Origin of the sequence: Acidovorax sp. NPDC077693, assembly GCF_044542805.1 — a bacterium.
Lineage (GTDB): Bacteria > Pseudomonadota > Gammaproteobacteria > Burkholderiales > Burkholderiaceae_C > Acidovorax.
In genome coordinates this window covers 1-111,930 of sequence record NZ_JBITVD010000002.1, presented here as the reverse complement: position 1 = coordinate 111,930, position 111,930 = coordinate 1, and the positions used below count along the sequence as shown (strand labels likewise).

At 65.2% G+C, this 111,930-nt stretch carries 93 protein-coding genes, 6 pseudogenes and 2 other annotated features (1 of these 101 only partly in view); of the genes and pseudogenes, 52 read left to right on the top strand and 47 right to left on the bottom strand.

Annotated features, from left to right (window positions below; all coding sequences use genetic code 11):
* On the bottom strand, nucleotides 1–841 hold the 5' portion of the coding sequence (locus ACIGHN_RS02650) for a cryptochrome/photolyase family protein (RefSeq protein ID WP_396503366.1). It extends 644 nt beyond the left edge of the window; 841 of the gene's 1,485 nt are visible here — the first part of the coding sequence; it begins with the start codon at nucleotides 839–841; its stop codon lies off the left edge, out of view.
* Between the two features lie 21 nt (nucleotides 842–862).
* Between ACIGHN_RS02650 and ACIGHN_RS02645 the strand changes: the two genes are divergently transcribed.
* The 6 genes from ACIGHN_RS02645 (at nucleotide 863) to ACIGHN_RS02620 (ending at nucleotide 5,801) form a co-directional block, all read left to right on the top strand.
* Nucleotides 863–1,462 carry a YqgE/AlgH family protein gene (locus tag ACIGHN_RS02645; RefSeq protein ID WP_056167512.1) on the top strand — a complete coding sequence of 200 codons (600 nt, stop codon included), beginning with the start codon at nucleotides 863–865 and terminating at the stop codon, nucleotides 1,460–1,462.
* Nucleotides 1,459–1,896 (top strand): Holliday junction resolvase RuvX, encoded by a 438-nt coding sequence (gene ruvX / locus ACIGHN_RS02640; protein ID WP_056167514.1) that lies wholly within the window; start codon nucleotides 1,459–1,461, stop codon nucleotides 1,894–1,896. Before ACIGHN_RS02645 ends, ruvX begins: the two co-directional genes overlap by 4 nt.
* A complete protein-coding gene (pyrR, locus tag ACIGHN_RS02635) occupies nucleotides 1,893–2,414 on the top strand; it encodes a bifunctional pyr operon transcriptional regulator/uracil phosphoribosyltransferase PyrR (protein ID WP_056167517.1) in 522 nt (173 codons plus the stop codon). The genes ruvX and pyrR overlap by 4 nt, the downstream gene beginning before the upstream one ends.
* Before the next feature lie 2 nt (nucleotides 2,415–2,416).
* Entirely contained in the window at nucleotides 2,417–3,379 is a 963-nt protein-coding gene (locus ACIGHN_RS02630) for an aspartate carbamoyltransferase catalytic subunit (protein ID WP_056167520.1), read from the top strand.
* 202 nt (nucleotides 3,380–3,581) lie between these two features.
* The gene (locus tag ACIGHN_RS02625) at nucleotides 3,582–4,874 is read left to right on the top strand and encodes a dihydroorotase (protein WP_396503166.1); all 1,293 of its coding nucleotides are present in this window, start codon (nucleotides 3,582–3,584) and stop codon (nucleotides 4,872–4,874) included.
* Nucleotides 4,875–5,060: 186 nt separating this feature from the next.
* Nucleotides 5,061–5,801, top strand: a complete 741-nt coding sequence (locus ACIGHN_RS02620) for a lysophospholipid acyltransferase family protein (protein ID WP_396503165.1) — start codon at nucleotides 5,061–5,063, stop codon at nucleotides 5,799–5,801.
* A gap of 159 nt (nucleotides 5,802–5,960) precedes the next feature.
* Here the strand turns inward: ACIGHN_RS02620 and ACIGHN_RS02615 are convergent, their stop codons facing one another.
* Nucleotides 5,961–6,347: a hypothetical protein gene (locus ACIGHN_RS02615; protein ID WP_396503164.1), complete on the bottom strand. Its 387-nt coding sequence runs from the start codon at nucleotides 6,345–6,347 to the stop codon at nucleotides 5,961–5,963.
* A 370-nt stretch (nucleotides 6,348–6,717) separates the two neighbouring features.
* Here ACIGHN_RS02615 and ACIGHN_RS02610 point away from each other — a divergent pair, with 370 nt between their 5' ends.
* The 3 genes from ACIGHN_RS02610 to ACIGHN_RS02600 all read left to right on the top strand — a co-directional run bounded on the left by ACIGHN_RS02610 (nucleotide 6,718) and on the right by ACIGHN_RS02600 (nucleotide 9,258).
* Nucleotides 6,718–7,950 (top strand): Yip1 family protein, encoded by a 1,233-nt coding sequence (locus ACIGHN_RS02610; RefSeq protein ID WP_396503163.1) that lies wholly within the window; start codon nucleotides 6,718–6,720, stop codon nucleotides 7,948–7,950.
* A gap of 331 nt (nucleotides 7,951–8,281) precedes the next feature.
* Nucleotides 8,282–8,872 carry a DUF4166 domain-containing protein gene (locus tag ACIGHN_RS02605; protein WP_396503162.1) on the top strand — a complete coding sequence of 197 codons (591 nt, stop codon included), beginning with the start codon at nucleotides 8,282–8,284 and terminating at the stop codon, nucleotides 8,870–8,872.
* Entirely contained in the window at nucleotides 8,869–9,258 is a 390-nt protein-coding gene (locus ACIGHN_RS02600; RefSeq protein ID WP_056417742.1) for a thiol-disulfide oxidoreductase DCC family protein, read from the top strand. Before ACIGHN_RS02605 ends, ACIGHN_RS02600 begins: the two co-directional genes overlap by 4 nt.
* 68 nt (nucleotides 9,259–9,326) lie before the next feature.
* Here the strand turns inward: ACIGHN_RS02600 and ACIGHN_RS02595 are convergent, their stop codons facing one another.
* Nucleotides 9,327–10,391 carry an ABC transporter ATP-binding protein gene (locus tag ACIGHN_RS02595; RefSeq protein ID WP_396503161.1) on the bottom strand — a complete coding sequence of 355 codons (1,065 nt, stop codon included), beginning with the start codon at nucleotides 10,389–10,391 and terminating at the stop codon, nucleotides 9,327–9,329.
* A gap of 165 nt (nucleotides 10,392–10,556) precedes the next feature.
* Here ACIGHN_RS02595 and ACIGHN_RS02590 point away from each other — a divergent pair, with 165 nt between their 5' ends.
* Nucleotides 10,557–12,182, top strand: coding sequence for an ABC transporter permease (locus tag ACIGHN_RS02590; RefSeq protein ID WP_396503160.1), 1,626 nt, complete (start codon nucleotides 10,557–10,559; stop codon nucleotides 12,180–12,182).
* A 39-nt stretch (nucleotides 12,183–12,221) separates the two neighbouring features.
* Here ACIGHN_RS02590 and ACIGHN_RS02585 read toward each other — a convergent pair whose 3' ends face one another.
* The 12 genes from ACIGHN_RS02585 to ACIGHN_RS02530 all read right to left on the bottom strand — a co-directional run bounded on the left by ACIGHN_RS02585 (nucleotide 12,222) and on the right by ACIGHN_RS02530 (nucleotide 29,027).
* Nucleotides 12,222–12,947, bottom strand: coding sequence for a hypothetical protein (locus ACIGHN_RS02585; protein WP_396503159.1), 726 nt, complete (start codon nucleotides 12,945–12,947; stop codon nucleotides 12,222–12,224).
* A 144-nt stretch (nucleotides 12,948–13,091) separates the two neighbouring features.
* Nucleotides 13,092–14,651 carry a PepSY domain-containing protein gene (locus tag ACIGHN_RS02580; protein ID WP_396503158.1) on the bottom strand — a complete coding sequence of 520 codons (1,560 nt, stop codon included), beginning with the start codon at nucleotides 14,649–14,651 and terminating at the stop codon, nucleotides 13,092–13,094.
* Between the two features lie 18 nt (nucleotides 14,652–14,669).
* Nucleotides 14,670–16,940 carry a TonB-dependent receptor gene (locus ACIGHN_RS02575; protein WP_396503157.1) on the bottom strand — a complete coding sequence of 757 codons (2,271 nt, stop codon included), beginning with the start codon at nucleotides 16,938–16,940 and terminating at the stop codon, nucleotides 14,670–14,672.
* Between the two features lie 115 nt (nucleotides 16,941–17,055).
* Complete coding sequence (locus ACIGHN_RS02570) at nucleotides 17,056–17,415, bottom strand: DUF2946 family protein (protein ID WP_396503156.1); 360 nt, start codon at nucleotides 17,413–17,415, stop codon at nucleotides 17,056–17,058.
* 140 nt (nucleotides 17,416–17,555) lie between these two features.
* The gene (locus ACIGHN_RS02565; protein WP_396503155.1) at nucleotides 17,556–18,494 is read right to left on the bottom strand and encodes a hypothetical protein; all 939 of its coding nucleotides are present in this window, start codon (nucleotides 18,492–18,494) and stop codon (nucleotides 17,556–17,558) included.
* 99 nt (nucleotides 18,495–18,593) lie between these two features.
* Nucleotides 18,594–19,853: a VWA domain-containing protein gene (locus ACIGHN_RS02560; protein ID WP_396503154.1), complete on the bottom strand. Its 1,260-nt coding sequence runs from the start codon at nucleotides 19,851–19,853 to the stop codon at nucleotides 18,594–18,596.
* Nucleotides 19,850–22,282 carry a DUF5682 family protein gene (locus tag ACIGHN_RS02555; protein ID WP_396503153.1) on the bottom strand — a complete coding sequence of 811 codons (2,433 nt, stop codon included), beginning with the start codon at nucleotides 22,280–22,282 and terminating at the stop codon, nucleotides 19,850–19,852. Before ACIGHN_RS02555 ends, ACIGHN_RS02560 begins: the two co-directional genes overlap by 4 nt.
* Before the next feature lie 76 nt (nucleotides 22,283–22,358).
* Nucleotides 22,359–23,450 carry an AAA family ATPase gene (locus ACIGHN_RS02550; protein WP_396503152.1) on the bottom strand — a complete coding sequence of 364 codons (1,092 nt, stop codon included), beginning with the start codon at nucleotides 23,448–23,450 and terminating at the stop codon, nucleotides 22,359–22,361.
* The gene (locus ACIGHN_RS02545; RefSeq protein ID WP_396503151.1) at nucleotides 23,447–25,024 is read right to left on the bottom strand and encodes a DUF5691 domain-containing protein; all 1,578 of its coding nucleotides are present in this window, start codon (nucleotides 25,022–25,024) and stop codon (nucleotides 23,447–23,449) included. Before ACIGHN_RS02545 ends, ACIGHN_RS02550 begins: the two co-directional genes overlap by 4 nt.
* Nucleotides 25,021–26,379 carry an SWIM zinc finger domain-containing protein gene (locus ACIGHN_RS02540; RefSeq protein WP_396503150.1) on the bottom strand — a complete coding sequence of 453 codons (1,359 nt, stop codon included), beginning with the start codon at nucleotides 26,377–26,379 and terminating at the stop codon, nucleotides 25,021–25,023. Before ACIGHN_RS02540 ends, ACIGHN_RS02545 begins: the two co-directional genes overlap by 4 nt.
* Before the next feature lie 234 nt (nucleotides 26,380–26,613).
* Entirely contained in the window at nucleotides 26,614–28,053 is a 1,440-nt protein-coding gene (locus ACIGHN_RS02535) for an aldehyde dehydrogenase family protein (protein WP_396503149.1), read from the bottom strand.
* A gap of 245 nt (nucleotides 28,054–28,298) precedes the next feature.
* Nucleotides 28,299–29,027, bottom strand: a complete 729-nt coding sequence (locus tag ACIGHN_RS02530) for a FadR/GntR family transcriptional regulator (RefSeq protein WP_056167571.1) — start codon at nucleotides 29,025–29,027, stop codon at nucleotides 28,299–28,301.
* Nucleotides 29,028–29,158: 131 nt separating this feature from the next.
* Between ACIGHN_RS02530 and ACIGHN_RS02525 the strand changes: the two genes are divergently transcribed.
* From ACIGHN_RS02525 to ACIGHN_RS02490, 8 genes are all read left to right on the top strand, one after another.
* Nucleotides 29,159–29,977, top strand: coding sequence for an NAD(P)-dependent oxidoreductase (locus ACIGHN_RS02525; RefSeq protein ID WP_056417787.1), 819 nt, complete (start codon nucleotides 29,159–29,161; stop codon nucleotides 29,975–29,977).
* Nucleotides 29,974–30,882 carry an SMP-30/gluconolactonase/LRE family protein gene (locus ACIGHN_RS02520; protein WP_396503148.1) on the top strand — a complete coding sequence of 303 codons (909 nt, stop codon included), beginning with the start codon at nucleotides 29,974–29,976 and terminating at the stop codon, nucleotides 30,880–30,882. Before ACIGHN_RS02525 ends, ACIGHN_RS02520 begins: the two co-directional genes overlap by 4 nt.
* Nucleotides 30,883–30,940: 58 nt before the next feature.
* Nucleotides 30,941–31,918, top strand: a complete 978-nt coding sequence (locus ACIGHN_RS02515) for a TRAP transporter substrate-binding protein (RefSeq protein ID WP_396503147.1) — start codon at nucleotides 30,941–30,943, stop codon at nucleotides 31,916–31,918.
* 82 nt (nucleotides 31,919–32,000) lie between these two features.
* The gene (locus ACIGHN_RS02510) at nucleotides 32,001–32,489 is read left to right on the top strand and encodes a TRAP transporter small permease (RefSeq protein WP_056417796.1); all 489 of its coding nucleotides are present in this window, start codon (nucleotides 32,001–32,003) and stop codon (nucleotides 32,487–32,489) included.
* A 60-nt stretch (nucleotides 32,490–32,549) separates the two neighbouring features.
* Nucleotides 32,550–33,839, top strand: a complete 1,290-nt coding sequence (locus ACIGHN_RS02505; protein ID WP_056417799.1) for a TRAP transporter large permease — start codon at nucleotides 32,550–32,552, stop codon at nucleotides 33,837–33,839.
* 189 nt (nucleotides 33,840–34,028) lie between these two features.
* On the top strand, nucleotides 34,029–35,603 hold the full coding sequence (gene garD / locus ACIGHN_RS02500; protein ID WP_396503146.1) for a galactarate dehydratase: 1,575 nt from the start codon (nucleotides 34,029–34,031) through the stop codon (nucleotides 35,601–35,603).
* Between the two features lie 378 nt (nucleotides 35,604–35,981).
* Nucleotides 35,982–36,932, top strand: a complete 951-nt coding sequence (locus tag ACIGHN_RS02495; protein WP_396503145.1) for a DMT family transporter — start codon at nucleotides 35,982–35,984, stop codon at nucleotides 36,930–36,932.
* Nucleotides 36,933–36,943: 11 nt separating this feature from the next.
* Nucleotides 36,944–38,086 (top strand): aldose epimerase family protein, encoded by a 1,143-nt coding sequence (locus tag ACIGHN_RS02490; RefSeq protein WP_396503144.1) that lies wholly within the window; start codon nucleotides 36,944–36,946, stop codon nucleotides 38,084–38,086.
* A gap of 85 nt (nucleotides 38,087–38,171) precedes the next feature.
* On the opposite strand, the gene ACIGHN_RS02485 is transcribed toward ACIGHN_RS02490, so the two are convergent.
* Complete coding sequence (locus ACIGHN_RS02485) at nucleotides 38,172–39,104, bottom strand: LysR family transcriptional regulator (RefSeq protein WP_396503143.1); 933 nt, start codon at nucleotides 39,102–39,104, stop codon at nucleotides 38,172–38,174.
* Nucleotides 39,105–39,232: 128 nt separating this feature from the next.
* Here ACIGHN_RS02485 and ACIGHN_RS02480 point away from each other — a divergent pair, with 128 nt between their 5' ends.
* The 6 genes from ACIGHN_RS02480 (at nucleotide 39,233) to ACIGHN_RS02455 (ending at nucleotide 46,516) form a co-directional block, all read left to right on the top strand.
* Complete coding sequence (locus ACIGHN_RS02480) at nucleotides 39,233–40,021, top strand: SDR family NAD(P)-dependent oxidoreductase (protein ID WP_396503142.1); 789 nt, start codon at nucleotides 39,233–39,235, stop codon at nucleotides 40,019–40,021.
* A 279-nt stretch (nucleotides 40,022–40,300) separates the two neighbouring features.
* On the top strand, nucleotides 40,301–41,827 hold the full coding sequence (locus ACIGHN_RS02475; protein WP_396503141.1) for a DegQ family serine endoprotease: 1,527 nt from the start codon (nucleotides 40,301–40,303) through the stop codon (nucleotides 41,825–41,827).
* 306 nt (nucleotides 41,828–42,133) lie between these two features.
* Nucleotides 42,134–42,793: a response regulator transcription factor gene (locus ACIGHN_RS02470; RefSeq protein WP_396503140.1), complete on the top strand. Its 660-nt coding sequence runs from the start codon at nucleotides 42,134–42,136 to the stop codon at nucleotides 42,791–42,793.
* Nucleotides 42,793–44,166: an ATP-binding protein gene (locus tag ACIGHN_RS02465; protein ID WP_396503139.1), complete on the top strand. Its 1,374-nt coding sequence runs from the start codon at nucleotides 42,793–42,795 to the stop codon at nucleotides 44,164–44,166. The genes ACIGHN_RS02470 and ACIGHN_RS02465 overlap by 1 nt, the downstream gene beginning before the upstream one ends.
* Before the next feature lie 382 nt (nucleotides 44,167–44,548).
* Nucleotides 44,549–45,544, top strand: a complete 996-nt coding sequence (locus tag ACIGHN_RS02460) for a 2-dehydropantoate 2-reductase (RefSeq protein ID WP_396503138.1) — start codon at nucleotides 44,549–44,551, stop codon at nucleotides 45,542–45,544.
* A gap of 168 nt (nucleotides 45,545–45,712) precedes the next feature.
* Complete coding sequence (locus ACIGHN_RS02455; RefSeq protein WP_396503137.1) at nucleotides 45,713–46,516, top strand: hypothetical protein; 804 nt, start codon at nucleotides 45,713–45,715, stop codon at nucleotides 46,514–46,516.
* 12 nt (nucleotides 46,517–46,528) lie between these two features.
* Here ACIGHN_RS02455 and ACIGHN_RS02450 read toward each other — a convergent pair whose 3' ends face one another.
* Together ACIGHN_RS02450 and ACIGHN_RS02445 are read right to left on the bottom strand one after the other, a co-directional pair.
* Nucleotides 46,529–47,005 carry a hypothetical protein gene (locus ACIGHN_RS02450; protein WP_396503136.1) on the bottom strand — a complete coding sequence of 159 codons (477 nt, stop codon included), beginning with the start codon at nucleotides 47,003–47,005 and terminating at the stop codon, nucleotides 46,529–46,531.
* Nucleotides 47,006–47,233: 228 nt separating this feature from the next.
* Entirely contained in the window at nucleotides 47,234–47,776 is a 543-nt protein-coding gene (locus tag ACIGHN_RS02445; RefSeq protein ID WP_396503135.1) for an Lrp/AsnC family transcriptional regulator, read from the bottom strand.
* A 104-nt stretch (nucleotides 47,777–47,880) separates the two neighbouring features.
* On the opposite strand from ACIGHN_RS02445, the gene ACIGHN_RS02440 reads away from it, so the two are divergent.
* Nucleotides 47,881–48,768 carry an EamA family transporter gene (locus ACIGHN_RS02440; protein ID WP_396503134.1) on the top strand — a complete coding sequence of 296 codons (888 nt, stop codon included), beginning with the start codon at nucleotides 47,881–47,883 and terminating at the stop codon, nucleotides 48,766–48,768.
* A 106-nt stretch (nucleotides 48,769–48,874) separates the two neighbouring features.
* Here ACIGHN_RS02440 and ACIGHN_RS02435 read toward each other — a convergent pair whose 3' ends face one another.
* Entirely contained in the window at nucleotides 48,875–49,357 is a 483-nt protein-coding gene (locus tag ACIGHN_RS02435; protein WP_396503133.1) for a VOC family protein, read from the bottom strand.
* Nucleotides 49,358–49,682: 325 nt separating this feature from the next.
* Between ACIGHN_RS02435 and ACIGHN_RS02430 the strand changes: the two genes are divergently transcribed.
* Complete coding sequence (locus ACIGHN_RS02430) at nucleotides 49,683–50,390, top strand: hypothetical protein (protein WP_396503132.1); 708 nt, start codon at nucleotides 49,683–49,685, stop codon at nucleotides 50,388–50,390.
* A 195-nt stretch (nucleotides 50,391–50,585) separates the two neighbouring features.
* Entirely contained in the window at nucleotides 50,586–50,786 is a 201-nt protein-coding gene (locus ACIGHN_RS02425; RefSeq protein WP_396503131.1) for a hypothetical protein, read from the top strand.
* Nucleotides 50,787–50,979: 193 nt separating this feature from the next.
* Here ACIGHN_RS02425 and ACIGHN_RS02420 read toward each other — a convergent pair whose 3' ends face one another.
* Both ACIGHN_RS02420 and ACIGHN_RS02415 read right to left on the bottom strand, forming a co-directional pair.
* The gene (locus ACIGHN_RS02420; protein WP_396503130.1) at nucleotides 50,980–51,468 is read right to left on the bottom strand and encodes an AtaL-like protein; all 489 of its coding nucleotides are present in this window, start codon (nucleotides 51,466–51,468) and stop codon (nucleotides 50,980–50,982) included.
* A gap of 60 nt (nucleotides 51,469–51,528) precedes the next feature.
* Nucleotides 51,529–52,398, bottom strand: coding sequence for an SDR family oxidoreductase (locus tag ACIGHN_RS02415; protein ID WP_396503129.1), 870 nt, complete (start codon nucleotides 52,396–52,398; stop codon nucleotides 51,529–51,531).
* A 99-nt stretch (nucleotides 52,399–52,497) separates the two neighbouring features.
* On the opposite strand from ACIGHN_RS02415, the gene ACIGHN_RS02410 reads away from it, so the two are divergent.
* Nucleotides 52,498–53,409, top strand: coding sequence for a LysR family transcriptional regulator (locus tag ACIGHN_RS02410; RefSeq protein WP_396503128.1), 912 nt, complete (start codon nucleotides 52,498–52,500; stop codon nucleotides 53,407–53,409).
* A 420-nt stretch (nucleotides 53,410–53,829) separates the two neighbouring features.
* On the opposite strand, the pseudogene ACIGHN_RS02405 reads toward ACIGHN_RS02410, so the two are convergent.
* Nucleotides 53,830–54,189: pseudogene (locus ACIGHN_RS02405) on the bottom strand (IS3 family transposase); the annotation flags it as partial.
* A 95-nt stretch (nucleotides 54,190–54,284) separates the two neighbouring features.
* Between ACIGHN_RS02405 and ACIGHN_RS02400 the strand changes: the two are divergent.
* The 6 genes and pseudogenes from ACIGHN_RS02400 to ACIGHN_RS02375 all read left to right on the top strand — a co-directional run.
* Nucleotides 54,285–54,958 (top strand): annotated as a pseudogene (locus tag ACIGHN_RS02400) (IS3 family transposase); the annotation flags it as partial.
* Nucleotides 54,512–54,628: a sequence feature (AL1L pseudoknot), on the top strand. (Overlaps the previous pseudogene by 117 nt.)
* Before the next feature lie 142 nt (nucleotides 54,959–55,100).
* Nucleotides 55,101–55,268 (top strand): hypothetical protein, encoded by a 168-nt coding sequence (locus ACIGHN_RS02395; RefSeq protein WP_396503127.1) that lies wholly within the window; start codon nucleotides 55,101–55,103, stop codon nucleotides 55,266–55,268.
* 670 nt (nucleotides 55,269–55,938) lie between these two features.
* Nucleotides 55,939–56,937, top strand: coding sequence for a DUF932 domain-containing protein (locus ACIGHN_RS02390; protein WP_396503126.1), 999 nt, complete (start codon nucleotides 55,939–55,941; stop codon nucleotides 56,935–56,937).
* Between the two features lie 143 nt (nucleotides 56,938–57,080).
* A complete protein-coding gene (locus tag ACIGHN_RS02385) occupies nucleotides 57,081–58,094 on the top strand; it encodes a YqaJ viral recombinase family protein (RefSeq protein ID WP_396503125.1) in 1,014 nt (337 codons plus the stop codon).
* A gap of 104 nt (nucleotides 58,095–58,198) precedes the next feature.
* Complete coding sequence (locus ACIGHN_RS02380) at nucleotides 58,199–59,161, top strand: phage capsid protein (protein WP_396503124.1); 963 nt, start codon at nucleotides 58,199–58,201, stop codon at nucleotides 59,159–59,161.
* A complete protein-coding gene (locus tag ACIGHN_RS02375; RefSeq protein WP_396503123.1) occupies nucleotides 59,148–59,843 on the top strand; it encodes a hypothetical protein in 696 nt (231 codons plus the stop codon). The genes ACIGHN_RS02380 and ACIGHN_RS02375 overlap by 14 nt, the downstream gene beginning before the upstream one ends.
* 13 nt (nucleotides 59,844–59,856) lie before the next feature.
* Here ACIGHN_RS02375 and ACIGHN_RS02370 read toward each other — a convergent pair whose 3' ends face one another.
* The 4 genes from ACIGHN_RS02370 to ACIGHN_RS02355 form a co-directional block, all read right to left on the bottom strand.
* Nucleotides 59,857–60,813, bottom strand: coding sequence for a hypothetical protein (locus ACIGHN_RS02370; RefSeq protein ID WP_396503122.1), 957 nt, complete (start codon nucleotides 60,811–60,813; stop codon nucleotides 59,857–59,859).
* 50 nt (nucleotides 60,814–60,863) lie between these two features.
* A complete protein-coding gene (locus tag ACIGHN_RS02365; RefSeq protein WP_396503121.1) occupies nucleotides 60,864–61,145 on the bottom strand; it encodes an H-NS family nucleoid-associated regulatory protein in 282 nt (93 codons plus the stop codon).
* Between the two features lie 295 nt (nucleotides 61,146–61,440).
* Nucleotides 61,441–62,331 (bottom strand): haloalkane dehalogenase, encoded by an 891-nt coding sequence (locus ACIGHN_RS02360; protein ID WP_396503120.1) that lies wholly within the window; start codon nucleotides 62,329–62,331, stop codon nucleotides 61,441–61,443.
* An 11-nt stretch (nucleotides 62,332–62,342) separates the two neighbouring features.
* Complete coding sequence (locus tag ACIGHN_RS02355) at nucleotides 62,343–62,765, bottom strand: DoxX family protein (RefSeq protein ID WP_396503119.1); 423 nt, start codon at nucleotides 62,763–62,765, stop codon at nucleotides 62,343–62,345.
* Between the two features lie 93 nt (nucleotides 62,766–62,858).
* On the opposite strand from ACIGHN_RS02355, the gene ACIGHN_RS02350 reads away from it, so the two are divergent.
* Nucleotides 62,859–63,239 (top strand): winged helix-turn-helix transcriptional regulator, encoded by a 381-nt coding sequence (locus tag ACIGHN_RS02350; protein ID WP_396503118.1) that lies wholly within the window; start codon nucleotides 62,859–62,861, stop codon nucleotides 63,237–63,239.
* A 1,021-nt stretch (nucleotides 63,240–64,260) separates the two neighbouring features.
* Nucleotides 64,261–64,953, top strand: coding sequence for a hypothetical protein (locus ACIGHN_RS02345; protein ID WP_396503117.1), 693 nt, complete (start codon nucleotides 64,261–64,263; stop codon nucleotides 64,951–64,953).
* Here the strand turns inward: ACIGHN_RS02345 and ACIGHN_RS02340 are convergent.
* Entirely contained in the window at nucleotides 64,933–65,220 is a 288-nt protein-coding gene (locus tag ACIGHN_RS02340) for a helix-turn-helix domain-containing protein (RefSeq protein WP_396503365.1), read from the bottom strand. The two genes, ACIGHN_RS02345 and ACIGHN_RS02340, sit on opposite strands and share 21 nt — an antisense overlap.
* Nucleotides 65,221–65,552: 332 nt before the next feature.
* Here ACIGHN_RS02340 and ACIGHN_RS02335 point away from each other — a divergent pair, with 332 nt between their 5' ends.
* The 3 genes and pseudogenes from ACIGHN_RS02335 to ACIGHN_RS02325 all read left to right on the top strand — a co-directional run.
* Entirely contained in the window at nucleotides 65,553–66,194 is a 642-nt protein-coding gene (locus ACIGHN_RS02335; RefSeq protein ID WP_396503116.1) for a hypothetical protein, read from the top strand.
* Between the two features lie 156 nt (nucleotides 66,195–66,350).
* A complete protein-coding gene (locus tag ACIGHN_RS02330) occupies nucleotides 66,351–66,689 on the top strand; it encodes a hypothetical protein (protein ID WP_396503115.1) in 339 nt (112 codons plus the stop codon).
* 74 nt (nucleotides 66,690–66,763) lie between these two features.
* A pseudogene (locus ACIGHN_RS02325) lies at nucleotides 66,764–66,918 on the top strand (IS3 family transposase); the annotation flags it as partial.
* A 69-nt stretch (nucleotides 66,919–66,987) separates the two neighbouring features.
* Here the strand turns inward: ACIGHN_RS02325 and ACIGHN_RS02320 are convergent.
* Nucleotides 66,988–68,082, bottom strand: a complete 1,095-nt coding sequence (locus ACIGHN_RS02320) for a hypothetical protein (protein ID WP_396503114.1) — start codon at nucleotides 68,080–68,082, stop codon at nucleotides 66,988–66,990.
* Between the two features lie 17 nt (nucleotides 68,083–68,099).
* On the opposite strand from ACIGHN_RS02320, the gene ACIGHN_RS02315 reads away from it, so the two are divergent.
* Nucleotides 68,100–68,909, top strand: coding sequence for a hypothetical protein (locus ACIGHN_RS02315; protein WP_396503113.1), 810 nt, complete (start codon nucleotides 68,100–68,102; stop codon nucleotides 68,907–68,909).
* Here ACIGHN_RS02315 and ACIGHN_RS02310 read toward each other — a convergent pair.
* On the bottom strand, nucleotides 68,879–70,075 hold the full coding sequence (locus ACIGHN_RS02310) for a hypothetical protein (RefSeq protein WP_396503112.1): 1,197 nt from the start codon (nucleotides 70,073–70,075) through the stop codon (nucleotides 68,879–68,881). The two genes, ACIGHN_RS02315 and ACIGHN_RS02310, sit on opposite strands and share 31 nt — an antisense overlap.
* A 183-nt stretch (nucleotides 70,076–70,258) precedes the next feature.
* On the bottom strand, nucleotides 70,259–70,504 hold the full coding sequence (locus ACIGHN_RS02305) for a helix-turn-helix transcriptional regulator (protein WP_396503111.1): 246 nt from the start codon (nucleotides 70,502–70,504) through the stop codon (nucleotides 70,259–70,261).
* Nucleotides 70,505–72,342: 1,838 nt separating this feature from the next.
* Here ACIGHN_RS02305 and ACIGHN_RS02300 point away from each other — a divergent pair.
* Both ACIGHN_RS02300 and ACIGHN_RS02295 read left to right on the top strand, forming a co-directional pair.
* Nucleotides 72,343–72,504 (top strand): annotated as a pseudogene (locus tag ACIGHN_RS02300) (catalase); the annotation flags it as partial.
* Nucleotides 72,498–72,837 (top strand): annotated as a pseudogene (locus ACIGHN_RS02295) (glutathione S-transferase C-terminal domain-containing protein); the annotation flags it as partial. The pseudogenes ACIGHN_RS02300 and ACIGHN_RS02295, both read left to right, overlap by 7 nt.
* Nucleotides 72,838–73,326: 489 nt before the next feature.
* On the opposite strand, the gene ACIGHN_RS02290 reads toward ACIGHN_RS02295, so the two are convergent.
* The 4 genes from ACIGHN_RS02290 to ACIGHN_RS02275 all read right to left on the bottom strand — a co-directional run bounded on the left by ACIGHN_RS02290 (nucleotide 73,327) and on the right by ACIGHN_RS02275 (nucleotide 77,682).
* Nucleotides 73,327–74,043 (bottom strand): DUF4198 domain-containing protein, encoded by a 717-nt coding sequence (locus ACIGHN_RS02290; RefSeq protein ID WP_396503110.1) that lies wholly within the window; start codon nucleotides 74,041–74,043, stop codon nucleotides 73,327–73,329.
* 21 nt (nucleotides 74,044–74,064) lie between these two features.
* Nucleotides 74,065–76,044 carry a TonB-dependent receptor gene (locus ACIGHN_RS02285; protein ID WP_396503109.1) on the bottom strand — a complete coding sequence of 660 codons (1,980 nt, stop codon included), beginning with the start codon at nucleotides 76,042–76,044 and terminating at the stop codon, nucleotides 74,065–74,067.
* A gap of 202 nt (nucleotides 76,045–76,246) precedes the next feature.
* Entirely contained in the window at nucleotides 76,247–76,702 is a 456-nt protein-coding gene (nikR, locus tag ACIGHN_RS02280; protein WP_396503108.1) for a nickel-responsive transcriptional regulator NikR, read from the bottom strand.
* A 68-nt stretch (nucleotides 76,703–76,770) separates the two neighbouring features.
* Nucleotides 76,771–77,682 (bottom strand): LysR substrate-binding domain-containing protein, encoded by a 912-nt coding sequence (locus ACIGHN_RS02275; protein WP_396503107.1) that lies wholly within the window; start codon nucleotides 77,680–77,682, stop codon nucleotides 76,771–76,773.
* Between the two features lie 120 nt (nucleotides 77,683–77,802).
* On the opposite strand from ACIGHN_RS02275, the gene ACIGHN_RS02270 reads away from it, so the two are divergent.
* From ACIGHN_RS02270 to ACIGHN_RS02255, 4 genes are all read left to right on the top strand, one after another.
* Nucleotides 77,803–78,939 carry a trans-sulfuration enzyme family protein gene (locus ACIGHN_RS02270; protein WP_396503106.1) on the top strand — a complete coding sequence of 379 codons (1,137 nt, stop codon included), beginning with the start codon at nucleotides 77,803–77,805 and terminating at the stop codon, nucleotides 78,937–78,939.
* Between the two features lie 94 nt (nucleotides 78,940–79,033).
* The gene (locus ACIGHN_RS02265) at nucleotides 79,034–79,939 is read left to right on the top strand and encodes a transporter substrate-binding domain-containing protein (protein ID WP_396503105.1); all 906 of its coding nucleotides are present in this window, start codon (nucleotides 79,034–79,036) and stop codon (nucleotides 79,937–79,939) included.
* 3 nt (nucleotides 79,940–79,942) lie between these two features.
* Nucleotides 79,943–80,677 (top strand): amino acid ABC transporter permease, encoded by a 735-nt coding sequence (locus tag ACIGHN_RS02260; protein WP_396503104.1) that lies wholly within the window; start codon nucleotides 79,943–79,945, stop codon nucleotides 80,675–80,677.
* Nucleotides 80,678–80,680: 3 nt separating this feature from the next.
* A complete protein-coding gene (locus ACIGHN_RS02255) occupies nucleotides 80,681–81,361 on the top strand; it encodes an amino acid ABC transporter permease (RefSeq protein WP_396503103.1) in 681 nt (226 codons plus the stop codon).
* Between the two features lie 29 nt (nucleotides 81,362–81,390).
* On the opposite strand, the gene ACIGHN_RS02250 is transcribed toward ACIGHN_RS02255, so the two are convergent.
* From ACIGHN_RS02250 to ACIGHN_RS02225, 6 genes are all read right to left on the bottom strand, one after another.
* Nucleotides 81,391–81,891, bottom strand: a complete 501-nt coding sequence (locus ACIGHN_RS02250) for a copper chaperone PCu(A)C (RefSeq protein WP_396503102.1) — start codon at nucleotides 81,889–81,891, stop codon at nucleotides 81,391–81,393.
* Between the two features lie 46 nt (nucleotides 81,892–81,937).
* Nucleotides 81,938–83,218, bottom strand: a complete 1,281-nt coding sequence (locus ACIGHN_RS02245; RefSeq protein WP_396503101.1) for a hypothetical protein — start codon at nucleotides 83,216–83,218, stop codon at nucleotides 81,938–81,940.
* Nucleotides 83,219–84,418, bottom strand: a complete 1,200-nt coding sequence (locus tag ACIGHN_RS02240) for an MbnH family di-heme enzyme (protein WP_396503100.1) — start codon at nucleotides 84,416–84,418, stop codon at nucleotides 83,219–83,221.
* 2 nt (nucleotides 84,419–84,420) lie between these two features.
* A complete protein-coding gene (locus tag ACIGHN_RS02235; protein WP_396503099.1) occupies nucleotides 84,421–85,359 on the bottom strand; it encodes an MbnP family copper-binding protein in 939 nt (312 codons plus the stop codon).
* Between the two features lie 161 nt (nucleotides 85,360–85,520).
* Nucleotides 85,521–85,952 (bottom strand): DUF2946 family protein, encoded by a 432-nt coding sequence (locus tag ACIGHN_RS02230; protein ID WP_396503098.1) that lies wholly within the window; start codon nucleotides 85,950–85,952, stop codon nucleotides 85,521–85,523.
* Between the two features lie 488 nt (nucleotides 85,953–86,440).
* Nucleotides 86,441–86,806, bottom strand: a complete 366-nt coding sequence (locus tag ACIGHN_RS02225; protein WP_396503097.1) for a DUF2946 family protein — start codon at nucleotides 86,804–86,806, stop codon at nucleotides 86,441–86,443.
* Nucleotides 86,807–86,946: 140 nt separating this feature from the next.
* On the opposite strand from ACIGHN_RS02225, the gene ACIGHN_RS02220 reads away from it, so the two are divergent.
* The 3 genes and pseudogenes from ACIGHN_RS02220 (at nucleotide 86,947) to ACIGHN_RS02210 (ending at nucleotide 91,124) form a co-directional block, all read left to right on the top strand.
* Nucleotides 86,947–87,330 carry a DUF2946 family protein gene (locus ACIGHN_RS02220; protein WP_396503096.1) on the top strand — a complete coding sequence of 128 codons (384 nt, stop codon included), beginning with the start codon at nucleotides 86,947–86,949 and terminating at the stop codon, nucleotides 87,328–87,330.
* Between the two features lie 201 nt (nucleotides 87,331–87,531).
* A pseudogene (locus ACIGHN_RS02215) lies at nucleotides 87,532–89,628 on the top strand (TonB-dependent receptor).
* 2 nt (nucleotides 89,629–89,630) lie between these two features.
* Entirely contained in the window at nucleotides 89,631–91,124 is a 1,494-nt protein-coding gene (locus tag ACIGHN_RS02210; protein ID WP_396503095.1) for a PepSY-associated TM helix domain-containing protein, read from the top strand.
* Nucleotides 91,125–91,237: 113 nt separating this feature from the next.
* Here ACIGHN_RS02210 and ACIGHN_RS02205 read toward each other — a convergent pair whose 3' ends face one another.
* Genes ACIGHN_RS02205 through ACIGHN_RS02195 form a run of 3 tightly spaced genes read right to left on the bottom strand, consistent with a single transcriptional unit; the run spans nucleotide 91,238 to nucleotide 94,696 of the window.
* Nucleotides 91,238–92,551, bottom strand: a complete 1,314-nt coding sequence (locus tag ACIGHN_RS02205; protein ID WP_396503094.1) for an aminotransferase class V-fold PLP-dependent enzyme — start codon at nucleotides 92,549–92,551, stop codon at nucleotides 91,238–91,240.
* A 29-nt stretch (nucleotides 92,552–92,580) separates the two neighbouring features.
* A complete protein-coding gene (locus tag ACIGHN_RS02200) occupies nucleotides 92,581–93,738 on the bottom strand; it encodes a trans-sulfuration enzyme family protein (RefSeq protein WP_396503093.1) in 1,158 nt (385 codons plus the stop codon).
* Between the two features lie 22 nt (nucleotides 93,739–93,760).
* A complete protein-coding gene (locus ACIGHN_RS02195; protein ID WP_396503364.1) occupies nucleotides 93,761–94,696 on the bottom strand; it encodes a tripartite tricarboxylate transporter substrate-binding protein in 936 nt (311 codons plus the stop codon).
* A 163-nt stretch (nucleotides 94,697–94,859) separates the two neighbouring features.
* Between ACIGHN_RS02195 and ACIGHN_RS02190 the strand changes: the two genes are divergently transcribed.
* Together ACIGHN_RS02190 and ACIGHN_RS02185 are read left to right on the top strand one after the other, a co-directional pair.
* Nucleotides 94,860–95,762, top strand: a complete 903-nt coding sequence (locus ACIGHN_RS02190; RefSeq protein ID WP_396503092.1) for a LysR substrate-binding domain-containing protein — start codon at nucleotides 94,860–94,862, stop codon at nucleotides 95,760–95,762.
* 240 nt (nucleotides 95,763–96,002) lie between these two features.
* Entirely contained in the window at nucleotides 96,003–97,517 is a 1,515-nt protein-coding gene (locus ACIGHN_RS02185) for a DUF4041 domain-containing protein (RefSeq protein ID WP_396503091.1), read from the top strand.
* Nucleotides 97,518–98,238: 721 nt separating this feature from the next.
* Here ACIGHN_RS02185 and ACIGHN_RS02180 read toward each other — a convergent pair.
* From ACIGHN_RS02180 to ACIGHN_RS02165, 4 genes are all read right to left on the bottom strand, one after another.
* Nucleotides 98,239–106,737 (bottom strand): GH36-type glycosyl hydrolase domain-containing protein, encoded by an 8,499-nt coding sequence (locus tag ACIGHN_RS02180; RefSeq protein WP_396503090.1) that lies wholly within the window; start codon nucleotides 106,735–106,737, stop codon nucleotides 98,239–98,241.
* A gap of 1,013 nt (nucleotides 106,738–107,750) precedes the next feature.
* Nucleotides 107,751–108,530, bottom strand: coding sequence for a diguanylate cyclase domain-containing protein (locus tag ACIGHN_RS02175; protein WP_396503089.1), 780 nt, complete (start codon nucleotides 108,528–108,530; stop codon nucleotides 107,751–107,753).
* On the bottom strand, nucleotides 108,517–110,022 hold the full coding sequence (locus ACIGHN_RS02170) for an RAD55 family ATPase (RefSeq protein ID WP_396503088.1): 1,506 nt from the start codon (nucleotides 110,020–110,022) through the stop codon (nucleotides 108,517–108,519). Before ACIGHN_RS02170 ends, ACIGHN_RS02175 begins: the two co-directional genes overlap by 14 nt.
* On the bottom strand, nucleotides 110,019–110,417 hold the full coding sequence (locus ACIGHN_RS02165; protein WP_396503087.1) for a hypothetical protein: 399 nt from the start codon (nucleotides 110,415–110,417) through the stop codon (nucleotides 110,019–110,021). Before ACIGHN_RS02165 ends, ACIGHN_RS02170 begins: the two co-directional genes overlap by 4 nt.
* A 160-nt stretch (nucleotides 110,418–110,577) precedes the next feature.
* Between ACIGHN_RS02165 and ACIGHN_RS02160 the strand changes: the two genes are divergently transcribed.
* Nucleotides 110,578–111,809, top strand: a protein-coding gene (locus tag ACIGHN_RS02160; protein WP_396503086.1) for an IS3 family transposase whose coding sequence is annotated in 2 segments (ribosomal slippage) — nucleotides 110,578–110,866 and nucleotides 110,866–111,809 — 1,233 coding nt in all. Because the reading frame shifts where the segments join, the coding sequence is not laid out codon by codon here.
* Nucleotides 110,856–110,972, top strand: a sequence feature (AL1L pseudoknot). (Overlaps the previous gene by 117 nt.)
* Nucleotides 111,810–111,930: the final 121 nt, after the last annotated feature.

Below are 111,930 nucleotides of genomic sequence, written 5' to 3'. Positions count from 1 at the left end.
GGCTGCCTTGGCTGGCGCGCTCGTGGGCGGTGCGGGCCAGCAGGCGGGGCGATATGGTGCCAAAGCGCAGGTGCACGCTCAGGTAGCTCGGTCCCTTGACGGCCGGGAAGTTGCGTGTGTCCTCATACTTGTCGATGCGCTCCACAAAGTCCGCCAGCAACCGGTGGGCGCCCTGGCTGCCGGTGGGGATCTTCAACTGCGCCAGGCCCGCGGGCTCGAAGCCCAGCGCCGCCAGCGTGGGCACGGGCCTGCGGTGGCCCGCTGGCCGGGGCGCCAGCCGCGCGGCGTGCCGCTCCACCGGGTAGCTGCTCAGGTAGAACGCATCCACCTTCTTGAGCCACGCGTTCTTGTACGGCGTGAACACGCTGTACGGGTGGCCGGCCTGCGTCATCACCTCGCTGCGCTCGAAGACTGTGTGGTCCTTGAAGGTGTGCAGTGCACGGCCCTGGGCCGCCAGCCGGGTGCGGACGGAGGCGTCTCGCGCGATGGCCTGCGGTTCGTCGTCATGGTTGGTGTACACGGCCTCAACGTCCAGCGCGGCGGCCAGGTCCGGCACCGCATCGGCTGCCGCGGCGTGGTGCACCACGATGAGCCCGCCATGATCGTGCCCTGACAGGGTGCGCAGGGCGGCGTCCAGCTCCACCAGCGTCTCGCGGATGAACTCCACCCGCCGGTCCGTGCGGGGCAGCGCATCGAGGATATCGGTGTCGAAGACAAAGGCGCAGTGCACCTGCTGGCACTGGGTGAGGGCGTGGTACAGGGCGGCCTGGTCTTCGACGCGCAGATCGCGCCGAAACCAGACCAGCCCGCTTGAATAGGAGGGCGCCGAAGGGGGCTGCATGTTCACCGTTAAAATTGCGGAATGTCCTCCGATTCTGCGCCCATCAACCTGACGCATCACTTCCTGATCGCGATGCCCGGCCTGGAGGATGAGTCTTTCGCGCGCAGTGTGGTCTACCTGTGCGAGCACAGCGAACGCGGTGCGCTGGGCCTCATCATCAACAAGCCCACCGACATCACCCTGAAGGGCCTGTTCGACAAGGTCGATCTGTCCCTGCGGCGCGAAGACCTGACCCAAGAGCCCGTGTTCCAGGGCGGCCCGGTACAGACCGAGCGCGGCTTCGTGCTGCACGAGCCCATGCTGTTCGAGAGTGCCGAGGCGGATGAATCCGTGTACGCCTCCACCATGACCATTCCGGGCGGCCTGGAGATGACCACCTCCAAGGACGTGCTCGAAGCCCTGTCCACCGGTGCGGGCCCCCGCCGCGTGCTGATCACGCTGGGCTATTCGTCCTGGGGCGAAGGGCAGCTCGAGACCGAGCTGGCCGAGAACGCCTGGCTCACCGTGGCGGCCGACCTGTCGGTGATCTTCGACACCCCCGTGCCCGAGCGCTACGACCGGGCCCTGGCGCTGCTGGGCCTCAAGGCCTGGATGCTGTCGCCCGAGGCGGGGCACGCATGACCGTTGCGCCCGTTCACCACGAGCCCCCCGAGCAACCCGCCGTTCCCGCGCATTTCCAGACCTTTTTAGCTTTTGACTTCGGCCTCAAGCGCACGGGCGTGGCCACCGGCAACCGCATGCTTCGCAGCGCGACACCCCAGCGCACCATCCAGGCCGAGGGCGACGCCCGCTTTGCCCATGTGGCCGAGCGCATCAAGGAATGGCAGCCCGACGCCCTGGTGATCGGCGTGCCCTACCACCCCGACGGCGCCAGCCACGAGAACACCGCGCGCGCGCTCAAATTCGGCCGCCAGCTGCGCGGACGCTTCGGCCTTTCGGTGTTCGAGGTGGACGAGCGCTACAGCACCACCGAGGCCATCGCCGGTGGCGCCAAGGACGCCGATGCCGCCTCGGCCTGCATCATCCTGGAACAGTTTTTGAGGACCCTCCCATGACCACCCCCTCCAACGCCATCGCAGGCAGCCTCGTGCTCGATGCCGAGGCCCTGTACCGCGAGCTTCTGCGCGGCGTGCGCAGCATGCACACCGGCACCACCCGCCTGGTGGGCATTGCCTCTGGCGGTGCCTGGCTGGCCGAGCGCCTGCAAAAGGACCTGGGCCTCGAAGGCCCCGCCGGCGTGCTGTCGTCGGCCATGCACCGCGACGACTTCGCCCAGCGCGGCCTGGCCGCCAGCGCGCAGACCACGCTGCCGTTCGACGTGAACGGCGCCGACGTGCTGGTGCTCGACGACGTGCTCTACACCGGGCGCACCATCCGCGCCGTGCTCAACGAATTGTTCGACTACGGCCGCCCCGCCAGCGTGCGCCTGGCCGTGCTGGTGGACCGCGGCGGGCGCGAGCTGCCGGTGCAGGCCGACTTCGCCGCCGCGCGCGTGGCGCTGCCCGCATCGCAGTCGCTGGCGCTGGCGCGTGACGACAGCGGCACCTTCCATTTCCAAGTCAAAGAGGCCTGACCGTGCTGAAGAAGCGCAACCCCCAACTCAACGGCAACGGCGAACTCATCCACCTGCTGTCCATCGAAGGGCTGCCGCGCGACATCGTCACGCACATCCTCGACACGGCGGCCAACTTCGTCTCCGTCAACGACCGCGAGGTCAAGAAGGTGCCGCTGCTGCGCGGCAAGAGCGTGTTCAACCTGTTCTTCGAGAACAGCACGCGCACGCGCACCACATTCGAGATCGCGGCCAAGCGCCTGTCGGCCGACGTGATCAACCTGGACATCGCACGCAGCTCGGCCAGCAAGGGCGAGTCGCTGCTCGACACCATCGCCAACCTCTCGGCCATGGCGGCCGATTTGTTCGTGGTGCGGCACAGCGAGTCGGGCGCGCCGTACCTGATTGCCCAGCACGTGGCGCCGCATGTGCACGTGATCAACGCGGGCGACGGCCGGCATGCCCACCCTACGCAGGGGCTGCTGGACATGTACACCATCCGGCACTACAAAAAAGATTTCAGCAACCTCACCGTGGCCATCGTGGGCGACGTGCTGCACTCGCGCGTGGCGCGCTCGGACATCCACGGCCTGACCACGCTGGGCTGCCCCGAGGTGCGCGTGGTGGGCCCGCGCACGCTGGTGCCGTCCGACATGTCGCAGATGGGCGTGCGCGTGTGCCACACGCTCGAAGAAGGCATCAAGGACGCCGACGTGATCATCACGCTGCGCCTGCAGAACGAGCGCATGAGCGGCGCGCTGCTGCCGTCCAGCCAGGAGTACTTCAAGAGCTTCGGCCTCACGCAGGAGCGCCTGCAACTGGCCAAGCCCGACGCCATCGTGATGCACCCGGGGCCCATCAACCGCGGCGTGGAGATCGACTCCGCCGTGGTGGACGGCAAGCAGAGCGTGATCCTGCCGCAAGTCACTTTTGGCATCGCGGTGCGCATGGCGGTGATGTCCATCGTTGCCGGAAATGAAGCGTGACCCCCCTGAGCCGCTTCGCGTCTTCCCCCCAAGGGGGGACGCCCCCGGTGGCCCGGCGAAGCCGGTTCCACGGGGGCACTGGCGTTGGGACTGCTGCGGTGCATGCGATGGCGGGCATGGTTGCATGCAATGCAATCGCTATGTTTTTTGTAGCTGCTGGCGCTTGTCCATCAAGCGGTAGCGGCCCATTTGGCTTGAAATCATGAAAATCCTGATCCAGAACGGCCGTGTGATCGACCCTGCCTCGGGGTTCGACCAGACCTGTGACATTGCGCTGGCGGCGGGCCGCATCGTGGGGGTGAACCGCGTGCCGCCCGAGTTCGCGCCCAACCGGGTGATCGATGCGGCGGGCTGCATCGTGCTGCCTGGGTTGGTGGACCTGGCGGCGCGCTTGCGCGAGCCGGGTTACGAGCACGAAGGCATGCTCGAATCCGAGATGGCCGCCGCCGTGGCCGGGGGTGTGACCAGCCTGGTGTGCCCGCCCGATACCGACCCCGTGCTCGACGAGCCGGGGCTGGTGGAGATGCTCAAGTTCCGCGCCGAGAAGCTGCACCAGTCGCGGCTGTTCCCGCTGGGCGCGCTCACCCGCAACCTCGCGGGCGAAGTGCTGACCGAGATGGCCGAGTTGACCGAGTCCGGCTGCGTGGGCTTCGGCCAGGCCGAGGTGCCGCTGGCCAGCACGCAGGTGCTGCAGCGCGCGCTGCAGTACGCGGCCACCTACGGCTACACCGTGTGGCTGCGCCCGCAGGAGATGCATCTGGGCAAGGGCGTGGCCGCCAGCGGCCCGCTGGCCACCCGCCTGGGCCTCTCGGGCGTGCCCGTGGCGGCCGAGACGATCGCGCTGCACACCATCTTCGAACTGCTCAAGACCACCGGCGCGCATGTGCACCTGTGCCGCATCAGCAGCGCGGCCGGCGTGGAATTGCTGCGCCGCGCCAAGGCCGACGGCCTGAAGGTCACGGCCGACGTCAGCATCAACTCGCTGCACCTCACCGACGCGGACATCGGCTTCTTCGACAGCCGCGCGCGCCTGTCGCCACCGCTGCGCCAGCAGCGCGACCGTGATGCGCTGAACGCCGCCCTGCTGGACGGCACCATCGATGCGCTGGTGTCCGATCACACCCCGGTCGACGAAGACGCCAAGACCCTGCCGTTCGCCGAAGCCGAGCCCGGCGCCACCGGCCTGGAGCTGCTGCTGTCGCTGGCGCTCAAGTGGTCGCAGGACAGCGGCGTGCCGCTCTCGCGCGCGCTGGCCGTGGTCACCTCTGAGCCCGCCCGCGTGCTGGGTTCTGCCCTGGGCACGCTGCAGGCCAGCGTGGGCCAGATCGTGGAAGGCGGCGTGGGCGACCTGTGCATCCTGGACCCCGGCGCCGCCTGGGTCGTGCAGGGCAACGCGCTGCGCAGCCAGGGCAAGCACACGCCGTTCTCCGGCTACGAGCTGCCGGGCCGCGTGCGCATGACGCTCGTGGGCGGACAAGTCGCGTTTGATCGGTAGCCCCCCTGTGCCGCTTCTCGTCATGCACCCAAGGGGACGCCACCCTTGGCCCGGGAAAGCCGGTTCCATGGTGGAACGGGCGTCGGCCGCGCCATTCATGCCGAGCGTGCCTGGCGTGCCGGGCATGCTGATTGGGCGACCGCTGCAGGGCCGGTCCGTACGGATGGATCGATACGGACCATTGGCATGAGGCATCTGCGCGCCGGCTGGCGCTTGCTGCGTCTGCTGGGCCACATTGCCAAGGGGCTGTGGATCGTGGCGCTGCGCTTTCCGGCACTGTCCGAGGACCAGCAGCATGCGCATGTGCAGGCGTGGTCGCTGCAGCTGCTGGCCCGGCTGGGCATCAGCCTGCGCGTCGTGGGCCAGCCGCCGGTGGCGGGGCCGGTGATGCTGGTGGCCAACCACATCTCGTGGCTCGACATTCCGGTGATGCACGCCGGGCGGCACTGCCGCTTCGTCTCCAAGTCCGACGTGCAGGGTTGGCCGCTGATCGGCACCCTGGCCACCGCGGCCGGCACCCTGTACATCGAGCGCAGCTCGCGCCGCGACGCGCTGCGCATGGTCAAGTCCATGCAGGACGCACTTGGGCGCGGCGAGGTGCTGGCCGTGTTCCCCGAAGGCACCACGGGCGATGGCCGCGACATGCTGCCCTTCCACGCCAACCTCATCCAGGCCGCCGTCGCCGCCCAGGCGCCGGTGCAACCGGTGGGCCTGCGCTTCGCCGACAAGGCGACAGGTGCAACAAGTTTTGCGCCCAGCTATATCGGCGATGAGACCCTGGTCGGCTCCATCTGGCGCACGCTCAGCGCACCGCCGATCGAAGCGGTGGTGCACTACGGCGAGATCCAGCAGCCCGAGGGGCGCGACCGCCGCGTGTGGACGCAGCATTTGCACGATACGGTGGATACGCTGCGGCAGACGGGGTGAGAATTTCGGGACTTGAATGGGTTGTGTTTTGACTCTTCTGCGCTGCGCGGGAGTACCGGCTGAATGGTTTGGACAAGCGGCCTGAACCGATGACTGGGATCGGCCAGGAGTAGTCGGTGGTGGCAGGTGAAAGCGGACGCTCAACTATTCAGCTGCAGGTTATGCATCGCGACCTCGCCGCAAATAGTCGGCGTACTCGTCCTGGACCACGAACTCATTCGTCAATCGCGATGGGGCGCCAGGCCAGCGAGTTTCGAGTTTTTTTAAGCACTCTTCAAAGCTCGAAAAGGTCAGCACCTCATTTGCCTCGTCCTGCTCAAGTTCTGGGTCTAACGGACCGAACTCATACAAGTCCGTGTAGTCTTCTGACCCAAGGTCCGCCGTCTCATAAAGGTGAAGTTCGCACCCATTTGGCAAACCTCGAATCTGCACCCAGCGAATGCCGTGACAGTCTGAGCGCGAGCACCCGCCGAGAAACACTTCGATGGCCTTACCACGGCGAAGTGCAGCATGTGCTTCGACGGAGCTGAGATAACGGCGTGGCATGTCACGAGTCATAACGATTGAGTTCGGCTGGCCAGGATCGGATGCAATGCAAGATGAGATTGCATTTATAGCGCCCTCTTAGACTGAACCGATTCCGCCGACTTAGTGCTTAGGGCCCCGATGAATCTGTTTTGAAACAATGACTGCTTTTGGGAGGGGATCCCCAACGGCGGCTCAGGGCCCTGAGTCGACAGTGGGCACCCTTCCCGAAAGCAGCCACTGGCCTCGCTCCCCAAAACCGTGCATATTCCACGGTTATAGCCGCGGGGGGCTGCTACACACCGGCCCCATCCACGCGTTTTTTCCGTATCGTCCGCATCTTTCGCCGGCCTGCAGCCTTCTGCAGGCCTTTCACTGCCGGGAGGGCACCATGAACCTGATCGAACGCGCCAAGAGCATTCTTTTGCAACCCAAGGAGACCTGGGTCGCCATCGACACGGAGTCCACCGACGTCGCCACGCTGTTCACCCGCTACGCGATGATCCTGGCGGCCATTCCGGCGGTCTGCGGGTTCATCGGTATGTCGCTGATCGGGTTCGGCGGGTTCGGCGTCACCATCCGCGTGCCGTTTCTCGCCGGGCTGGCGAACATGGTGGTGTCGTACGTGCTCAGCCTCGTGGGCATTTTCGTGCTGGGCCTCATCATCGATGCGCTGGCCCCCACGTTCGGCGGGCAGAAGAACCCCATCCAGGCCCAGAAAGTGGCGGTGTACGCCAGCACCGCCGCGCTGCTGGGCGGCATCTTCAGCCTGCTGCCGTCGCTGTCCGTGTTGATGCTGGTGGCTTCGCTGTATTCCATCTACCTGCTCTACACCGGCCTGCCGGTGCTGATGAAGAACCTGCCCGAAAAATCGGTGGTCTACACCGTGGTGGTCATCGTGGCGGCGATCGTGGTGGGCGTGATCATCGGTGCGGTCAGCTCGATCTTCATGCCGCGTGGCGGGGCGTTGATGGGGGGTGCGGCAGGCTCTGCCATCACCATGGAGACCGCGGGCGGCAAGGTGTCCATCGATACAGCCGGGCTGGAGGCCGCGGGCAAGAAGATGGAAGAGGCCGCGCGCAAGATGGAAGAAGCGCAAAAGAGCCAGGACCCGGCCGCCATCGCTGCCGCGGGCCAACAGGCGGCTGCGGCGGCTGCGGGCGCCCTGGGCGGCGGCCAGGTGGTGGCCGCGCAGTCGCTCAAGGCCGCGCTGCCCGAGAAGCTGGCGGGCCTGCCCCGCACGGGTTTCGACGTGCAGGACGGCGCAGCGCTGGGCCTGCCCACCAGCCAGGCCCGTGCGCAGTACGGCAGCGACGACAAGCAGGTGCGCCTGGAGATCGTGGACGTGGGCGGCCTGGGCCAGATGGCCGCGATGGCGATGGGCATGGCCCAGGGCGAGAAGGAAGACCCGTCCAGCGCCGAAAAGACCTGGCAGGAAGGCGGCCGCACGCTGCACACGCGCTACCAGAAGGACGGCAGCCATGCGGAGTTCAAGGCCATCCTGAAGAACGGCCTGGTGGTCAGCCTCGAAGGCGACAAGGTGGGCGTGAAGGAACTGCAGGGCTACATGTCGCAAGTGGACTTGAATGCCCTGGAAGGCCTGCAGCGCAAGGGCAAGTCCTGAGGCGCAATAGCACCCTCTGAAGCGCTGCGCGCCTTCTCCTCTCGCCTTTTCCTTTATCGATTCGCTGCGCGATTCGGGCGGGGCACGCCCGCAGCGCACGCCAGCTAAGCGCCGCATCCGCATCCTCGGCAGGGGCGGCCCTAGAGCGGGGGCACTGGCTCTGGCCGCGTCAGTGGCATGCGCTGCGGGTGGCCGATGCATCGGTATGCATGCGGACTTTGAAGCATGGGGCGCGGGCAGGGTCGGTAGACTGGTCGGCATCGGCAGCGTGGCCGTCCGGCCGTCCGTTGGCGACGGCGGTCTTCGCCAGACTGATACCCTCACTTTGCCCATGCCCGACACGTCCGCACCCTCCCACCCCTTGCCTATGTACCAGCGCGCCATGGGCCCGGCCTTCGCGCGCCTGGCACCGGCGCTGGCGCGTTTTCACAGCCTGTCGGGCCAGCACCGGCTGGAAGGGCAGGTCGCGGTAGAGGCCCCCGCGGGCGCCATGGGCCGTGTGCTGGCCTGGGCGCTGGGGGCGCCGCAGGCATCGGTGCGCGGCAGCATCGTCTTCGAGCTTCAGGCCACGCCGCTCGCCGAGGTGTGGACCCGCCACTTTCCCGCGCGCACCATGCGCTCGACGCTGCGCGCATCGGGCGGCCAGGTGGTCGAGCACCTGGGTGCGGCGCGCCTGGGCTTCACCTTGGTCGAGACACAGGGCCGTCTGGTCATGCGGCTGGAGAGCCTTCACTTTCTGGGCGTTCCGTGCCCCGCATGGCTGCGCCCGCAGATCGTGGCCGAGGAGACGGGGCAGGGCGACACGCTGCACTTTCATGTGCAGGCCACCGTGCCCTGGGTGGGGCGGGTGGTGCACTACCGCGGCCATCTGGTCGTGCCGATCGCGCCGGCCGTGCCGGCCGGGCAGGAGGCGTCCGCATGATCGTGGTATTCGACGCGCAGTGCCTGCTGTGCAATGGCTGGGTGCAATTCATCCTGCGGCACGACCGCGCCGGGCGCATCCGGTTCGCGTCCATGCAGGGGGCCACGGGCCGGCAGCTGCTGGCCGACGCCGGCCTGCGGGTGGACTCGTTGCAGACCCTGCTCGTCATCGACGGCGCTCGCAGCTGGCAGCACACCGCCGCCATCCTGCGCGTGTTGCACGCGCTGGGCTGGCCGTGGCGGCTGGCGTGGGTGGGGTGGCTGGTGCCCGCACCGCTGCGCGATGCGCTCTACCGCTGGGTGGCGCGCAACCGCTACCGGATCTGGGGGCGGTCAGAGGTGTGCATGGTGCCTTCGCCCGAGACCGCTGCACGCTTTCTGGACTGAAAATCGCAGCGCTGTTTCATCAAAAATGATACAAGCGGTAGAGCCCGTTTTGGATCAAATCCCGGCCATCATGCGCGCGGGAAGGTCACCACATGGTCCACCTGCGCGCGAATGCCGATCCACTCGCCCAGCGCATGGTTGTGGTGGCTGGGCACATGGGCCAGCACGGTGTGGCCGCTGGCCAGGCGCAGCGTGTACAAGAACTCCGACCCGCGGAACGACTTGCGCAGGATCTGCGCCTGCACCGGGGCGGCGTCGTCGTGCACCACGTCGTCAGCGCGCAGCAGCACGTCGCACTCGCCGCCCGCGTAGCTGCCGGGCAGCGGGCATTCCTCCAGGTCGGTCAGCTCGCCCAGCGGCGTCTGCGCGATCACGTTGTCACCGCGCTGCACCAGCGTGGCGGGCGCGAACACGCCGTGCCCGATGAAGTCGGCCACGAAGCGGGTGGCAGGGCGGTGGTACAGGGTGTATGCGTCGTCCCACTGGTGCAGATGGCCTTCGTGCATCACGCCGATCACATCGCCGATGGCAAAGGCTTCGAGCTGGTCGTGCGTCACGAACAGCGCCGTGGCGCCCGCGGCCTTCAGGATGCCGCGCACCTCGTGCGCGAGCCGCTCGCGCAGGTCCACGTCCAGGTTGGAAAACGGCTCGTCCAGCAGCATGAGCTGGGGGCGCGGCGCCAGGGCCCGGGCCAGCGCCACGCGCTGCTGCTGGCCGCCCGACAGTTCGTGCGGAAAGCGGTTCTCGCTGCCTGCCAGGCCCACCAGCTCCAGCACCTCGGCCACGCGCGCAGCCTGCTCGGCCTTGGACAACCGGTGGATGCCGAACGCCACGTTGCGGCCCACGGACAGATGCGGGAACAGCGCGTAGTCCTGGAACACCATGCCGATGCGCCGCTCTTCGGGCGGCACGCTCACGGTGGCGCTGCTCACCACCTGCTGGGTCAGGCGGATCTGGCCGCCGGCCACGGGCTCCAGCCCCGCCACCGCGCGCAGCAGCGTGGTCTTGCCGCAGCCCGACGGGCCGATCAGCACGCCGATATCGCCTGCATTGAGGCTGAGAGTGACGCCTTGCACGGCGGCCTGCGCGCGGCCGGCATAGCGCACGTCGAGTTGGGAGACCTCAAGAAACATGCCCCAATTCTAGGCGTACGCACGAATGCTTAAAATTCGCATTTGCATTCCCGAACCATGCCTGGCCCCGCCACGCCGGGCGTGCGTCCCTGGTCCCTGGTCCCTGGTCCCTGGTCCCTGGTCCCTGGTCCCTGATTCCCTGACTCCTTCGCCGAGCCCCCTGCCTTGCGCCGCATCTCCTTCGCCCTTCGCTCCATCCCGCTGATCCTGTTTGCCGGTTTCCTGTCGCTGCCCGTGCTGGCGGTGCTGGCATCGTGGCTGCCGTTCGGCCAGGGCGACGCGCAGGCGGGCAGCATCCTGCGCGAGATGGCGTCCACCGTGCTGCCCGGCTATGTGTGGACCACGCTGTGGCTCAGCCTGCTGGTGGCCGTGGGGGCGGCCATCGTCGGCACGGGCACGGCGGCGATGGTGACGCTGTTCGACTTTCCGGGCCGGCGCACGTTCGAATGGCTGCTGCTGCTGCCGCTGGCCATGCCGGCGTATGTCACCGCGTATGCGTACACCGACTTCTTGCAGTTCAGCGGGCCGCTGCAGGTGGGGCTGCGCAACACCTTCGGCCTGGAAGGCCGCCTGCTGCCCGAAGTGCGCAGCCTGGGTGGCGCGGTCTGGGTGTTTATCTTCTCGCTGTACCCGTACGTCTACCTGCTGGCCCGCACCGCGCTGGGCGAGCGCGCAGCGCACCTCATGGAAGCCGCGCGGCTGCTGGGCGCGCCGCTGTCCCGCCGCATCCGCACCGTGGCCCTGCCGCTGGCGCGCCCCGCCGTGGCGGCCGGGGTGGCGCTGGTGCTCATGGAGACGCTGGCCGACTTCGGGGTCACCAGCTATTTCGGCATCCAGACCTTCACCACCGGCATCTACAAGGCCTGGCTGTCCATGGACAACCGGCTGGCCGCCGCGCAGCTGGCCACCATCCTGCTGGTGCTGGTGCTGCTGCTGCTGCACATGGAGCACCGCGCGCAAAAGCGCATGCGCTTTGCGGCCGGTGGTGGCCGCGCGGGCTCGGCCGAGGCGCAGCCCGTGCGGCTGCGCGGTGCGCGCTGCGCGGCCGCCTGGGCCATCTGCCTGGTCCCGGTCGTCATGGGCTTCGTGGCGCCGGTGTTCTTCATGCTGCGCCCGCTGGCAGCCGACTGGTCGGTGCTGCCGTGGGAGCGCTTCGTGGGCTGGGCCTGGAACAGCGTGCGCCTGGGCGGCATCACCGCCGGCCTGGCCGTGGTCGTGGCGCTGGGCCTGGCGTTTGCGCTGCGCCGCCAGCCCGACCGCATCACCCGCGGCGTGGTGCAACTGGCCAGCGTGGGCTACGCCGTGCCGGGCGCGGTGATCGTGGTGGGCCTGCTGCTGCCCGTGGGCTGGCTGCAGGCCGCCGTGCCGCAGTGGGGCGTGGGCGCGCTGGTCACGGCCACGGCGTTCGGCATCGTCTGGGCGTACCTGGTGCGCTTTTGCGCGGTGGCACTGCAGTCGATGCAAAGCGGCTATGCGCGCATCCCCCCCAACCTCGATGCCTCGGCCCGCATGCTGGGCGCGGGCAGCGCGCGGCTGTTGGCGCGGGTGCACTGGCCGTTGCTCAAGCGCTCCACCGCCGCGGCGGCGCTGCTGGTGTTCGTGGACGTGATGAAGGAGCTGCCCGCCACCATGGTGCTGCGGCCCTTCAACAGCGACACGCTGGCCGTGGTGGCCTACCAGCTGGCGCGCGACGAGCGCCTGGGCGAGGCGGCGCTGCCGTCGCTGGCGCTGGTGGCGGTGGGGCTGGTGCCGGTGATCCTGCTGAGCCGCACGCTGCGCAGCAGAAGCTGACGCTGACGCAGGCGGTGTGCGCCCGGCCGGCCTGAGGGCCTAGGGCCGCGGATAGACGGCGCCGGTGTAGAGCCCCGCGGACGATAGGCTCGGCGGGTGCACGATCAAGGTGCTGTACGACCGGTAGTTGCCGTCTTTCCTTTCATCCGTCACCCAGACGATCCATTCGACAGGGCGAGGTTTTGCCGCCCCCTTCGTGGCGGGCCGTCGCACCACTGCGACCACTTGAAGCGCGAAGAACTGATCGCCGGTGTCGACCTCCAGCGTGCTGCCGGTCGACGTCACCTTGCCAGAGGCCAGCAAGGTCTTCAGCGTGTGGGCTCGCTCATCCGTGCGGTTGTGCAGCGATGACGGAAAGGAGCGCAGATCCAGGCGCTCGAACAGCGCCTGGGCACGGCCGGCCGTGCGCGCGCGCGGCGGGGTTAGCTCCACGGTGAACGGGCCACTCGCGATATAGCTGACCGCGTCGCACACGAGATATTCGGACTGGATGCTCGCGTTGTTCACGGACTCTTGCGGCGCACTGGTGAGCACCAGGTTTGAATATTCTGCGCAGTTGTTGGCAGACGTGCCGTTGTCGAATTCCAGGGGCGTGCGAGCCCGGAACAAGCTGGTCTTCAGGTCTTGCAGGGCCACCGCCAGGTCGGGGTGGGTGACGACCACCTGGGTGAGGTGGATGGGACCGGGCAGTGGGCGATCCGCCGAGTGCGCTGCAGTGTGAAATGCAGCTGCAGCAGCCAGCGCGATGTACCAAGGGCTTGTCACTCGATGTCTCCAAAAAAGGCGGGGCTGTGGTTCAGCGATGGCGTGGATTGCAGACCAGGCCAGGAGAGTACGTCAGAAATCCTCCGCGAAGTCTCTCGCAAAAAAAGGCCCAGCCATCGTTCAGCGTTCAGCGCTTGTGCGCTGTCATGTCTTTACCCGCAGCTTCAACCCCAGCCTCCGCCACCCGATCACCACCCCGGTCACGCTCATCACCGCACCGCCCAGGCTCAGCACGATCAGCACCACATCCCACAGGGGCCTGCGCTCCAGCAGGGGCAGCCAGTCCCAACTGTGCAACATCGCAAACAGCCAGCGGCTGGTGCGGCGGTGGGTATCGGTGCGGCCCAGCACCGCGCCGGTGTGCGGGTCGATGTGGACCCAGGTGGCCTGTGGGTCGTCGAACACCACGCGCAGCACGGGCAGTGGCTTGTCGCCGCCGCCGGTCATGGTGTGGGCGGCGCGGTCGTAGTAGTGCAGGTCGTAGGCCTGCAGGGTGTCGGTGCGCACTACCGGGTAGGGCAGCAGTTGGGCGGCGGCGTGGGTCAGTGCGCCGGGCTGCCAGGCGTGGGGGTCGCCTGTGCCCGCGTGCAGTACCAGGGGCGCGCCGGTGGGGCTGTGTGCCTGTACCAGGGCGTGGCCGGCGGTCTGCGTCCAGCGCAGCTCGCGGGTGTTGGGCGATGCGGCGGCCAAGAGCGCGGGCACGCTGGCGGCGGGCACGGGCAGCACCAGGGGGCCGCCGTGCATGGCCTCTGTGCGCAGCGGGGCGGCGCCGCTGTCGAAGATCTTCCAGGGGTTCATGGACATGAGGCCGCTGAAGATCCAGGTGAAGGTGACCAGCGCAAACACCAGGCCGAACACATGGTGCCAGCGCATCATGAAGCCGCGGTACGGCGTGCGTGCACCGGTCTTGTAGCGGCCCGCAAAGCGCCAGCGCATCACGCCCACCACGGTGCCCGTCACTGTCAGCACGATGCCTGCGATGGACAGCCAGTTGACGATGTCCGTCCAGTAGGGGTTGAACACGTTGCCCCGCAGCGGGTACAGCCAGTGGATCCAGGCGCCTGCGTAGTTCCACACGCGCTCCTGCAGCGTGGCGTCGCGCACCACCTCGCCGGTGGTGCCCGATACGTAGACGACGGTGCCGGCCGTGTCGCCCAGGTGCAGGCGGTGCAGCGGGCGGTGCACGTCCAGGGCGCGGGAGTGGGTGAACGCATCTTCGTCCACCGTGCCCAGGTGCTGGATGGTGCCCGCAGCGCCCTGTGCAAAGGCGCTTGCAGAAGCGACGGCGTGCTGTGCATCCACCTGCTGCAGCACGGCGCCGGTGATGGCGTCGATGACAGCCGAGGCCGGCGGCCTGCGCGGGGATGCGGCCTTTGACGCGGGGGCTGTTGGCGATGCCTGCGCCGTCGCCGGCACCACCAAGTACACGGCGCGGCCAGCGCTCGCCACGGCCAGCCGCAGGTCCTGCAACGGGCCGGTGATGCCGGCGCGCTGCAGCGCCTCGGCAGGCTCCAGCAAGCGGTCGGGCCCCTGCGTGGCAGGGCGCAGCGGCGGCAGGTGCGCCAGCCGCTCGGCCTGCGTGAGCTTGGGGTAGCCCACGTACATCATGACCACGCCCGAGACGAACCACATGGCGAAGAAGGCGCACAGCAGCACGCCCAGCCACCGGTGAACCAGATACAGCCAACGCTTGGCATGCAGCATGTGTGGGTGCTCCCTGCGTCAGAAGGCGGTGTGCAGCGTCACGTCCAGCGTGCGGGGCGCGCCCAGGTACACCTGGTCGCGCGTTTCGGCGGCGTAGATGCGGTCGGTGGCGTTGCGGATGCGGCCGGTGAGGGTGGTGGTGGGGCTGACCTTCCACGCCAGGCCCAGGTCCAGCAGCGTGTACGACGGCCAGAACTTGGTGTTGGCCGCGTTGCCATACACCTTGCCCACATGGCGCACCCCGGCGCTGGCCGTGATGGCGGGCGTGACGGCATACGACGCCCACAGGTTGGCCACGGCCTGCGGCACCAGGGCCGGCACGTTGCCCGCGCGCGAGACGCCGCCCTGCACGAAGTGCTCGTACCGTGCGCGGGTGAGCGACAGGTTGCCTTGCAGCTGCCACTGCGCGCTGGGGCGCACGCCGGCCGCCAGCTCGATGCCTTTGGACGATTGCTCGCCCACCAGCACCGTGAGGTTGGGGTTGGCCGTGTCTTGCGTGGCGATGTTCTTGCGGCGGATCTCGAAGGCCGCCACCGTGGCGCTGCCCTTGCCGTCCCAGAAGTCCCACTTGCTGCCCACCTCGACCTGGCGGCCGGTGGTCAGCTCGCTGTTGTTGCGCACGTCGGCGAACGAGGCCGATGCCAGCGAGCCCGACGGCGGGTCGGCCGCGTTGGAGGCCTGGGCATACAGGTTGGCGCCGGGCGCGATGTCCCACACCACGCCCAGGCGGCCGGTGGTGGGGCTGTAGCTGCGGCTGAACGTGGCGGGCGCGGCGGCCGTGACGGCGCGGCGGTTGACCAGGTCGAGCCCGATGCGCTCGTGCCGCAGCGCGGTGACGAGGTTCACGCCCGGCACCACGGCCGTGCGGTTCTCCAGGTACAGCGCGGTGGTGGTGGCCTTGTTGTCCTTGTCGGCGCTCAGTACCGGCGACATGCCGGGGATGTCGAAGAAGTTCTCGGTCGAGAACTGGTAGGGGTTGACCGTGCTCACCGTGACCGAAGGGCCCAGCGGAAAGCGCGTCTGCCTGTTCACGCTCACGTCGAGGCCAAAGGCCCAGTCGCTTCGGCGGCGCGCGAGCTGGCCCTGGTGGGTGCCCTCCAGCCGGTTGCCCACCAGTTGCTGGTCGTGGCGCTGCAGGTAGGGCGAGGTGCGCACGACGGCCGTGTTGGCCGCGTTGAAGGTGTAGATCTCCACGTTGCGGTAGTCGCGCAGCGCGTCGTACGCGTACAGCGTATTCGTGAACTGCAGTGCGTCCGACACGCGCCACTGCGACACCGAGCGCAGCCACTGCACGCGGTGCCCGTACATGCCGTCGGCGCTGTTGTAGTTCGCAAAGCGCGTGGCCCGGTCGATGCGCAGCGCGCCCACGGCGGGGTTGAGCACCGGCGTGCCCCAGTAGGGGCGGTCCACGTGGTCCTTCTGGTACTCGTAGGCCAGCGTGTGGGTGAAGCCGCCACCCAGGTCCGACAGCAGCGACGCAGCCAGTTGCGTGGCCTGGGATTGGGTGCCGTGGGTCCAGTTGCCGGCGTCGCGGTGGTTCAGGTCGATGCGTGCGAAGTGGGCCGGGCCGGTGCCATCGGTGCTTGCGGCGATGCGCCGGTTCAGGCCCACGGACACCTCCTTGTGCCCGTAGGAGCCCAGGCGCACCTGGCCTTCGGCGAAGTCGCTGCGCTCGGCCGTCTTGGTGATGTAGTTGATCGAGCCGCCCACGCCGCCCGCGCCGAACAGAAAGCTCGACGCCCCGCCGATGGCCTCCACCCGGTCGTAGATCCAGCTGTCCACCGCGCGCGTGGCGCTGCCGTACTGTGGGTTGATGCCGTTGTACAGCTGCGCCACCGAGTTGGCCGTGAAGCCCCGGTAGTTGGCGGCCATCGAGCCCGGTGCGTTGTGGGCGGTGACGCCCGGGATGCCCCGCAGGATCTCTTGCGTGTCCTGCGCGCCGCGCGCGTCGATGGTGGCGCGGTCCACCACGGTGACGGCGGCCGGGGTCTCGCGCGCCGTGAGGCCCAGGCGGCTGCCGGTCTCGGTGGGGGTGTCGAGCTGCAGCTTGCCGCCAGCCGATGCAGCGGGCTCGGCCACGGTCACGCTCTGCAGTGTGGGTGTTGGCGTGGCGTCTTGCGCCTGGGCTGCTGCCAGCGGGCCCAGTGCCAGCAGGGCCAGGACGCCGCTGCAGATGGGCGAGGGCGACAGGGTCAATGAGCGGCCCACGGGCTGCAGGCAGGCGCTGTCAGCGAAACGGGGCGCGCAGGCGCGGGTGGCCGCAGTGCGGCGGGGGGAAGTACGGGACATGGAAACGCTCGGAATGAACCGCGCAGCCCACCCCACAGGATGCGCTGGCGCGTTGGTACGGACAGGGATGCAGCGCCGTCCCACCAGGAACGCGGCGCTGCGAAGGCGTGTCAGCTCACGAGCGTGCGGGCGGGCCGCGGGCCGGCAGCGGCGCTGCCGTGGCCGCCGCAATGCGGGCGGCCTCCACCGGCTGCAGCGCATGGGCCAGCGGGTGGTGGGGGAGCGGAAGGGCCACCGCAGCCGGCGGTGGTGCAGCCGGCGTGGCGCACAGGGGGCAGTCCATGGGGGTGGCGGCCATCTCCACCGTGCCGTCGTCGGTCTGCACCAAAAGCTTGATGGTGCCGGCGCCCGAGCAGATCACTTCGATGGTCTGCGGGTTGACGAACGGGGTCGCCACGGCCATGCCCATCGACGCCACGAACCATGCGAGCACCCACAGGCGCAGCGCAGAGAAGGTTCGTCGGGTGGCGGTCATGGGGCGCGATGATACCGCGCCGCGTGCTGGAACGTGCCAGCACGCCTGGCAGGTCTGATGCTCCCAAAATGATAGCTGCTACCGCTTGCTGGATGAGCGGTAGAGGGCTCTGGGGCCTATAAAAATCCCGCTGTTCGGCCTCAGAGCCCTGTAAACCGGGCGGGGTCGTAGCTCTCCAACACCGGGTTGCAGTGGTAGCTCGCCACATACGAGCCGGTGTCTTGGTCGAAGCTGATGCTGGTGTCGTAGATGATTCCGCCGATGGCATCCTTCGTGGGGCAGAACACCGCGCCGTCCTTCGTGACCGAACCATCCGCCACGGCCTGCCGGACCTGATCGCGCACCACTGCGGCTGTGTTTGCGGTGTGCCAGGCCAGACCGCAACTGGCGGGGAATTCGGTACCCCGGCCGCCCGAATACGGGTCCAGGCCGGTGATCTCGGGCGACTGGTGCTTGTTCTGGTGGGGCTCCAGGATGACGTCGATGTGCTCGTCCCCGAAGTCTTCCGACAGCAGGCCCAGATGCCCCTCAGGCACTTCGAACTTCGCAGCGTACTTGCCGCCGGATTCCCACAGCCTCTCGAGCGCCGGCCCGTCATCGTGCGTGAAGATGCCGCCCTTGAGCTCCAGCAGCCACTTCAACGACGAACTGTCGAAATCGCCGGATTTGCCGTATTCGTTGCGCAGCGTGTCCACCACTGCGGCCTGGAAGTCCTCGCTGGCGGGCAGCTCGCCCCCCAGGGCGTTCGATACGAGCACGGGCAGCGCTTCGGCGCGCAGCTCGTTCTTCTTTTCGCGGATGTACGCCTGCACGTCCTGGAGCGTCACGTCGCCATTGCCGGTCGCAGCGCTGTTCGACTTGCCGAAAACGAAGTCGGACTCGTTGCGGGTGACCAGCTCCAGCAATTGCGACTCCATGCCGCCCATGTCGGCGCAGGTGAACAACTCCGTCGGTGTGGCAAAGATCGCCTCGAAATTTTCTTCGATGCTCGCCTTGGACTTTGGGGGAATGGTGTGCTCTGGCGGGGCGCTCCGAAGCGCGGCAAGACTGGTGTGCGGTGTTCCCTGTACATACGACATGCTGGACCTCCTTGAATGTGGAGCGACATGCTCGATGGGAAGCTTTGGGGCGTCAAATTCTTTTTGGCGCCCGCCACCACCTCCTCATCATCATCAGCATTACCGCGCCTTGGCGCTGGTCACCATGCCCTGGGTCGCCGCCCACGCGTTGATGTCGTCGCGCCGGATGGCCGCCGCCATCAACTGCGGGAAGGCGTCGGGCGTGCACGCGAACGAGGGCACGCCCAGGGCGGCCAGCTTGGCCGCCAGCGCGTGGTCGTAGGCGGGCGCGCCTTCATCGCTGAGCGCCAGCAGGGTGATGAACTGCACGCCGCTGTCCACCAGCTCCGCGGCGCGGCGCAGCAGGTTGGCCTCGACGCCGCCTTCGTACAAATCGGAGATCAGCACGAAGATGCTGTTGCGCGGCTCCTTGATGAGGGACTGGCAGTACGCCACCGCGCCGTTGATGTCGGTGCCGCCGCCCAATTGCACGCCGAACAGCACGTCCACCGGGTCGTCGAGCTTTTCCGTCAGGTCCACCACGGCGGTGTCGAACACCACGAGCTGCGTGGACACGGCGGGCAGGCTGGCCAGCACCGCACCGAAGATGCTGGAGTACACCACCGAGTTGGCCATGGAGCCGCTCTGGTCGATGCACAGCACCACCTCGCGCTGCGGGCGGCGGGCCTTGCGGCCGTAGCCGATCAGCGTCTCGGGCACCACGGTGCGGTAGTCGGGCTGCCAGTGCCTGAGGTTGGCGCGGATGGTGCGCTGCCAGTCGATCTCCGAGTGACGCGGGCGGCGGTTGCGCTGGCTGCGGTCCAGCGCGCCGCTCACGGCCGAGCGCATGGGGTCCTCCAGCCGCTTCATCAGGTCGTCCACCACGCGGCGCACCACCATGCGCGCGGTGTCCTTGGTGCCGGCCGGAATCACGTGCGACAGCGCCAGCAGGTTGGCCACCAGGTGCACGTCGGGCTGCACGGTCTCCAGCATCTCGGGCTGCAGCAGCATGTCGCGCATGTTCAGGCGCTCCATGGCATCGCGCTGCATCACCTGCACCACCGAACTGGGGAAGTACTTGCGGATGTCGCCCAGCCAGCGCGCCACGCTGGGTGACGAGGCGCCCCGGCCCCCGCGCCGCTCGCGCGACTGCAGGCCGCCCGGGCCGTCGGCCTCGTACAGTGCGGCCAGGGCCTGGTCGATCTCCACCGCAGGGCCCGTCAGGGGGCCGCAGCTTTGCGCCGCCTCGCTGCCCAGCACCAGGCGCCAGCGGCGCAGGCGCTCTTCATGGGAGAGCGGGGTGGGCTGGGTGTCCGCCTCAAGTTCCGGTGCCGATGGCGTTGCGTGGGCGGCCGGCGCGGGGTTCGGGGTTGTCGTCATGCCGTCAGTCCCATCAGTTCGCGCAGCAGCGGCAGCGGCAGGGCCGCGCGGGTTTCGTCCCATGCGGGGGCGGCCAGCGGTGCGGCGGCGGTGCGCGTGCCCTGGCTCGCTCGCTGCCCCAGGTCGCGCCGCTCGCTCGGGCCGAACGCCGAGAACGTGCGGCGCACCAGCGGCAGCACCCGCACGAAGTGTTCTTCATTCAGGCTGGAGAGCCACTGGTCCACCAGCTGCCACACGTTGGCATCGTGCAGCAGCACCACAGCATTGCGGTTGAGAAAACCATCCAGCCACGCCGCCGCCTTGCCGGGCTCCGCGCCCGCCGACAGGTGCAGCGACAGCGCGGGTCCGACCTGGTCTGCCGACCAGACGCCATCGTCGAGCAGCAGCCGCACCGCCACGCCCTGCAGCAGCTCGTGCGCGCTCTGGTGCTGCTGAGCCACCTGGGCCAGCGCACGCTGCCACTGCTCGGTCTGCTCAGGCGACTGCCGCAGTGCGATGGCCGCGTGGGCGCCCAGGAGCTTTTCGCGCAGCTGGTCGGCGGCGTCGTCGTCGATGGCGCTGCAGGCCAGCGGCAGGCTGATGGCTGCGCGCACGATGAGGCTGTCCAGCACATGGCTGACCAGCGTGGCGTCGGTCTGCCGCACATTGCCGTAGCGGAAAACGTTGGACAGCGGCGGCAGCGCGGCCAGCAGCTGCAGCGCATCGCCGGTGAGCGCCGCGCGGTTTTCCAGCGCGCGCGTGGCGGCGGCCACGGCCGTGTCCAGGTCGGCCAGCAGCACGCGGTCCACCAGGGACGACAGCTCGCCCAGGCTCTCGGCGCGGGCGGACTCGTCGGTCACGCGCGCCGTGGCGGCCTGCGCCAGCGTCTGCCCCCACTGGCTGGCCTCGATGAGGCGCAGCACGAACTCGGGCTGCCACTGCAGGTTCCATACCTCGTGGAAGGTGCCGCGCGACGAGCGCCCCACGCGGGCCAGCGTGCCCCAGGGCACGTCCAGCAGGTTCAGGCGGTGCAGCAGGTGGCTGCGCGCCAGGTCGTTGGCGTTGCGCAGGTCCAGGTCCAGCGTCTTGTGCGTGGCCTCGGGCTTCAGGCGCAGGCTCTTCTGGGCCTGCTCCACATCGCGCTGCAGCGGCACCATGGGCACATCGGGCGGCACCGCGCCCAGGCGGTCGCCCACCACCAGCGCATCGTGGATGAAGTGCAGCACCGACTCGTCGCCCAGCGTGAGCACGGTGCGGCTGGCCTCGTGCAACTCTTCCAGCCCCGGGGCGGGCCGCTCGCGCAGCGCGGCCAGGGAATCGGCCAGCCGTGCGGCCTCGATCAGGTGGGCGGACGAGCAGTCCAGGTCGCGCTCGCGCATCAGCCGCGCCACACGGGCCAGCCAGCCGATGGCGCGCGGCTGCGTGCTCTGGTGGCTGGTCCACAGGTGCTCGTACCAGCCGGGCGCGTGGATGCCGGCGCCATAGCCGCTGGCGCGGGCCAGGTGGCGGTAGGTCCAAGGCACCCAGGTGCTCTGCACCTTGACCTTGGGCAGGCCCTTGAGCAGCGCCTGGTCCGCCTTGGCCGTGGCCTTGGCCTGCAGGCCCCCCAGGTGCCAGGCGCCGCAGACCACGGCGATGCGCTCGAAGCCTTCCTTCTGCGCCGCGCGGATGCACTGGCGCATGTGCGCCTCGCGCAGGGCTTCACGCTGCGCTTCCTCGGGGCTGCGGTGGCGCTCGCCCCACTCGCTGCGCAGCGCCAGCATGGCTTCGGAGATGGCGGCAAACAGCTCTTCGCCGTCACCGCGTTCCTCGACCATGTGGTTCCACCAGGCTTCGCCGTCGGCATAGCCTGCGGCCTGTGCCAGCCAGGTCAGCGGGTCGCCGCGTGCGCCCTCTGCGTCGGCTCGCGGGTCCAGGTCCGCATCGGTTGCGGGGCTGTCCGTTGTGTCGGCATCGGCGTCGCCGGGGTGGGTGGGGGTGGATGCTGTTGCGTGCTCTTCGGTGGCGTCTGTGGCGAGAGGATCGCCTGCCTTGCCGGGCTCTGCGTGCATGGTTTCCGCGTCGCTCTCGGCCGCTGGTTCAGCCGTGTCGGCTTGCTCTGCCTTCTCAGCGTCCGCACGCGCTTTCTCGATGCCCAGGCTGTGCGCCACCGGCAGGTCGATGAAGCGCACCGGCACCTGGGCCTGCACCGCCCACAGGGCGGCCTGCCACTCCGGCGAGAACACGGCGAAGGGGTGGTACACCGCCAGGCCTTTTTCGTCGGGTGCGTGGCTGAGCAGGGCCACCGGCGGCTTCATGTCGGCATGCACCATCAGCGGCAGCAGCGCGTCGCCCTCGGGGGGGCCTTCGATCAGCACGCAGTCGGGGCGCAGCGCCTCGAACGCGCGCACCAGGCTGCGCGCACAGCCGGGGCCGTGGTGGCGCACGCCGAAGTAGTGGGGTTCGCTCATGTCAGTGGTCCACGGTGCACGGCACCGGCGCGCAACGGTCCGGTGCCCGTGGCGCTGGTGGCGCAAGGAGGCTGCGTCATGCCATTTCGCGGAAGGCGCGGTACAGGTCCTTCCAGTCGGCGCGTTCCTTCACCACGGTTTCCAGGTATTCGTTCCAGACCACCTGGTCCTGCACCGGGTCCTTGACCACGGCGCCGATCAGGCCCGAGGCCACGTCCAGCGGGCTCAGCGTGCCGTCGCCAAAATGCCCCGCCAGCGCCATGCCGTTGTTGATCACCGAGATGGCCTCGGCGGTGGACAGCGTGGACGAGGGCGATTTGATCTGCGTCTTGCCGTCCTCGGTCTTGCCGTTGCGCAGCTCGCGGAAGATCTGCACGATGCGCCGCACTTCCTTCAGCGCCGGGGGCTCGGCGGGCAGCTGCAGCGCGCGGCCCATCTCGGCCACGCGCTTGACCACGATGGCGACCTCGTCGTTCTCGTTGCCGGGCACAGGCAGCACCACGGTGTTGAAGCGGCGCTTGAGCGCGGCCGACAGCTCGTTCACGCCCTTGTCACGGTTGTTGGCGGTGGCGATGATGCTGAAGCCACGCACGGCCTGCACCTCGCTGCCCAGCTCCGGGATGGGCAGGGTCTTTTCGGACAGCACGGTGATGAGGCTGTCCTGCACGTCGGCCGGGATGCGCGTGAGCTCTTCGATGCGCGCGATCTTGCCCGCGCGCATGGCCTGCATCAGCGGGCTGGGCACCAGGGCCTTTTCCGACGGGCCATGGGCCAGCAGTTGGGCGTAGTTCCAGCCGTAGCGCAACTGCTCTTCGCTGGTGCCGGCCGTGCCCTGGATGAGCAGGGTGGAGTCGCCGCTGATCGCGGCCGACAAATGCTCGGACACCCAGGACTTGGCCGTGCCCGGCACGCCGTACAGCAGCAGGCCCCGGTCCGTGGCCAGCGTGGCCACGGCGACCTCCATCAGGCGCGCATTGCCGATGTACTTGGCGCTCACCTGAAAGCCATTGGCGAGCGTGGCGCCCATGAGGTACTGCACAACGGCCCAAGGCGACAGCGCCCAGTTGTCCGGGCGCTGGCGCTGGTCGTGCTTTTTCAGTTCCGCCAGTTCTTCGGCGAACTGGTGCTCGGCGTGCTGGCGCATGACGGAAGAAGGTGTGGAGCTCATGGCGTGGCGTGGGTGGTGGGTGTCGTGGACAGGGGGTGAAGGGCGCGGCGTGTGGCGATGACCTGCATCACGTCATGCACCACGGTGGCAAAGGAAGGGGTCTCGTCGGCATGGCGCGGCCACTGGGCCAGCGCGGGCAATACATCGGGGTGCAGCGCGCAGGCCAGCTCCGCCAGGTCCGAGCGCAGCCCGTAGTCGTCCCTCAGCGTGCCCTGGCGGGCCCGCTGCAGCAGGATGTCTGCCAGCGCCGCGGACAGCGGGGCCGACAAGGTGTCCGCAGGCGGGCAGGCCGCCAGCATCTGCGGCGCAAGGGTGTACAGCTGCACCGTCACGCCCTCCTTGTCCAGCCGCTGCTGCCAGATCTTTTCACGTGCGGCGCGGGGCAGCAGCGCCAGGATGGCCGCCACGTCGGTGCGCAGCTGGTGGGCAGCGCCGGTGTCGATGAAGGCCTGGGCCCAGTCGGTCTGCGGCGCTGCGAGCAGCACGTCGCGCCAGCCGCGCAGCAGCGACTGCGCCCAGTCGGTGCCCCGGGCCCACTCGATCAGCTCGCTGGCCGACAGGCTGGTGTGCATGGTCCACCAGCCCAGCGGCACCTGGCGCACCAGCTGGTACAGCCACCAGGCACGTTCGCCGAGCGCCTCGTGCTGGGGGCGGGGCGTGTCCAGGTTGTCGGCTTTCCAGTCGGCGCCCACGGCCTCGGGCGCATCGATGACCCAGCGCTTGCGCAGCAGCGCGCGTTCGTGGCGCATCAGCGGGGCCATGCGGTCTGCAGCGCGCCGGGGATGGGCGGCCTCGGGCAGGCGCAGCAGCAACTCCAGCGCGCTGGCGCGCACCTCGCGGCTGCGGTCGGTGCGCAGGCCGTCGAGCAGCGGCTCGTCCTGCAGCGAGAGCTGGTCGGCCAGCACGCCCACCAGGTCGGCGCGCTCTTTGGCGCCCAGCTCGGCCAGCGCCTGCGCGAGCCGCTGGCGGGCCTGCTCGGGCTGCGTGGCGCGCTCGGCGGCCAGGAAGGCGCGCCGCTGTTCCAGGCTGCCGTCGGTCCAGCGCGTTTCTTCGGGGGCCGACGCGCTCACGCCCACGGCGTAGCGCCAGTCCTCGCGCTGGCTGGCCAGCCACCGGCCCCGCTCGCCCAGCACCGGCGCCAGCACGGGCCGCAGCGCGACGGAGCGGCGCCCCAGGTCCAGGGCTGCGGGCAACAGGCGCGGCGGCAGCCGGTACCCCGCCCCGGCCAGCGCCAAGCAGATCTGGTGGTGCAGCCGGGGCGGCCCCTCCTGCAGCGCCCAGGTGATCAGGTGCGGCAGCTGGCCGTCAGGCCAGGCCTGCAGCGCGGGAAGGGTGTCGGGCTCTGCCTGGGTGGCCGATGCGGGCAGGGGGCTGGGCACGCCCTGCAGCCCCGCCAGGCTGCAGGCCGCGAGCATGCCCGAGGCGCGCAGCAGGGCCGTGGGTGCATCCGCCGCCTGCGCCATCGCGTCGTCGATGGACTGGCCGATGGCGCCGGGCCAGTGCGGCTGCGCGCTGCTCTGGCGCTCGGTGCCCACCATCGCGGTGGCCAGCAGCGGGGTCCATGCGGCGCTCATGCGGCACTCCTTTGCCAAAGGGGCCACGGCGCCGGGGCTTCGGCCCGGGGTTGGGGCGGTGCGCTGTCCCACGCGGTCATCGGCACCAGTTTGCTGCCGTCCCATTCGCAGGCCAGGTGCACCGCGTGCCCGCCGGTCGCGGCCAGCAGGGTCCACAGGTCGGCGTCGCCCACGGCCAGGGGCAGCAGGTGCCCGTCGGCATGCAGGTACGGTTGGCTTTCGCGCAGCAACGGTACGGCGTGGTGCATCACCACCGGATGGCTGAACACCCAGGGGCTGGCGGCGATGCGGCGCGCCACGCCGTCCCATTCGTGCGCGGTGCCGGCATCGGGCCACTGCGGGGCGGCCGGAGGGCCCGCCTGGTCCACCACCTGCGCGCGCAGGCCCGCCGTGCCGGGGAAGAAGGCCAGCGTGGCGCTGACACCCGTCCCGGCGAAGAAGGATTGCTCGAAGCCCCGGCCGCCGAAGGCGTGGTCCCACAGCAGCGCCCGGCGCTGGCTGCGGGCGCCGTGCAGCCATACACGGCGTTCGGTGAGCTTGTCGTCGCGGTCCTGGGCCACCACGCCCAGCACGGTCCAGTGGTCGTCCACGCGCTCGCCGTGCTCCAGCACCTCGGCCTTGTCGTGCGGCCAGCCCAGCATGGCGCGCAGCTCGGCCTGCAGGGCCGGCGGCAGGCTGGCGCGGCGCTGCAGGGCTTCGCAGGCCAGCTGCATGAGGCCCAGGCGCGCCAGCGTGCGCTCGGGCCAGTCTTCGCCGTCACGGATGCCGGCGGCGGCTTCGCGGATGCGCACGCCCAGGCCCGGGGCCTGCGCATCCACCATGCGCGCGGCCATGGTCTGCCAGGTCTGCAGCACCTCGGCGTTCAGCGACCCGAGCCCGCGGCTCACCTGGTCGCACAGCCAGCGCTGCAGCTCCTGCCCCGCCGTTTCCATGCGCTGCCAGCGCTGGGCTTCGCGTTTGGCCTGCGCCTGTTCGTCCACAGGGGCGGCGGCCTTCTCGGCCTGGCGCACTTCCTTTTGCTGCGCCTTGTCGGCGCGCGAGCCGAGCCATTCGCTCACCCACGCGGGCGGTGTCGTGGCCTGAAAGAGTTGGGGGTTCTGCGCCTGGATCATGAGCAGCGCCAGGCCGTGCTTGCACGGAAATTTGCGGCTCGGGCAGCTGCAGCGGAAGGCGGGGCCGTTCAGGTCCACCTGCGTCTGGTAGGGCTTGGAGCCGCTGCCCTGGCATTCGCCCCAGACGGCGTGGTCGTCGGCGCCCAGCAGGGGCCACTTGGCGGGGGAGACCAGGCCCTTGGCGGCCTTGGCCGAAGCGTCGTCGGGCGCCAGCGCCACCACGCCTTCCATCGTGAATGCCATACGGATCCCGCGCCCCTCGCCTGTTGGTTGTGTGAATCTGGTCCGGGCAGGATCATACGGGCGGCCCGCGGCGCATTCGGGGCCCACGGCCCACCGTTGCAATGCGTAACGATTGGGGCTGTCATCGCTACCCGCCCAAAAAGAAACCTCGCCATGGCGGCGCGCCGTGGCGAGGTTGCGGGTGGCAGGCTGCCCAGCCCGTACGGGTGGGCGGCCGGGCGCGGTGCGGACGGGTCAGGCCTGGGTGTAGGCCGTCTTCACGGTGGTGTAGAACTCCGCGGCGTAACGGCCTTGTTCGCGCGGGCCGTAGCTGCTGCTCTTGCGGCCGCCGAACGGCACGTGGTAGTCCACGCCGGCCGTGGGCAGGTTCACCATCACCATGCCGGCTTGGGCGTGGCGCTTGAAGTGCGTGGCGTGCTTGAGGCTGGTGGTGGCGATGCCGCTGGCCAGGCCGAACTGCGTGTCGTTGGCCAGGGCCAGCGCTTCGTCGTAGTTCTTCACGCGCTGCACGCTCACCACGGGGCCGAAGATTTCTTCGCGGTTGATGCGCATGCCGGGCGTGGTCTCGGTGAACAGGGCGGGGCGCAGGTAGAAGCCGGGCGCGCCGTCCGCGTTCTTCTCCAGGGCCTCGCCGCCGAAGGCGAGCTTGGCGCCTTCCTGCTGGCCGATGCCGATGGATTCCAGGTCCTGCGCCAGCTGGCGGTCGTCCACCACGGGGCCGATGTCGGTGCCGGCCTTGCGGGCGTCGTCCACCTTCAGGGTCTTCATCTTCTCGATCATGGCGGCCACGAAGCGGTCATGGATGCCTTCGGTCACGATCACGCGGCTGCTGGCGGTGCAGCGCTGGCCGGTGGAGAAGAAGCCGCTGTTCACGGCAGCGCCCACGGCCACGGCCAGGTCGGCGTCGTCCAGCACCACGAACGGGTTCTTGCCGCCCATCTCCAGCTGCACCTTGGCGCCGCGCGGCACGCAGGCGGCGGCCACGCGCTGGCCCGTGCCCACCGATCCGGTGAAGCTCACGCCCGCGATGCGCTCGTCTTCCAGCAGCACCTGGCCCACGTCCGAGCCGCGGCCCATCACCAGGTTGAACACGCCGGCCGGCAGGCCTGCGCGGTGCAGGATGTCGGCCAGCGCCCAGGCGGAGCCGGGCACCACTTCGGCGGGCTTGAACACCACGCAGTTGCCGTAGGCCAGGGCCGGGGCGATCTTCCAGGCGGGGATGGCGATGGGGAAGTTCCACGGCGTGATGATGCCGATCACGCCCAGGGGTTCGCGCGTGATCTCGATGCCCACGCCGGGGCGCACCGAAGGCACCAGCTCGCCGCCAGGGCGCAGCGCCTCGCCGGCGAAGAACTTGAAGATGGCGGCCGCGCGGCCCACTTCGCCGATCGCCTCGGGCAGTGTCTTGCCTTCTTCGCGGGCCAGCAGGTCGCCGAGCTCGGCCTTGCGGGCGATGATCTCGTTGCCCACTGCGTCCAGGATGTCAAAGCGCTGCTGGGGCGTGGACAGGCTCCATGCCGGGAAGGCCGCGTGGGCTGCCGACACGGCCTCCAGCGCCTGCTCGCGGCTGGCCACGGCGTAGTCGCCGATCACATCGCGCGTGTCCGACGGGTTGGTGTTGCGGTAGTTGCGGGCGCCTTCGGTCCAGGTGCCGCCAATCAGGTTTGCATGCATGGCTGTGGTGGGAGTGAGTGAGGTGGATGGATGGGGGTCGACAAGTCTTCAAGCCCTCCGGGCTGCGGACGTCGTGGCGCTTGGATCCGGCGCCGCGCCGCAAGCGCCGCGGTGGTGCGGCGGCCCAAGGACGACGCACCCAGGCAAAAGAATATGTTGTATGTCATCGTACAACAATGTGCGCATACTTTTGCCAGGGTAACTACTTAGGCGCCGAGACTGTGGCCTGCCAGTAGCGGGGGCGTTCAGCTGGCCTCGGCCTGTGCGCGCCGGCGGCGTTCACGGCTGTTGGCCAGGTGGGTGCGCATGGCGGCGCGGGCGGCGTCCGGGTCCTGCGCCACGATGGCGTCGTAAATGCTTTCGTGCTCGCCGTTCACGCGCCGCAGGTACTGGCTGCGCTCGTTGCTCACGCCGTCCACCGAGTCCAGGCGCGCGCGAGGAATGATCATGCTGCCCAGCGTGCCCATGAGTTCCGCGAAGTGGCTGTTGTGCGTGGCGCGTGCGATCTCCAGGTGGAACTGGAAGTCCGACGCCACCGCGTCGCGCCCGGCCTCCACGGCGGCGGCCACCGCGTCCAGCGCTTCACGCATGGCCTTGAGGTTGGCGTCGGTGCGGCGCTGGGCGGCCAGGGCCGCCGCCTCGGTCTCCACGCCGATGCGCAGCTCCAGCACGGCGATCACGTCGCGCAGCGTGCTGAACTGGTCGGGCGTGATCTTGAAGCCGGGCGCCTGGCCCAGCCCCAGCACGAAGGTGCCGATACCGTGGCGCGTCTCCACCAGGCCCGAGGCCTGGAGCTTGGAAATCGCCTCGCGCACCACGGTGCGGCTCACGCTGAACTCCGTCATGATCGCGGCTTCGGTCGGCAGCTTGTCGCCCAGGGCCAGGCGGCCGTCGCGGATGCGGTCGCCCAGGGATTCGACCAGCTCCAGGGCCAGGGTGCGGGGCTTGCGGCGAAGCTCGGTAACGGTGTTCATTTCTTGGTGTTATCCCTATGTGGCCTCGTGGGGCAGAAGCGGTACATTGCTCTTTCTTTGTTGTACGACAACTGATGACGTATAGCAAGAGTGTTGTCACTGTACCAAGAACCTCTGCCTTTGTAACCGCCATGCCTTGCCATCCGACGCCGATCCGTTTTCAACGCTTGCTTCTGACGGGCGCCGCCGGGGGGCTGGGCAAAGAGCTGCGCACGCGGCTGCCGGCGTATTGCACCACGCTGCGCCTGTCGGACATCGCGGACCTGGGCGCAGAGGCCGAGGGCGAGGAAGTGCGCCCCGCACGGCTGGAAGATGCCGGCGCCGTGCTCAGCCTGCTGGAAGGCGTGGATGCCGTGATCCACCTGGGCGGCGTGTCCACCGAACAGCCCTGGGACCTGATCCTGCAGGCCAACATCGTCGGCGCATACAACCTGTACGAAGCCGCGCGCAAGCAGGGCGTCAAGCGCGTGGTGTTCGCCAGCTCCAACCACGTCACCGGCTTCTATCGCCAGGACGAAGTCGTGGGCCTGGCAGACCCGGCCCGCCCGGACGGCCTGTACGGCTTGTCCAAGGCGTTTGGCGAAGACCTCTCGCGCTTTTATTTCGACCGCTACGGCATCGAGACCGTGTGCCTGCGCATCGGCTCCTCGTTCCCCGAGCCACGCAACCGCCGCATGCTGGCCACCTGGATGAGCTACGACGACCTGGAGCGCCTGGTGGTCGCCAGCCTGACCGCGCCGGTCGTGGGCCACAGCACCATCTACGGCATGGGCGACAACACCACCACCTGGTGGGACAACACCCTGGCGCGCCACATCGGCTACCGCCCGCAGGACAGCTCCGAGCCCTTCCGCGCCAAGGTCGAGGCGGCCGACCCCCACCCCGACCTGACCGACCCCGCCGTGATCTACCAGGGCGGCCCCTTCGTGCGCACCGGCCCTTTCGAATGAGCGCCCCGATGACGCCGTCCGTGGACCTGCTGCTGCCCGACCACCGCGACCAGGTGGGCGAAAGCCCGGTGTGGAGCGCTGCCGAGCAGGCGCTCTGGTGGGTGGACATCGAAGGCCGCCAGCTGCACCGCTGGACCTATGCGGACCAGCACCTGCAAAGCTGGGACACCGCCGAGCGCCCTGCCTGCATCGCGCTGCACGCAGCCGGCGGGCTGATCGCCGGCATGGACACGGGCGTCTTTCACCTGCAGCCCCAAGTGGGCGGCACGCTGGCCGCCACGCTGCTGGCCGGCGTGGACCACCCCCAGCCCGGCATGCGCTTCAACGACGGCCGCTGCGACCGCCAGGGCCGCTTCTGGGCGGGCACCATGGTGCGCGACATGTCGCTGGCGCAGGCCGCGGGCAGCCTGTACCGCATGGATGGAGAGCGCGGCCTGTCGGCACCGCAGGTGCAGGGCCTGGTCACGCAAAACGGCCTGGGCTTCAGCCCCGACGGCAAGACCATGTACCTGAGCGACAGCCACCCGAGCGTGCAGCAGATCTGGCAGTTGCCATTGCACGACGATGGGTCCCTGGGCGAGCGCTCGCTGTTCGTCGACATGCGCGATCTGCCCGGCCGGCCCGACGGCGGCGCGGTGGATGCCGACGGCTGCTACTGGATCTGCGGCAACGACGCCGGCGTGGTGCACCGCTTCACGCCCGACGGCCGCCTGGACCGGTCCATCGCCGTGCCCACCAGCAAGCCCTCGATGTGCAGCTTCGGCGGCCCGGGGCTGGACGTGCTGTTCATCGCCTCCATCCGCCCGGGGCAGCCCCAGGGCGACGACGTGGCGCTGGGCGGCGCCATCTTTGCCACCCGGCCCGGCGTGGCGGGGTTGCCGGAAACACCCTATCGGAGCGCCTGAGGACAACAGGCCCCGGAACTCTCCCCCAATTCACAACATTTCAACCCAGGAGACAACCATGAAAATCCCCCATCTGTTTGGCCGCGTCGCACTGGCTGCCAGCGTCCTGTTCGGCAGCCTGGCCGCGCAGGCCACGGAATTCCGCTCGTCGGACATCCACCCCGAGGACTACCCCACCGTGCTGGCCGTGCGCCACATGGGCGAGACGCTGTCCAAGGCCACGGGCGGCAAGCACAGCATCAAGGTGTATGCCAAGGGGTCGCTCGGCATCGAGAAGGACACCATCGAGCAGACCAAGCTGGGTGCGATCGCCATGACGCGCGTGAACGTCGCGCCCATGAACAACATCTGCCCCGCCACCATGGTGCCCACCATGCCCTTCCTGTTCCGCGACAAAGAACACATGCGCAAGGTGCTCGACGGCGCCATCGGCGACGAGATCCTGAAGGACTGCGAATCGCAAGGCTTCGTGGGCCTGGCGTTCTACGACTCCGGCGCCCGCTCGATCTACACCGTCAAGAAGCCCATCAAGACCCTGGCCGACGTCAAGGGCCTGAAGGTGCGCGTGCAGCAGAGCGACCTGTGGGTGTCCCTGCTCGAAGCCATGGGTGCCAATGCCACCCCCATGCCCTTCGGCGAGGTCTATACCGCGCTCAAGACCGGCCTGGTGGACGCTGCCGAAAACAACTATCCCAGCTACGAAAGCTCGCGCCACTTCGAAGTGGCCAAGTACTTCAACAAGACCGAGCACTCCATGGCGCCCGAGATCCTGTTGTTCAGCAAGCGCGTGTGGGACACGCTGAGCGCCGACGAGCAAAAGGCCATCCGCGCTGCCGCCAAGGAATCGGTGGGCTTCATGCGCAAGATCTGGGACGAGCGTGAAGAAAAGTCCCTGGCCACGGTGAAGGCCGGCGGCGCACAGATCGTGGAGATCGACAAGGTCGCGTTCAAGAACGCGATGAAGCCGGTGTACGACAAGTTCCTGAAGGACCCCAAGCTCCAGGACATGGTCAAGCGCATCGACGCGGTGCAGTAAGAAAAAGCCAGCGTCTTCAGGGCAGGTGGCACACAGAGCAGTGCGCCGCCTGTCCACTTCCAGTTGTTTTTGAATGTCCACTATGTACACGCGACTCTGCGCTTTCATTGCGCGCACCTGCCTTCAACTCGGGGTAGGAGGGCTCGTCCTGCTGGTTTGCGCCGTGCTCTACCAGGTCATCGGCCGCTACGTGTTCAACGACACACCCACCTGGGCCGAGAGCGGCGCCGTGCTGCTCGTGCTCTACGTGACCATGCTCGGCATGGCAGTCGGCGTGCGCGATGCCGGCCACATCGGTCTCGAATCCTTTCTGGTTCTGGCGCCCGACTGGCTGCGCACCAAGCTCGAGTTGCTGATCCACGCGCTGGTGCTGGTGTTCGGCGCCGTCATGGCCTGGAACTGCGGCGTGCTGGCCGAATCGGTGGCTCCTTACAAGATCCCCACGCTCGGTATCTCCGAAGCCTTCAAGTACGTGCCGCCCGCCATGGCCGGCGTGCTGGTGGCCATGTTCTCGCTGGAGCACATCATCGCCATCCTGCGCGGCGTCGAGGTCGAGCCCGCCTGGCATTGAGCGGCCGTTCCTGCGCGCTCACACCGTCTTCTCACCGATTTCCACCGAGATTCCACCACCATGGCGTTGACCATCCTCTGCGTGACCTTCACGCTCCTGCTGCTGCTGGGCGTGCCCGTGGCCTTTTCCATCGGCCTGTCGTCGCTGGCCACCATCCTGTATGAAGGCCTGCCGCTGGCGGTGGGGTTCCAGCAGATGATTTCGGGCATGAACCCGTTCTCGTTCCTGGCGATTCCGTTCTTCATCTTCGCCGGCGAAATCATGATGTACGGCGGCATCGCCGACAAGATCGTGGACTTCGCCAAGAGCGTGGCGGGCCATGTGCGCGGCGGCCTGGGCATGAGCAACGTGCTCGCCTGCACGCTGTTCGGCGGCGTCTCGGGTTCGCCCGTGGCCGACGTGTCTGCCATGGGTGCCGTGCTCATCCCGCAGATGAAGAAAGAGGGCTACCACGCCGACTACGCCGTCAACGTGACCACCCACGCATCGCTGGTGGGCGCGCTCATGCCCACGTCGCACAACCTCATCATCTTCACGCTGGCGGCCGGCGGCAAGGTGAGCATCGCGGCGCTGATCCTCGCGGGCATCGTGCCCGCCCTGCTGCTGACCATCTGCAACCTGGCGGCCGCGTACTTCGTGGCCGTCAAGCGCGGCTACCCCGCGGGCACCTTCCCCGGCTGGGAGATCGTGTGGATCTCGTTCCGCGCATCGCTGCCGGGACTGGCCGTGGTGGTGATCATCATCGCGGGCATTCTGTCGGGGGCCTTCACGGCGACCGAGTCCGCGTCGGTCGCGGTGCTGTGGGCGCTGATCCTGTCGGTGTTCGTCTACAAGCGCCTCACCCGCGAGCAGTTCCTCAAGGCCGCGTCCAAGGCCGTCAAGACCACCGGCACGGTGCTGCTGCTCATCGGCATCTCGTCGATGTTCGGCTACCTCATCGGTTTGTACGGCGTGGCCGAACTCACGGGCGATGCGCTCAAGTCCATGACTTCGTCGCCGTGGGTCATCTTCCTGTGCGTGAACATCATCCTGTTCGTTCTGGGCACGTTCCTCGACATGGCGGCGACCATCCTCATCTGCACGCCGATCTTCCTGCCCATCTGCCAGCAGTTCGGCATGTCCACCGAGCAGTTCGGCATCGTGATGCTGATCAACTGCGCGCTGGGCCTGAACACGCCGCCCGTGGGCACCACGCAGTTCATCGGGTGCACCATCGGGGGCGTTTCGGTGGGCGAGGTGATGAAAACCATCTGGCCGTTCTACGGTGCGCTCATCGTGGCGCTGATGCTGGTGACCTATGTGCCGCAGTTCTCGATGTGGCTGCCGGACCTGGTGCTCAAAGGCGGCTGAAGCGACGTGATCTGACCTGAAGCACAGGGGGCGTGGCTGCAAGCCTGCCCCCTGACTGCATTTGAGCCGTGCGGCGTGATGGTGGATGAAGTGCCATGCGCGCTGCCGGTGGTGACCCTGGCGGCGCAGTGCGCATGTTTTGTGCACGCTGTGCAGCGCCAGCAAGAAGTGAAAGAAGTGACAGACCCGATGCGAGAAGCCCTCACCATCCGCATGCATGCGGAAGACAACGTCGCCATCGTCGCCAACGACGGTGGCCTGCCCGCCGGCACCGTGCTGCCGCCCGGCGTGCCCGGCGCCGGCATCGCGCTGCGCTACAAGGTGCCCCAGGGCCACAAAGTGGCGCTGGCGGACATCCCCGAAGGCGGCGTGGTGCGCCGCTACAACGTGCCCATCGGCTATGCGCTCAAGGACATCGCGGCCGGCAGCTGGGTGCACGAGCGGCTGCTGCAGATGCCCTCGGCCCGTGCGCTGGAAGGCCTGCCCATGGCCACGGTGAAGCCCCCGGTGCTGGAGCCGTTGACGGGCTACACCTTCGAGGGCTACCGCAACGCGGACGGCTCGGTGGGCACGCGCAACATCCTGGCGATCACCACCACGGTGCAGTGCGTTGCCGGCGTGGTCGCGCAGGCCGTGCACCGCATCAAGACCGAGCTGCTGCCGTTGTTTCCGAGCGTCGACGACGTGATCGGCCTGGAACACACCTACGGCTGCGGCGTGGCCATCGACGCGCCCGACGCGGTCATCCCCATCCGCACGCTCAAGCACATCAGCCTGAACCCCAACTTCGGCGGCGAGATCATGGTGGTGAGCCTGGGTTGCGAGAAACTGCAGCCCGATCGCCTGCTGCCCCCGGGCAGCTTCCCCATCACCGACGAGCGCGATGCGGCCCTGGGCCCCGAGACGGTGTGCCTGCAGGCCGACCACCACGTGGGCTTCATGTCGATGCTCGACGACATCGTGCAAAGCGCCAGGCCTCACCTTGCGCGCCTGAACGCCCGCCGCCGCGAGACCATCCCGGCCAGCGAGCTGGTGCTGGGCGTGCAGTGTGGCGGCAGCGACGCGTTCTCGGGCGTCACCGCCAACCCGGCTGTGGGCTTTTGCGCCGACCTGCTGGTGCGCGCAGGCGCCGCGGTGATGTTCAGTGAGAACACCGAGGTGCGCGACGCGGTCGAGCAGCTCACCAGCCGCGCCGCCACGCCGGAGGTGGCCGAAGCCATCGTGCGCGAACTGGGCTGGTACGACCGCTACCTGGACCGCGGCCGCGTGGACCGCGCAGCCAACACCACGCCGGGCAACAAGGCGGGCGGCCTGTCCAACATCGCCGAGAAGGCCATGGGCTCCATCATCAAGAGCGGCACCGCGCCCATCTCGCACGTGCTGGCCCCGGGCGAAAAACTGCGCCGCGACCAGCGCGGCCTGGTGTACGCCGCCACGCCCGCCAGCGATTTCATCTGCGGCACGCTGCAGCTGGCCGCCGGCATGAACCTGCATGTGTTCACCACCGGCCGGGGCACGCCCTACGGCCTGGCCGAATGCCCCGTGGTCAAGGTGGCCACGCGCAGCGACCTGGCGCGCCGCTGGCACGACCTGATGGACATCAACGCCGGCAAGATCGCCGACGGCGAGGCCACCATCGAAGATCTGGGCTGGGAGATGTTCCACCTGCTGCTCGATGTGGCCAGCGGCCGCAAGAAGACATGGGCGGAGCAGTGGAAGCTGCACAACGCGCTGGTGCTGTTCAATCCGGCGCCGGTGACTTGAATCGGATGGCAATGTGCTTCACCCACAGCCGTTCGGGCTGAGCCTGTCGAAGCCTCGCACTGCGCTTCGGCAGGCCTGTCCTGAGCCCGTCGAAGGGCTCGGCGTGAACGGTGTGGATATTTACGAATGGGTGCGTAGGACCGGTCTGAAGCATGCTTTTTGAGGGACCGTACTTGGTCGTCCCCTCCATCCTTCAAACCCACCAAATACCCGGTCGGGCTGAGCTTGTCGAAGCCCTGCGCGGCGCTTCGACAAGCTCAGCGTGAACGGGTTTTAAGTTTTTTTTCGAGACAGATCCATGAGACACGATCTGCCGAAACCCCATCCCCACAGCCCGTCCTTGCACGGGCTGTGTCACTAGAGAGAAAGACGAATCCCATGCCTCACACCCGATTTTCCGACCGCAAGGTCGTGGTGGCGCTGGCGCTGCTGTGTTGCCTGCTCTGGGGCAGTTCCTACCCCGCCATCAAGACCGGCTACGCCTGGTTCGGCATTGCGCGCGACGACATCCCATCGCAACTGGTGTTCGCCGGCTGGCGCTTTCTGGGCGCGGGGCTCATCCTGCTGGCCTGGGCGCTGAGCCAGCGCAAGTCCATCGTGAACCTGGGGGCGGGCAGTGCGCGCCAGCTGCTGGTGCTGGGCCTGTCGCAGACCACGCTGCAGTACGTGTTCTTCTACGTGGGGCTGGCCTACACGACGGGCGTCAAGGGCTCGATCATGAACGCCACCGGCACCTTCTTCAGCGTGCTGCTGGCGCACTGGGTCTATCACAACGACCGGCTGAGTCACGCCAAGCTCTGGGGCTGCCTGGTGGGCTTTGTGGGGGTGATGGTGGTCAACCTGGGGCGCGGCACGCTGGACATGGACTTCACGCTGCTGGGCGAAGGCTTCGTGGTGATCGCAGCCTTCGTGCTGGCCGCGGCCAGCATCTACGGCAAGCAGGTGTCGCAGCGCATGGACTCGGTGGTCATGACCGGCTGGCAACTGGGCATTGGCGGCGCGGCGCTGCTGGCCGTCGGCGGGGTGCTGGGCGGCTCGCTCACGGGCTTTACCTGGGGCTCGGCTGCGCTGCTGGTGTACCTGGCGCTGCTGTCGTCGGCCGCGTTCTCGCTGTGGAGCATCTTGCTCAAGCACAACCGGGTGAGCCAGATCACGGTGTTCAACTTCACGGTACCGATCTTCGGCGCGGCGCTGTCGGCGCTGTTCCTGGGCGAGGCGCTGCTGGAGTGGAAGAACCTGCTGGCCCTGGTGCTGGTGTGCGCCGGCATCTGGCTGGTCACGCGCGATGCGCCTGCGGCCACGCCGGCCACGCCCCCTGCCAAGCCCTAGACTCGCTGCCCATGGCCCATACCCTCCATCGCGACGCGTTCACGCACACCCTCCACGGTCAACCCACCGACCTGTACACCCTGCGCGGCGCGGGCGGGCTGCAGGTGGCGGTCAGCAACTACGGCGCCCGCCTGGTGCAGGTGGCGGTGCCGGACGGGCAGGGCGGCCTGGCCGACGTGGCGCTGGGCTACGACAGCCTGCAGGGCTACCTGGATGGGCAACTCTCCATGGGCGCCATCATCGGCCGCTGGGCCGGGCGGCTGCGCCACGGACAACTGAAGTTGCCCGATGGCACCACGCTGCAGCTGCCCACCAACAGCGGTCCGCACCACCACCACGGCGGCCCGCTGGGCAGCCGGTTCCAGGTGTTCACGGTGGCCGAGGCGCGGCCCGATGCACTGCGCCTGCAACACGTGTTTCGCACGCAGGACGACGGCGTGCCCGGCACCGTGCGGCTGACGCTGGACCTGGCCATCGCACCCGACAACGCGCTGCACATGGCCTGGACGGCCGAGGTGGCCGATGCGCCCACGGTGGTCAACATCACCGGCCATGCGTTCTTCAACCTGGCCGGTGCGGGCAGCACGCACGGCCATGTGCTGCAGGTGCCCGCCAGCTACTATGTGCCGCTGGCGGCGGATGTGTGCCCCGTCGGCACGGTGGAGCCGGTGCAGGGCACGCCGTTCGACTTTCGTGCGCCCCGCCGTGTGGGCGATGCCGTGGCGCACCCGCACGGGCAACTGGCGCGCGCAGGCGGGCTGGACCACTACCTGGCCTGGGGCGACGCTCCCGGCGCCGCGCTGCCCGCCTGGGCTCTGCAAGCACCCGCGCTGGCCTCGCCGATCACGCCGGGGGGCCTGCGGCCCGCAGCCCTGCTCAGCGACCCTGCCAGCGGGCGCGCAATGCAGGTGTGGACCACTGCTCCGGGCGTGCAGGTGTATGCCGGCCACGGCCTCAAGGCCGACCCGATGCGTGACAGCGGGCGCAGCGCCATCGGCGCGCCCGGCACGCCCTGGCTGTGGCAGCCCGGCGACGGCATTTGCCTGGAGCCCATGGAGTACCCCGACGCGCCCAACCACCTCGGCTTCGGCGCGCGCTGGTGGCAGCCGGGCGAGCTGGTGCGCGGGGCCATCGTCTACCGGTTCACAGGCTGATGCGTCCGCTTGCCTTCATGGGTTTTCAAGCTTTTCAGGCCTCTACCGCTTGTCTGGCAAGCGCTGTCAGCTATTGAATTGATAGCTATGCCTGCTGGGCTGCTGCGGCCGCCTCGCGCTGCAGGTGCTCCTGCACCACCGCCGCCAGCCAGTCCATCACCACCCGCACGCGCTGGGGCAGGTGGCGCCGGTGGGCATACAGCAGCGTCACGGGCATGGGCGGGGCAGGGTGGTCCTGCAGCACTTCCACCAGCAGCCCCTTGTCGATCAGCTCGCGCACGCCCAGCAGCGGCGCCTGGATCAGGCCCAGCCCGGCGGCGCAGGCGCCCAGGTAGGCCTCGGCACTGTTCACGGTGACGCGCCCGTCCATGGGGTGGAACTGCGGGCTGTCGCCGTCCTGCACCTCGAAGCCCGCCGAGCGTGTGCCCAGCGTACTCACGTAGTGCACCAGGTCGTGCTGCGCCAGGTCGGCCAGCGTGCGGGGCGTGCCCTTGCTGGCCAGGTAGCCGGGGCTGGCGCAGGTGGCCACGCGCACCACGCCCAGCGGGCGCGCCACCAGGCCGGGCTCTGCCACCGGGCCCACGCGGATCACGCAGTCAAAACCCTCGCGCACCAGGTCCACGCGCCGGTCGGTGCTGCTCAGCTCCACCTGCAGCAGGGCGTGGCGCTGCAGCAGCTCGGGCAGGCGCGGCAGGACCAACTGGCGCGCGATGCCGGTGGACATGTCGATGCGCACCCGGCCCTGCGGGTCGGCGCCCTCGGGGTGGGTGAACAGGGTTTGCAGCTCTTCCACGTCGGCCAGCAGGTCCTTGCAGCGCTCGTAGTAGACCTGCCCGTCCTGCGTCAGCTGCACGCGGCGCGTCGTGCGGTGCAGCAGGCGCGTGCCCAGCTGCGCCTCCAGTTGCTGCACGGCCAGCGAGGCGTTGGCCTTGGGGATGCCCAGCACCTGCGCGGCCTGCGTGAAGCTGGCCAGCTCGGCGACGCGGGCAAAAATCTGCATGCGGTCAAAGGGGTTCATTGGCTATTTATTTTTGAACAATCAATTCAATTTTGCCTGGTTTATGTATCCGTGGGGAATCAATAAAGTTCGCTTCATGCCCGCTGCACCCCGTGGCAGGCACCCCACCCCTACCCGAGGACCTTCTCATGACCGCACCGGCACACACTTCATCGTCTTCCTCCACCCCCATCGTCCTCGTCACCGGCGGCAGCCGGGGCCTGGGCCGCAGCGCCGCGCTGGCGGCTGCGAAGAGCGGCATCGACGTGGTGCTGACCTACCGCCAGCAGGCCGCCGAAGCCCAGGCCGTGGTGGCCGAGATCGAGGCCCTGGGCCGGCGCGCCGTGGCACTGCCGCTGGATGTGGGCGACGTCGGCAGCTTCGAGGCGTTTGCCGGCCAGCTGTCGCAGGCCCTGCAGTCCGGCTGGGAGCGCGAGCGCATCGACTTCCTGGTCAACAACGCCGGCATGGGCGTGCACGCAGCGTTTGCCGAGACCACCGAGGCGCAGTTCGATGCGCTGGTCAACGTGCACCTCAAGGGCGTGTTCTTTCTCACGCAGCGCCTGCTGCCGCTGATGAACGACGGCGGCCGCATCCTGAACTTGTCGTCGGGCCTGGCCCGCTTCGCCTTGCCCGGCTATGCGGCCTATGCGGCGATGAAGGGCGCCATCGAGGTGCTCAGCCGCTACCTGGCCAAGGAGCTGGGCCCGCGCGGCATCGCCGTGAACGTCGTGGCCCCGGGTGCCATCGAGACGGATTTTGGCGGCGGCGCCGTGCGCGACAACGCACAGCTCAACGCCTTTGTCGCCGGCCAGACCGCGCTGGGCCGCGTGGGCGTGGCGGAGGACATCGGCCCGCTGGTCGCAGCCCTGCTGCAGCCCGCCACGCGCTGGGTGAATGCGCAGCGCATCGAGGCCTCGGGCGGCATGTTTTTGTAGAGTGCACCCCCTGAGGCGCTACGCGCCTTCCCCCTCTCTCTACGCGCTTTGCGCTAGGGAGGGGGACGCCACCGGTGCACGCAAGCGCAGCGCCGCATACGCAGCATGGCGGCCCTTGCACGGTGGCACTGGCCTGGGGTCGCGCCAGTATCGAAGGCCCTTGGGCGGGAAAAGAATGCTCCAAATGCACCCACATGCACATCCCGCAGCCTAAGTTTCGTCTAAGTGTCGCTGCCCACACTGCCTTCCATCGCAACCCTGATTGAAAAGGCAGACACCATGAGCAACACGCTTGCATCCACTCCCCGCCGCCTGATTCTGGCCCTGGTGGCCGCGGGCGCTCTGGGCGCCACCGGCGCCGGGCTGATCAGCGGCCACCAGGCCCGCGCGGTCACGCCGGCTACCCCCATCGTGGCGCAGACCCCTGCGGCACCCTCGGGCGGCGCACTGCCCAGCTTTGCGCAGATCACGGCGCAAAATGGCGCGGCGGTGGTCAACATCAGCGTCACCGGCAGCACCAAGGCCGCCATGGCCAACGATGACGATGACGACGACGAAAGCCAGCCCACCGCCCGCCAGGGCCGGGGCCCTCAGATCGATCCGAACGATCCGTTCTACGAATTCTTCCGCCAGTTCGGCATGCCCGGCGCGGGCGCGCAGGGCCGGCCCAACGTGCCCACCCACGGCCTGGGCTCGGGCTTCATCGTCAGTCCCGACGGGCTGGTGCTGACCAACGCGCACGTGGTCAAGGGCGCGAGCGACGTCACCGTCAAGCTCACCGACCGGCGCGAGTTCCGCGCCAAGGTGCTGGGCTCGGACCCCAAGACCGATGTGGCCGTGCTCAAGATCGACGCCAAGGACCTGCCCGTGGTGCGCCTGGGCAGCACGCGCGACCTGCAGGTGGGCGAATGGGTGCTGGCCATCGGCTCGCCCTTCGGCTTCGAGAACAGCGTGACCGCCGGTGTGGTCAGCGCCAAGGGCCGCTCGCTGCCCGACGACAGCCTGGTGCCCTTCATCCAGACCGACGTGGCGGTGAACCCCGGCAACTCGGGCGGGCCGCTGTTCAATGCGCGCGGCGAGGTCGTGGGCATCAACTCGCAGATCTACAGCCGCTCGGGCGGCTACCAGGGCGTGTCGTTCGCGATCCCCATCGAGCTGGCCGCCAGGATCAAGGACCAGATCGTCGCCACCGGCAAGGTGCGCCATGCGCAGCTCGGCGTGGCAGTGCAGGAGGTGAACCAGGCGTTTGCCGAATCCTTCCAGCTCGACAAGCCCGAAGGCGCACTGGTGGCCAGCGTGAGCAAGGGCAGCCCCGCCGAGAAGGCGGGCCTGCAGCCCGGCGACGTGATCCGCCAGGTGGACGGCCATGCCATCGTCGCCTCGGGCGACCTGCCCGCGTGGGTGGGCCAGGCCCAGCCCGGCCAGCAGGCCAAGCTGTCGGTGTGGCGCCGCGGCCAGCCGGTGGAGCTGACCGCCACCCTGGGCGACGCCAGCGACAAGGCGGGCAGCAAGCAGGCGCGCGCCGAAGAAGCCGTGGGCAAGGCGCAGCTGGGCCTGTCGCTTCGCCCCCTCGATGCTGACGAACGCCGCGAGGTGGGCGTGAGCGAGGGCCTCGTGATCGAGCAGGCCCGCGGCCCCGCTGCCGCCGCGGGCGTGCAGCCCGGCGACGTGCTGCTGGCCATCAACGGCGCACCGGCCAAGAACATCGACCAGGTGCGCACGGCGATGGCCAAGGCCGGCAAGTCGGTGGCGCTGCTCATCGAGCGCGACGGCAACAAGATCTTTGTGCCGGTGCGTTTGGGCTGATGGGCTGATGGGGGGATGGGGGTGAGGTGGGTGGGGTGGGAGGAGCGGGGCGGGGTGCCCCAACCTCCACACCTCAGCCCGACCCTACCCGTTCGGGCTGAGCCTGTCGAAGCAAGGTCACCGACCGTGGCGGCACTTCGACAAGCTCAGTGTGAACGGATTGGGGATTAACTGCCCGGCATGCAATACATGCTCCTAGGCTCCACCCGTAGCGCCCCAACCCCTTAGCGCCCCCACCCGTTCGGGCTGAGCCTGTCGAAGCCAGGGCGCAACCCCACTCCCGCCATTCGCTATGCTCGCCCCACCATGCGACTGCTCCTCGTAGAAGACGACACCATGATCGGCGAAGCCGTGCAGGACCTGCTGCGCGCCGAGAACTACGCGGTCGACTGGGCCCGCGACGGCAACGCGGCCGACACCGCCCTGCGCACGCAGGCCTACGACCTCGTGCTGCTCGACCTGGGCCTGCCCCAGCGCGACGGGCTCTCGGTGCTGCGCGACCTGCGCACGCGCAAGGACCGCACCCCGGTGCTGGTGGCTACAGCCCGCGACTCGGTCACGCAACGCATCGAAGGGCTCGACGCCGGCGCCGACGACTACGTGCTCAAGCCCTATGACCTGGACGAACTGCTCGCCCGCATCCGTGCCCTGCTGCGCCGTGCCGCCGGCCGGGCCGAGCCGGTGTACGAACACAAGGGCGTGTGCATCAACCCCGCCACGCGCGAGGCCTCGGTGCAGGGCGTGCCGGTCGTGCTCTCGGCGCGTGAATGGGCGGTGCTCGAGCCGCTGATCGCGCGGCCGGGCATGGTGCTGTCGCGCCAGCAGCTCGAAGACAAGCTCTACGGCTGGGGCGACGAAGTCAGCAGCAACGCGGTCGAGGTGTACATCCACGGGCTGCGCAAGAAGCTGGGCGCCGAGGTGCTGCTGAATGTGCGCGGCGTGGGCTACCTGGTGCCCAAGGCATGATGGAAAAAATCACCCCAGCCCTGCAAGCCGTGCGCGCGGTGCTGCCGCGCTCGCTGCGCACGCGGCTCTTGATCTTCATCCTGGCCGCCATCGTGCTGGCCGGCGCCGTGCAGGGCGCGCTGGCCTACCGGGGCGCGCTGGCCGAGGCCGACACGCTGTTCGACTACCACATGCAGCAGACCGCGCTGGCGCTGCGCTCGGGCCTGCCGGTGGACGCGCAAGGCCTGGGCCCGGGGCTGGACCCGGAGGACGAGAACCACGAATTCATCGTGCAGGTGTGGACCAACGAAGGCCTGCGCATCTTCGAATCCGCCGTGGGCGCGGCGCTGCCGCAGATCGCGGTGCTGGGCTTCACCGACGTGCAGGCACGGGGCGGCACCTACCGGGTGTTCTCGATGCAGACGCGCTCGCAGGTCATCCAGGTGGCGCAGAACATGGCGGCCCGCCGGGGCATGGCGCGCGCCCTGGCGCTGCGCACGCTGGCGCCGCTGGCCTTCATGGCGCCGCTCTTGGTGCTGGCCGTGTGGTGGGGCGTGAGCCGGTCGCTCGCGCCGGTGGAGCGCGTGCGCCGCCAACTGGCCCAGCGCCAGGCCGACGACCTCTCGCCCGTCAGCGACGCGCAGTTGCCCGACGAGGTACAGCCCCTGGTGAGCGAGCTCAACCTGCTGTTCGAGCGCGTGCAGCGCGCGTTCGACGCGCAGCAGCACTTCGTGGCCGACGCCGCGCACGAGCTGCGGTCCCCGTTGGCCGCGCTGCGCCTGCAACTGCAGGGCCTGCAGCGCGCGGGCGACGACGCTGCGCGGGCCGCCGCCATCGAGCGCCTGTCCTCGGGCATCGATCGCGCCACGCGGCTGGTGGAGCAATTGTTGACTCTGGCCCGCCAGGAGGCGGGTGCGGCGGCTCCCGGCGCACACACCGAGCCGGTGGACCTGCAGGCCGTGGCGCAGCTGGCGCTGGCCGACGTGGCCCCGGCGGCGCAGGCGCGGTCCATCGACCTGGGCCTGCTCGACTCCGATGCGGCCACCGTACCCGGCAACGCCGAGGCGCTGCGCATGCTGGTGCGCAACCTGCTCGACAACGCCGTCAAGTACACGCCCGCGGGCGGCCGGGTGGACCTGCAGGTCCGGCGTGCGGCCGACGGCCAGGCTGTTGAATTGACGGTGGAAGACAGCGGCCCCGGCATTGCCGAGGAACACCGCGCCCGCGTGATGCAGCGCTTCGTGCGCGAGACCAGCGACGGCGCACCGGGCAGCGGCCTGGGCCTGGCCATCGTGCAGGCCATTGCGCAGGCCCACAGCGCCGTGGTCGCGCTGGACGCATCGCCCCGGCTGGGCGGGCTGCGGGCCACGGTGCGGTGGCCGGGCGTGGCGTAGGCGGCTCCCGCGCGTGGGCACGGCTGCCTGCGCGCAAGCCCGACCGGGTGAGATGCCCGTGGCACTGGCCCCGCACTGGCCCCGCACTGACGCCGCACGGAGGCAGCACTCATGGGGCGCTGGTCAGTGCGTTGTGTGGATGCTATAGTTTTGGTAGCTGCTTGCGCTTGTCCATCCAGCGGAAGGTGCCAAAAAAGATCAAACTCTGGCGTGCGGCGTGGCGCTGGGTGGAGAGCGGTAGCGCTGCTGCGTCGCCCGGGTGCCAGGGCACGCGCCTGCATCGCCGCACAATGCGCACGCTGCGGGCCGCCGTGTCGCACGGGGGCCGTGCGAGCCTGGCCTGCCGTGCGTTTCCTCAGGGCTTCAACGGGATCGTCATCACATGAATTTCATCGTTCTGGGCGCGGGTGCCATCGGCTGCTACGTGGGCGGGCGGCTGGCTTCGCAGGGCCATACGGTATGCCTGGTGGGCCGTCCCCACGCGCTGGAGCCCATCGCGCTGCAGGGCCTGCGGGTGACGGACCTCGGCGGCCTCGACCAGCAGGTGCCGCCCACCGCGCTGCGCATGGCCACCACCCTGGCCGACGCGGTGCCCCGCGCGCAGAGCGTGGTGCTGCTGTGCGTCAAGAGCGGCGCCACCGAAGCCGCCGCGCGCGAGCTGGCTGCTGCCTGCCCGCCCGGCACCCCCGTCATCTCGCTGCAGAACGGCGTGGACAACGTGGCCCGGCTGGCCGCGCTGGCCCCCGGCCTGAAAGTGCTGGCCGGCATGGTGCCCTACAACGTGGTGCTGCGCGGCGCCCATGTGCACCGCGCCACGGCGGGGCACCTGCAGCTGCAGCGCGACGAGGTCACCGAAGGGCTGGCGCCCCGGTTCAACGCCGCGGGCCTGGCCACCGTGCTGCCGTACGACATCCGGTCGGTGCAGTGGGGCAAGCTGCTGCTCAACCTCAACAACCCGGTGAATGCGCTGTCCAACCTGCCGCTGCGCGAAGAGCTGCTCGACCGCGACTGCCGCTTCGTCTTTGCCGCGCTGCAGTCCGAGGCACTGGTGGCGATGGCGCGCGCCGGCATCTCCCCGGCCAAGGTCACCGCGGTGTCGCCGCGCCTGCTGCCCCATGTGCTGCGCCTGCCCAACTGGCTGTTCACGCGGCTGGCCCGGCGCATGCTGCAGATCGACGAAAAGGCGCGCTCGTCCATGTGGGACGACCTCGAGGCGGGCCGCGTGACCGAGATCGACGCCATCTGCGGAGCGGTGGTGCGGCTGGCTGCGCAGCACGGTGGGCAGGCGCCGCTCAGTGCGCGCATGTGCGAGTTGCTCGGTGGCCCGCGGCTGCGGTTGACGGGCAGAGAAATGCGCAACGCGTTGGGTCTGGCGTGAGACCGGATGTGCCGGGAAGAAGCTTGGCGCCTTGCCGTCGAACCCAGGTCGATGGCTTGCCAAGGCGCATGCGCTCCCTGTCCCAACCTTCCATCCCTGCGTTGCGCAGACCCCCCCGCCAAGCTGCGTTCACGTCAACGCTGCGTTGGGGCCGCTAAGCTTTTGATCATGCGCAAATTCATTCTCCTTGCAGCCGCTGCGCTCGTGGCATCGGCCCCCTCCCTCGCCGCACCACCGCGCACGGATACGCTGGTCATCAGCCCATCCGAAGGATGGGCCGCGGTCGGTTGTACGCCAGACCCACTCTGCGTGGAAATCGCTCCCTCCGAGCCCGGCTGCGAAGGCCAGGCATGCCCCAACGGCGCAGCCGATGGCACGGACGTGAGCCTGCAGTTGCCTGGCGGTCAGGGCGATCCGGCGCACACGCTCTATCGGATAGCAGGGCTGCCATCCGCAGATGCTTATGCCCGGCTGTGGCCCAAGCTCATCCGCTTCCAGGGCGGCATCCTTGTGGGTGTGCAAATGGAGGAGCGCACAATGTATTCGGGCGGTGGGGCCAGTGCAACCACCCTGCATCTCATCGCCTTTGTGCCCGACCAACTACCGTTCGAGGTCCTGCGTGTTCCACAGAGCTCCAGCGCGACGATCCGGGCGTGTTTCAATGAGCGCCACATGAAGCAGCGTGCCGGGGCCTGCCACGATGAATACAGCTTCGACGCGAGCCTCGCCCTGATGCAAGCATCCGCTGCAGGATGGCCGGTGCTGCGCTATCGCAGCAAGGCGACATCGTTTCCGGGGCACGTGTCGCGGTCCAAAGACTCGCTGGCGGCGCGGCCACTTCGCCAGCGCGACCTGGTGACCGTGACCGATCCCCGATGCAGCTACCAGCGGTTGTATCGCTTCACCCCGCAGGCCCGCACTTACGTGCCCGACACCCCAGCGCCCGATTGCACGGATTACACCGTGCCCTGACGGGCTGCGCGCTCACCGGCGGTTGCCGGGCCTGACGGCCAGTGCGACGATGGCGATACCGCCAGCGATGATCAACGCGTCTTCAATGAGGCCGCTGCGCGTCTGGCCGATGCGTTTCATGGCGCTTTTTCTGGCGTTCAAGGTGACGTAAGCCAGAGGCACCGCGGTGGCCACCGCTGCCAGCGCTCCGGCTTGCTCACGCCCGCGCGGGGCCAGGGCCGCACCGGCGATGCCGGCGCTCATGGTCCGCGCCAGCAGGCCCAGGGCCACCGTCCTGTCGGGGGCTGTCTTCATCTTGTCGCCGGCCAGTTCCCCGGCGCCCATGGCGAGAGCGCCATACTTGAACAAGGGGCGGTCCAGCAATGCGAGCCTGCCGGGCGTGGAGCGCCCCAGCAGCCTCGCTGCCGACAGCGTGGCCATCGGTGTCATCGAGCGGGCACTGGCAACCGCGCCAATGAGCACGGACCAAAGGAGACCAGGCGTTTTCATGTGTTGTTCCCATCGGTGATGTTGATGGGAAATCGTCGGCGCCAGCTGGCGATCCAGCTAGGGCCCGAATTCGCTGGCAGCCGTAGGACGTTGGGCCGTGGGGTCATTGAGGGGCTCATTTCGTTCGGACCCCTTGCGCCCCCAAGCTCCTCAACCAAAGACCAAAGACCAAAGACCCACGATGACAGAGCCAAGCACCAACATCACCCCTGCAGCCGGGGTCGCCATTCAGGCCCCAACACCCTCGCGCATGCCCATTCCCAGCGGCACCTTGAGCCCCGCTTTCAAACACCCCAGCGACACCGACGTGCGAAAGCGCCGCACGTTGTCGTCCCCGTCGAACAGCCGCCGCGTCAGCGCCTCGTAGTCCGCCATCGACGCCACATTGACCACCAGCAGGTAGTCCGCCTCGCCGGTCACGCTGTAGCACTGTTGCACCGCGTCTTCGGCGGCGATGCGCGCGCGCAGCGGGGCCGTGCGGTCGGGGCGCTCGTTCTCCAGGTGGATCTCGAGCACGATGGTCAGCGGCATGCCCACCTTCACCGGGTCGATCACGGCCACGTTGGCGCGGATCACGCCGCTGTCCTGCAGCCGCTTGATGCGCCGCTGCACGGCGGGCGCCGACAGATTGACCGCCCTGGCGATCAGGCGCTGCGGCGTGGTGTTGTCCGTCTGCAGGATGTCGAGGATGGCCAGGTCGAAGCGGTCCAGGCCCGGGTGCGGCAGGGGCGCGGTGGCGGAGCCGGAGGCAGAAATGGGCGTGGTGGGCATGTCGGCAGCCTTCCAGTGCAGGGCAGGGGCGAGTGAGCGAAAGTTGCGTGAAGGGCTTCGAAACAGAGCCAAAAACACGCCGCGGTCGAACTATATTTTTACCCATGACCGCGTCCCCCTTTCAACGATTCATTCCCTTCCTGGCCGTGCTGGGCTCCGTCACGGCCCTCGGGTTCGGCACGTCGTGGGCCAAGCAGATCCTGTTTCCGGCGGTGGGCGCGCAGGGCACCACCGCCGTGCGCGTGGGCCTGTCGGCCGTGCTGATGCTGCTGCTGTGGCGCCCCTGGCGCTGGCGTCTGTCACGCGCCGATGCCGTGGCGATTGCCTGCTACGGCGCCGCGCTGGGCGCCATGAACCTGATGTTCTACATGTCGCTGCGCACGCTGCCGTTCGGCCTGGCCGTGGCCATCGAGTTTTCGGGGCCGCTGGCGGTCGCCATCTGGTCGTCGCGCCGCGCGGTGGACTTCGTGTGGGTGGCCCTGGCGATGGCAGGCCTGGGCATGCTGCTGCCGCTGGGCCTGAACGGCAGCGCGCTCGACCCGATGGGCGTTTTCTACGCGCTGGCTGCCGCCGTGTTCTGGGCGCTGTACATCGTGTTCGGCAAGCGCGCCGGCCACCTGCGCGCGGGGCACACGGTATCGCTGGGGCTGCTGGTGGCCGCGCTGGTGGTGGTGCCCGTGGGCGTGGTGCATGCGGGCGCCGCGCTGCTCACGCCCACCGTGCTGCTTGTCGGCTTGGCCGTGGCGGCCATCTCCAGCGCCATCCCGATCTCGCTGGAAATGATGGCCTTGAAGCGCCTGCCCAAGGAGGCCTTCGGCATCATGATCAGCATGGAGCCCGCCGTGGCCGCCGTGCTGGCCATGGGCCTGCTGGGCGAGCATCTCAGCTTCAATCAGTGGCTCGCCATCGGTCTCATCGTGTCGGCATCGATGGGCACGGCCATGACGGCCGGGCGGAGCAAGCCCGCGCTGCGCGAACCCGCCGTTGCCTAGGGGTGGAGGGCGCTGGCGCTCCGGGCTCGCCATGGCGAAACAGAACCCGGTGGTTGCGGGTTCGTGCCCGCGATGGCAGACCCGTGGTTCGGTCCATCTGCGGCGGCTACTTGGCCCGCCATGCCTTTTCGATGGTGGCGATGTCGATCTTGCGCATGGTCATCATCGCCTCGAACACCCGCTTGGCCGCTGCGCGGTCGGGGTCGGCCATGGCGGTGGTCAGCACGCGCGGGGTGATCTGCCACGACACGCCCCAGCGGTCCTTGCACCAGCCGCATGCGCTCTCCTGGCCGCCGTTGCCCACCACCGCGTTCCACAGCCGGTCGGTCTCGGCCTGGTCGTCGGTGGCGATCTGGAAGGAGAAGGACTCGTTGTGCTTGAAGTGCGGGCCACCGTTGAGCCCCACGCAGGGAATGCCCGCCACGGTGAACTCCACGGTCAGCACATCGCCCTGCTGTCCATCCGGGTAGTCGCCCGGCGCCAGCATCACCGCGCCGACGGAACTGTCGGGAAAGGTGGCCGCGTAGAAGTTGGCGGCGCTCAAGGCATCGCGCTCGTACCACAGGCAAATCGTGTTCTTGCTGATCATGGGTTGGCTCCTGGAAAAGGTGGATCCGCCGTGCATCCGGGTGGCCGTCATCGTAGTCATGTCCGGCGCAGTGTCCAAAGGTTTGTCACACGCGACGGGAGTGGCCCCGTGCGTCGGTCATGGCCGGTTCACCGTGGCTCGCAGGCCCGTGCGCCGTGCCGCGGGTGTGCAACGTTTATGGCGTGAATGTGCACATCTGTATCGCAGCCACAGCACTACAGACGCGTAAGGAATGACCTACAGAAATGGGCCCTGTGTTTTTTCAACATGGGTTTTCGCATGAGGAATAGGCCCATGCGCTTTTCATTGAAACGAGGAGATTGCAATGGCATACCGTGACGACGAAGAACGCAACCGCAACCACGCACGCGAGTACGACAGCGACGGCGGTCGGCATCAGCAGCATCAGCAGCAGGAATACCGCAGCGGCAGCGGCTATGGCAGCCACGACGGCCAGCACGACAGGCAATACCAGGCGCAGAGCGACGGCGGCCGGTACGGCTCCGACAGGGACTTTGGCGCCCCGCAGTCCCAGTACCAGGGCGGCCGCAGCGATGAGTCGCAATACGGCGGCTACGGCCACAACGGGCCGGGCGGTCGTTACGGCGGCGGCAGCTTCGGCCCCCGGGGTGGCCAGCAGGTTCAGCAAAACCGCTACCCGCAAGGTGACCAGCAACAACAAGCCTACGACTGGGGCGGTGCACGCCAGCCGGGCGGCAGCTATGGCGGGCGTGAGCAGTTCTCCGAAGGCTATGGGGGTGGCAGCCAGCAGGACCGCTTCGGGGGCGGGTTCTACGGAGATTCAGACCGCTTCAGTGCCGGGCGCCACCAAAGCCAGCAAGGCCACGATCCGGACTACCTGCAATGGCGCAACGAGCAGATCCGCAGCCTGGACAAGGACTATGAAACCTTCCGCGGCGAGCGCTACCAGAAATTTTCGGACGACTTCAGCACCTGGCGCAGCAACCGCACCAAGAGCACCGACCAGAACCAGCAGACCGCCAGCGCGAAGAACAAGGACCAGACCAAGTGACCGTGCTGCAGCGCAGTCTTGTTAGCGCTGTGCATCGCGAAGGCCTCGGCACCCCTGCCGGGCCTTTTTTTGCGCCTTGGCCGCGCATGCAAGGGTTGGGTGAACCTCTCGCAGCGCACCCCGTTCTGGGCCCGCCTCCTACGCCGAGCGCGTGCGCCACCGGGCCCAATTCAATTTTTGCCCCAGGAGAACGCCATGGCCACCGACCCCGCAGAACACCCCATCCACAAAGTCCCCGATACGTTTCCCTTGCCGCCCGGCGACCTGCCGCCCAGCACGGAGCCGCTCACGGTGCCGCCACAGCCGCAGTTGCCGCAGTTGTCTGCTTCGGATCCGTATGAGGGAGAGCAAGAGGATGAAAACGGCGATCCCGTGGGCCAGCCACCCCGGATGTGACGAGGGTGGAGGGTGATGCCGACGGCATCACCGTGCGGCAGTGAGGCCTGCGCTTCGATGGCCTGATGGGGAAAGCCCGGGCCGCTGCGAGCGATCTTCAAACGGGCTCTTGCCGCATCTTGCGCAGGCACCGCCTGCCGCCCCAGTGCCCGCAGTCGGATGCGCGTGTGGCTGGTGGTCGGCGTGGCGTGGTTCATGCGGCAGCGCCTGTCAGCTGTCCTTGCGCCAGCAGTTCGCGGGTGCGCTGCAGCGTCGACAGCAGCGCGCTCCGATAGCCCTTGTCGCCGTCCATCCAGGCCTGCTCTGCCTGCTCCTCGGGCCCACCGGGCGCCTTGCCCCGCAGGCCCAGATAGCCGTAAAAGCGCAGTTGCAGGTTCCCTTGGTCGTCCTCGAACAGCTCGTTGACGATGGCGCCTTCGCGCGGGCCGGTGGCCTGGAAGAACGTCACCTTGCTGTGCAGCTCCAAGGTGATGATCTCGCGCAGTGCCTGGCCGGCGATGGTGGCCTCGCGCACGAAGTGGGTATCGCTCTCTTGCACCACCTCGCAGTGGGTGCACAGGTTCGGCGGCAGAAACAGCCTTGCATCGCGGGCCTTGAGCACCAGACCCGCCCACGCCTGGGCGCGGGTGAGCGGGACTTGGCCGGCAGGGTTCACGGGGACGGTGGCGGTGGAGTAGATCATGGTGGTGTCCTCTGGGGCAGATTGGGCCTGGGGTGGGGGTGAACGTTGTGCGTGCAGCACTCAGGCCGCCGTGGCGACGGCGTGCGCAAAGTCACGGTACGCATGCAGCGGGCGCCCGAGCAACTGCACCAGGCGCTGCACGTCGCCAGCCTCCGGCACCATCCCGTCGGTCAGAAAGCGCTCGCTCATGAGACGCATGTCATACGCCATCCAGTGCGGCATGGCGTGGCGCAAGTTGGCCTCGAAGCCGGCGGTGTCGTCGCCGCCGTAGGCAACGGGGCGGCCCAGTACCGACGACCAGATGCCGGCCACCGCTTCGCCGGTGAGCGTGTCGGGGCCCACCAGGTTGATGCGTGCCAGCGGCAGCTGCCCGCTGGCCTGCTCGCGGCGCAGCAGTTCGATGGCAGCGACCTCGGCAATGTCCCGCACATCCACCATGGCCAGGCCCTTGTTCCCGATGGGCATGGGGTAGATGCCATGGTTGCGCACGACATCCTTGATGCTGTGGTCGTTGTCCATGAAATAGGCCGGCCGCAGGATGGTGGCGCCGAATCCCATCTGCTCCAGCATGCGCTCCACGCCGAACTTGCCCGCGAAGTGCGGAACGTTCAGGTAGCGGTCGCTGTGGATCACCGACAGGTAGACCACGCGCTCGATGCCCGCTTCGCGTGCAAGGTTCAGCGCCACCAGCGCTTGCGTGAACTCGTCGGGCACCACCGCATTGAGCAGGAACAGCGTGGAGACACCGTCGAAGGCGCGGCGCAGGGCGTCGATGTCGAGCAGATCGCCCTGCACGGTGTGCACGCCCGCCGGGAGGTTCGCCTGGGCCGGCTTGCGCACCAGCGCGCGCACATCGGCGCCCCGGTTCACCAGTTGCTGAACGACTTGGCGGCCTACGTTGCCCGTGGCGCCGGTGATGAGAATGGTCATGAAATAGCTCCGTTGCGTTGAAGAAGCCCGAATCTTCATCGTTTCATTCCATGTGCGATAGACGCTATATTTGGACTTTGCGTCTCACTGGTGGAACACATGGACTTGCTTGCTCTGGCGGACTTCACGCTGGTGGCCCGGCACGGAGGCTTCGGGCGGGCTGCCCGCGCATCGGGCCGCCCGAAGGCCACCCTCTCGCGCCGGGTGGCGGACCTGGAGAGCGGTCTGAACCTGCGGCTTTTCGAGCGCGGGCCGCGGGTGCTCAAGCTCACCGAAGAGGGGCGGGCGCTGTTCGAGAAAACCTCGGTGCTGCTGGCCGAGCTGGACGAAACCACCGCCGCCATCGCCTCCGGTGGCGATGCGCCCCGAGGCCGGTTGCGGGTCAGTGCCCCGCTGCTGTTCTCGCAGGCTGCCATGGGCAAGCTGGCAGCCCGCTTCGCCTTGAAGCACCCGGAGGTGCGGCTGGAGGTCACGACCGAAGACCGGGCCGTGGACATGGTGGAGGAGGGCTACGACCTCGTGATCCGCGTCGACCCCGACCCGGACGAACGCCTGGTCGGCCGCATCTTCCTGCGCGACCGGATCGTGGTCGTTGCAAGCCCCCAGCTCCGCAAGCCGCGCGCTGGCGCGACCACTGCGGCGGTGGTGCGGGGAAGCGCGGGTGCGGACGCCAGCGCCGTTCCTGCCGCCATCTGGAACCTCACCAACGCGAAAGGTGCGCCGCAGCGCCTGGCGGTGCAACCCGTGCTGCATCTCTCCTCGCTGTTCATGGTGCGCGACGCGGTGCGTGCGCAGGTGGGCGCTGCGCGGCTGCCCCTGTCACTGGTGCTGCACGACCTGGCAGCCGGAACCTTGGTGAAGTGGGGGGATGTTCCAGGGTCCGAGATAGCGCTGTGGGCGCTCTACCCCTCGCGCCGCCTGCTCAGCCCCCGTGTGTCGGCGTTTCTGGATCTGCTCAAGGAGGCCTTTCCAGAGGGGACGCCGCAAGAGTTGGCGGCTTACGTCGCTTGACCCTCGTGCAGCGGCGAACTGGCTGGAGCGTCGCTGCGCATGGCGTGGCCGCGATGCGCTACAACGCGAGTGTTTGGCAATGCGGGGAAAGCCAGGCTGCCGTTTCTTGAGTGTCCGTACGGTGATCTCGGTTCAGTTGACTTTTCCAGGACGCCGTTTGAACACCAAGCGGCTACCGTCCGATGTATGCAACGTCAACCGCGGCAAGCCATCTTCATCTGCATCGACGTGGGCCCGATTCTGGCCGATGGCAACCACGGTAAAAGGCCCCGACATCACTGCGGGGGCCTTTTGCATTTCAGCGCCCAGTGCGAGCCTGGCTGTCATCATCGCGAGGCTCAGGCCGCCGCAGCGTCCTCCGCGCGCTTGAGCTGCAGCGGCTGCACTGGCGTGAGGTCAGCATGAATCGCCCCGGCTTATCTAGACACTTTTGAGCCGTTGGGAATGTCGCTGTTCGAACTCTACAGGGGATAGTCCTGCCGCCGATGAATGACGGCGCTGTGAGTTGTAGAACATTTCGATGTAGTTGAAGACGTCCGCTCTCGCGTCATCACGGGTTGCATAGACCCGCCTGCGGATGCGTTCGCGCTTGAGCAGTTGGAAGAAGCTCTCAGCCACAGCGTTGTCGTGGCAGTTGCCACGCCGGCTCATGCTGCTGACCAGGTTGTGCTCGCGCAGGAAGGTCTGCCACTCGTGGCCGGTGAACTGACAGCCTTGATCGGAATGAACCATGACAGGTGCACGCGGCTGGCGGCGCCATAGCGCCATCAGCAGTGAATCGCCCTGGGTTTTGAGGAGGCTCAACACTCTGAGAGGATTGAGCCATGTAGAAGTCAAACAAGTTCTCGCCGGAGGTGCGTGAGCGCGCAGTGAGGATGGTGCAGGAGCAGCGCGGGGAGTACCCGTCGCTGTGGGCAGCCATCGAATCCATCGCCCCCAAGATTGGCTGCGTGCCGCAGACCTTGAACGAATGGGTCAAGCGCGCGGAGGTCGACGCTGGCGTGCGTGAAGGCGTCACGACCAGCGAGGCTCAGCGGGTCAAGGAACTGGAGCGCGAGGTCAAGGAGCTGCGGCGGGCCAATGAGATATTGAAGCTGGCCAGCGCGTTTTTCGCCCAGGCGGAGCTCGACCGCCGCCTGAAGTCTTGAAGACTTTCATCGATCAGCATCGCAATGCTTTCGGGGTCAAGCCACTCTGCAAGGTTCTGTAGGTTGCCACGTCGGCGTATCGACGTCATGCCGCGCTGCTGCGCCAGCCCCACAGGCGCTGCGCCCGCGCCAAACGCGACGAGTTGCTGATGCCACAGATTCAACGCGTCTGGCAGGCAAACATGCAGGTATACGGCGCCGACAAGGTGTGGCGGCAACTGGCGCGCGAAGGCGTGACCGTAGCTCGCTGTACTGTCGAGCGGCTGATGCGCAGCATGGGACTGCGCGGAGTGATGTGTGGCAAAGTCGTACGCACCACCATCGATGACGCCAAGGCTGTGTGCTCGCTGGACCGGGTAAACCGGCAGTTCCGGGCAGAGAGGCCCAACCAACTGTGGGTACCCTATTCGATCCTAAAAAATCTCAGCGCTATATCACCTCCTAGAGCCTGTGCAAGCCACCCGCTTGCACAGGCTTTTGCCGTCTGAGCTCTGTCCCTCTATCAGGGCCCAGACATCACCCAAGCATTCAAGGAGCAACTCAATGACAGAAACCCCCTCCCCCTTGGAGAACCTCGCAGCCTGCGCCGTCGCCTATTTGGCTGGCATCCTTTTCACGCTGGTCCTCATCAGCTATATCGATGCCGCATTGGCCAGCGAAGGCCGCCGCATCCGCACTGCGCCCTCCACCCCCTCCACACAGGAGGAGTGATGCATGCAAAGCGGAACATTTCTGGATGGCGATCTCCATGGACACGCCTACCCGGGTGATCCCGATGACGACGCAGATCTCGATGACTATTCAGACAGCGAGCCACCGCAATCGACGCCGTTTGGGGTGAAGCCAAGCTCTGTGCCCCAGCCAGGTCGCTATCCGATGAGATCGCATCACACTGCAATCGGCGTGTGCTGTCTTCACTGCAGCTCATCCCGCACCACTACAAGCCACCTGGGTCGCCGAATTGGGAGTGCAGTCGGCACCCTTGCAGGCGCTGCCACTGCGACAGCCCGCACTGCCGGAGGTGCACAACTTGGCGCGGAATTGGGTGCTGTTCTGGGCACACCCGCAGGCCCTGCAGGCACCACGGTAGGGGCGATTGCAGGGGCAGTCCTTGGCGCCATGGTGGGAGCAGCTGCGGGCTGTGCCATAGGTGCAGCCCTGGGAGAAGCCATCGACGCCAAGATCCTGCACAACCACCGCTGCTTGCAGTGCGGCCGAAGTTTCAGCGTCGAAGACTCCTAGCTTCCCACGGCGGACTGCGGATGCATCTGGGTACGCAGTCTTTCTTTCGGTTCTCTTTTTCATCCCAAGCGCACAACTGTCCACTGCCTTCGCGGTGGCGCAGCTGTGCGCGTTGCTTTTTCAAATAAGGAATTTCTCAATGGCACATCTCGTTCAAACCATGGCCTATGTCGGCGAAACCCCCTGGCACAACCTGGGCCAGCAGTTGCCCGCCAAGCAACCCATCGATGTCTGGGCCCGCGAAGCGGGCATGGACTGGACCATCCGCGAGACCCCCGTGCGCTACATGGCCACAGAATCTGGCGCTGGCACCAGCGGCTCCTCCGTCTCCGAGCTTTATGGCGAACCCATGGAGTTCGCAGACCAGAAGGTGTTGTACCGCAGCGATACCAAGGCCCCCCTGTCGGTAGTGAGTTCCCGTTACCAAGTTGTGCAACCCAAACAGGTCCTGGAGTTCTACCGGGACCTCACCGAAGTCTCCGGTTATGAGCTGGAGACTGCCGGAGTTCTGAAGGCTGGGCGCAAGTTCTGGGCCCTGGCCCGCACCGGCAAGTCCTCGGCCCTCAAAGGCAACGACGTGGTTAATGGCTATCTGCTCTTGGCCACGTCCTGCGACGGGACGCTGGCGACGACAGCCACCCCGACCAACGTGCGCGTGGTCTGCAACAACACCTTGTCCATCGCCCTGTCCGGAACGTCCAGCGCGATAAAGGTGCCTCACAGCACCAGCTTTGATGCGCAGGCGGTCAAGAAGCAGTTGGGGATTACCGTCTCGCAATGGGACGGTTTCATGTACCGCATGAAGACCCTCTCCGAGCGCAAGGTCAAGAGCCATGAGTCGATGAACTACTTCCTGAAGGTGCTGTGCCAGACGGATGGGCATGCGGATGTATCTGCAGGCCTGACCAATGAGCGCGCCCTCAAGAAGGTGCAGGCCATGTACGAAGGCCAGGGCCGGGGTGCGGAGTTGGCTGCTGCCAAGGGCACGGCCTGGGGCCTGCTTTGCGCCGTGACCGAGTTCGTAGACCACGAGCGCCGGGCGCGCAGCCAGGAATACCGCCTGGACAGTGCCTGGTTTGTTCAGGGGGCCACGCTCAAGCACCGGGCGCTCGAGCAAGCGCTGCATTTGGCGTCGTGACTGTGTCAGTCGTTATCGCGGTTCATCCGTTCCTTCATCCCCCTCACGGCACAGACCCCGGCTCCTTTAACGGACCGGGGTCTTTTGCTTTGAGGGTGTGACGTGGTGACCGTTGTTGTCGTTTTTACTTTCAAGGAGTCAGCATGGTTCATCCTGTTGTTTCACCGGTGGGGGTTTCTTCCACCAAACCCCGCCCTGCCCTTCGACTGGTCAAGACCCAGAACTTGCCCCGCGATCAGTGGTTGCAGGTACGCCTGGGGGGCATTGGCAGTTCGGATGCCGCTGCGGCCGTGGGCCTCAACCCCTACCAGTCACAGTTGGAGTTGTGGGTGGAGAAGACTGGACGTGCTCCTGTGGCCCCACCGGGCGATGGGGGCGCGGACGATCAGAGTCCGATGTACTGGGGCTCCCTTCTGGAGCCCATCGTGGCGGCGCACTACACCCGGCGCACGGGCAACCGAGTGCGCCGCATCAATGCGGTGCTGCAGCACCCCGACCATCCCTGGATGCGGGCCAACATCGACCGGGAGGTCATGGGGGCTTCGGACGTTCAGTTGCTGGAGTGCAAGACCGCTGGCATTCAGGGTGCCTGGCTCTGGCGCGATGGGGTGCCTGAGTATGTGCAGTTGCAAGTTCAGCACCAGTTGGCGGTGACGGGCAAGCAGGTGGCTGATGTGGCGGTGCTGCTGGGCGGGCAGGAGCTGCAGGTTTTTCGGATCGAGCGGGATGAGGAGCTGATCGCTCAGCTCGTGCGTCTGGAGCGCGAGTTCTGGGGCTATGTGGAGCGGGATCAGCAACCGCCGGCGGATGGGTCGGAGTCTGCGGATCGGGCTTTGCGGGCGCTGTACCCCCGGGATTCCGGAACCACTATGGACCTGCGCCAGGACCTGGTGATGGGGGCGGTGTTCTCGGACTTGCTGGCGGTGCGGGAGGTGCTGACAACCCAGACCGCCTTGGAAGCCCAGCTCAAGCAGTCTATTCAGCAGCGCATGGGGGATGCCTCCCGGGCGGTGTTCGATGGTGGCGAGGTGAGTTTCAAGCGCTCCAAGGACGGCAGCACGCTGGATACGGATCGGCTGGCCAGGGAGCAGCCGGAGATCGTGAGGACCTACACGGTACCTAAGCCAGGGAGTCGGCGGTTTCTGGTGCAGACCTGAGGCGGGGTCATTTTTCATTCAACGCATCCCACGGGCGGGCTTCATCGGTGACGGTGAGGCCCGTTTTGTTTTGGGGGGCATTCACATTCAACAAGGAGATTCACATGCTCAAAGGTTTGGCGTTGACGCCGCCCGTGATCGGGCGCATTGCGATTGGGCGGGTGGTGGAGAAGAACGGGCGCAGGTTGCCCGAGAAGGATGATGAGTTCACGCTCACCAGCCAGGTACAGAACCAGAAAGGTTGGGTGGCTCACCCGATGGATGCGCAGTTGCGCAAGGATCCACAGGCCAAGCTGCGCAGCATTCCAGTGCGGCTGCTGTTTGACGACCCAGACCTGAGTCTCAGGGCCAACTACACGATGTTTGACCGGGCCACGGGCAGGCCGCTGTGTGTGGGAGATGGGGAGAGCTGCAAACGCGTGACCCTGTCCGGGATACAGAGTCTGCCCTGCCCTTCGCCGTCGGTGTGTGCACTGGCCCAGGATGGGCACTGCAAGCCGTATGGGCGGTTGCATGTGCGGGTGGATGCGGAAGGGCACACGGATGCTGGAACCGCCGGCGATGAACTGGGCAGCTTTGTTTTTAGAACCACGGGGTTCAACAGCATTCGCACCTTGTCAGCTCGCCTACGGTATCTGTTTGCAGCCTCCGGCGGGCTGCTGGCCGCCCTGCCCTTGGAGCTTCGTCTGCGGGGCAAGTCTACGACGCTGTCGCACCGCACGCCGATCTACTACGTGGATCTGACGCTGCGCTCGGGTCACAGCCTGGCGCAGGTGGTGGCGTTGGCGCGACAGGAGCGGGAGCAGCACTCCGCACTGGGGCTGGATCAGGCTGCGCTGGATTTAGCAGCGCGGCAAGGGCTGGCCCTTGGTGAGTTTGACGAGTCCTCCGAGGAGGTTGCCAGTGCCGGAGTTATGGAGGAGTTCTTTGCGGACCGAGAGGGGCATGAATCTTCGGGGTCTTCTTCAGAGCGTGCGGACGTAGCTGCACCCCAGACGCTGAGGACCAAGTTGGCGCGCAAGCTGCTGGCGACGGCGGATCCAGGAGGCGCCCATGCCGGGGCGTGAAGGGATCGTGCGGCGCTACGTGCTCGGGTTGGACATGTTGACCGTGCCCAGCTACCGCAGCGCCGGTGCGCTCTCGCACTCGAAGCCGTTGCCTGGGGTGTTGATGCGTGCGACGGCGCTGCCGCACAGGACGGGGTCCACTGCATTGGCGCAAGCGGTGGCCTTGTTGTCGGGGCGGCGTGTGGGTGTGCCGCCGGTGGTGACTGCGACGGGGATGCTGGGCCAAGCCAAGCGGTGGCTGCCAGAGGCGGCAGCGTACTTCGTCGGAGAACTGGAACCTGCGGACTTGCTGTCGCTGTGCGCAGGTTCGGTGGATGCCGGGGGTATGGTGCTGTTGCAGTGGCAGCCTCAGCCAAGAAGGAAGTACGGCAATGTCCACGCGCCGGATCCACCTTCACACTGGATGCTGGTGGTGGGCGTGGAAGGGTCTTGGCATGCACAAGGCGTTCAGGCAGGCGGCCAGGTTTCAGCGTCGGCGTTGCTGGTGCTGGATGCCACGGTGTCGCCAGTGTGGGGATGTGGGCACAACCTGCATCTTGTGCCCGGTGAGCACAAAGATCATCCGCGCACACGCGAGGCGGCTATGTCTAGCGCTGTGTGGACGGCCTTCACTCTGGATGGGGAACTGGAGTGCGGTGTGATGCTCGCGGTGGTAGCTCTGTACCCTACTGCGTCTCAGTGAAGATCGTCCTGGCTCAACCCGGCTCTGTTGGTTGCTCTTCCGGCAAAGTCAATGCCCCGCGCCCCGGTCGCTTGCGTTCCTTGGAGCCTCGGCCTGGGGGGCTTTCGGGGCGCAAGCGCACCCAGGCTTGTCTGGGCCCCGTGTCTGCGTTGCGGCGGTATTCGAGATCGAACTCGCTGGATTCGGCAAGTACCTGTGGCCAACTGTTGCAGCGGTACTTTTGTGGCGTCTGTTCGGGATGTCGCTCCAGCATCCGCGCCTTGACCACATCGAACGCAATCCACGCTTTTCCAGCGAGGGCACTTACCTCCTCGCGCAGGGCCCGCACGATGCCCGTGTTGCACCACTCGAAACTGCCGTCAGGACTGATGCCATTGACCACCCAGTCTTGCCAAACATCCGTTTGCATGAATGAGGCGGCGAGCGCGCGTGCTTCTACGATGCCCATCGTCCACATTCGCAACTCTTGATAGTGGGTCTCGATGCGCTGAAACGCCTCCTGCAGATAGACGAGAGCATCCTCACACCCTTGCTCATCCCCCAGATTGAAACGCTGCAAAAAGCCGTGCACCAGCTCATTGCGCAGAGTTACCAACTGCTGCACGGCGACCTTCGTTTTGAGCCATTGCTCAGGCGCAAGGGTCATCCGAGAGCTGTGCGAGAACAGAATCTTGTCGGGGACAACCTTGTCTTCAGGCAGCAGTTCGCGCTCGAAGCCTTCCGGCACCACAAACGACTCGAACATGAGGTTGGCCAGGTTTCCGAGGGTCTGGCCGGAAAGCTTCTCTGCGCGGATTGCAGGTTGGGCTTTTACTTCCTCCAAGGTGCCGGCGGCCTCATGGTGAGCCAGGAGGGTTTTTAAGGCGTTTTCGTACTGCTGCAGGCGCAGCATGCAGCGCCCCAGATGACGCTGAACATCACGTTGGATCTCTGGCCCTGGCTTTTCTGGCGGCAGTTGGTCAAGGGTCATGGCGCAGCCTGGTCATCAGGGGAGTGAGTCAACCTGCACGCAGGGGCCGACTAGCCGATAACGAACGGCTCGCGGTCCTTGCCGGCAATCCACTGGGGTGACTTGCCACGGCCGGTCCAGGTAGCACCCGTATCTGAATCCCGGTACTTTGCGGCGACCTTCTTCTTGGCGGCCTTCGCATTCCACGGGAACACCTGCTGAGCCGTGAAGCCGAACTCCTCAATGAGTTGGGGGACGATCTGCAGGGCCTGCGCGGACTCCGCTTTTTTGGCGTTGGCGATTTTTTCGTCGAGAAGTTTTTTCTGGGCGAGGAGTTCAGCGTAGGTTGTCATATGAGGGCGACTATAAATCGGGACTTACGCGTTTTATCACGGGCTAAACCATGCGTTAGCTATGCCCCCAATCCAGTTCCGCTGGGGTCCACTCAACCATTTGCCACATTGCAACCGTCGTCTTCAGGCTGAAAGCAGCCGCACACCCCACCGTTATCAACCGACAGCTCGTAACGGGAGCTGTCATTGATCGTCAAGCCAGCACTGGTCACTCATATCAGGAACTGACACCATCGGCGCGGGTATCCGGCAAGCGCTCCGCTCACCGTGATGTCACGGCGAAGCGAAGTACGGTCTAGCCGCGCACACGACGAACGAAATCGGCAATTGCCGTCCCCACTTCATCGGGAGTGGTCTCCTGGATGTAGTGGCCACCCTTGACCATTACCTCGGTCTGGTTGGGCCAGGTCTTCGCGATGTCGTGCAGGCGATTGGTCAGCAGATAGCCAGGCTCGGCTCGGATGAGCAGCTTGGGGACATCGCTTTGGCCAAGCCAGCGCGAATAGTCCTCAACGATCTTCACGGTGTGCGCGGGCTGGCCTTCAATTGGCAAGTCGAACGAAATTTGAGGCCTGCGGTCCTCGCCGGGATTGAGGAACGGGACGCGATAGTGGGCCTTCTCCACATCGGTGAAGTCACGCGCACTGAGCAAAAAGCTTTCGAGAAAGTCAGCGCCCTGAAGGCTTGCCTCCAGTCCTTCAGGTGTCATGTGTTTGAGCTGCGCCTGCACATACTCAGGAAAGTCCGACACGAGCAGCGGGGCAACGATGGATTCCATGTAAGCGATACCCTGAACGCGGCTGCGGTGCTGGTTGGCCCAGTCAAAGCCGACCATCGAACCGGTGTCATGCAACACAAGGATCACCTCATCTCCTAGGTCCAGTGCGTCCAACAGGCCATGCAGATACTTGCGCTGCTCGTTGAAGCTGTATCGGGACGTGCCAAGTGCTGGGTCGAGCTTCTCTGAATCTCCCATTCCCATGAAATCAGCGGCGATCAGCCGTCCATGTCCCTTGAGGTTGCGCATGACGTTGCGCCATAGGTAGGAAGACGTCGGGTTGCCATGCTGGAAGATGATGGGTGCACCTTCACCCTCATCGATATAGGCCATCTTGTGTCCGTGAATTTCGAGGTACTTCTTCGCTGCAAACGGTTGCTCGGTGAACTTGGCGTGAAATTGGCTCATTCGTTTCTCCGTTAATTGAGGGGTGCTGGGATTGCTGTCGGCGCAGGCGCAAATGTGGGTGCGTAAGGCGATTGCAGTTCGCGGGCGGCGTTTTGTGTGGCGAAAGAAGCGAGCAACCAGACGAGTCCCACCGTCGCTGGAATGGCGCCCTTGGGCTTGCGGACGCCCAAGTGCGCGAGGCCAGACAAGACCAAGTGATAGAAGATGCCAACGTAGGCCAGATCGCTGAGCGCCACGTTGAAGTGCCACAGCACTGCGATAGGCCCGAGCAGCTTGACGGCAATCATGAAAGGCACGAGGAGCGGGGCTGAATAGCCCAACTCAGACTGCGCCTTGCGGACAAAGTCGCCCTTGGCGATGTACATCGCGGCTGAAGCGAAGTAGAGCAGAGACAGCAGTGCGGTGCTGATCCAGTACAGGTAGACAGTGGCCATGGTGTTTTGCTAGTCGGCAATTGAGTTCAACATGCAGTAAGGATGTCGTTTAAGATGAATGTTGACAAGTAGGATGAAAAAATGGTGGTTAGTATGAAAAAGCAGACTAATGAAAACACTGGGGTCAACATGCACGAGGAAATGCGGCGTGCATTTGCCCTCCTTTCAGGCAAATGGAAGCTGGAAATCATGTGGTTGCTCAACCAGCGGATCTACCGCTTTGGCGAGTTGCGCAAAGCGATACCCGGCATCACGCAGCACATGCTGACTGCTCAGTTACGCGAGCTGGAAGCTGATGGATTGGTATCTCGGACCGTGTTTGCGGAGGTACCGCCGCGCGTCGAATACGAGATCACGTCAAAAGCGAGGGCGCTTGGCCCCACGATGCAAGCCCTCACCGAATGGTGGGCTGAACACGGTGGCAGCACACCAGCGGTTCGACCAGTTTCAAGCGGTCGCAAACCAAAGAGTTGAGGGGGTGCGGTGTCGTGTTTGCATAGTCCCGCGTCGGCGCAGGAATCAGTCCCTGTCGGCACGTATGGGCTTTAGTCATCATTGATAGACACACGACTCTTTGAACCTGGCGCGTCCAGGTATGCATGTCATCGATCTGTGGCGGTTGCACCGCTCACTGTTGAGCCGGACGGATCGGAAGCTCAACGCATCGGCGTCTTGCAAGGACGGCTTTCAGCGACAAAGCTGTACATAGGAAACTGACCGTCAAGGTCGGCAATCGCTGCATAGCGGACTTGCCTAAATCAAAAACTGGTTTGCCCCTCGTCGTTTCCCTGAACTGAGCCGCCGCCCAACCGCCAAGTTTGCAGATCCCAAAACGCCCGCCCACAACCTGAGCATTGGAACTTATCGGTGTACTTCATGGCTCCCGAGTCGTCACGCGCCACCACCCGGCGGTAGCTGGTCGCGCCACACACGCCGCAGCAATTGGGAGAAGTGAGCGAGTTCGCCTGCATGGCTCAGGAAGGAATTTGCATAAGGGAAGCAACGATTTTCGAATGTTAGCAACCCAGACGGCATACGAGCCAGGTTGCCTTCCAGCAACCTGGCTGTCTCACACAACGTCGATCACACAAGCGCCGCATTGACGCCCGCTCAGCCCAGGCAGGGACGGCACCTCTCGCGCGGAAGCACGATACGTTCGAGGGGTCGACCACGGAAACAGCGACATGGCGACATTCATCGCCCTTGCCCGGGGGCCGCGGATGGTTGTTGCTTGTCGTTAAGCGTCAACGTAGGGCTCTCTCGTGCGTTCATATGATGAGTTTGCATCACATATCATTCACGCAATTTCAGCATTTTTGAGGGGTAGGCCGTGTTGTCACTTCCATCGAGACGCGTCCGCGCGCTCTCCTGCTGGGCATCCGTAGTCTTGGCGGGACCTTTCCTTGGTTCCCTCGTCTTGGCGGGACAGCCATCTGGTGCTTTGGAGTTCACTGGCATCCTGGAGAGCCAAGGGCCCTACTCCGCCATTTTGCGCGTGAGCGCAGATTCCGGTGACCTGGTGGGGCATGTGTTCCGCAATGACTCCGCCGTAGGGCGCCGCATTCTCATGGATTGCGTCGTGGGCATACCTTGCGCGCTCGAGACGGTTCGTTTTAGCGAGTTCGATGGGCCCGCTGCGCAATGGTTGGGGTTTGCGGATCAGCCGGCAGGATGGAAGGAGATCGTGGCGGCAGAAGGGCCACGGGTGGGGTCGGCCATCGATGACTATCCGGCTGAAGCCAGGACCCGCTATGGAATGGTCGCTGCAGACCGGGAGAACCTGGCTTTGCTGTGGCGGGAAAAGCCGCTGTTGCCTGCAGAGAGGGGGATTTTTTCTGTGGGGCGCCACTTCTCCTCCTGGGGAGCCGGTGAGTTGCTATTGGTGCAAAACACCGGTGGTGTGGCCTGCCCTGCGCTGTACCGCTTCGTAGAGATCACTTCGCGCGGTGCCGATATCTACCCGGAGTTCGCTACCTGTTCAGATCTGGTGTATCCATTCATGGACAACAGCGCCCAGGGCAAGCCACGTGTCGTGGTGCGCATGGTCGATTTCATTGGCCCGTTTGGCTCGGATCGGGAGCGGCACAAAGCCTCACGCGCCAGAGTCGATTTTGTATTCAGCGACGGTCAGCTCACGCGCGACGGGAAGCTGGTGACCCCTGAGATTTCAGGCGGAGCTCTTCGGTGATCGCGCTTTTGCGCGACTGGGTTCTTCGCGGACGGTGCTCGCCAGACGCCTTCGAGGCGTGGGCTTGGAATCGGGGGGTGGCTGCAGCAGGGTCCAGGGTTCAACGCCCAGTGCCTGGGCAAACCGACCGATGTTTTCCAGCGCGACGTTCCAGGCGGATCGCTCTACCCCGGACACATAGGTGCGGTCAAAACCGCTCTCATGGGCCAGGCGTTCTTGTGACCAGCCCTTCTCTACCCGCAGCAGACGGATCTGGTATCCGAGCACATCGCGCAGGTTGTCGCTAGCAGGCAGGCGGGTAGGTCCGGAGGGTTTGGCTGACACCCCACGAGGATGCAATTTTGGTCTATTTGCATCTACGGAGTTTGCTTTTCGTATGAAGTTTTTTGAAGAGATTTTTTCCCATTGGGGATTGCCTGCTTAGTGGCTACAGGCGGTTTTCGCTGGAGTGTTTTGAAGTTTTTTCGTTGGTTTTCACATTCATCAATCGGAGGGTCAGTTGTATGCGTATGCGTTATTCATCGGTTGTATTTGGGGCCTGTGCGGCCTTGTTGTCGGGGTGCCTGGGGAGCGACGTCTCGCGCGTCAAAGATTCCCGGATGAAGGGATGGCCGGATTTCACGGTCGGGCAACTACTGGACAAGCGCAAGGCATGTTCCAGCACAGAGTGGAAGAGTTTCACGGACACGCGGGATCGCAAGGTGGTGGAGTACCAATGCACCTACAGTCCAGGGGGCAAATACATGCAGGAGCGAAGCGCCGAGGCCATTGAAGAGGAAAACGGGCAGCCGGCACGCCAGGCGGAGAGCAACGCTTACTACCTGGGCATCGAGCAGAAACAAATCGACCATGCCAAAGAACAACTTGCGGACGCGATAGATCGCGGTGTGCCGGTCGAATCATTTGAGCAGGCGATTGCACGCGCTGAAAATGCGTATGAGAAAAAGAAGCAGCTTCACGCAGAACGCGCATCCCAGGATGACGAGCGTCATGGCCAACGTTTGGCGCTGTTCAAGCGTCGAGCGGCGAATTTCCGTGAAGTGCTGGAGATTTCGCAATGGGCAATTCAGGACGGATCGCCTGTCTATCTGGGCTCTAAGATTCAGGCGGTCTTCGATGATCGGGCCATTGATTGGCCGGTAAATCATGTCTTTGTCTTTGAGCAAGCGTCTCAGGATTCTCCGGACCTTACGGAGTCCTACCGCGTCTATTTAGGTCAGATGTGGGAGCAGTATCGGTAATCTACTACTGAGCGGGTACGAGATCTGGGTCAAGACTGGAAAGCAATGGCCGCTGCTAGCTCAGGCACATAAATCGGGCAAATGGTATGGACGGTTCACAGTTGTGTGAGCCGCTCCTTGTCATTTGTCTTTTTTCTTGTCTTCGAGGAGCTTCTTATGCCTACCAGTATTCCCGTCCAAGTGGGACAGCAACAGTTTGACAGCATGAACAAGGCCCGCCTTCACTATCGCGAGATCCTCTATCGCTATGAGACGGGTCACGCCGTGGACGATGCGGACAAATCGCAGGTCATGAGTCTGTTGGAGTGCGCCGCAATTGGAGCCGCACCTCAAGCGACCGAAGATGCCGTACGCGTAGTGAAGGGAAACTATGGACGGCGGTGTTTTGAAGTACGTCGCGAGAATGAGCCGGGGCACCTGATTTCCATCATGCGGGCCGTGAAGGAGTGCATCGCGGAGCGCGTGCTGCCGAAGTCCCACGAAAAGGGCGCATAGCGACAGTCGAGACCAAGGCCCCGATCTGACGACAAGTGCTGAACGTGTAGCTCTTCGCGGCGAGACAGTCAGCGCTTATGGGCCTGCCGCAGTCCGCATGGTTGGAGAGTGGAGGCGCCTGCGGTTATCGCACACTCACGTTGGATATGCGCATCTGGGCAAGACTTGTGGTGAGCACCGCGAGTCTCGACTGCTCAAGCTGGAGGTCTGCTTGCGTTCACAGACCGGCTGCGCCACCGACCTGGTTCGGTGGTGGCAGGCTGGCGGTGGTGGGTGTGAGACAACAGTGATGCACGTCTCAACTCGCAAAAAACGGCCACGCACTTCGCTCGCCATCTGGTGCTTGTCGTGAATAAGGCTGCACCCCTCGCCCATGGCGTGGAGTTTTTCCCGGGCCATCGTAGGTCAGCACGGTGTCGCTCAAGCCCAGATAAATCGCCGCGTTGTGCAGTACGTTTGCGAGCCCCACCGGATAAAACTCCAAGATAGCCAAGCCACCTCGGATCGAGAAGGGGCTGCCAGTTGCGGTCAAGCAGTTGAAGCTGACGCCCTGCCCTAAAGTAATCCGAGCTTGCCACTCCAGCATCAATCCACGTGCCAAGGCATCAAGCTCATGCTCGCGTGGCCCATCAATGACAAGCACGAGATGGAAGACTGGGCCTCGTGTCACGCCATAGTCTCGCGACCACGCATGGCCCACTACGCATTGCCCCATTTTCTTGTCGAGATGAGACATAAGCGCACGCCACTGCGCGGCAACAAAATCATCAGCCGCTTGATCGAACGGAATCAGGCCCACCTGGGAAGGCGAGTAGCCAAAGTCGATGCGCAACACCCGAGATGCGGGATGTGCATCTGCAAGCGCTTCAAAATAGGCCGTCAAATCATTGAAGCGGCCATTCGCCGACTCTCGCCATCGTTTCGCCTTCGCCTTGAAGTCCAGGCGCTGCGCCTTTCTGCGAATGGCGTTCACGCAGCCATTCAAAGTGTCTGCAGCCGATACCAACATCTCCGGACTACGAGGTCCACCTCCTGCCCAAGTCACTCCGACACCGCGACGATCACACTCATCAAACAGAAGCGCCACCAATGGATCCACCTTATGACTAGGACACAGCAGGGTGCGGGCATGGACAGCTTCGGTGACCGTGTCCAAAAAGCGCTTGCCCAAATCAGTAGGACGCAGGACTGCCTGACCAGAGCGTGACGTGACTCGGAAGAGCTCGGCCTCTGATCGAGTTACGCTGGCCGTCAACTCGCGCGCCGCCATCAGAAAATTGACCAGATTCCACTCTGGCGTTTGAACTGGAAACACAACGCCCTGGCGGGGATGCAGTGCGACAGTACGCTCTCGTACGGCGCAGCGAATAAGCTCTGGTTGACAAAAATGCATATTTGGCCTTTCTCAGCATGACCACCTACGAACAGAAAAAAGATTTCCCGATGCCATCCCCTGACATCGCAATGGAGATCAACCTACCAAAAAAATACCTTGAAGGAGTTCACTTCCGCTTTTACAAAGGCAGTTTCGACGACTACTTGGCGTCAATCGATCCTCAATCAATATCAGAAGAAAACGTTAGTTTTCACATCACTCGTACTAGCATCCGTTCGTTCACCAGCGAAGCCGAGAACATCCAATACACCTATGAGCAGAACATCGCTCACCTATCCATAGCAATCAAGTTTTCCGACATGCACCATGCTGCAGAGCGTCCCGAGCATGCCTGGTACTGGCTTTTCATCGCGAACAAGGCGCGAGGAATACTCACGCAAATCGACCACTACAACTTCCTGGAAGAACGACTGAGCCAGAGATCCGAAAACGCAAGGCACGCGGCCCTGTCCCGTCATAAAGACACCATAGCGATGAAGCAGAAAATCCTGCTTATCCTTGCCAAGCGCAAACCCGACAATGGCTGGCGCAACTTCAAGACGGCCCTGGACAGCATAAAAGGTGAAATAAAGACACTTATCGACGAACTGGGAATCACCGGGATCCAGGATGGGGTAAAAAATCAAAGAGAAGTAGGCACGGTGATAGGTCTATTCTACAAATGGCGGCATAACGACCCAGATTTCAAGAAAGAATCCAATCAGTTCGTCAAAACCTCTAGAAAGTTGCGCGAATCTATTCGATTGCCTCGCAACCGTGCTGACTCAGGCCAGTCGCACCTTCAAACCGTGCTTCAGCTATTCTCGCAACCTATCAAAGACTGACCCCCTTTCCGGCGCTTACGGCCTAACTTCTTGATCGATTCTTCCTGAGTAAAAGTGCGATGGAACGCACGATCTCGACCTGGAAGAATTACTTGCATGTAACAGTCCGGCTTCGTCAAATAAGCCACCGCCATCACGTAGCCGGTAAAGAATCCGTCGTCCGAGTACGTTGCCATTCCAAGTCCCAAGTACTTGTATTTCTCCTTGTAGACATTACACAAGTAGAACGCCCCTTCCCCGTCCGGTACCAACCGCTTCCAAATTTCACCAATCCGAATCCCATTCCTAATGTCCTGTTGATGTTTTGATCCATCAAGAAATATGAGAACGTGGAAATGGTAGCCTCGGCTATAGCCATATTCAAGCTTACTAGCTCGTCCCAGTAAACCCGTCCCGTAGGCTTTCTCGACCTCCTTCCAAAAAGCGATTCTCAATTCCCGAACCTTCTTGTACACAGGTCCTTGCCCCTCTTCCTCGGTTGAAAATTCTCCGTTTGACTTACCATGCTTTGGCTCCACTCCCGCACCATTGGAAAAGCTCAAATCCAAACGGATGATAGACACCCGCGCATGTGCAGCCAGTTGCGCCTTCAGATCCAAAATCAAGTTTCGCGCGTTCTTGTTGGCATTGCGGCGAAAATTTTTCTCCAGCCGTTTCCAGTTGCTCTTGATCGCCTCCTCACGAACCTTAGCAACCGCTTGATTCAAGCGCCAGGCCAATTCACTAGCTGGCGCCATGAAGCCCGTCACTGGAACAGCACGGCTACTCGGTTTGGCATACATATAAGCGCCCACATCCAACCCAAGCAATTGATGCATCTGAAATGCTTTGACAAAGATCTTAAGCAACGGGTGCAGCTGATGTTTTTCAAACAGGTCAAGCAGATTTGACGCAGGCTCCCCCAGCACCTTAAGCGTCAGACGCTTCTCAAGAGTACTTTCACCTGCTCTCGCAAAATCAAAGTCAGTGCACTGGAAGACAAAGAGTTCCGAGCGGTCAATCATCTTCTTCGTCAGCCGCACAACCAATATAAGCAGTTCGACATCATCTAATTGCTTATCCAGGGTGGCAACCACCTTGCCGCGAGAATCATCCAAGTGAATTGCAGCCTTGCGCAAAGCCTCCTCTGGACTGAGTGTTATGGGAATGATGATATTAGACTTCATAAATACTCACACAGCCATCATTATCGACATGGCATTCACTTAGTTTATATTAATAACAAAAGAACCAGAATGGCAATGTCGTTGGAGGACTGCAAATTCAGGCCCTGCAAATCCCCGATGCTTATCTAACGAGGCAAAGCCGTGTTTCCCCTACAACAAGAATTAGTGTTCCTTTTGCAATTTCTACTTCACACGAGGCGAAGAGTTCGCTGCACGGGCCGCCTGCAATTCCAGCCATGCCTGCACGTCGCTGTGGCGCCAGCCGATGGACGACATGCCCAGCTTGATGGGGGTGGGAAAGGCTGGGTCAAAGTACCTGGAGCGGGGAGCCAGCTTGAGGTAGATCGAGGAGCGTGAAATACCCAAGGTTTCACGAAGCTCACGCATGCGGATCACGCGGTTGGAAGGGGGGCTGGAGGGGTGTTGCATGGAAATTTCCTTTTGTTGTGTTGGTGGTCCGAATTGTGTTGCGCCACCTCAAAATGGAAAAATCCCATGCGTACTGTATTTTTTTACTATCTCATTGCGGGCTGGCTGCAGCCCCAGCGCAGCAAGGCCGTGAGGCATAACGGGCGCATCGGTGACGTTGCGGTGACGCCGCGTCGCTAGGTGGTGCAGAGCGTGCCCATGCGGGTCAGGGTGTGCATAGATATCGAAGAAAGAGACCCGGTCTGCCCGGCGAAATTAGTTCCCCACTCCAAAAAAATTAGTTCTTCTTCGAGGGAAAACGGATGTTCACACGGGTCGATACCACACCCGTCACGCCGGGCCACGCAGTTGCGGGAATTGCCTGTGCGGATCAGACCTCATCCGCCTGCATCGGGGCATCTCACCACCGTCTATGGCGGGCACCCCAACTGATCGCGATGGACGCGGTCTTCTCACAAATCCCGTCCCGTTGGGTACGGACGGGCTTGAGATCAGCATCGATATCAGCGACCAAATCCTTCGCCTGCTGGCACACATCGCGCAGTTGCGCGCCAAAAAGGGAAGCGCTGATGTCGATAGAAACTGGCTGGCCGGTGCCGTGGACTCAGACGCGTCGCATGTCGAGTGTCTCCGTCCGTCAGAAAATGTCTGCCGTGGAACGACCTGCGGAACCGGCACGAACTGGTCACCCCAGCGGGAACGCTGGCGCGCCAATCCTTTTGCCCAATGACGGCCGATTTCGGTTCTAAATGCCTATGGTTACGGGAAACTAGAAGGCTGGCGCCTGGTGTTGCGTAAAAAAAGCTTGGAGCAAGTTCCACTCATTTCCCTTGAATGCAAACAACACTTTCACGCCGGGAGGATGACACATATAGGAGCCAAGCGAAAGTCGCGGGCTTTTAAAGATGAATATAGGAGCGCCGCCCCATCCGACCGAACGGCTCCCACCTATCCCGCCCCTCTCTGGCGAGAGCAAGCCCCCTCTTCCCTCAGCGGGGCATTTGACTGGCCGCAAGCCCGTCGGAAGGGAACATCGACTCGTGCACAGCCATATCCAGGCCGAGCATTCGGGTGGACTAAGCGCCACCGCCTATTAAGCTCCAGGCTTCGCAGCTCGCTTCATGGCTGGTTAGAATATCTCAGCAAAAAGCAATTGCAACAATGGCATATAAAGCAGTGTTTTTAAAATTAAGTCCTTATCGCCCAGCGTCATCAACTCATAGAGAACGCTGCAACCACCGCACGTCTTTGTCATGGTGTCCCTAGACAAAGCTTACATAGGCTGCAGTACCGCATTTCTATAGATGACTGAGCGACATTTATCTTTCAGAACCGGCTAAATGCTTTTTACAGGTCGCTTAGGAAATATACCCATGCCGTGCTTCGCTAAGTAGCGGAGCAGCTCGCCACCGGGGGAGGAAGCATCTTGCCATTCCAAATACAGCACTCGACTTCAGCATAGCCTGAGTGGTGCCTCAAAAGTTGAACCAGATGAGTCTGATCAAGCAACTCAACAGCGTTGAGTTCGGCATTTTCATGGGATAGTTAAATGAAGAACGGAGTGGTCATGCAAACCATGTAAAGTCCACCGTCCGATGCCGCCGCCGGTAAAACGCTTCTCCAGTAACATCCGCCTTTACCGCGTCTGAGTTCCGTGCGGTTGCTAGTCAAGCTGCAATAGCGCACTGGTTTAATCACCGTCGACTACTTGAACCCATCGGGTAATTACCGCGTGCAGTAGCTGAGGCAAACTATCAAATTACTCGCCACTCAGATCACCACTACTGCGGCCTAACTTGTAGTAAGTAGTCTCTACGGAACCCGGGGCGATTTACAAGTGGGACTTGGTGGGTAACAATATATCGGTGTTTTTCATCCAGGATGCGATGAAGTTTCCCGACTTGGTGCATGCCGTCAAACCGGAGCCGCACCATAAGATGCCGCAGGCCGCCAGTGCCCACTACACGTTCTGGGACTTCGTGTCGCTCATGACCGAGGCCGGTTCGAGGTTCTTCAATGGTTGATGTTTCAGATGGTCGGCCAGCGGCCGATGCTGGGGCAGAACCTCCATTTCAGGCTGTATGCGCCTGAGAAAATCCTTACGCCATCAACCGGTACACCAACTAAGCCAAGCGACTCTACGGCGTGATCGAGCCCCGTCTTGCAGCTTCCCCGTGGTTGGGCGGAGATGCCTACTCTATCGCGGACGTGGCTGTGTGGCCTCGGTGCGCAACTGGAAAAAGCAAGGTATTCGCCTCTCCGACTACCCTAACCTTGATCGCTGGTTTACCGTCGTAGGTAATCGGTCGGCGGTGCAGCGGGGTGTTGCTGTCCGAACTACGGCGACCCTTTTACGACGGGAGCGCATGATCTGCCCTGTTTGGCGAAATACAGTATTCAAACCGCTAGGAATCTTCGTCCAGCCGGATGCTTGCAAGTACGTCAACATCTGCGTTATCCAATTGGGGATCGTTTTTAGGGCCTGTACTAGAGGGTTTTTGAGCAATCTCCTTTGTGTGCTCATCGGTGACAAGTTAAATTGGCCTTCGCCGTCCATGCAACAAATCATCAACTGCCCAGTGGTTCCGTCACAAACTGACCTGCGCTAAGCGATGCCTGCTTTGCTACGCTTGCAGTCGTTGCAATCAGTAAATCAAACGGCTGCTTTAGTTGAGATACCTGACGTCCCCTCCCTATGTATGGGGAGCAATATGGTGAGTCATTTGCAATTCCGCTTTGCATCTCAAATGTGATGGAGCAGGCCTCTACGTATTCCTACCCACCACTACATGGACTCAAGCTAGGTTCTGCTTGCTTTGCGCTCAATGCGCGGGAAACGCCAGCAGGTATTCATAACTCTGGCTCGTCGTGCGCACATCCCCCGCCACCGGCTGGCGCAGGATGGCCAGCAACTGGTTGCTGCCCGCCGCCGGGCGCACGGTAACCAGGCCTTGTGCGTCGGTGATCTGGGCGGCGCCCTTTTCGCCCAGCGACACGCGCACGCCTTCGATGGGCCGGCCGTGCAGCAGCACCTGAAACTGCACGGCGTCGCCCGCGTGCGGCGTGCGGTGCGACAGCGCCACGATCTCAAACGCCTGGCCCAACACCTTCTTGGAGATCACACCCCACTGGATGAAGGTCTTGTGGAACTTGACGGCATGCACGCCACTGGTGGCGCCGGGGTTGTCGTTCATCGGCTTGTTCACCATGGGTCCGTCGCCCACCTTGCTGAAAAACCCATTGTCGAAATGCGCCGCCAGCAGCGCGGCCTGGCGCTCGGGCACCACGCGCAGGCCGCCGGGGCGGGGCTCAGTGCGCACGGCAATCTTGCGGCCGCGCAGGCCGTAGGCGTCCACGCTCTGCAGCTTTTCGGCGGGGTAGGTTTCGAGCTTGCCTTCGTGCCCGCCAAACTGCACGGTGTAGCCGCCCTGAGCGTCGGCCTCCAGCCAGACGTTGTGGGCCTGTGAAAACGGGGCGCTGCAGAGCAAGGCCGTTGCAAGGCACAGGGTGCGGGCGATGGAGTGGTGCTGTCGTTTCATGGCATGTGTGGCAAACGGGTTTTAGAACTGGCCCTGGACGCCCACCTTGAGCGTGCGCGGCGCGCCGGGTGCAAACACCTCCGTGCCGCCAATGACCGATGCCGACGTGGCGTACACCTTGTCTGCCAGATTGGTGACGGTGGCGTAGACCTTGTAGCGGCTGGCGGGCACGGTGTAGTTCACGCCCAGGTCCCAGGTGGCGTAGCCGCCGTAGAACACGCTGTTGTCGGCATTGACCGCGTAGCGGCCCACGCGGCGCCAGGTGAGGGAGCCTTCCCACTGGCCGGCGGGGCGCCAGGCCACGGTGGTGGTGGTGCTGCTGCGTGGCACACCGGCCACTTGTTTGCCGATGAGCGCAGCGTTGCCGTTTTGCGTGACGCGCGACTGGGCGCTGCCCCAGGCGATGCTCACATCCACATCCTTGTGCACGGCCCACAACGCGCTGGCTTCCACGCCGCTGCGGCGGGTGGCGCCGTAGTTCTCGTACACGCCCGGAGCCACGGTGCGGATCTCGCCCGTCGATGTCAGCCGGTAGGCCGCCACATCCAGCACCAGGCCCGCCATGGGCGTGAGCTTTGCGCCCATTTCCGTCTGGCGAAAGATGTTCGGGTCCAACTGCGCCGCGCCCAGCGCGTACTTGGCGAAGGTGCTGGGCAGCGCAAAGCCTTCGGACCAGTTGGCGCGCAGCAGCACGCCAGGCGCGACTTGTGAACGTACGCCCAGCTTGGGGCTGGCGTGCGACATGCGGGCCAGCGGGCCGCACGGGTCGGTGGCGGTTTCTGCGCCATTCTTCGTGCAGTCGCCCGTGAAGCGGTCCCAGCGCAGCCCGGCGGAGGCTTGTAGCAATGGGTGGATCGGGGCGTCCAGTTCGGCAAAGGCACTCAGGCTGTTGAGCTTGGAGGTGCGGTCATTGATGGCCGGGTTCACGCGCACGCGCTGCTGCAGGCCGTCAAAGTATTGGTAGTCGGTGGATTCGCGGAAGGTCTCGATACCCGCCACCCAGTTCAGCGGCGTGAGGGCCGTGGTGTGGCGGCCGTTCAGGCTGGTGCCCGCGCCTACCACGCTGCGGTCGTAGCTTTCCTCGCGCTGGCGCCAGGTGGTGGCATTGACGGGGCGGCTGAACCAGCGGGTAAATGTTTGCTGCGTGGTGTAGGCAAAACCCAGCCACTTCACCTCGGGTGCCAGCGTGTAGTGCACGTCGGCGCGCAGGGTGGCGAAGTTCTTCCTGGCGCCATCGTTCATCGCGCGCGGGTCCACGCCGTAAGGGTTGGTGGTGAACTGCGCCGCCGTCACGTAACCGGGCGAGTCGCCTTCGGCATGGTGCAGGCGGCCCGACAGCGCCAGCTCCAGGTTGGGCGTGATGGCTTTGCTCCAGCGCGCGGCCAGGGTGCTGCGTTCCAGGTCTGACTGCGCGCGAAAGCCGCTGGTGCGGTAGTGCTGAGCGGCAAGGTTGAGCGATTCGCCTTCGCCCAGCTTCAGGCCCAGCGCGGCCTGGGCGTCCAGCGTGCCGCGCGCGCCCAGGCTCACATTCACGTCTTTGTACTCGCCATGTTTGCGCGTCTCCACTGCCAGCAGGCCCGCGCGGTTGAAGTTGCCATACAGCGCCGACACGGGGCCCTTGTAGACCGTGAGCCGGTCAATCTCCAGCGGCACGATCACGTTCAGGTCCACATAGCCATCGGCATGCGACATGGCCTCGTTGAGCGGAATGCCGTCCAGCACCACGCCCACGTCGCCGCCATGGCCACCCCCACCAAAGCCGCGCATCACGATGGCGTCACCCACGCCCGAGAGCTGGTAGTTCTGCACGTTCATGCCGGGCACCTGGCGCAGCAGGTCCTGAGGGTGGCTGATGTGTGCGTTCTGGATGTCCTGCGTTTCCAAGGTGGTGGTCGAGTACGCGGCCGACGCGCCGCGCGCCGTCTGGCCCTTGACCTCGATGTCGCCCAAGGTGGGGGCGGGTTGCTCTGCGCTGGTGCTTTGGGCGCTGGCTTGGTGCATGCCGACCAAACTCAGCAGGCAGGCTGCCACCAGTTGGTGCAAAGGGAAGCGAGGTATGGGGTTTGGGAGGGTTGGTGTCATGGCCGTTTGCTTTGTTGTGTGAAGAAAAAAGCAAACTTCATACCGAAAGACGCCATCCTGCGTGCCCGTACGCCACCCGGCGTATGCGGGCGGTGTCGGCGGATTCAGAACGCCGGGCGGCTCAGCCGTGGCGATGCGGGTGGGAGCTTGGGTGCCCCTGTTCGGGCGGATGGCCTGGCTTGACCATCACCACATTCAGCTGGCCATGGTGCACGCCGCGTTCGGCCATCAGCGTGTCGGCAAAGCGGCGCACGGTGCCCACGGGGCCTTTGAGCATCACGGTCTCGATGCACTGGTCTTGGTCCAGATGCACATGGGTGGTGGCCAGCGTCAGGTCGTGGTGGTCGTGCTGCAGGCGCGCCAACCGGTCCGACAGCTCGCGCTCGTGGTGGTTGTAGACGTAGGAGAGATTGGCCACACAAGGGCCTTCGGCGTCGCGCTGCTCCTGCGCGCGGGCCAGGTGCGTGCGCAGCACATCGCGCACCGCTTCGGATCGGTTGCCGTAGCCGTGCTCCGCGATCCAGTGGTCGAACTCGTGGGCCAGGTCGTCGTCGATGGAGATGGTGAAGCGTTCCATGCGTGGAAATTGGACCTCTGTTGTCGATTCCCGATTCTCGCCCCGGAATCTGCTGTTCAAGTCGTTGGTTAAGACAAGGCGTCTCTCAATTCAACAAGGTCGGCCTCCAGCCGCACGCGCATGGCCGACAGCAGTTGTTGCGCAAAGCTGGTGAGCGGCTGGCCGGAGGGCATGGCCAGGATGCAGTGGTATTCCAGCCGCTCCGAAAAGCGCCGCAACACCACGTCGCGGCCCAGGTAGTCGTACGCCGTGACGGCGTTGACGATGCCCACGCCCAGGCCCTGGCGCACCATTTCACAAATCGAGATGGTGTATGGCGTCTCCACCACGATCTCGGGTCGCACGCCGTGGGCCTGGAAGATGGCGTCCAGCCGCTGGCTGGCGGCGTCTTCGGGGTTGAGTGCGATGAGCGGATAACGCGCCAGGTCCTTGGGGTGGATGGTGGCCTTGCTCGCCAGCGGATGCCCCACTGGCAACGCCACCACACCTTCGTAGCGCGCAAAGGTAGAGTGCTCCAGGCCCGCCAGCGTGACCTCGTCGGCCATGAGGCCGATATCGGACTCGGCGGATATCAGTCGCTCGCGCACCTGGCGCGAGCCCACGATCTGCAGTGACACCGTCATCTTGCGTTCGCTCAGATCCATGGCTTTCAGCACGCGCGGCAAAAAGCCGATGCCCAGTCCTGGCAGGCAGGCGATGCGGATGCGGCCGACGCCGAACTGGCGCAGGCTGCGCAGCCGATGCTCGATGGCGTCCAGGCCCACAAAGCAACGATTGACCTCGTTGAGCAGCGCGGCTGCCTCTTGCGTGGGGTAGAGCTTACCGCGCAGGCGCTGGAACAGCGGAATGCCAGCGTACTCCTCCAGCCGCCGCAGCGACTGGCTGACCGCCGGCTGCGTGACATGGAGGAGGCGTGCCGCCTTGCTGGCCGAGCCGCTTTGCATGACGGTTCGGAAGATCTCGATCTCGCGCATCAACATATAACGGCAATTTATAGCATTAAAGATTGCCGTGCGTGCACTGCAAAACCTGCGGCCTAGACTGAACACCTATGAAAACCGTGTGAATTCAGGGCAATTCACCGAACCTCAGGTATAAAAATGACGCAAGCATTCTCCAGTCTCGTGCCCGCCGTGCAACGCGCCTCCACGGTGCGGTTCGACTCGCTCGACGACTTCATCACCCGGGGCAGCCGCCTGCCGGACGGCTTCAGCTACGGCACGACAGGCACGCCCTCGCACCGCGACCTGGAGGCCCGCATTGCCAAACTGGACCACGGCGCGCACTGTGTGGTGGTGCCCTCGGGCCAGGCCGCGATTGCGCTGGTGATGATGACCCTGCTCAAAGCGGGCGACCACCTGCTCATCTCAGATGCGTCTTATGGCCCCGCGCAGACCTTTGCGATGGAGCAGATGGCGCAACTGGGCGTGGCTGTGGAGCGCTATGACCCGCGCATCGATGGCGAGGGAATCTCCAAGCTGATGCGGCCGAATACGCGGCTGTTGTGGCTGGAGTCTCCCGGCAGCATCACGATGGAAGTGCAGGACGTGGCGGCACTGGCCAGCGAGGCAAAACAACGCGGCGTGCTCACAGCCATCGACAACACCTGGAGCAGCCCGCTGTATTCCCAGCCGCTGACCTTGGGCGTTGACCTGTGCATCCATGCCTGCACCAAGTACATGGGCGGGCATTCGGATCTGCTGATGGGCTCCATCAGCACCCGCGACCGGGAGCTGTACAAGCGCGTGCGGCACCTGCAGTCGTACATGGGCCTGGCCAGCAGCGCCGACGACTGCTTTCTGGTGCAACGTGGCCTGGAAACGCTCTCGGTGCGCATGGCACACCAGTCCGCCGCCGCGCTGGACATGGCCCACTGGCTGGAGGCGCGCGATGAGGTGCAGCAGGTATTGCACCCGGCGCTGGAGTCGTCACCCTCCCATGCCTTGTGGCGCCGGCAGTTCAGCGGCAGCGGTGGCGTGTTCTCTGTAGCGCTGCACCCCGCACCGTTGTCTGCATACAAGGCACTGTTCACGGGGCTGAACATCTTCTCTATCGGCGCCAGCTGGGGCAGCGTGCACAGCCTGATCGCCTACTACCCGGCAGAGGTGCAGGACAGCCGCGCTTTCCCACTTGTGCGCCAGCCGCTCATCCGTATCTCGGTGGGGCTGGAGCCTGTGGAGAGCATCCGCAGCGACCTTGCCAACGCGCTGGAGCGTTTCAGCGCCAGCCTGGGCTGAGCGCAGGCGAGCGCAGTGATTTCTTTTGGGCATGGCGCTTGCACTGGCCTTGCCCTTCCTGTGGCGTGTGGTTCTCAACAATGAGGAGGTCGATATGACAGCGAAGGTGGTCTTTCGTAACGTGGTCGCGGGCGCGGCACTGCTGGCACTCATGGGCGGTGTGCAGGCGCAGGAGTTGACGGGCACGCTCAAGAAGATTCAGGATACGGGCCAGATCACGCTGGCGACGCGGGGCGCCTCGGTCCCGTTCAATTACCTGGACGACAGCAACAAGCAGGCAGGCTTCGCGTGGGAGATCGCCCTCAAGGTGGCTGACAAAGCCAAACAAGCCACAGGGCGCAATGACTTGCGCATCCGCAACATGGAAGTCACGCCCCAGACGCGCATTCCCCTGGTCGCCAACCAGACGGTAGACCTGGAATGCAGCTCCACCACGCACAACCTGGAGCGCGAGAACCAGGTGAACTTTTCGGTGACCTACTTTGCGGTGGGCGCACGCATCATGGCGCGGGCCGATTCGCCCATCAGCGACTGGAAGGGCCTGGCGGGCAAGAACGTGGTGGTGGGCGCCGGAACCACCACCGAGCGGCTGTTGCGCCAGCTCAACGAGCGGGAGAAGCTGGGCATCAACATCATCATGGCGCCGGACATCAATGAGGGCTCGATGAGCGTCGAATCCGGCCGTGCCGAGGCCTTTGTGGCAGACGATACTGGGCTCTTTTCCAGTGCAGCGCGGGCACGCAACCCGTCGCGCTGGAAGGTCGTTGGCGAGCCGCTGGAGCGCGAAGCCTACGGATGCATGCTGCGCAAGGGCGACGCGCAGTTCAAGAAGCTCGTGGACGATGTCATCGTCGGCATGATGAAAAGCGGTGAGATGCACGCGCTGTACGAAAAATACTTCACCAAGCCGCTGAACGTGCGCAATGGCTTCAACATGCAGATGCCCATGCAGCCGGCCATCGAGGAGCTGTACAAGAACCCCTCCGACAAGGCGCTGTAAACCGTGAACTACAGCTGGGACTTCCTCGTCTACTTCAAGCAGTCCGTGACGGGTGAAGGTGTCTACTGGCACCTGCTCGCCATCGGGCTTGGATGGACGCTGCTTTTGTCCCTGCTGTCATGGGTGCTCGCACTGGGGCTGGCGCTGCTGATCGGCATTGCACGCACGCTTCCTCAGCGTTGGCTGCGCTGGCCCGCTGCGGTGTTTGTGCATTGCTTTCGCAACGTGCCGCTGCTGGTGCAGGTGTTTCTGTGGTTCTATGTGGTGCCGGAGTTGTTGCCCGAGGCACTGGGCATGGCCATCAAGCAGGCGCCGCCCACGCTCAGTCAGTTCCTGACCATGCTCCTGGCCCTGACGCTGTTCACCGCCGCCAAGGCAGCCGAACTGGTGCGCGCAGGCATTGAGGCCGTGCCTCAGGGCCAGAAGCAGGCGGCCAAGGCCATGGGCTTTGGCATGGTGGATGCCTACCGGCTCATCATTCTTCCGCAAGGCCTGCGCATTGTGGTGGCACCGCTCACCTCGGACTTCATGAACGTGTTCAAGAACTCTGCCGTAGCGCTGACCATCGGCCTGCTGGAGCTGACGGGCCGCTCGCGCCAGTTCAGCGAATTCAGCGCCCAGCCCTTCGAGGCTTTCATCGCCGCCACCTTGATCTACATGGCCATCACCTGGTGCGTGGTGATGTTCATGCGTACGGTGGAACGCCGCCTGCGGGTGCCCGGAATGGGCGGGGCCTGAACCATGGATCACTTCAACTGGAACGCGCTGGACCGCGCCTGGCCCTATCTGATCGATGGCATGTACACCACGGCCATGCTCACGGCTGTGGGCATGCTGCTTGGGATCTTGCTGGGCACGGGGCTGGCGATTGCACGGCTGTTCGGGCCGCCGTGGCTGGCTGCGCTGGCCAGAGCCTACACGGACGTATTCCGCTCAATTCCACTGATCCTGACGATCTTCTGGGTGTACTTTCTGGTGCCGTATGTACTGCGCACCGTGACGGGCAACCCCAACCTGGACGTAGGGCCGGTGTACGCAGCGCTCACGGCGTTCGTGCTGGCGGAGGCTGCCTACTTTGGCGAAATCATCCGCGGTGGCCTCGCCAGCGTACCCAAAGGCCAGATGCAGGCCGCCACCGCGCTGGGCATGGGCCAGTTCACCGCCTTGCGGCTCATCGTGCTGCCGCAGGCCTTTCGCAACATGATGCCGTCGCTGGTCAGCCAGTCCATCGGATTGCTGATGGACACCTCATTGGTCTATGTGATCAGCCTCAACGATTTTTTGGGCGCGGCCACCAAGGTGGCGCAGCGCGACGGAACCATCGTGGAGGTGTACCTCTTTGTCGCTTTCGTGTACTTCACGCTGTGTTCGATGGGCGCTGCACTCGTCGCCAAGCTACAGCGCAGACACCACCGAAGCTAGGGGAACAGCGCCCAAGACGGCGCCCTCCATCAGTGCCGATGCTCGCCACCTCTCGGCTGCTGCACCCAAGCCTTCACCGTCGTCTCGCCCGCCTTCTCGAACTTCAGCGTCAGATCGAACCGGTCGCCCACCTTGAGCGGCTGGCGCAGGTTGATGAGCATCAGGTGGTAGCGTTGGCCGTGGCGCAACTGCACTTCCTGCCCTGCGGGCAGGTCGATGGCGGGCACCTCGCGCATGCGCATCACTTCGCCTTCGGTGCGCATCTCGTGCAGTTCCACACGCTCGGCCACCGGCGTGCTGGCGGCCACCAGCCGGTCCGGGGCGGTGCCCCTGTTGCGGATGCCGCGCAGGTAGGCCGCGCCGTTGGGCGTGCCCGCCAGCGAAGGCGTGGCGTAAGGGTGGTCGATGACGAGCTGGCCCGCGCGGAAGTCGTGGGCGTGCGCGGGCATGGCGATGCTGGCGCCCAGCAGCGCTAAGGCTGCCACGGTGAGCAGCACGCCACGCCGTGTGAGCGAAGGGGTTGTTGTCATGCGGAGCGTTCCTTGTTGGAAGGGTGTTGGGGTGTGGGAGGCGGCATCACCAGCTTCGTTCCAGCAGCGGGCCGGGCGTGTAGACAAGGCGTAGCGCCACCAGGCTATTGCCCTGGCCCGCGATGCGCTCGCGTCCGGCTTCCAGCGCGAGCAGCACGCTGGGGTGGGGGCGCCAGCCCAGCATGGCGGTGAAGCGGCGCGACGGGTGGTAGGGCAGCAGGTTGGCGTCGGTGGCCACCAGCGTGGCGCCGGGGCCGTCCAGGCTGTGGGTGCTGCGCAACCATTCCTGGCGCACGGCCACGTCCCACTGCGCGGTGGGTTGCCACAGCGCTTCCAGCCAGCCACCGCTGGTACGGCCCTTGTAGCGGGTGTCGCCGTTTTGCGAATACAGGTTGCCACGCTCGTTGCGCAGCACACCCGCCGCCGTCAGGCGCACGCCGGGCAGCGGGGTGGCCCAGCTGGCGCTAGCGCCCAGCAGATCCACGGTGCCATCAAAGCAAGTGATGTCGCGCAGGCTGGCGCTGCATTGGGGCGCGGTGTGAATGTGGCCGCTGTTGCTGCGCTGCACGTAGGCGCCGCGCCCTTGGGGCTCCAGGCGGCTGTAGAAGGCGTCGGCTTCCCAGTCCCCCGCGTTGCCCCACACAGCGCCCGCCGCGCGGGCGCGCACGGTGGGCGCCCAGGCCGCGTTTTCACTGCCCGGGAAGCGGCGTGCGCGCCACAGCCCGGCGTCAATGCCCTGCAGCCATTCAAACGCGCCACCCAGGTGCGGGCGCCAGGACAGGTTCACACCGTCTTCGATCCAGTCGCCGTTGAACGCGGCGCGCTTGATGAGCGGCATCTGGCCAAAGCGGTCCAGGTGGCCTGCGTTGCCGATCACCGGGCCCAGTGGCATGCGGTTGCGGCCCGCGCCCAGTGTGAAGTCGGAGTCTGCAGACGGGCGCACCTCCACCCAGGCCTCCTCGGTGTGGGCGCGCTCGCTGCCGTGTTTGCCAATGGTGGCGGTGGCGCCCAGCAGCGGCGTGAGCCGCACGCTGGCGCCCAGCGTGCCGTGCTCCAGTGCCCAGCCGCGCTGGTCGGTGGGGGTGTCGCCCAGGCCCAGCACGCCGGTCAGGCGCGCTGCGGGTACGGGCTGGTCGGCGTGCTGGTAGCCCACGGCGGCTGTGGCGTTGATTTGCAGGCCGGGTGAGGCCGGAATGCTTGCATCGCTGGCGTCATGCGCCCGTGCCGGGTTCAGCGCCAGCATGCACAGCGTGGCCGCTGCCACAGCACAGGCACGTGCCTGCAGTGGGCGCGCTCCGTTTGCAAAGGTTGATGCGGTGTGCGCCATCTATTTCGCTCCTGCTGCAGCGAACGGGTCGGACAGCTTGGGGTTGGTGAGCAGATCCTGGTCTGTCAGCGTTTTCAGGAAGGCCACGATGTCCGCGCGCTCCTGGGCCGTGAGGTTGATCTGGTTGATGAAGTCGTTCTTGTTCGGGTTGGCGCGGCCATCCCCTGCATGTGGGCCCGAGGTGATGTTGCGCCCGCCAGCGGCATAGAAATCCAGCACGTCTTCGAGCGTGGCGATGCTGCCGTCGTGCATGTAGGGGCCCGTGACCTCCACGTTGCGCAGGCTGGGCGCGCGGAACTTGCCCATGTCTTTCACCTGCTGCGTCAGCTCGTACACGCCCCGGTTGGGCTCGGGGAACGCGCCCGTGCCGCCGATGTTGTACAGGCCCGTGTTGTGGAACGGTGTCTCCACGATGCGGCTGCCCGCATGCACTATCTGGTCGTTGAAGTTGAAGCTGCTGTGGCAGTGAAAGCACTCGGCCTTTTCGCCAAAGAACAGGTTCATGCCGCGCTCGGCCGCCGGGGGCAGCTTGGCCTTGCCTTGCAGGTACTGGTCGTAGGGGCTGTTGCCCGACAGGATGGTGCGCTGGAACGAGGCGATGGCGTGGATGGCGTTGCCCCAGGTGATCGGCGCGTTCTGGCCAGGGTAGGCCTTGGCGAACTTGTCCTTGTAGTCCGTGTCGGCCGCCAGGCGCGCCAGGATGGCTTCCTTGTTGCCGTCGTTCACACCCATCTCGATGGGGTCGGTGCCAAAGAGTGGCGTCTCCATCTGCTTTTCCAGCGTCACCAGCGATGGGTTGGCCCAGGTGAGCGTGGCGTTGTAGACCACGTTGGCCAGCCCCTGCGCATTGCGCGGGTGGTGCTGGCCGGTGGAGCCAATGGAGGTGGTCAGCCCGTCCGTGAAAGCCTTGGACTGGACATGGCAGCTGGCGCAGGCCTGCGTGCCATTGCCCGACAGGCGGCGGTCGTAAAAGAGGAAGCGTCCCAGGTCCACCTTGGCTTCGGTGATGGGGTTGGCTTCGGGCACCTTGGGGGTGGGGAAGAAGGATGGCAAAACCCAGGACCAGCTTGTGCTGCTGCCCGAGTTGTCGCTGACGGAGGTGCCCCCTCCGCCACAGCCGCCCAGGGCCAGGGCCCCGAGCAAGCTGGCCAGGCCGGCGGCCTGGGCGGCCATCCGCGTGAGCGAATGGTGGTGTGCCATGGTTACTTGGCCTCAGCGCGGAAAAGGGTCTGGCCGCTGCCGCCGTTGATGGGCTTGCCGGTTACCAGGTCGAGCGCAAGCACCTTGTAGATAGCGTTGCACTCAGGGTCAGTGGCGCCGGACATGCAGCCCGGCGCGCTGCCCAGGTCTTCGTTCAGGTTGGTGCCCGTGTACAGCGCGGCCAAGTCCACCACCACCTTCTGCGTGGCGGTGTTGAAGTTGCCAAAGCTGAAGTCCATACGGTTGGAGCGGTCGCAGCTTACGGTTTCGCCGGTAACGGGGTTGCCCGTGCAGCCGGTGGAGCCCAGGTGCACATAGAAGGTGTTGCCGGGAGCTGCTGGCGCTGGGCGCACCACGCCACCCGTGGGGTTCACCTCGATCTGCGCGAACTTGCGGCCCGCCTGCCACGACCAGGCCATGGCCTGCACGTCCATGGGCTTGGCGGCCACTGCGTAGTCTGTGTGGTTCAGGCTGGCGGGCACGCCAACAGTGAGCTTCACGCCTGTGTAGTTGCCTGCAGGCACGGTGCCCTTGATCTGCGAGTTCATGGCCTTAGTGCCAGCGTCCGCGCAGGCGCCAGAGCCGTCTTCCAGGTCCACGAGCGCCACATCTTTGGTCTGCCAGTCATTCGCATCCAGCGTCACCGGCACGGTTTCGCCCTTGTCATTGACCAGCGCCACGTTGCTCACATAAAAGCGCAGGTCGTGCAGTTGGGCGCTGACCTTGGCGTTGCCCAGGCCGGTGATGGCGGTGCCGCATTTCACGTCCTGCGTGCCTGCTTTGGCGGCGAAGTCGATGGTGATGCTCTTAGGGCCGGTGGGGGTGGGCGTGTCGCTGCCCCCTCCGCCGCCACCGCAGGCAGCCAGGGCCAGGGGTAGCGCCATGGCAAGGGCCATGGACAAGCAGTTGCGACGTGGAATGGAGTTTTGGAAATATGTCATGGTGATTGTTTTGAATGGCCGGTGCGCAGGCCAAAAGCGGCGCACACGGTCGAGCAGATACCGCAGGGCCGCATGTGGCCTTGCACTGAATAGAAACCTTGTGATGAACATGAGGTGCCCACGCCGATGCCTTGAGGGCGGAATGTGGGAACCAGCAGGGGTCAGGCTGAGGACGGGGGCGGCGCGCGCGGTGGCGCTGTCAGCACCACTCTTTCGGAGGTGCTGAGGACGAACGGCGTATCCAGCGGTCGTACGCGGTAATCGAGAGGTGGTTCAAACCGGAGATCGCTGCGCGCGAGGTCGGGCAACGCATCGCCCAAGAAGCGGCACAACGGGCAATGCGGGATGCCATCCGCATTGGCGCCGACCCCTTCGAGCGAGTTGGCAGTTATGGGCATGTCGCCCGCAGAGGCTTGCACGCTCACCCATCGCACGCCCTGGTTGGTGCACACCTCCACCATTGCTGCACCGCTGCCACCGCGCGCGATTACCAGCGTGGCAGCCAAGGCAGAGTGCAGGCTGACAAGCGCCATCCAGACGATCAACCAACAGGCAAGTCGGCGGGCCAGCGGGCGGGAAAAGGGGCGGTACATGCAGGTGCCAGTGCGGACGGATCAGCGGCGAGCAGCGGGGGGCAATGTGCTGACCGGGACCAGCGTCATGCGTCCCAGGTGGTGCACGGCGTTGTGGCCGGGAGTGTTGGCCGTCAACTCGTGGCCTTGCGCCTGGATGGCGGCGGCTGCGTAGGCAGCGCCCAATGCAGCAAGGTGGGCACAGAAAAATGCCGCGATAAAAAGGCCGCTGTGAAGCGGGAGTGATGGCAGACGGGGTTTGAAAGTGGGCGCTGGGGCTGCGTGTGACATGGAAAATCGGTTCCGGGTTCAATGAGCTCCACTTCATGCGCCACGCCGCTCGCGCAGCCGGGCGCAAGCGAGCCCGCGGATGGCGCGAGTAAAGTGCGATGAAGGGTTTAAAAAGCGCTTGGGCCGCATCAGCACACGCGAGTAACGCACGTACGAATGTGTGCACCAAAGGACGGATGCAACTGCCAGATCCGCAGCGCAACCCGAGGGCTCTCAGATCAGGAAACGAATGTCGGGGGACCGCGCGGCGGCAAGGGCGCGCCAACCAGGGCAGCAATGGTCGCCTTGACAGCGGGAAGCAGCGCATGGGCCAAAGGCTGCTGCGATTCCCCAGCAGTCTGGGCTTGCGGAGCGGGGGCCGTAAAGTGCAAGCACAACGGACAGTCCAGAGCATGGTGTCCGGCCGGGGCGTCGTCAGCTCCGTCATCGCCAACCACCACCAGCTTCATAGTGCTGCCAGTGGTACAGACCAGTTGCAGCTCTTGCGGGTGAACCATGGGAGATGCAATGGCGGCACCAATGGTCAACATGAGCCAGGCCAGAATGAGGCGGCTCAGCAATGACGAAGTGCGCAGCGTATGCATGCTTAGGATTATCACCGTGATCCGACGCAAATTGCACTCGCGATTTGTTTGCCATCACCCATGGTCCATGCGCCAGAAGTCCTTTTGATGCAGATCCGCAGCCAATGTCTCGCTCGGCTGGCAGCGATAATCTGGGTGCTATGCATCGCCTGCGCTCCTCCCCACTGATTTCACGCCTGGTTCTGGCGTGGTTTCTCTGCGTGGTGGGAATGGCGGGAGCAGCTCCGCTGATCCATCCCCAGTCGCTGGAGTTGGTCTGTGGTGCCTCTGGTGCCGTCAAGCTCGTGGTGGTGGGCCAGTCGGGCGATGACGACAATTCATCCCGTCCCCAGGCGCTGGGCCCGCACGGGCTCGATTGCTCCTTGTGCTTGCAGCTGCAGGCACTCGCGCCGCATGTACCCCCGGTCGTGCCGCCGGCCTCGGTGCGGCTGCAAAGGGGACCTGTTCTAGCGCTGGTGCACCGGCTGCAATGGGATGGCACGGCCTTGCCTGCGCGCGGGCCGCCCCGGTTCAAAACGGTTTGATCCTCCTTTTTTTGGCCTGTGCACGGCGCCACCTTGTGGTGGTCCTGAGCACTGGTTAGCCCGTCTTTTGCGCTCCCCTTGCTGCTCTGCACTGTTGCAGGCCAGGCTATTGCGCGCCGGTGGTTGTCCTGGTGGGGCTGCCTGCGCCCTCTGCCCGTGGCCGCCGCGGTACCGCAGACAAGGGTGCGCCGTGTGAACCCTATGACAAGCCATTCCCGCTCCACTCCTTTTCTGCCAGTGCGTCATGCTCTGGCCTTGGCCGCTTCGGCTGCCATCGCTACCCTTTCTGCTCCTGTGTGGTCCCAGTCAGCGGCTTCGCCCGCTTCTGCCGCTGAGGCACCCGCAGACGCCGCCCTCACACTGGGCACCATCACTGTGCAGTCCGCCCCTTCGGGCGCGCTCAACGTGCGCAATGTGTTCAGCTCGGTGGACATCCTGGGCGCCAGCGTGCTGCAAGACCAGCATGTGGACTACAGCTGGGAGCTGCTCACCCGCGCCCCCGGCGTGCAGGTCACGCAGTTCAAGCAGGGCACCGACGCCGGGCGGTTCTCGATGCGCGGCTTCAACGGCGAAGGCCGGGTCAACGCCGTCAAGCTGCTGATCGATGGCATCCCCAGCAACGACAACGCGGGCGGCATGCCGTTTCTGGATGCGGTGTTCCCGCTCGACATCGAGGCAATCGAGATCGTGCGCGGCACCAACGACCCGCGCTACGGCCTGAATAACATCGCAGGCAACGCCAATGTCATCACCCGCCAGGGCGGCAACGACGGCCAGGCCAGCGTGACGCTGGGCAGCTTTGGCACGCGTGAGCTGCAACTGACCAAAGGCTTTGAAAGCGGCAACTGGAGCCAGAACTACTTTGTAGCCACCCGCGAATCCGATGGCTACCGCGACCACGCCGACGCCAACAAGAAGGCGCTATCGGGCAAGTGGTTCTACACCAGCGACAGCGGCCAGTGGCGCGCAGGCCTCATCGCCCGCTACTACAAAAATAAGGCGCTCGAATCCGGCTACCTCACGGCAGAGCAGGCCGCCCGCGCACCACGCAGCTCGCCCGCCTACGCCGCCTGGGACCGCAGCGAGCGCGAGACCACGCAGCTGAGCGCGCACCTGGACGGCCAGTTCGACAACGACCTGAGCTGGACCGCCAAGGCCTACACCCAGCACTACGAGAATCAGCGCTTTGTGCGGTTTTCTGAAGCGGGCGTGCAGCAAGAGCGCTACAACGACGAAACCCACAAGGGCCTGATCACCACGCTGACCTGGCGGCCCAAGGTGGCGTGGGTGCATGCCTTCACACTCGAAGGCGGCTTTGACGCCCAGTGGCAGGACAACGCTGCAGAGCGCTACCGCACGCTGCAGCAGGTGCGTACCTCGCAGATCCGCGCTTGGGACTTTGACCTGAACACCCGGGGCGCCTACGTGCAGGCCGTGGTGCAGCCCGTACAAGCGCTCAAGATCATCCCCGCGCTGCGCGTGGACCGCGTGAGCGGCAGCTTCACCGATGGTCTTACCAAAGTCACCTCCCCAGTGCACGACTACGGCACCATCACCCAGCCCAAGATCAGCGTGGTCTACGCCGTGCGGCCTGACACCAGCGTGTACGCCAACTGGGGCCGCACTTTCCAGATTGGCGCGGGCATCGACAGCTACCGCACGCCTTCGCAAAGTCGCAACCTCGATCCCTCGCTCAACGACGGCTGGGAGGCAGGGTTGAAGTGGCAACCTGCCCCAGGCATTGAGACCCGCGTGGCCTATTGGGAGCAGCGTGCCAGCGGTGAAGTGGCCCGCGTGCTGGGCGTGAACGGCCTGCCCGACCCCGGCGGCCAGGGCAATGTGGGTCGCACCCTGCGCAAGGGGCTGGATGCGCAGCTCAACGCACGCCTGAACGCGCAGTGGAGCGGCTGGATCGGCTACTGATCGCAAATCGCGCGCATCGTGCAGCCCGACCCCAGCGCCCCCGCCACACGCGGCAAAGAGATCGAAAATGTGCCGCACTACCTGGCCACGCTGGGCGTGGACTACCAGGCCAGCACGCAGCTCAAGCTCAGCGCCTGGGCCAATGCCCAGGGCAACTATTACCTGGAACGCACCAACACGCTGGGCCGCACCGGGGGCTACGCGCTGCTCAACCTGGGCGCCACATGGCGCTTCTCGCCCACGCTGGATGTGGGCGTGCAGCTCAAGAACGTGACGAATCGCAAGTACGTCTATGCGTGGTACGACAGCGGCTCGTCCGGCTATTCGCCGGGTGACGGCCGCAGCGCCTATGCCAGCCTGAACTGGAAGTTCTGACCATGGCGCGCGCTCTCACCGCTGCAGCCGATACGCCAACGGAACCCGGCACGGCGCTCACCCGCAGCAGCCTGTACCGCGCCGTGTGGCGCTGGCATTTCTATGCCGGGCTGCTGGTGCTGCCCCTGCTGATTTGGCTGGCGGTGACGGGCGCGCTGTACGTGTACCACGACACCATCGACCAGCGCGTGCACGCGGACCTGCTCACGGTGCCGGTGCCCGCATCGCCAGGGGCCGAGCCCGCACCACACAGCGCGGTGCTGGCCGCCGCCCTGGGGGTGCAGCCGGGCACGTGGTTCAAGTACACGCCGGCCGCCGCGCCGGGCCGCTCTGCCGAGGTGGGCGTGCGCACGGCCGACGGCGCCAAGGTCGCCGTGTACCTGAACCCCGCCAACGCCCAGGTGCTGGGCACCCTGAGCGACCGGGGCACCATGGGCTGGACAATCCGCAAGCTGCACAGCCTCAAGTATTTTGGGCCTGTGCAGCGTGGCTTCATCGAGATGGCGGCGGGCTGGGCGATTCTGCTGGTGCTCACGGGTCTCTATCTGTGGTGGCCGCGCGGTCGGGGCGCGGTGGCGAAGGGCGGCGTGATCAGCGTGCGCGGTACCCCGCGCCAGCGGGTGTACTGGCGCGATCTGCATGCCGTCACCGGGCTGGTGGTGGGCGTGGGCCTGCTGTTCCTCGCCATCACCGGCATGCCGTGGTCGGTGCTGTGGGGCGCGAAGGTCAACCAATGGGCCAACGGTCACAACTTTGGCTACCCGGCCGGTGTGCGCGTGCAGTTGCCCATGTCGGGCCAACCCCTGGCGGATGCGGCGCACCTGCCGTGGACGCTGCAGCAGACGCAGCAGCCGGGTGGTGCAGGCCATGACGGTCATGCAGGCCACCAAGCTCACGCCCAGGCCAAGACGGAAGACAACCCACGCGCCCTGCATGGCGAGGGTGCGGCGGCGCAGCCCGCGCCCGCGTTGTCTGGCCCTGCACGCACTGCGCTGGACATCGATGCCGTGATGGCCCAGGTGCAGCGCTTGCAACTGGCCTCCGGCTACACCGTCAACCCGCCCCAGGGCGCGCTGGGCGTGTTCACTGCTTCCGTCTACCCGCACGACCTGGCCCGCCAGCGCGTGGTGCACCTGGACCAATTCACCGGCCAGCCACTGCTCGATATGACGTACGCCGACTACGGTCCGCTGGGGCGTTGGCTGGAGTGGGGTATCAACATTCACCTGGGACAGGAATGGGGCGTGCTCAACCAACTGCTGCTGTTGGCGGTGTGTATGGGGATTGTGCTGCTTTGCGTGTCGGGGGCGGTGATGTGGTTCAAGCGCCGGCCTGTGGGCAGTGTGGGTGTGCCACCGTTGCCTGCGCAGCGTCGCGCTTTGGTGGGGGTGGTTGCGTTGCTGGCGATTGGAGGTATCGCGTTTCCACTTGTCGGGCTATCGATGGCAGCGATAGGTGTCTTTGACGCATTAGTGGTTTTGTCGAAGCAGAGGTAAGCCGCCGCCGTCAATTTCGATACTGGACTGATCCAGGTGGTCAATTCCTGAAGGCCCGAGCACGAACCCGCAGAGAGTCCAGTACCGAGAATGGCGACGTGCCTCTCCCCAACTCAGGTGAACAGATTTCGCTCCGCCTGAATGGCCGCCACCAAGCGATCCATCTCTTCTGTAGTGTTGAACAGCGACGGGGTCACCCGCATCACAGGTCCGGAAGCCAGCCCTGACTTAGCAACCACAAGAATGCCGTGCTTTGAGATAAAGCGCGCCTGCACCTGGCGCGCCTGCTCCATGGTCCGCAGGCCTGCCAGGCGAAATGCACTGATTGCCCCATAGTTGTCGCGCTCCTGGGGTAGCATGAGTTCGACACCCGGCACATCCCGCACCCTGTCGACCCAATAATTGCGCAGGGCGCGCAAATGCGAGAACTTGCGATCCAGTCCAATGCGCTCTTGCACTGCTAGGGCTTGAGGGATACTGAGCCGGGCGGCCACATCCACCGTACCCGTGGGGATGCGCGAGCGAAGGTCCTCCGCTTTGTAGAGCTTGTTTCCGAGCCATTGTTGAATGTCCGCCTGCCGTTCCTTCTTGATGTAAATGGCACCCGTGCCAAGCGGCGCGGCCACCCATTTGTGCAATGAAAAGCCCACGAAATCCGCACCGTAGGTTTTCACATCAAAGGGCATGTGGCCGACAGCCTGGGCACTGTCCAGTATCACATCCACACCCCGCGCCTTGGCCATGGCCACAATCTCTGCCACTGGCGGCACGAGGCCATTGCGGTTGGAGACATGCGTCAGCAACAGCAACTTGGCGCGCGGTGTGTCGCGCAAAACGCGGTCATAGGCTTCGAGCACATTGGCGCGGGTGTGGGGCTCGGGCAGGTTGAAACGCACCACCCTGGCCCCCCGGCTTTGCTCCAGGTAGTCCATGGCGTACTGCATTTCATCGTAGTCGGTGTCGGCGTAGATCACCGCATCGCCTGACTTCAGCGGCCGGTAGTTGACGATCAGCGAATAGAGGGCCTCCGTACCCCCACCGCACAGCGTGACCTCATCCTGTGTCGCTCCGATGAGGTGGGCTACTGCGGCACGAGACTTGTTGAGTTCAGGATCGCGCGGCATGCCTTGTACGGCGCTGCGTAAGAACGTGGAGTTGTACTTGTTCACCCACATCAAACGCTCGAAGTAGTGTGCTTGAACCTCGCGGGTCATGGCTCCGTAGTAAGCCGCGTCAAGGTTGACCACGGTCCGGTCTACATCGTAGAGACCCGCAAGTTCTGTTTGCAGTGCGCTGGAGCCTGCGGCGGCAGATATCGAGGCCGTGTTTGCGCTGGCCGTTACCGCCGTGGCGGCGGATGCTGTGCCCATGGCCACAGCCAGCGAGCTGGCGGTGGCGTAGCGGAAAAAGTCGCGTCGTTCAGTCATGGCGTGCTCTCTAGGGTGTTGGGGGGAAGTCATTGCGCTGCGACGGCTTGCAAGGCTTGCTCAAGATCGGCGATGAGCCTGGCTGGGGGCTCCACCCCAATCGACAGGCGGACGATGCCCGCACCGAATGCGCAGTGCTTGCGCTTGCGTTGCTCTGCTGCGGGGTAGAACGCTGCCAGGCTGTGAACTCCGCCCCAACTGGCTCCAATCTGGAACACCTGCAGTGCCGAGAAGAATTGGTGAATGGCTGCATCGCTGTGGAAGCGAGGTATCAAGGACAGCACGCACCCACCACCGGTAAACGAGGCTGCCCAGCGTGCGTGGCTGCGGTCTCCAGGGCGCGGCGGGAAGAGGACTTCCGCCACCGACTCTTGGCTGGCGAGTGCTGAGGCCACTGCCAGCGCGCTGGCGCACTGGTGGGCGTAGCGCACTTCCAGCGTGTCCATGCCCCGCAGGGCGAGGAAGCAGTCTTCGGCACTCACGGCCTGCCCCAGGACGCTCTGTGTGGTCCTGAACGTCTCGTACAGCGACCGGTTGTTCGTTGAGATGGTGCCCAGGAGTAGATCGGAGTGGCCGCTCAGAAGCTTGGATGCCGCCTCCACCACGATGTCCACACCCGCTGACACACCGCGAAACCCCAGGGGTGAGGCCCAGCTGTTGTCGAGCACCGTGCACACGCCCGCAGCCTGAGCCACTTTCACGATGGCCGGAATGTCCTGCATCTCCATCGTGATGGAGCCGGGGGATTCGAGAAACACCAATTGGGTTTGGGGGCGCAGCAGCGCCGCAAGGTCTGCACCTGCTGACGGATCAAAGGTGTCGTGTTCTATGCCGAAGCGTTGCAGGTAGTCGCGGGCGAAGGTGCGCAGCGGGCCATAGGCGGAGTCTGCAATGAGAACATGGTCCCCAGCCTTGAGCAAAGACAGGGCGATCAAACACAGCGCAGCCTGCCCGGAAGGCACCGCTATGCAATGTTGGGCTCCTTCGAGTGCCGCCACGCGCTCTTCCAAAGCACGCGTGGTCGGGGTGCCTGTGACGCCATAGGTGTAGCCGTCAAACAGGCGGTCTTTGCGAGATGTGAAGTCTGCGACGGTATCGAACAGGACGGTGGAGGCCCGCCACACGGCGGGTGACAAACTGCGAAACTGATCGTTGGGCGGTTCGGGAGAGTTGGCTTGTGCGGTCATGCGGAGGCTCTTGCTGGTCGACTCATTCGGGCTTGATGCCCAGGCTATTGACCACCTTGGCCCACTTGATGGCTTCGGCGCGGATGAAGGCCTGGGTCTCGTCAGGCGAGCGACTGCCCAGTTGGATGGCCAGGCTGGAAATGCGGGACTGCACCTGCTTGTCCGCTAGTGCAGTGGCCGTCGCCTTGTGCAGCGTGGTAATGATGGACTTGGGCACCTTGGCTGGCGCCATCAATGCCCACCACTGTCCAAAGTCCAGGGTGTTCAGCCCCAATTCGCTGGCGCTGGGTACATTCGCAAGCTGTGGCACACGCCGGTTGCCCGTCACCATCAGGGGAACGATCTTTCCAGCGCTGAACAGGCTGCTGGCGCTCGCCAATGTGCAGAAGTGACCACTCAGAACGCCCGCTGCCACATCGGTCAATGCAGGCGCTGAGCCCTTGTATGGAACCATCTGCAATTCCAGCTTGGCCTCTTTGGCGTACAAACCCGCCGCCAGGTGGCTGATGCTGCCCGTGCCGCTGGTGGCGATGCTCAAGGGCTCTGCCGCCTTTTTGGCATCGGCCACAAACTTCTGATGCTGCCCCGCCTGGTACTTCTGCGCATCGACGAAGAGGACCAGGGGCGAAACTCCGAGAGTGGAGATCGCCGCAGCGTCATTCATGATGTCGTAGGGCATCTTCTGATAAATCGACGGTGCAATCGCGTGGGCCAGTTCGATGATGGCGACCGTGTACCCGTCAGCTGCTGACTTGACCATGGCGTCCACACCGAGGCGCCCTGCAGCGCCGGGACGGTTGTCGATCACCACGGGCTTGCCCAGCCCATCGGCCATGTTCTGGCCGACCGCGCGGGCCAGCACATCGGTGCTGCCTCCCGCAGACCACGGAACGATCAGCTTGATGGGTTTGTCGGGGTATGCCGCCTGTGCCCACAGCGACCTACCGGGTAACAACATCGCTGCGGTGGCTGCGCCACTCTTTTGTAGTAACGATCGACGGTCCATGGCTCTGGTCCTTTCAAGGTCTGTGGCTCGGTGAATGAGAGGACTTTAGAATCCAGGTTGATAACAATCAATGATGTGATTGATATGGTCTATGCCAAAAGCTGATAGGTTGTGAATGAACTTTCGTCAGATCGAAGCCTTTCGTGCGGTGATGGTGACGGGCTCTGCATCCCGAGCGGCCGACCTGCTGCAGATCAGCCAACCGGCCATCAGCCGCAGCATCCTGGAGCTGGAGAAAACCACTGGTTTTGCCCTGTTCGACCGGGTTCGCGGGCGGCTGGTGCCCACCGCTGAAGGCCAGCTCTTCTTTCGGGATGTGGAGACCACCTTCCAGGGTCTCGACCGACTGCGCATCAGCGCAGCGCGCATTCGAGACTTCGGGACGGGAGACATTCGCATTGCCAGCCTGGCAGCGATGGGATCGACGCTGGTGCCGCATGCGCTTCGCTTGTTCCGCGAAAAGCACCCTTCCATTGCAGTCACCCTGCAGGTGGCCAGTTCGGCTACCGTGCGCGAGCTGGTGGTGAGCAGCCGTTTTGATGTGGGCCTGGCAGCAGACGAAATCGATGTGGCGGGGCTGGAGCACCAGCTATTCGCAACGCCCAAAGCGGTCTGTGCCATGCCAGCAGGCCACAGGCTTTGCTCGCGCAAGGTGGTCAAGCCCGAAGACCTTCACGAGGAGGCCTTCATCGCGCTATCACCGGAGGACACGGTGCGCAGAAAGCTGGCGCAGATTCTGGAAACCAGCAGCGTCAGGCCGAAAGTCGTTGCAGAGACACCCAATTCATCCACCGTATGTGCGCTGGCGATGGAGGGGCTGGGCGTAGGACTGGTCAATCCTTACGCCTCAGACGGCTATGCAGCACGTGGCGTGGTGTTTCGCCCGTTCTCAGCAGCCGTGCACTTTCGCACATTGCTGATCTTCAGGCCGGATCTGCCCAAGTCCCGCATCGTCCGTGATTTGGCTGCATGTCTGCTGAGTGCGCGCAATGCCAGAGCAGACAGGGAAAGCTCCTGATTGATGTGAAGTGAAACGTGTCCCTGTGTATACATGCGAGACAAAGCATTTCACAAAAAAACAGCTAGCTGAGGTGAGCTTGCGGTCCTGTCCAGTGCTCTGCTTGTTATCAGACATGAAGTCTCCTGCTTTGTAAAACTACACTTGACGCAGACCCGCGTGTGCCCATCATTGCTTCTCGCAAGCCGGGCGGAAACGGGCCGGGTTCAGAACAAAAAATGCAATAAGGGGAGGTGCGCGATGGCATTGAGCGACTATTTCAAGGGGCCCGAGCACAGGGCGGCCGCAACGCGGCTGGAGGCCGAGCTGCAGTCGCACCGGCTGCAGTCATACAGAGACCAAGAGGTGCTGCAGGCCAAATACGATGAGCTTGTGGCCCAGAATAAGGCGCTCGGGCTGTTCGATTTACTAGCAGTTCAGGACCAAATCCGCACCGAGCAGGCCCTCCTCGCCAACACTCGCGCAGCAGTTCAGGATCAAATTCGCAGCGAACAGGCGCTCCTTATCAACACTCGCGCTCAGAACGCCAAAAAAGAGTCGGAGCTGGCCGCTGCACAAAAAGCCCTTCTCGACAACACTCGCGCTCAGATCGGCTCGCACGAGGCGGACCTGGCCGCTGCACAGCGGCAGCTTCAAGAACTCCAGGCGCAAATTCTCGGCGCTGAGGATGCTATCCAATTGGAGTCATTCGCCCTCTATGAGCCTAAGTTCCAGTTCACGAACAGTGCTGAGTACAAAAAGAGACTGGACGAAAACCGCGAAGACCAAAAGAGGACAGCTCGGGGCTTGAGCGCCGAGATCGATGCGTGGGACAACTACGCCGTTGAATTTACGAAGGCGCAGTGGAAGAAGATGCGCAAGGACGTGATGAAACTGGCGTTGAGGTCCTTCAACAGCGAGAGTGACTATTGCGTTGACAATGTCAAGTTCAGCAATTTGGACAAGATGGAGGAGCGTATTCGCCGGTCGTTCGCCACATGCAACACCTTGGTGAAGGCGGTCGGCGCTTTCTGGAAAGACATCGTCTTGGAGCGCAAACTGGAAGAGCTTTATCTTGCGCACGAGTACCAGATGAAGCGTCAAGAGGAAAAAGAGGCGATCCGCCAAGCACGCGAGGACCAGCGCGAGCAGGAAAAGCTAGAGAAAGAAATCCGGGAAGCCCGGGCCAAGATTGACAAAGAGCGTCGCCATTTCACGGGGGCCATCCAAAAACTCCAGTTGCGCCTCACGGCGTCGACTGACCCTCAAGAGCGTGCTGAGTTGAAGACGCGCATCGAAGAGATCACCGAACAGAGCGCCAAGCTCGATGACGATGAGCGGCTGCTGGATTACCGCGAGCAGAACGCACGCGCTGGCTACGTCTACGTCATTTCAAACATCGGAGCTTTTGGCGAGGGAATCTACAAGGTCGGCATGACGAGAAGGCTGGAGCCCATGGACCGGGTCGACGAGCTTGGTGACGCCTCAGTGCCCTTTCGGTTTGACGTGCATGCACTCGTCTTCTCGGACAATGCCCCGGCATTGGAGGCCAAGCTGCATACGCATTTCGCAGCCGGCAGACTGAACAAGGTCAATGGACGCAAAGAGTTTTTCCGTGCTGATCTCCAAGAGATTGAGGCAGTGATCCGGGCAAATTACGACGCGGTAGTGGAAGTGGTTCATGCAGCTCCAGCAGAGCAGTACCGGGAAAGCTTGCGGTTGGCTATGCCTGTGCCAGCAATCCAGAGCGCTGAGCAAGCAGCGATGGGTAAGTGACGCGACAGGCCTTTGGCCTCGCGGAAGCTGCAAATTTCTGCAACTATCGTTGAGCTCTGCCGGATCATGCGTGGCCGCGTTTCCCGCTTTCCGACTTCCTTATCCGAACAGTGCTGTGCAATTTCCATTCTGACGTGTGACGCGGTCGTTGCGGCTGCAAAGCCGAGCATTGCCAACGACAGCTCAGCAGCGATTACTGTCCGTGATCGGCTGCTTCTGTGTTCACGCGAACTAGTACAAAGCAGTCATTGTCCATAGAATCTCCCAGGCACAGCTAGGCCAGCTATGTGAAGTTCGGCCGCCGTGGGATCGCGCAGTTTTATCCGAATTGCTCAGATGACGGTGCTAAGTCCAATCGAGAAATCTCGCGCCACCGACCAACTTCGCGACCACAGCTAGCTCTTGGTCATTTCCCACGTTCACCCGAATCTGGCTACCCGATGGCGACAAGTAGAGCCCAGAGTCCCAGAGGATCCGCTCAGCATAAGTAGCCAGGAAATCCAGTTCGGCGAAACCGTCCGACTGTCACGGGCAACACAGTACGAGTCCATGTCACGGGTGCGTGTCGGATTCCAGCGTCGTTGGCATCGCTGCAGATGCAGCTAGAAAGGATTGAGCAGCAAATTTTGGAGGCAATCAACACCCAGTGCCTGCAAGATCCGATGACTGTCTTTACCCGTGTGCCGCGGGTGCCTTTTGCCACGAGCAAACTTCAGGATGATTACACCACCAGCTGCAATGTATGCTGGCCAGGAGTGATGGGAATGCGCAGCGCGCCGTCATCGATGTCTAGAGGGGAATTGTCCAAAGTTGCCGATAGACCTCTGCGTCCTGGTGTATCAGTGGCGGTCACCTTGATGCAGTAGTGGGCGTCGCCGAGAACGATGTTGGCTTCGAAACCCGGCCAATGCGTAGGAATGCACGGGTCGATAACCAGCACCACCCCCTCGCGCCGTATCCCCAGGATACTTTCTACCCCGGCCCGGTACATCCAGCCTGCGGCCCCGGTGTACCAGGTCCAGCCTCCGCACCCGGCGTGCGGTGCTACGGAGTAGACGTCGGCAGCCACCACGTACGGCTCCACGCGGTAGCGTGCCACCTCGTCGGGCGTGCGCGCATGGTGGATCGGGTTGACCAGCGCGAACAGCGCGTGCGCCCGGGTGCCGGCCTGCGGGTCGGTGCGCAGCTGGGCCCGGGCCATGATGGCCCACATGGCGGCATGGCTGTACTGCCCGCCGTTCTCGCGCAGGCCGGGCGGGTAGCCCTTGATATAGCCCGGGTCGTGCGGCGTAGTGTTGAACGGCGGTGTGAACAGCAGGGCCAGGCCCTCCTGCGGCAGCACCAGCTTCTCGCCCAGCGAGGCCATGGCGATCAGCGCCCGCGCCGGGTCAGCGGCGCCCGAGAGCACCGCCCACGATTGGGCGATGGAATCAATGCGGCACTCCTGTCCCTCGTGCGTGCCCAGCCAGGTGCCGTCGTCGAAGGTCGCACGCCGGTACCAGGCGCCGTCCCAGGCCTCGCGCTCCAGCGCGGCGCGCACCGATTCGGCATGCGCGCGCCAGCGCGCTGCGCGGCCTGGGTCGCGGACGTCGGCCAGCGGCGCCATCAATGCCACCGTGCGCACCAGCAGCCAGCCCAGCCACACGCTTTGACCCCGGCCCTCCTGGCCCACGCGGTTCATGCCGTCGTTCCAGTCGCCCGTGCCCATGAGCGGCAGGCCCAGGTCGCCGGTCAATACCATGGTCTGGTCCAGCGCCAGCGCGCAGTGCTCGAACAAGGTGGCCGATGCGTCGGCCAGCATGGGCTGAAAAAATGCGTCGTGCTCGCCCGGCTGCAGTGCAGGCCCTTCCAGGAAGGCAATGGATTCGTCCAGCACCGCCGCATCGCCCGACACCTGCACATAGCTGGCGGTGGCAAACGCCAGCCACACCCGGTCGTCCGAGATGCGCGTGCGCACGCCCTGGCCCGAGTGCGGCAGCCACCAGTGCTGCACGTCGCCTTCGGTGAACTGCCGGCCTGCGGCGCGTAGAAGATGCGCGCGCGTCTCCTCGGGACGTGCAAAGGCAAGCGCCATGCCGTCCTGCAACTGATCTCGAAAACCGTAGGCCCCGCTGGCTTGGTAGAAGGCCGACCGTGCCCAGATGCGGCAAGCCTGCGTCTGGTACAGCAGCCAGCCATTGAGCATGATGTCCATGGCACGGTCGGGCGTGCGCACCTGCACTGTACCCAGCAGGCTGCGCCAATGGTCTGCCACCTCTTGCAGCAGCGCATCCACGTCGAGCAGGCGGTAGCGGGCCACCAGGGCCAGGCTTTCGGCCGCCGATGCGCACTGCCCGATGAAGCCGGTCACCTCCCTGGTTTCCCCCGGCTGCAGCGTGAGCGTGCACTGCAGCGCCGCGCAGGGGTCGCGCCCCGCACCGCCGCCGCCGGACAGCACTGCCTGGCCGCGCAGCGCCGCTGGCGCCGCCAGACTGCCATGCCGCCCCAAAAATTCCGTGCGGTCGCTCGTCCACGCCGTCTGCTGGCCACCCAGGTCGGCAAAGGCCACACGACCGGCTAACGCCGTGCTCCAGGGGTTGCGTGCCAGCAGCACGCCGCTGTCCGCATCGCGCTCGGTCAGCACGAACGGGGCCGACGCTCCACGCAAGGTGCCCAGCACCCACTCCGCATACACCGTCACGGTGATCTGCCGCACCTGCGCCGTGCGGTTTTGCACAGTGAGGCGCGAGACCTTGACCGGGTCAGCGATGGGTACGAACTGCAGCAACTCCAGCGCGATACCGTGGGCCTCGTGCAGAAAGCGGCTGTAGCCGTGCCCATGGCGCGCCGTGTAGGTGCCCTGGCCGCGAATGGGCTGCGCCGTGGGGCTCCACAGCTGGCCACTGGCGTCGTCGCGCACGAAAAACGCCTCACCGGCCGGGTCGCTCACCGGGTCGTTGGACCAGGGCGTGAGCTGGTTCTCGCGGCTGTTGCCGGCCCAGGTGTAGCCGCTGCCATCGGCCGACACCTGGAAGCCGAAGGCCGGGTTGGCGATGACGTTGATCCACGGCGCGGGCGTGGTGGACCCGTCGCGCAGGATGGTCACGTACTCCGTGCCGTCCTTGTCGAAGCCGCCCAGGCCGTTGAAGAACTCGAGCTCGGCGGCGTCCGGCTCGATGGCTGAACCGTACTGTGGGTGCGGTGCCGGCACAGGCGCTGGCCTGGCCACCGGTTCGGGCATCTGCGCGGGCATCAGTGCCAATTGCTGGGCAATGGGGCCGCGCCGCGCCAACAGGGCCACCCGGGCGATGGACTGCAGCAGTGCGCGCGAGGTCGCATCCATGAGGTCGGCACGCAGCGTGTGTACCACACCCTGCGCCAGCGATTCGCCCAGGCGCGGCCTCGACTGGCTGCTGCGCACGGCGGTCTCGATGGCGATCTGCAAGTCCTGCACGTAGGACGATGCACGCTCGTTGATCACCACCAGGTCCACGCCCAGGCGCTTCATGCGCCAGTACTCATGCGCCTGCAGCAGTTGGTGCAGCTGGGCGATGTCCTCGATGTCGTCGATGCGCAGCAGCACGATGGGCAGGTCACCCGAGATGCCGTGCTGCCACAGGCCCGATTGCGGCCCCGCGCCGCGCGCAATGGCATCGGCCGGCGCCCGAAAGCGCGCGTCCGCATAGAGGATGGGCGCCGCCAGGCGCTGAAAGTCCGCCGCTGCCTCGGCACCGATGCCGATGTGGCGCAGTTGCACCTGGGCCTGGGTCCAGGCCAGGGTGCGGGCGCGCTCGAAGGCGCTGCGGTCGTGGTGCTGGTCCACCAGGTCGAGCAGTGCCTCGCGCGTGGGCGCCAGCAGGGTCCAGAATGCCACGCGGGCCGTCTGGCCGGGGGCGATGCGCACGCGCTGGCGCAGCGCGAACACCGGGTCCAGCACCGTGCCCACGGTGTTGGAGAGCGCGCCGCCGCCATGCACCGCCAGCGCATTGCGCGCCGTGCGGCCCCGGCCAAGGAACAGACCCCGGTCGGTCTCGTACTGCGCCGGGGCGATCACCGTGCCCTCCACCACCGCAAAATGAGCGGCCCACACCCCCGGCTCGCCCGGACTGCGCGCACGGCGCGTGGCCAGCAGCGCGCCGAACTCGGGCAGGTACTCGGTCTGCACGAACATCTTGGAGAACGCCGGGTGGGCGTTGTCGGCCGCAGGCGGGGCCAGCACCAGCTCGGCGTGCGAGGTCAGGTCGATCTCGCGCGCACGCGGCCCGGTGTTGACCAGGGTGACCTGGCGCACCTCGCCATCGGCCTCTGCAGATACGATCACCTCGGTGGTGGTGGTCATGCTGCCGTCGTGGCGCGTGAAGGCCGCGTGGTCCTCGGCAAACGCCACCTCGTAGCTGTCAGCCGCGCGGCCCGAGGGTTCTGCCGCCGCGGACCAGGTGCGGCCGCTGTGCGCATCGCGCAGGTAGACGTGCGAGCCCCAGTCTTCGCTGGTCGCATCCTCGCGCCAGCGGGTCACCGCAAGGTCGCGCCAGCGGCTGTAGCCGGTGCCGGCCGCGGTGAGCATGACGGCATAGCGCCCGTTGGACAGCAGGTGCGTGGCCGGTGCGCCCGCGCCCGGCGCGCCCATACGCCGCACCGCATGCAGGTCGTCGCGTACGTCGGCGGGGCCGGTCTGCGTCTCTTCGGCGCGCGGGTGGGCCACGGCCACCAGGCGCGGCATGCGCTCCTGCAGCAGCAGCTCGCAGGCCTGCACCATGGGCTCGCGGTGAAAGCGCTCGCGCATCTGCCCGCCGTGCAAGGTGTTGGCAATGGCCACGATGGTCATGCCCTGGTGGTGGGCCATGTAGGTGCGCACGATGGCCACGGCCTGACCCTCGGGCAGGCGGCTGCGCGTGAAATCGAGCGCCTCATAAAAGCCGTGCTGTCCCAGGGCACCGAGCTGTGCCAGGCGCGAGAAGTTGTGTCCCGCCGCGGTGGCATCCACCATGCTGGCCAGGCCCGTGGCATAGGGGGCGATCACCAGGTTCTCGGCCAGCCCGCGCTTGAGCCCCAGGCCCGGCACGCCGAAGTTGGAGTATTGGTAGGTGAACTCCAGGTCACGCGCGTTGTAGGCCGACTCGGAAATGCCCCAAGGTATGCCCTGCAGCCCGCCATAGGCTATCTGCCGCTGCACCACCAGGGTATTGGTGTGCTCCAGCAGGCTACCGGCAGGCGCGCGCATCACCAGGGATGGCATCAGGTACTCGAACATCGAGCCCGACCACGACACCAGGGCCGAGCCCTTGCCCACCGGTATCGCCGTGCGCCCCAGGCGAAACCAGTGGCGCGTCTCCACGTCGCCCTTGGCGATGGCGAACAGGCTGGCCAGCCGCGCTTCGGACGCCAGCAGGTCGTAGCAATTGGCGTCGAGCCGGTTCTCCACCGCCGCGTAGCCAATGGACAGGAGCTTGCGCTCGGGGTCGAGCAGAAAGGCGAAGTCCATGTCCAGCGCCAGGGCGCGCGCCGTGTCGGCCAGCCCCTGCCAGCGCATGTCGAGTGGGGGCGCATCCGCGCCCATCCCGGCAGCCTGCAGGTCGCGCCCCTGCTCGGCGACCCGCGCGTGCACAGCACCGGTCCAGAACAGTAATGCTTCGCCATCGCCGCTGCCTGCCGGCACCACGATGTCCTGAGCCTCCTTCAGCGCCTTGTCGGCCAGGCGCTGCAGGGCGGGTAAGCCCATCTCCACGTCGCCTGCAGCCACTGCGGCGTCGATCTCGGTCAGCATGGCCAGCAGCCGCCGGCCCTGCGCGCCCTGGGCTGCGGGCACGCTGGTCACCGCCTCACGCGCCAGCGCTACGGCATCGCCCAACCCCTGCACCCAGGTGCAGGGCAGCGGCGCGCGCACCCAGCCCTCGCAGGCATTGGCCAGCGCGATCAGGTGGCCGGCCAGGTTGCCGCTGTCCACCGACGACACATAGGCCGGTGCCAGCACCTGCGCCGTGCCCGTGTCATACCAATTATAGAAATGGCCCCGGTGGCGCGCCAGCGCGCCCATGCTGGCCAGCGTGGCTTCCAGCCGGTCCGCAGTCTGCACGGCACCGGCCCAACCGAAGTCGCGCGCGGCCACGGCCGACAGCAGGTACAGCCCCATGTTGGTGGGCGAGGTGCGGCGCGCCACCACTGGCTTCGGGTCTTCCTGGAAGTTGTCGGGCGGCAGGTGGTGCTCGGCCGCCGTGACGAAGGTCTCGAAGAAGCGCCAGGTGCGGCGCGCGATGCGTCGCAGGGCCAGCGCGTTGTCCAGGGCGGGTGCGCTCTGTGGCGCGGTCACGGAACGGCGGCTCGAACGCCAGGCCAGGGCCGGCGCCGCCAGCCACAGGGCCAGCAGTGGCAGCACCAGGGGCCGCGATGCGGGTGCCAGCACGGCGGTACCCGCCGCCAGCACGGTGGCCAGCAGCAGGCCGCCGGCCATCAGTCCGTAAAAACCTGCGGGTCCCGGGCGCGGTTTGGTGGCCGACTGTGCGGCGGTCTTCCACTCCAGCATCTGCCGGTGCGTGGCGTACAGCCGCACCAGCGCGCGAACGATGGCATCCACCGCGCGCCAAGCGTGGTCGGGCAGCAGCGCGATGGCGGCCACGGTCTGCAGCACCGCCACGCGGAAGTCGGACGCCAACAGGCGCAGGTGGCTGGCCACGCGGATGCCGGGGCGGCTGGCCCACAGCTCGGCCATCCCTGGCTGAAACGCCGGTACGCCAAGCGCAGCCAGCACCAGGAGCACGCCCCACGGCGCCTGCGGCCACGGCAGCCAGCAGCACAGCAACAGAGTTAGCATCCCGGCCGGGGCGAGCAGTGAGCGGCGCAGGTTGTCCAGCATCTTCCAGCGGCCCAGGGCCGGCAACGGGAAGCCGTGGTGGCGCCGGCCCAGCACCCAGGGCAGCAGCTGCCAGTCGCCACGCGTCCAGCGGTGCTGGCGCTGCACGGCCACGTCGTAGCGCGCCGGGAAGTCCTCCACCACCTCCACGTCCGACGCCAGGCCGGCGCGCGCCAGCACGCCTTCGAACAAATCGTGGCTGAGAAGCGTGTTCTCGGGCACGCGCCCGGCCAGCGCGGCCTCGAAGGCGTCCACGTCGTAGATGCCCTTGCCGGTGTACGAGCCCTCGCCGAACAGGTCCTGGTACACGTCAGACACCGCGGCCGCATACGGGTCCATGCCGCCGGGGCCGGAGGTGAGCCGCTGATAAAGCGAGCCTTCCAGCCCCATGGGCAGCGCCGGCGTCACGCGCGGCTGGAGGATCGCATGCCCGCCCACCACGCGCTGCTCGGCCGGGCTGAAGGTGGGCTGGTTCAGCGGGTGGGCCATCTTGCCGATCAGGCGCAGCGCCGCATCGCGCGGCAGCCGGGTGTCGGCGTCCAGCGTGATGACGTAGCGCACGCCGGGCAGGATGTCGGGCTGTTCGCGCCCGTCCAACGCCATGAAGCTGGTGTCCGTGGCGCCGCGCAGCAGGCGGTTGAGCTCATGCAGCTTGCCGCGCTTGCGCTCCCAGCCCATGAAGCAGTTCTCGCCGGCATTGAAGCGGCGATGCCGGTGCAACAGGTAAAAGCGCTGGCCGCCCGGTGCCGGGCCGTATCGCAGGTTCAGCGCGGCAATCGCCTCCCGCGCCACGGCGATCAGGTGGGCATCGCCAGCCACCACCTCGGTGGCTGCGTCCATCCCGTCGGACAGCAGCGCGAACGACAGGTCGCCCCCCGCGCCCGCCAGGTGGTGCACCTCCAGGTTCTCGATATGGGCGCGCAGGTCCGCCTCGCTGGTCAGCAGCGTGGGCACCACCACCAGGGTGCGCAGGCCGGTGGGCACGCCGTCGTCAAGCGCCAGGCCCGGCAGCCCTACCGCACCGAAGCGCAGGGTGACGCGCCGGTTGACGAGCACGCTGGCCACCTCGGTGGCGGGCAGAAAGCCGGCCAGCGCCAGCGCCACCAGCCAGCCCGGGTGCGTGCCGTGCATGCCGGCCCACCCCAGCGCCGCACCCAGCAGCAGCACGGCCAGGGCCATGATGGCGGCAATGTAGCCACCCACGCCCAGGCCGACTTGCCACCGGTTGAAGCGAAAGCCCCATGGCGGCTTGAAGCCGATGGCCTGCTCCAGCGCGGGCCGTCCTTCGGCCACCAGGTGGTAGCCGGGGTCGCTGGCACGCGCGAGGCCGGCTCCTGTGCCCTGGGCGGCCGCGGCCGCCTGCGCGCTGGCCAGCGCCTGCTCGGCAATCGCCAGCTCGGTCCATTCAGAGCCGCGTGCCAGTTGCTCGATGGCACTGCGGTAGAGGTTGCGCGTGGCAAAGTCCATCGCCGCAAAGCCGCTGCCCTCGCGCATACGCTCGTCTACCAAGCTCATGCCCTCGACGAGGTCGGCCCAGTCGATGTCAGACATCAGCCGCATGCTGGTGATCACGTTGCGCACGCTGACGTTTGACGCGCCTTGGCGCTGCTGCGAATGCTCGATCACCAAGCCCATGCTGGTGCCCTGCAACTCGAGCCGCTCTTCCAGCCACTGCAGCGCCGGAGTGGTGCGCGGGTCCTGGTCGCGCAGACGCTTGGCCAACTGCGCGGCAAAGAGCTCCGACAGCGGTCCGTCAGCGCGCGTCCCGATGTCTCCCACCAGGGCGGAGTAAGCGCTGCCCGACGCGAGCAAGCGGTCGGCCAACGCCTGCGCGTCGGCGCGGTCCGCCCGGCCAGCCGTGATCTGGTCCGCAAGCCGGCGCAGGTTCTCCACTAGCACGATGCGCAAGGTGATGGCAACCGCCCAAAGCTCGCTGATCAGCAGCGGCTGTACCTGCTGGTATGCCGCAATGAAGCGGCGCAGCGCCAACGGATCGAAGTGACTGTCGGTATGCGCGACAAAGGCCCAGGCAACGCCGAAAACGCGCGGATAGCCTGCAAACGGCCCATGCGCGAGCTTGGGTAGCTGCCGGTAATAGCCCGGCGGCAGGTCGACCCGGATCTCACGGATCTGCTCTTCCACCACGTGGTAGTTGTCCAGCAGCCAGTCGGCTGCAGGCACCACGCTGGAACCAGATGCCAACTCGGCGGCACTAGCGCGGTATGCGGCTAGCAACTGGCTCGCATTGGAACGCAGGCGTCGTTGCAGAGAGGGAACAGCCAGGGGCCTGGAGCTTGTCTGCTGCGCCACGGCCAGGGTGCGGGCATGCTGTTCGAGCCGCTCTAACCCGAATAGTTCTTCACGCACCGGCGCGGCATCATTCCACGGCGGCATGGCTGTGCCCTGCCAAGCATGAGCAAGATAAGACAACACAGAAACCTTTCAGGGCCCCGTGACATCACGATGCCTGCGAGTTGCCCACGGCAAGAGGTGTGGACACGCTTGGCTGTCCGCCTCTAAAAATGCTATGGCGTCGGGCGTAGGCATGGCCTGCGCGGCAACGTGCGGATGGAAATGTCGTGGGCTCTTTGCAGAGCCATTGCCTGAAGGTAGGCGCTCAGCGAGGGATAGGAACAATCCATTTTTGCAGTTAGCGCAAACGCAGTATGCGCCCCTGTCTTCGCACACCTAGCGAAATGACCTCGTTTTGCGGCCTCCCCTGTGTCCTAGGTCTAACCGATCTCAAGCCACTCAGATGAAAATCAATTGGCATTGCAGCGCCCGCAGCGAGCATTCCAACACTTTCTGAACGGAGGATGCTTTCCATAGCATCGGTCATGGCGACGTTCGGCGTCGCGTACCGCGCGGTAAACGCTAAGCAACCTAGCGAGCGCGAGCATGACCCACGTTTGATCCTGACCATCTACTTTGCCGGCCCCATGGTAGTGCTCGTCCGGCAATAGGCGCTCATGTTCAATATCAGCGATTTCATGAGGCTTCGGGGCTCGTCACAGGCCGCAACCAAAGAAGTGAGTAGGTCCTCCGAATTCGGCTCGTCCAACGCCAGAAGATAGATTGGTCGTTGCTCGTCTGACGTCTGGAAGCGATTGATGTCGCGGCCATCGGAAGGCTAAGGACACACGGTTGGCACTGCACCATAAGCTGGTGGCAGAGCTGAGCGTAAATCCCTTCACTTCAGGGGACGCAGAGGCTGCAGTTTCCGTAGTGACAACTCGAGAGCCTCTCTGACAGCGCTTCCCGTGCCGCTTCGGCATTACATTTTGGTGGCAGCTTCCCGGGGACGTGATGCAACCGTGCACGGCGGTGCACTCAATTCTCTCGCTGCTCCATATTCACTGGATGTTCAATACATCAGCTCTAGTCTTCGCCACGCCTTCATCTGGCCTTCATGATGGAGGCTGCAGATTGGCTTCTTTGATCTTCTTGGCTCTGTACATGGCGGCATCTGCGCAGACCATCAGGTCATCGAACCGCAGTCCGTCGTCCGGGTAGATGCACACACCAATGCTGACAGAAATCACCAGCCGTTCGCTTCCCAGCGTCATCGGAGTGGCAATGGCCGCCGCCACCTTGTCCGAGACCACGACGGCGTCGGAGAATTCAGCGATGTCCGTCAGTAGGATGACGAACTCATCGCCACCGTATCGGCTTACAGTGTCCACATCCCGAATGGAAGCCGCCATACAGCGGGCCGTCTGCTGCAGTACGGTATCTCCCGCCGCATGTCCTAACGTGTCGTTGATCGCCTTGAATTTATCGAGGTCGATGAACAGCAATCCCAAGCGGGTGTGGTGCCGCTTGGCGTGAGCCATGGCCCGGTTGAAGCGGTCATGTAGCAGTGTTCGATTGGGCAACTGGGTAAGCCCGTCGATCTCGGCAGAGCGCGACAGCGCCGTTAGCTCCTGCGTGATCTGCTCGGTATCGGCTTGGCTTTTCAAGGCTGTGATGACCAAGTGTGCATTGGCCTCCACCAGGTGCTGGCTGGTGCCGGCATCGACCAGTGCCTTTGCGTCCTGCAGCTGCACGTGCAGGCGCTCCAGAAGGCAACGTGCATCGTCGATCTGCAGAAGCACTCTTTTTAGTTCCAGCGACGCCGTGTTCAGGTCGGCGGCGACTTGGGTAAGTGCATGGACCTGTTCTATGTGCACAGCATCAAGCGGCTGCATCTGTTTGCATCTCACGTAACTGCAGCGTTGAGAATGGGGCTGATTCGCGAGTAGGCCGCCCACCCAGCAGGCCGACATGGTTCGCTAACCGTTCGCCGATGTTCAGGCCATCATCTCCGATGTGGAACAGTCGCAGTTCGTTGGAATGGGCACTGCCGCGGATTTTGACAACTGCGATCATGCGCTGCAGGCGGCTGTCGATCTCAATGTAGCGCTGCACGACGATGACATCGGTGAGGAAGGCCGTTCCATAAGGGCTGAAGCGCAAGTCAGTGTATCGATCTTCGAGCTCGGAAGTCATCAATACCGTGACCCCCGTGCTTGCCAGAGCAGTGACCATGCGCGACAGCGATTCGCGAAAATCGTCCCTGAAGGTTGGTGCCAATGCCAGCTCAAACCCTGAGAGCGAATCGATCACGACGCGGGTGGCTTGCAGCCGCTTAATCTCGGCAACGATAAGGTGCACGATTTCGTCGATCGACAGGTCTGGCGCGCGGCTGTCCACAATGCCGACCACGCCTTGGGCAATCAGCGCAGCCACCATAGGGTTGCGTGAGCCGCTGGGCTGTTGCTCGAAGGCGGCGATCACACCGGTCTCTCCTTGCCGTGCGCCCTCGGCCAGAAATGCGCCTGCCAGAATGCTCTTGCCGGAGCCTGACGGACCAGCAACCAGCACCGAATAGCCACGGGGCAAGCCTCCGCCCAACATGGCGTCAAGTTCTCGCACCCCGATGGACAGGCGGCCTTCGTGGCCTATTACTGCCGTGAGCGCGTCGCGCGCTTGCACCTCTTGTCCCACCGGCGCAAAGACCCGAATGCCCCCTTTGTCTATTCGAAATGTATGCAGGCCTGGCAGCGTCGGTTGTCCGCGCATCTTCAACACCTCAATCTTTCGCACCATTGAATTGCGTTGCACGCTTTGGCGCAGCCAGATCAGTCCGTCGGCCACGGAGCAAACTGGGTTGGAATCCGGTTCGTTGAAGTACTCCCCGACTAGGAATGTCGTGGCCTGACAGCTCGTCATCAGCACGCCCAGTTGGTACACGAACCTTTGCAGCTGTTCCTGTGACTCGCCCAGTACCTGTTTGGCCAGTACCACGGAGCGGAAGGAGTCGACAAAGACTAGCCCCGGATTTTGCTTTCTTACCTCCTCCGTGATGCGGCACAGCACGGAGTTGAAGTCTCCCTCCACCGAAGCATCAGAAAGGCTAATGAAGCGGATTGCCTGGTTGACCTTTTCGCTGTCGAAGAAGCCAAACTGCTGCTGGTAGCGCAACATTTTCAGTGGCGGCTCACCCAGCACCGTGAAATATAGCGCGGGGTGCTCGGGCGTTGCCAGAGCAAACATGATTTGATGCGCTAATGTGGTCTTGCCGGAGCCGGGCGGTCCAGCGATCAGGTTGAAGGAAAACTCTGAAAGGCCGCCTCCCAACACCTGATCCAGGCCTGGGACTCCCGTTGCAAGCTGCCTGATAGTCACATTGCTTGTCATGTCTTGGTGTCCTGTGCGTGCGAGCTGCTGACGAGGGGGAACGACAGGGAGCCAAGCAGCCGCTGAGTGAGGTTGGTCCCAATAAGGCTGTCCAGCAGCTCGTGCAAGGTTTGCAGCGATGCCTCGCTAGCGGCGGTAGCAGCATCTGCACTTTGCTGCTCCAGCAGTCGCCGAAGCGGCTCAAAACTCGTATGCTCATCGCTCTCGTGTGCGTACAGCAGGCAAGGATGGCGACAGCCGGCCACATCTAGTGTCCTGCGGTACAGGGCGGCCACGCCCCGCCGCCCAAGGATCGGCGTCAGAACGTCGACGATTTTTTCCCAGCGGTCCACGGCAGCCATAGCCACAAATTGCGCGCCTACTGCAGCGTTTTTTTCTGAGTCTATGTGCTGCATGTGGCAATTTGTTCAATGACGTCCTGGCTCGTAAGCCTGCAGTCTGGAGATGCACAGCAGCTACGGTTTCATTTTCAAGGGAGCGGTTCGCTACACCGCACGATACGGCGTGAATCGCCCCGGTTTTTGAGGAGGCTCAACACTCTGAGAGGATTGAGCCATGAAGAAGACAAACAAGTTCTCGCCTGAGGTGCGTGAGCGTGCAGTGAGGATGGTGCAGGAGCAGCGCGGGGAATACCCATCGCTGTGGGCCGCCATCGAATCCATCGCCCCAAAGATTGGCTGTGTACCCCAGACCCTGAACGAGTGGGTCAAACGTGCCGAAGTTGATGCAGGCACGCGAGAAGGTGTCACCACGGCCGAAGCCCAACGGGTCAAGGAACTGGAGCGCGAGGTCAAAGAGCTGCGCCGGGCCAACGAGATACTGAAACTGGCCAGCGCGTTTTTCGCCCAGGCGGAGCTCGACCGCCGTCTGAAGTCCTGAAAGGCTTCATTGATCAGCATCGACAAGCCTACGGGGTCGAGCCGCTCTGCAAGGTTCTGCAGGTCGCTCCGTCGGCGTATTGGCGCCATGCAGCATTGCAGCGCCAGCCTCACAAGCGCTGCACCAGAGCCAAGCGCGACGAGGTGCTGATGCCGCAGATTCAACGCGTCTGGCAGGCCAACATGCAGGTCTATGGCGCCGACAAGGTATGGCGGCAACTAAGGCGTGAAGGCACGACAGTGGCCCGCTGCACTGTTGAGAGGCTGATGCGGCAGTTGGGCTTGCGCGGGGTGATGCGCGGCAAGGCCGTACGAACCACCGTCAGTGATGGCAAAGCACAGTGCCCGCTGGACAGGGTCAACCGCCAGTTCAAAGCCGATAGGCCCAATCAACTTTGGGTGAGCGACTTCACTTACGTTTCGACTTGGCAGGGTTGGTTGTATGTGGCCTTCGTCATCGACGTGTTTGCCAGGCGCATCGTTGGGTGGCGTGTGAGCAGTTCGATGCGCACAGACTTTGTTCTCGACGCCCTGGAGCAAGCCCTCTATGCCCGTCAGCCTGAGCGCGATGGCAGTTTGGTTTGTCACTCCGATAGAGGCTCGCAATACGTCAGCATTCGCTACACCGAGCGACTGGCGGAAGCTGGCATCGAGCCTTCGGTGGGCAGCAAGGGCGACAGCTACGACAACGCCCTGGCCGAGACCATCAACGGCCTGTACAAGGCCGAACTGATTCACCGCCGGGCTCCATGGAAAACCAAGGAAGCAGTCGAGTTCGCCACGCTCGAATGGATATCGTGGTTCAACCACCATCGCCTGCTCGAACCCATCGGGTACATCCCGCCTGCTGAGGCTGAGGCAAACTATTACCGTCAACTCGCCAGTCACGGCACCGAGGTGGTTGTCTGACTTAAACCAAACAGCCTCCGCGGAAACTGAATCGCCCCGGCTGAACTAGACACCTTCGAGCCTCAAACCTGAGGCCCAATAGGAGGTGCCATGACAAAGCAGCCATATCCCGAAGAGTTCA

What these genes read in the sequence shown, in the direction of transcription:
- ACIGHN_RS02315 (WP_396503113.1), top strand. Translation starts at nt 68,100, where the DNA reads ATGACCACCTACGAACAGAAAAAAGATTTCCCGATGCCATCCCCTGAC.
- ACIGHN_RS02320 (WP_396503114.1), bottom strand. Translation starts at nt 68,082, where the DNA reads ATGCATTTTTGTCAACCAGAGCTTATTCGCTGCGCCGTACGAGAGCGT.
- ACIGHN_RS02385 (WP_396503125.1), top strand. Translation starts at nt 57,081, where the DNA reads ATGGTTCATCCTGTTGTTTCACCGGTGGGGGTTTCTTCCACCAAACCC.
- ACIGHN_RS02510 (WP_056417796.1), top strand. Translation starts at nt 32,001, where the DNA reads ATGTACACGCGACTCTGCGCTTTCATTGCGCGCACCTGCCTTCAACTC.
- ruvX (WP_056167514.1), top strand. Translation starts at nt 1,459, where the DNA reads ATGACCGTTGCGCCCGTTCACCACGAGCCCCCCGAGCAACCCGCCGTT.
- ACIGHN_RS02435 (WP_396503133.1), bottom strand. Translation starts at nt 49,357, where the DNA reads ATGATCAGCAAGAACACGATTTGCCTGTGGTACGAGCGCGATGCCTTG.
- ACIGHN_RS02395 (WP_396503127.1), top strand. Translation starts at nt 55,101, where the DNA reads ATGACAGAAACCCCCTCCCCCTTGGAGAACCTCGCAGCCTGCGCCGTC.
- ACIGHN_RS02515 (WP_396503147.1), top strand. Translation starts at nt 30,941, where the DNA reads ATGAAAATCCCCCATCTGTTTGGCCGCGTCGCACTGGCTGCCAGCGTC.
- ACIGHN_RS02360 (WP_396503120.1), bottom strand. Translation starts at nt 62,331, where the DNA reads ATGAGCCAATTTCACGCCAAGTTCACCGAGCAACCGTTTGCAGCGAAG.
- ACIGHN_RS02420 (WP_396503130.1), bottom strand. Translation starts at nt 51,468, where the DNA reads ATGATCTACTCCACCGCCACCGTCCCCGTGAACCCTGCCGGCCAAGTC.
- ACIGHN_RS02225 (WP_396503097.1), bottom strand. Translation starts at nt 86,806, where the DNA reads ATGCATACGCTGCGCACTTCGTCATTGCTGAGCCGCCTCATTCTGGCC.
- ACIGHN_RS02330 (WP_396503115.1), top strand. Translation starts at nt 66,351, where the DNA reads ATGCCTACCAGTATTCCCGTCCAAGTGGGACAGCAACAGTTTGACAGC.
- ACIGHN_RS02520 (WP_396503148.1), top strand. Translation starts at nt 29,974, where the DNA reads ATGAGCGCCCCGATGACGCCGTCCGTGGACCTGCTGCTGCCCGACCAC.
- ACIGHN_RS02305 (WP_396503111.1), bottom strand. Translation starts at nt 70,504, where the DNA reads ATGCAACACCCCTCCAGCCCCCCTTCCAACCGCGTGATCCGCATGCGT.
- pyrR (WP_056167517.1), top strand. Translation starts at nt 1,893, where the DNA reads ATGACCACCCCCTCCAACGCCATCGCAGGCAGCCTCGTGCTCGATGCC.
- ACIGHN_RS02180 (WP_396503090.1), bottom strand. Translation starts at nt 106,737, where the DNA reads ATGCCGCCGTGGAATGATGCCGCGCCGGTGCGTGAAGAACTATTCGGG.
- ACIGHN_RS02165 (WP_396503087.1), bottom strand. Translation starts at nt 110,417, where the DNA reads ATGCAGCACATAGACTCAGAAAAAAACGCTGCAGTAGGCGCGCAATTT.
- ACIGHN_RS02540 (WP_396503150.1), bottom strand. Translation starts at nt 26,379, where the DNA reads ATGGCATTCACGATGGAAGGCGTGGTGGCGCTGGCGCCCGACGACGCT.
- ACIGHN_RS02530 (WP_056167571.1), bottom strand. Translation starts at nt 29,027, where the DNA reads ATGAACACCGTTACCGAGCTTCGCCGCAAGCCCCGCACCCTGGCCCTG.
- garD (WP_396503146.1), top strand. Translation starts at nt 34,029, where the DNA reads ATGCGAGAAGCCCTCACCATCCGCATGCATGCGGAAGACAACGTCGCC.
- ACIGHN_RS02525 (WP_056417787.1), top strand. Translation starts at nt 29,159, where the DNA reads ATGCCTTGCCATCCGACGCCGATCCGTTTTCAACGCTTGCTTCTGACG.
- ACIGHN_RS02230 (WP_396503098.1), bottom strand. Translation starts at nt 85,952, where the DNA reads ATGTACCGCCCCTTTTCCCGCCCGCTGGCCCGCCGACTTGCCTGTTGG.
- ACIGHN_RS02605 (WP_396503162.1), top strand. Translation starts at nt 8,282, where the DNA reads ATGCCCGACACGTCCGCACCCTCCCACCCCTTGCCTATGTACCAGCGC.
- ACIGHN_RS02550 (WP_396503152.1), bottom strand. Translation starts at nt 23,450, where the DNA reads ATGAGCTCCACACCTTCTTCCGTCATGCGCCAGCACGCCGAGCACCAG.
- ACIGHN_RS02560 (WP_396503154.1), bottom strand. Translation starts at nt 19,853, where the DNA reads ATGACGACAACCCCGAACCCCGCGCCGGCCGCCCACGCAACGCCATCG.
- ACIGHN_RS02270 (WP_396503106.1), top strand. Translation starts at nt 77,803, where the DNA reads ATGACGCAAGCATTCTCCAGTCTCGTGCCCGCCGTGCAACGCGCCTCC.
- ACIGHN_RS02220 (WP_396503096.1), top strand. Translation starts at nt 86,947, where the DNA reads ATGCATCGCCTGCGCTCCTCCCCACTGATTTCACGCCTGGTTCTGGCG.
- ACIGHN_RS02195 (WP_396503364.1), bottom strand. Translation starts at nt 94,696, where the DNA reads ATGTTGTTACCCGGTAGGTCGCTGTGGGCACAGGCGGCATACCCCGAC.
- ACIGHN_RS02440 (WP_396503134.1), top strand. Translation starts at nt 47,881, where the DNA reads ATGACCGCGTCCCCCTTTCAACGATTCATTCCCTTCCTGGCCGTGCTG.
- ACIGHN_RS02255 (WP_396503103.1), top strand. Translation starts at nt 80,681, where the DNA reads ATGGATCACTTCAACTGGAACGCGCTGGACCGCGCCTGGCCCTATCTG.
- ACIGHN_RS02430 (WP_396503132.1), top strand. Translation starts at nt 49,683, where the DNA reads ATGGCATACCGTGACGACGAAGAACGCAACCGCAACCACGCACGCGAG.
- ACIGHN_RS02645 (WP_056167512.1), top strand. Translation starts at nt 863, where the DNA reads ATGTCCTCCGATTCTGCGCCCATCAACCTGACGCATCACTTCCTGATC.
- ACIGHN_RS02445 (WP_396503135.1), bottom strand. Translation starts at nt 47,776, where the DNA reads ATGCCCACCACGCCCATTTCTGCCTCCGGCTCCGCCACCGCGCCCCTG.
- ACIGHN_RS02175 (WP_396503089.1), bottom strand. Translation starts at nt 108,530, where the DNA reads ATGCAGCCGCTTGATGCTGTGCACATAGAACAGGTCCATGCACTTACC.
- ACIGHN_RS02625 (WP_396503166.1), top strand. Translation starts at nt 3,582, where the DNA reads ATGAAAATCCTGATCCAGAACGGCCGTGTGATCGACCCTGCCTCGGGG.
- ACIGHN_RS02495 (WP_396503145.1), top strand. Translation starts at nt 35,982, where the DNA reads ATGCCTCACACCCGATTTTCCGACCGCAAGGTCGTGGTGGCGCTGGCG.
- ACIGHN_RS02380 (WP_396503124.1), top strand. Translation starts at nt 58,199, where the DNA reads ATGCTCAAAGGTTTGGCGTTGACGCCGCCCGTGATCGGGCGCATTGCG.
- ACIGHN_RS02485 (WP_396503143.1), bottom strand. Translation starts at nt 39,104, where the DNA reads ATGAACCCCTTTGACCGCATGCAGATTTTTGCCCGCGTCGCCGAGCTG.
- ACIGHN_RS02310 (WP_396503112.1), bottom strand. Translation starts at nt 70,075, where the DNA reads ATGAAGTCTAATATCATCATTCCCATAACACTCAGTCCAGAGGAGGCT.
- ACIGHN_RS02595 (WP_396503161.1), bottom strand. Translation starts at nt 10,391, where the DNA reads ATGTTTCTTGAGGTCTCCCAACTCGACGTGCGCTATGCCGGCCGCGCG.
- ACIGHN_RS02505 (WP_056417799.1), top strand. Translation starts at nt 32,550, where the DNA reads ATGGCGTTGACCATCCTCTGCGTGACCTTCACGCTCCTGCTGCTGCTG.
- ACIGHN_RS02480 (WP_396503142.1), top strand. Translation starts at nt 39,233, where the DNA reads ATGACCGCACCGGCACACACTTCATCGTCTTCCTCCACCCCCATCGTC.
- ACIGHN_RS02365 (WP_396503121.1), bottom strand. Translation starts at nt 61,145, where the DNA reads ATGACAACCTACGCTGAACTCCTCGCCCAGAAAAAACTTCTCGACGAA.
- ACIGHN_RS02235 (WP_396503099.1), bottom strand. Translation starts at nt 85,359, where the DNA reads ATGACATATTTCCAAAACTCCATTCCACGTCGCAACTGCTTGTCCATG.
- ACIGHN_RS02615 (WP_396503164.1), bottom strand. Translation starts at nt 6,347, where the DNA reads ATGCCACGCCGTTATCTCAGCTCCGTCGAAGCACATGCTGCACTTCGC.
- ACIGHN_RS02620 (WP_396503165.1), top strand. Translation starts at nt 5,061, where the DNA reads ATGAGGCATCTGCGCGCCGGCTGGCGCTTGCTGCGTCTGCTGGGCCAC.
- ACIGHN_RS02460 (WP_396503138.1), top strand. Translation starts at nt 44,549, where the DNA reads ATGAATTTCATCGTTCTGGGCGCGGGTGCCATCGGCTGCTACGTGGGC.
- ACIGHN_RS02205 (WP_396503094.1), bottom strand. Translation starts at nt 92,551, where the DNA reads ATGACTGAACGACGCGACTTTTTCCGCTACGCCACCGCCAGCTCGCTG.
- ACIGHN_RS02250 (WP_396503102.1), bottom strand. Translation starts at nt 81,891, where the DNA reads ATGACAACAACCCCTTCGCTCACACGGCGTGGCGTGCTGCTCACCGTG.
- ACIGHN_RS02465 (WP_396503139.1), top strand. Translation starts at nt 42,793, where the DNA reads ATGGAAAAAATCACCCCAGCCCTGCAAGCCGTGCGCGCGGTGCTGCCG.
- ACIGHN_RS02570 (WP_396503156.1), bottom strand. Translation starts at nt 17,415, where the DNA reads ATGACCGCCACCCGACGAACCTTCTCTGCGCTGCGCCTGTGGGTGCTC.
- ACIGHN_RS02390 (WP_396503126.1), top strand. Translation starts at nt 55,939, where the DNA reads ATGGCACATCTCGTTCAAACCATGGCCTATGTCGGCGAAACCCCCTGG.
- ACIGHN_RS02490 (WP_396503144.1), top strand. Translation starts at nt 36,944, where the DNA reads ATGGCCCATACCCTCCATCGCGACGCGTTCACGCACACCCTCCACGGT.
- ACIGHN_RS02575 (WP_396503157.1), bottom strand. Translation starts at nt 16,940, where the DNA reads ATGTCCCGTACTTCCCCCCGCCGCACTGCGGCCACCCGCGCCTGCGCG.
- ACIGHN_RS02285 (WP_396503109.1), bottom strand. Translation starts at nt 76,044, where the DNA reads ATGCACCAAGCCAGCGCCCAAAGCACCAGCGCAGAGCAACCCGCCCCC.
- ACIGHN_RS02600 (WP_056417742.1), top strand. Translation starts at nt 8,869, where the DNA reads ATGATCGTGGTATTCGACGCGCAGTGCCTGCTGTGCAATGGCTGGGTG.
- ACIGHN_RS02535 (WP_396503149.1), bottom strand. Translation starts at nt 28,053, where the DNA reads ATGCATGCAAACCTGATTGGCGGCACCTGGACCGAAGGCGCCCGCAAC.
- ACIGHN_RS02200 (WP_396503093.1), bottom strand. Translation starts at nt 93,738, where the DNA reads ATGACCGCACAAGCCAACTCTCCCGAACCGCCCAACGATCAGTTTCGC.
- ACIGHN_RS02455 (WP_396503137.1), top strand. Translation starts at nt 45,713, where the DNA reads ATGCGCAAATTCATTCTCCTTGCAGCCGCTGCGCTCGTGGCATCGGCC.
- ACIGHN_RS02375 (WP_396503123.1), top strand. Translation starts at nt 59,148, where the DNA reads ATGCCGGGGCGTGAAGGGATCGTGCGGCGCTACGTGCTCGGGTTGGAC.
- nikR (WP_396503108.1), bottom strand. Translation starts at nt 76,702, where the DNA reads ATGGAACGCTTCACCATCTCCATCGACGACGACCTGGCCCACGAGTTC.
- ACIGHN_RS02240 (WP_396503100.1), bottom strand. Translation starts at nt 84,418, where the DNA reads ATGGCACACCACCATTCGCTCACGCGGATGGCCGCCCAGGCCGCCGGC.
- ACIGHN_RS02210 (WP_396503095.1), top strand. Translation starts at nt 89,631, where the DNA reads ATGGCGCGCGCTCTCACCGCTGCAGCCGATACGCCAACGGAACCCGGC.
- ACIGHN_RS02185 (WP_396503091.1), top strand. Translation starts at nt 96,003, where the DNA reads ATGGCATTGAGCGACTATTTCAAGGGGCCCGAGCACAGGGCGGCCGCA.
- ACIGHN_RS02350 (WP_396503118.1), top strand. Translation starts at nt 62,859, where the DNA reads ATGAAAAAGCAGACTAATGAAAACACTGGGGTCAACATGCACGAGGAA.
- ACIGHN_RS02245 (WP_396503101.1), bottom strand. Translation starts at nt 83,218, where the DNA reads ATGGCGCACACCGCATCAACCTTTGCAAACGGAGCGCGCCCACTGCAG.
- ACIGHN_RS02190 (WP_396503092.1), top strand. Translation starts at nt 94,860, where the DNA reads ATGAACTTTCGTCAGATCGAAGCCTTTCGTGCGGTGATGGTGACGGGC.
- ACIGHN_RS02410 (WP_396503128.1), top strand. Translation starts at nt 52,498, where the DNA reads ATGGACTTGCTTGCTCTGGCGGACTTCACGCTGGTGGCCCGGCACGGA.
- ACIGHN_RS02450 (WP_396503136.1), bottom strand. Translation starts at nt 47,005, where the DNA reads ATGAAAACGCCTGGTCTCCTTTGGTCCGTGCTCATTGGCGCGGTTGCC.
- ACIGHN_RS02170 (WP_396503088.1), bottom strand. Translation starts at nt 110,022, where the DNA reads ATGACAAGCAATGTGACTATCAGGCAGCTTGCAACGGGAGTCCCAGGC.
- ACIGHN_RS02610 (WP_396503163.1), top strand. Translation starts at nt 6,718, where the DNA reads ATGAACCTGATCGAACGCGCCAAGAGCATTCTTTTGCAACCCAAGGAG.
- ACIGHN_RS02290 (WP_396503110.1), bottom strand. Translation starts at nt 74,043, where the DNA reads ATGAAACGACAGCACCACTCCATCGCCCGCACCCTGTGCCTTGCAACG.
- ACIGHN_RS02580 (WP_396503158.1), bottom strand. Translation starts at nt 14,651, where the DNA reads ATGCTGCATGCCAAGCGTTGGCTGTATCTGGTTCACCGGTGGCTGGGC.
- ACIGHN_RS02335 (WP_396503116.1), top strand. Translation starts at nt 65,553, where the DNA reads ATGAAGGGATGGCCGGATTTCACGGTCGGGCAACTACTGGACAAGCGC.
- ACIGHN_RS02545 (WP_396503151.1), bottom strand. Translation starts at nt 25,024, where the DNA reads ATGAGCGCCGCATGGACCCCGCTGCTGGCCACCGCGATGGTGGGCACC.
- ACIGHN_RS02425 (WP_396503131.1), top strand. Translation starts at nt 50,586, where the DNA reads ATGGCCACCGACCCCGCAGAACACCCCATCCACAAAGTCCCCGATACG.
- ACIGHN_RS02555 (WP_396503153.1), bottom strand. Translation starts at nt 22,282, where the DNA reads ATGAGCGAACCCCACTACTTCGGCGTGCGCCACCACGGCCCCGGCTGT.
- ACIGHN_RS02355 (WP_396503119.1), bottom strand. Translation starts at nt 62,765, where the DNA reads ATGGCCACTGTCTACCTGTACTGGATCAGCACCGCACTGCTGTCTCTG.
- ACIGHN_RS02475 (WP_396503141.1), top strand. Translation starts at nt 40,301, where the DNA reads ATGAGCAACACGCTTGCATCCACTCCCCGCCGCCTGATTCTGGCCCTG.
- ACIGHN_RS02275 (WP_396503107.1), bottom strand. Translation starts at nt 77,682, where the DNA reads ATGTTGATGCGCGAGATCGAGATCTTCCGAACCGTCATGCAAAGCGGC.
- ACIGHN_RS02565 (WP_396503155.1), bottom strand. Translation starts at nt 18,494, where the DNA reads ATGTCGTATGTACAGGGAACACCGCACACCAGTCTTGCCGCGCTTCGG.
- ACIGHN_RS02370 (WP_396503122.1), bottom strand. Translation starts at nt 60,813, where the DNA reads ATGACCCTTGACCAACTGCCGCCAGAAAAGCCAGGGCCAGAGATCCAA.
- ACIGHN_RS02470 (WP_396503140.1), top strand. Translation starts at nt 42,134, where the DNA reads ATGCGACTGCTCCTCGTAGAAGACGACACCATGATCGGCGAAGCCGTG.
- ACIGHN_RS02265 (WP_396503105.1), top strand. Translation starts at nt 79,034, where the DNA reads ATGACAGCGAAGGTGGTCTTTCGTAACGTGGTCGCGGGCGCGGCACTG.
- ACIGHN_RS02415 (WP_396503129.1), bottom strand. Translation starts at nt 52,398, where the DNA reads ATGACCATTCTCATCACCGGCGCCACGGGCAACGTAGGCCGCCAAGTC.